The organism is Aestuariivirga sp. (genome assembly GCF_020252395.1).
Lineage (GTDB): Bacteria > Pseudomonadota > Alphaproteobacteria > Rhizobiales > Aestuariivirgaceae > Aestuariivirga.
Genome location: NZ_JADCDB010000004.1, coordinates 1 through 112404 on the forward strand (window position 1 = coordinate 1; position 112404 = coordinate 112404).

The window sequence follows — 112404 nt, forward strand, 5'->3', positions numbered from 1 at the left end:
CGGGCGTCAGAATTTTTTCCATTGAGATCTTTCAACATGGCTACGTCGAGCATGGCTTCGGCCAACAGCTTCTTCAGCTTGGCGTTCTCATCCTCGAGGACCTTGAGGCGGCGGGCGTCGGAGACATCCATGCCGCCAAACCTGGCCTTCCACTTGAAGAATGCAGCGCTGCTGATGCCATGACGGCGGCAGACCTCCGCCGTCGCCAACCCCTGTTCCTGCTCCCGCAGGATCGCGATGATCTGCTCCTCGGTAAACCGGCTCTTCTTCATCGTCCAACTCCCCTTTTTGAGGCCGTCGGACTCTACTCATTTTTGGATCAGTTTGCGGGGCTCACACCACAATCCGCAAGCAAAGACCGATTTCGCCTTGGCGAAATCGGGGGCGCGCGCAGGCCCTTCGCGACACACCCATGGACTGCGCTCCTGATCAAAAACGATGAGCGATAGAGCGGCTTATGAGTTGCTCCGCTGCGTGGCAGGAACCCAGGAGGATGGCTCAATGGTATGAAAACGGATCAATGCGGAGCATCCCGCGCTCCCGCTTCGAGAATCGCTGCCTCCAGCTCACTTTCCAATGACGGATTCGAGAGCTTTCGTCTTGCTCCCTCCAGCGCCTCGCGCCACTTCAGCCCGCGGTCGCGCGCTTCGATGTAGGCGAGGCCGAGATCAAGCCTGGATGGGCTGTCCGCCAGCGCTTCGATCATTACAGACGCCTGTTCCATATCCTTGCGGGCCTTGCTGGCGCTGTCGCGGTCAGCACGGCGCAACTCGGATACGATCAGCTTGTGGACCGCGAACCGCTCCGGTGATGGAACCAGCACCGCAACGCCGCCCTTGTGCAGCAGCACCGAACGGACCGGCTGATGGATCAGAAAATCAAGATAGCGAAGGGGTTGCGCGGAGGCGCCGCCAAGCGCCGGCATCGGCGCCGGTTCCCCGGCAAAATCGTCCTTGCTTCGGTTGGGCGTGAGGAATTCGACCTTGAAGCCCGCTGCATTGCTGAAGCCGGTTGCCGCCCTCGGATTTACGAGGTTCGGGATTTCGCGGAATGTCGCGTCCACCTGCCGCAAGGCTTCGAGCACGGGCGGAATTGAATCGTTCACCGAAACGGAAATGGAATGGAACTGGGCGAAGTCGACATCGCCCGTCATGAGCGGGGCGCTTGGCAATCGCACGCCCAGCAGCCCCGCATAGGTCTGGAAGGCGGCGGTGCCGACCAGAACGCCATGCAGGCGAAACGGGCCAGCGCGCCAGAGGACGTCGACGATGTCGCCAACGATCGCAGGAGGAGAGGGTAATCCTGCCGCCGTCAGGGATGTGACGAGTGAACGGCGTTCGCGATAATTGGCCTTGACCCTCTGGAAGCGCTCCACCCGCGCCGTAACGTCCGGGTCGGCAACCGGGCCAACATATTTCGAGAAGCGCTTGCTGCCGGCGTTCTCCGCACCGCGGTTGTAGCCCTTATAGTACCAAAACAGTTGGCCGTTTGCGCCTTTCACCCTGGCGAATGAGCCATTCTCGGGAAACGTCTCATCGAACTCGGCGTCCAGGCAGCGCTGGATTAAATCCGAGAACATCGTCTGATGGGCGAGGCTGAGTGGCTTCACTTGAGATTATACCCAAATCTCGATTTTGAGCATAATGCGCCTGTTTGGTGTTGCCGACAAGAGCATTATATCCAAAACAATGATTTGGGTATAATAGCGCCTGCATTGTTGAAGAGCTGGCTTCGCCAAGCTCACTCATGCCAGTTAAATCAGTCATTAAGCTGTTGCTCCTGGCTTTTTCTCGATGCCGTCTGCGGTCCCGTAACCGACGGAGATCGCTCATGAACCGAAGGTCCGCGACAGCGAAAAGCCGCCGCAAAATTCACCCCGCCGATGCCGCCAACGCTGCAATTCTCGCACGGGCCGTTCGCTTTGACGTCGCCCTGTTCCTTGGAACCGGACGCCACGCCCGGGCCAGTGCGCCGACCCTTGGGGAGGCACGGATCGAGGCGATGCGCCTCGTTGCCGAGAACCCCAGCCCATTCGGCAAGCGCCTGCCCTTGATTTACGGCGTCACCGCCGAAGGCCGCTCGGCGCTCGTCACTTCGAACTGAGCCCCATCCTGGAGGAGCACGACCATGACCGCGGAAGCCACGACCTACGACAAGAAGCTCAACGCCCAGCGAGGCGCGCAGCGCACCGGGTTGAAGCCCGGCGAGTTCGAAGTGTTCAAGACGCCCGATGGCCGCTTCGGCTGGCGGGCAATTGCGCCCGCCGGCGACGACCAAGCGCCGATCCAGATCACGGAGCCCGAGCAGGCAACGTCGCCGACCAGCCCAAAGCCCGGCAAGCGCAAGGCGATCATCGAGCAGGCGCAATCGGGTGCGCTTCCGGCAGCGCCGGATTTCTCGAAGCCAACACATGCGCGGTTTTGGGCGAAGCTCGCAAAACTGGTGGCGCTCGCCGAGGCGGGCGATGTCGAAGTCGAAGTCGAAGTCGAAGTCCTCAAGGCCATCGAGATCAATCTGAGCCGAGATGGTATTCGCCTGACAGTCTGGCCCGCCGGTAGGGCGCGCGGACCGCAAGAGTCAAGCGCGCCCGGACCGGTGTGGCCATGCCGCTCCGATGTGGGTTTAGGATGGAGTTGCGACTTCAACCCTGAACCTCGACGAAGAACAACGTGACCACGGACCAGAAGATAGCACGCCGGAAGCTTTCTTTGCTCGAGCTTGCATCCGATCTCTCGAACTATGTGACGGGATGCAGTATAGCAGTCGACGGTGGATATCTGGCGAACTGACATGGGAAGCTGTCGTTTTGGCAGCGCCTAAACCATGATCTTTCGGACTAAGCGGAAACTCACGGATGTCCGTTGACGCGAATCCTGACAATTAGACGTCTTCATAAAGTGATTGCGATTTTTCTTAGCCTCGGATCAACGTCGGCTTGTCTTTGTTGCAGATGCAACTATTATATAAGCGTTTCCGAACGACAGGATCGTCGATGAATGCTCATAAACCTCAGGACAGCATGGTCCGAGCCACGTCAAGCGCGGGTATCGTTGATGGCTATATGTCTGGTTTTGCCAATGACTTCGAAACCGAGGCGCTCCCAGGCGCTTTACCCCAAGGTCAGAATAGCCCGCAGAAGTGCAATTATGGCCTCTACGCCGAGCAGCTCTCGGGATCAGCCTTCACCAAGCCCCACCCGGAGCGCACCTGGTGCTATCGCATCCGCCCGAGCGTGAAGCATACCACGCGGTTCCAGAAGATCGACGTGCAGCACTGGAAGTCGGCGCCGCATGTCCTGCCTGACGTGCTGAGCCTCGGCCAGTATCGCTGGGACCCGGTACCGCACGGCGAGGACGGCCTGACTTGGGTCACCGGCATGCGCACCGTCACCACGGCGGGCGACGTCAACACCCAGGCCGGCATGGCCTCCCACATCTATCTCGTCACGCAGTCCATGAGGGACGAGTACTTCTTCTCGGCCGATGGTGAACTTCTGGTCGTGCCGCAGGAGGGAAAGCTGCGCTTCTGCACAGAACTTGGCATCATCGATGTCGAGCCGAAGGAGATCGCAGTCCTGCCGCGCGGTCTCCTCTACCGCGTCGAAGTCCTGGAGGGACCGTGCCGGGGCTTCGTCTGCGAGAACTATGGCGTGCCCTTCACCCTTCCCAACCGCGGGCCCATCGGCGCCAATTGCCTGGCCAATCCGCGTGACTTCAAGACGCCTGTGGCGGCCTTCGAAGATCGCGAGGCGCCATCACGCGTCATCATCAAGTGGTGCGGCCAGTTTCATGCGACGCCCATCGGCCATAGCCCTCTCGATGTCGTGGCATGGCACGGTAATTACGCGCCCTACAAATATGACCTCCGGACCTACAGCCCGGTGGGCGCGATCCTCTTCGACCACCCGGATCCCTCGATCTTTACGGTTCTGACCGCGCCCTCGGGCCTCGAGGGCACGGCGAACATCGACTTCGTTCTGTTCAGGGAGCGCTGGTTGGTGGCCGAGAACAGCTTCCGTCCGCCCTGGTACCACAAGAATGTGATGTCGGAGCTGATGGGCAACATCTATGGCATCTACGACGCGAAACCCAAGGGCTTTGTTCCCGGCGGCATGAGCCTTCACAACTGCATGCTTCCACATGGACCCGACCGGAATGCATTTGAAGGCGCCTCCAATGCCAATCTGAAGCCCGAGAAGCTCGACGAGACAATGTCCTTCATGTTCGAGACGCGCTTCCCGCAGCACCTCACCGAATGGGCTGCCAAGAACGCGCCGCTGCAGGACGGCTACATCGACTGCTGGAACAGCCTCGACAAAAAGTTCGACGGAACACCTGGCGTCAAGAAGTAGGGTCTGCCAAGCACATGAGCCTCATCCGCAGCTGGGTCGAGACAGCCAACAGGCCCGATCACCCCTTCCCGCTCAACAACCTGCCCTGCGGCGTTTTCTCGGCGGGGCACGGAGCACATTGCGGCGTCGCGATTGGCGACTTCGTCCTCGACGTCTCGGCGCTCGAGCGTGCAGGGCTCCTCACCCTTCAGGCTGCGCCGCTTTTCGGCGAGCCCTCCTGGAACAAGCTGATGGCTGCAGGGCCAGCGGTCTGGTCCGCCATGCGTCAGCGGCTGATGGCGCTCCTCGCGGAGGGCAGCGCGGAACGCAGTGCTGTTGAGCCGCACCTCCACGCCCTGTCAGCGGTCCAACTCGAGATGCCGTTCCGAGTGTCCGAATACACGGACTTCTATGCGGGACGTCACCACGCCTTCAACGTGGGCACGATGTTCCGCGGTCCGGAGAATGCCCTTCCTCCAAATTGGCTGCACATTCCCATTGGCTACAATGGGCGTGCCTCCTCGGTTGTGGTCTCCGGCACGCCGGTGCGGCGGCCCTGGGGCCAAGTCAAGGGGCCGGACGACGCCATGCCAAGCTTGGTACCGTCCCGCCGCTTCGACATCGAACTGGAGATGGGAGCCGTCGTGGCACTTCCGTCCACCAACGGACAGCCGGTCACGGTGGCCGAGGCTGACGACATGATCTTCGGCTACGTCCTGCTGAATGACTGGTCGGCGCGCGACATCCAGGCCTGGGAATACCAGCCGCTCGGCCCCTTCCAGGCCAAGGCCACGGCGACCACGATCTCGCCCTGGATTGTCATGAAGGCCGCTCTCGAGCCGTTCCGGGTCTCCACGCCCCAGCGCGAAGTGCCACTGCTGCCGCACCTGCAGGAGCATGGCCCGCTCCTCTACGACATCGCACTCGAAGTCGGCCTTACGCCGGAGGGTGGCCGCGAGACCATCATCAGCCGCACCAACTACCGGGAAATGTATTACTCTGCCGCCCAGCAGCTGGTGCACCACACGACGTCCGGCTGCGCCATGAACACCGGCGATCTGCTGGGCTCAGGCACAATCTCCGGCCCGACCAAGGACAGCCGGGGAAGCCTGCTGGAACTTTCATGGGGCGGCAAGGAGCCGTTCGAAATTGCGGGCGGAACCCGCAGCTTTATCGAAGACAACGACACACTCACACTTCGCGGGCATGCGCAGGGCGAGGGATACAGGATCGGGTTTGGCGACTGTGCGGGCAAGGTCATTCCCGCACTGGCCGACCCATATGGGAGGACGTGACTTGGCAAAGGCATTTGCATCGCAGGGCGACCTGACGGAAAAGACGATTAGCTTCACTGAAATCGACAAGGGGCTCTACGCCTTCACGGCCGAAGGTGACCCGAACTCGGGCGTCATCATCGGTGATGACAGCGTTATGGTCGTCGAAGCACAGGCAACGCCGCGGCTCGCCTAGAAGGTGATCGACTGCATCCGCAGCGTCACCGACAAGCCGATCACCCACGTCGTTCTCACGCATTACCATGCCGTCCGTGTGCTTGGCGCCTCCGCCTTCAAGGCCCAGCAGATCATCATGTCGGAGGCCGCCCGCAAAATGGTCGCCGAGCGCGGTCAGGAGGACTGGGACAGCGAGTTCCAGCGCTTCCCGCGGTTGTTCCAGGTACACGAGAGCATTCCCGGCCTGACATGGCCCACCACGACGTTCAACGGCAAGATGTCGGTGTGGCTCGGCAAGCGCCGCGTCAACATCATGCAGCTCGGCCGCGCCCACACGGCAGGCGACGCGGTCATCCACGTGCCGGACCAGAACGTGATGTTCACCGGCGACATCGTCGAGGCCCACTCGGCTTGCTATTGCGGCGATGGTCATTTCGCCGACTGGGGCAACACGCTTGAAGCGGTGCGCGCCTATGACCTCGCCGCCATTGCTCCCGGTCGCGGCGATGCCGTCGTCGGACGTGCTGCGGTCAACGGCGCCCTGGATCGCACCAAGGATTTCGTGGACTCGACCTACCGGCCTGTCGCCCGCGTGGCGGCCCGGGGCGGATCGCTCATGGAAGCCTGGGATGCGATGCGCGCGGAGTGTGACCCCAAGTTCAAGGACTACGCGATCTACGAGCACTGCCTGCCCTTCAACGTCTCGCGGGCCTATGACGAAGCCCGCGGCATCCATCATCCGCGCATCTGGACGGCACAGCGCGACATCGACATGTGGGCGGCGCTGCAGGGCTGACAGGCTTGCAAGGGAGGGCATCATGAACGAACTGGTTCCGGACCGCTGCACGCTGGCGTTCCGGCTTTATCCCTACACCCGGTCGCCGGACCAGGACGCCACGTCGCCCGTGCGCCGCAAGGTCGTCATCGCGGGTGGCGGGCCGGTGGGCCTCGCAACGGCCCTCGACCTCGGCCGGCGCGGGGTTCCAGTCGTCGTGCTCGACGACCATGAGGGGCCGGGCCTCGGAAGCCGCGCCCTGTGCTTTGCCAAGCGCACGCTCGAAATCTGCGACCGCCTCGGCGCCGTGCAGCCCATGCTGCAAAAGGGCGTCCAGTGGAACGTCGGCAAGGTCTTTCATGACGACCGCATGCTGTACGAGTTTAATCTCCTGCCCGAAGGCGGCCATGCCCTCCCCGCCTTCATCAATCTCCAGCAGCCATGGTTCGAACACTTTCTGCACGACGCCATCGAAGACGCCCAGACGCAGGGTGCGTGGATTGAAATCCGCGGCAAGAACCGGGTCGACGGCGTGACGCCTGCATCGGACCATGTCGCCCTCGACATCATGACCCCGGACGGCCCCTACAAGCTGGAGGCCGACTGGCTGATCACATGCGATAGTGCCCGGTCGCCGATCCGCAACATGCTGGGCCTGGGTTTCGAAGGCCGCGTCTTCGAGGACAACTTCCTCATTGCCGACGTGAAGATGAGGTCGGACTTCCCGACGGAACGATGGTTCTGGTTCGAGCCGCAATTCAAGTCGGGCGACAGCGCCCTCCTGCACAAGCAGCCGGATGACATCTGGCGGATCGACTTCCAGCTCGGCTGGAACATCGACCGCGCGAAGGAACTGGAACCCGCGCGCATCAGGGCTCGTGTCGATGCCATGCTGGGTCCCAATGTGCATTATGAGCTCGACTGGTGCTCGATCTACACCTTCCAGTGCAGGCGCATGGAAGAGTTCAGGCACGGCCCCGTGCTGTTCGCGGGCGATGCCGCGCATCAGTTTTCGCCATTCGGCGCCCGCGGCGCAAACTCTGGGATACAGGACGCCGATAACCTTGCGTGGAAGCTGGCACTTGTCCTTGCAGGAACGGCGCCCGAGAGCCTGCTCGACAGCTACGACCAGGAGCGAAACCACGGCGCCGACGAGAACAACCTGAACTCCACGCGCGCCACCGACTTCATCACGCCCAAGAGCGCCGTTTCGAAGCTGTTCCGGAATTCCGTCTTGCAGCTTGCTGAGACCGTCCCCTTCGCCCGCACCGTTGTAAACTCCGGTCGGCTGTCGCTCCCCTGCACCTATGACGGTTCGGCTCTGAACGGGCCCGGCGTGTACGGAATGCCGCCACGCAGCCGCCCGGGAAGCCCCTGTGCTGACGCTCCCTTGCCAAACGGCTGGCTCCTGAATGCTCTTGGGCGTGACTTCACATTGATGGCGATCGAGACGGACGAGCCCGAGGCTCTGAGCGCCCACGGCCTGACCGTCCGAACGCTCAAGCTTAACGCGACGGACGCGCTTCGAGACCGATACCTCGGCTCCGCCCGCAGTGCCGTCTACCTCATAAGGCCCGATCAGCACGTCGCAGCGCGCTGAGAACACTACAATGAAGACGCCGTCACGGCTGCGCTCGCGCGTGCCATTGGCAGGAGTTGAACATGCTCATCACGAAGCCAAATCTCGCCAGGCCGGATGAGACCTATGCGCGCCTCATTGCCACGCATGAAGGCCTGAGCGAACAAGAGAGCCACGCCCTCAACGCCCGTCTCATCCTCCTGCTCATGAATCACATCGGGGATGACTCGGTGATCTCGGAGGCACTGAGGATCGCCCGCGACCCAAAGACAGCATCCACCTAGTTGAAGTGGCAGACGGTCCCGTGGATGATTCCACATCTTCACGGCCAGCCAATTCGACCAGTTGCGGGTGCAACTGCGTTCTGTCAGGCTGGTCCCATGATGAATGATTTCGCACTCGAAAATTTTCTGCCTTTCCGGCTGAATGTCCTTGCCCAGACGGTCTCCGAGCGGCTTTCGGTGATCTACGCGACCCGCTTCAACCTCGATATTCCGCAGTGGCGGATCCTTGCGAACCTCGCCTCGCGAGGCGACATGACGGCCCAGGATATTGCCCGCATCACCTACAGCCACAAGTCGACAGTCAGCCGGGCCGTGCAGGAACTGGAGAATCGTGGCCTCATCGCGCGGAAGGTTTCGCCGGCGGACAAGCGAAGCTTCACCTTGGCGCTGACGAGCGAGGGCCGCCGGATGTTCCGGCAGTTGCTGCCCCTCGTGCTCGACTTTGAGCGGAAGCTCATGGCGTCGATTTCCGATGCCGATGCCCGCGCCCTTCTCAAGGGACTGGCGGCACTGGAAACTGTCCTTCTGGATTCGGATGGAGGAGGCGAGTGAGGCTCTATGGCTACTTCCGGTCCTCAGCCGCCTACCGGGTACGCATTGCGCTCAATCTGAAGGGGGTTTCCGTCGAGCATGTGCCCGTACATCTGCTAAAGGAAGGCGGGCAGCAGAAGTTGCCAATTCACCTGCTGCGGAACCCACAGGCGCTTGTACCGGTTCTGGAACTGGATGACGGTACGCTGTTGACCCAGTCGCTGGCGATCATCGAATACCTCGATGCCACCTTCCCCTGCCCCCGCCTCATACCGGAAGATCCGGTGCTTGCGGCAAGGGTACGGGCGGTGGCGCTGGCTATCGGCTGCGAAATTCACCCGCTGAACAACCTCCGGGTCCTCAACTACCTGAAGGGTCAGCTCTGCCAGCCGAAGGAATCCGTCGATGCCTGGATCGGCCACTGGATGCTGAGCGGTGGCCTAGATGCGGTGGAAGCTCTCCTGCCAGGCGATGAATTCTGCTTCGGTCCTGCCCCGACCCTTGCGGATTGCTTTCTCATCCCGCAACTCTTCAATGCGAAGCGTTTCAATGTTCCTTACGACGGGCTCGCCAGGACAAGACGCGCCGAGCAATCCTGTGAGAAGCTCGACGCGTTCATTGAGGCTCACCCGGCCCGCCAGCCAGATGCGGAGTAAATGTGCTTACGCTGCCTTGATGACTCCGCGCTCGATCTGATCGCGCTCGATCGACTCAAAGAGTGCACGGAAGTTGCCTTCGCCGAAGCCATTGTCACCCTTGCGCTGGATGAACTCGAAGAAAATCGGGCCAATCACGGTCTTGGAAAAGATTTGCAGCAGGATCTTGGTCTCGCCGCCGTCCACAACACCTTCACCGTCGATCAGGATACCGTGCTTGGCGAGTTCCTCGATCGGCTCCTCATGTCCCGCAACGCGCTCCCTCGATAGGTCATAGTAGGACTTGGGCGGCTTGGGCATGAACCTGAGACCGCGCGCGGCAATTGCGTCGGCCGAGCTGTAGATGTCGTCGCTGCCAACAGCGATATGCTGGATGCCCTCGCCGTTATAGCGCCCGAGATACTCAACAATCTGACCAGTCTCGCCACGGTCTTCATTGATCGGAATTCGGATGCGGCCACAGGGGCTGGTCAGCGCGCGGGAAAGAAGACCTGTGTACTTGCCCTCGATGTCAAAGAAGCGGATCTGCTTGAAGTTGAAGAGATCACCGTAGAAACTGAACCACGTATCCATGTTGCCCTTGTGGACATTGTGGGTGAGGTGATCGAGATAGCGGAAGCCGACACCCGCCGGCTTGGCCGGAGCGACGAAGTCAAATTCGGCGTCGTAGGGAGAGGCGCCATCGCCATAGCGGTCGGTGAAATAAAGAAGCGAACCGCCGATGCCGACGATGGCGGGCAGGTCGAGCGCCTTGCCCGGTCCGTCATAGGGCTGGGCTCCCTTCGCCACGGCATGCTTGTAGGCATGAGCGGCGTCGACGACGCGCCAAGCCATGGAGGGCGCGCAGGGGCCATGCTCCTTGAGGAAGCCGCGGGCATGGGAGCCCGGCTCGTCATTCAGCACATAGGTGATGTCACCCTGCTGCCAGAGTTCGATCGCCCCGGTCTTGTGGCGGGCTACAAGCGAAAATCCCATGCGGGCGAAGAGATCCCGCAGCTCCTGCGGGTTGGCATGAGCGAACTCGACGAATTCAAAACCGTCTGTACCGGCAGGGTTCTCATCCGAGATCGTGGCGCGCAGTGCCTCGTGTGGAAATGGGCCCATGGTTCGTTCCTCCCCTTGCTGAGCAAGACAAAGAATTCCATGAGCAAAGCACTATCGGTGCGCAAAATGAGAGGTAATGACCTTATTTTCGCGCCCATATTGCATGATCTTCGGTTTGGATGCATAATTCCTGCATGCTGGATGCAGCCGATCGGAAACTCCTCTCGGAGCTTCAAAAAGACTCCGCAGTTACCGCTCAGGAACTGGCTGGGATTCTCGGGCTTTCCGCCAGCCAGGTCGCCCGCCGCCGGCAGCGACTGGAGGACGAGGGACATATCCTCGGCTATGCGGCCAAGCTCGCTCCCTCGAAGCTGGGGCTGGGCGTCCAGGCCTTTGTTCAGATCGAAATGGCCGCCCACAGCCCCGAGGCCGCCCGCAGTTTTGCCAGCCTGGTGGCAACCATGCGCGAGGCGACCGGGTGCTGGACCCTGACGGGCCCCGCGGATTATCTGCTGCGCGTCTGGTGCGCCGACTTGAGCGCCCTGAACGAGCTGATCCAGCACCGGCTGCTGCCGCACCACGCTGTCGCCCGCGTGGAAAGCAAGATCGTCATGGAGGAGCTCAAGCCCGATTCCGGGCTGCCTGTTTTCTGACATTGTCACAGACGCGTTCTCACGGTGACGGCTGCGTCCCAGGTCAAGCTATCGGCCGTACCATCGAAATGGTGGCCTAAAATCATCAGTTTGGCCGTGCCTGGACCCACTGATCCCAGCATGCGCCAGAAACCTTGATCCTAACCACTCAACAGAAAAGACGGTCGGCGAGGCGGAATTCATGCCTCGAACCTTTGCTGACACCACAAACCCGGGTTGAGTGCTTTGAGATAGTCGACAACAAAAATACTTGTTGACGGCAATGAGTGTGCAGTGTTCATTTTCCACGGCATGGGCATACCTTTCCCAGACAACTTCGATCTTATTGTTGTGGGTTCTGGCGCTGCCGGACTGACGGCTGCCCTGGCAGCGCTGGATCAAGGAATGCGCGTGGTGGTGGTAGAGGCAGATGCTCTGATCGGCGGGGCAACCGCCCTCTCGGAAGGGATGATCTGGGTGCCAAACAACCCAGACGCCCGCAATCTCGAAGATGCCCCATCGGTTGAGGCAGAAGAGGATGCCGCACTGACATATCTGCGCGCCACATCGGGTAACTTCTTCGATCAGGAGCGCGCTCGGACCTACATTCGAATGGCGCCAAGGGCCTTGGCCTTCGCCGAAAAGGCTGCGGGGCTTCGCTTCGCGCTCAACAGGCTCTCGCGGGACTACAATCCCGAAGCGGCGGGAGCGACGCTTGGCCGGCGGGCCCTGAACCCGCTTCCGGCATCGATGAGGCGGATGGACAGGAAGCTCTTCGGAAGGATACGTCACCCACTCGGTACAATGATGGTGCTGAAAGGCCTGTCAATCGCCTCGCAAGATACCAGCGACTACCTGAACTTTGGCCGCAGTCCGGCTGCTTTTGCGCGGGTTAGCAGCCAAGCGCTGCGTTACGCGGCCGAGCGGCTGGCCGGCTGGCCCCGCGGCGCCCGCCTTGCGAATGGCAATGTTATCGTGGCGCAGTTGGCGGAGGGAATTCGGCTGCAAGGCGGCACGATCTTGACCGAGTGGCCCGTTGAACGGCTTTTGATGAAAAGGGGTCGGGTTGCAGGCGTCGCTGGCCGCTTGGGTGAAATCCACGCTCAGAAGGGCGTTATCCTGGCTTCGGGAGGTTTCAACGCCAGCCACGCGTCACGAGCAAAGCTGGTCGGTTCCCATAGGCATGTGGCCATTCCGGCTGAAGCTGACATCAGGCCCCTGGATGAACTTGTAGCGGAAACCGGGGCGCACCTTGTGAGAGATGTATCGCAGCCCGTGCTCTGGGCGCCGGCCTCGGTCGTGCCATCGTCAATTGACAGGTCGGGTCCCTGGCCACATTTCGGGGACCGCGCCAAGCCCGGAGTTATCTGCCTTGGCCCCGACGGCAGGAGGTTTGCCAACGAGGCGCAGATTTATCACGACTTCGTTCCAGCAATGATCACGGCAACCGGCGCGCACCCGGAAGGCGCTCATTGCTGGATCATCACGGATCACCGGGCTCTGCGCCGCTACGGCCTTGGTCCGATCGGGCCTTTTCCGGTACGCCTGGGCCCATATTTGAGAGCGGGATATCTAAGAACGGGCCGGACGCCAGCCGATCTCGCCAAAGCGATGAACCTGCCTCCTGAGGTGGTTCAGGACAGCATCGCAAGGTTCAACGGCTTTGCCAGAGCAGGCAAAGACAAAGATTTTGGGCGCGGAGAAAGCGCTTATGATCGCGGCAATGGCGACGCCAGCCACTCCCCCAATCCGACATTGGGCCCGCTTGAAAAAGCACCCTACTATGCCATCCGTCTTGTGCCGGGGGACATCGGTAGCTTCGTCGGCCTAAGGGTTGATTCAAGCGCGCGCGCTCTGGACGAGAATGGAAGTGCGGTACCGGGACTTTGGGCAGCAGGAAGTGCAGCCGCTCCCGTGACCGGAGGAACCTATCCCGCGGCCGGACTGACTATTGGCCAGGCAATGACGTTCGGTTATGTCGCGGCTCTCAATGCGTGCCATGAGCAGCTTGAAGAGAGGGCCAGACCATGACCCCTCTGCAAGGTTTTTCCAACGATCTTTTCCTGAACGACCAAGTCATCATAACAGGCGCTGCCGGGGGAATTGGCCGCGCCATCGCAGCAGCATTTGCGGAATGCGGCGCGCGCCTCGTGCAGATTGATCGACCGGAAGCGGTTCCGCCAAATCAGTCAGGGTGGATCGGATGCGATCTGGCAGACAGGCCCGCCCTGATGCGTGCAGCGGAACAGGTCAAGGGTCCAATCGCAGCCTTGATCAATTGCGCCGGTGTATTCCGGCGAATGGCCCTGACCGATACCGAAGCCGAGAACGAGTGGGATCGCGCACTCTCAATAAACCTCACAGCTCCATATCTCCTGACACGGGCTCTGGTGCCCAACTTGACCGGTGGGGTTGTCGTGAACGTCACCTCCGTCCGGGCAGAGACCGCTGCTGAGCGCGCTTCTGCCTATACCGTGTCGAAGGCTGGACTGGCGGCCCTCACCTTGTCGCTTGCAGATGAGCTGGCCCCTCTGCAAATCCGCGCCAATTCGGTCGCGCCCGGAGATGTTGACACCGAGATGGGCAACGGAGACCCATCCGTTACGGCCAAACTTGTTGCACGAACCCCGCTCAGGCGCATGGCCCGGCCGGAAGAGGTCGCGGCGGCATGCGTGTTTCTCGCATCCCCTCTCGCATCGCACATCACCGGCTCGACCGTGCGTGTCGATGGTGGGTTTCTAGCTGTTTAGAAAAGAACCGCTGGCTCAACAGCGGCGCGATCATAACCAACCAAAGGAGGAAGACATGAACAGAAGACTTTTCGGACTGGTTTGCGCCAGCGTGCTGGCGTTTGGAGCGATGGCCCAAACCGCCATCGCCCGCTCTCTGGAAGATATCATCGCCAGTGGCGTCCTGCGGGTAGGCACCTATGCCGACCAGCCGCCGATGGCATCTCTGAACAATGCCGGGCAATATGAAGGCTTCGACATTGAAGTAGCCAACCACATCGCTAATATCATGAAGGTGAAAGTGGAAATTGTACCGCTGACAACTGCGCAGCGCGTTCCATTTCTGCAGTCTGGCCAGATTGACATTTCGCTTGGCGCCTTGACCCGCACGCCGGAGCGGGCGTTGCTTGTCGATTACACGATCCCGCTGCACTCCGAATCGGTACTGGTCCTGACGACGGAAGGCAACGCAATCAAAACTTGGCGCGACCTCAACGATCCGTCACAAACGCTCGCGTCCGGACGCGGCTATTGGACGACAGACATGGTCAAGACTGAACTCCCGAACGCCAAACAAGAACTCTTTGACTCCCCGGCAGATCAAGTCCGCGCTGTGGCACAAGGGCGCGCTACCGCCATCGTGGACATCATCGATACGATGATGGCCTTTACGAAACAGTATCCGGATGTGAAATGGAAAGTTATCGAGTCCGAGATCTATTCCGCATGGTGCGCCATCGGCGTTCCGCGTGGCGAGGAAGGGCTCAAGAACTTCTTAAATGTCGCAATTTTCGACATGCACAAATCTGGAAAGACGCAGGAATATTGGGCCAAATGGTACGGCGCTCCCAACCCAAAGCCGGTACCGCTTGATCCGGTATTTTGAATTTAGAAGTTGGCTGGGCGCGGGAAACGCGCCCGGTCTGATCCTCAGCCAGGTCAGCAATGAACTACAACCTGCAGTTTGGCCAGATAGCGGCGGATATTCCGTACATTCTCTCCGGCGCTTGGCCAACGCTGTGGATTACCTTCGTTACCTTCTTCTTGGCCTCCGGCCTTGGCCTGTTCATTGCCATGGCACGGCTGAAAGGCGGGCCGATAGCATCGCAGCTGGCTGGACTCTGGGTGACACTGACGACCAATTCGCCGCTATTCGTTGTGCTATACTTTCTGTTCAACGGACTTCCCGAATGGGGCATTCTGCTCTCGCCAATCGCGGCCACCCTCATCGCCTTCATAGCTATCTCTTCCGGCTACCTGGCCGAAATCCAGCGTGGGGGCATTCGGTCGGTTCATCGCGCCGAACTGGATGCTGCTGAAACTCTCGGGATGAGCAGGTTACAGACTCTCCGTTACGTGATTGCGCCGCACGTTATCAAGACCACCTATCCCGCACTATCGAACTTCTTTATCTTCACAATGCTCGGTACTTCAATGGCTTCTCTGGTGGGTGTGAATGAATTAACCGGACGTGCGATCGAGGTGTCATCGCGAAACTTTCGATCGATCGAGGTTTTTACAGTCGTTGCATTGACTTACGTGGCCCTGTCAATCTTGGCCAGTCTTTCACTGGCACTTGCTGGCCGGATCTTCTTCCGGGTGAAGACAAGGATAATCTGATGGCGGAGGATCTGGCGAACCTCTTCACCGCTGGAAACATGAAGTTCCTGCTGCGCGGTGTGGAGATGACATTGTTGCTGACACTGATCGGAGGCGTCACAGGTTTGATTGGCGGTTTTGTTCTTGCCTATGCCCGGAGCAGCAAGGGCAGGCTTCTGGCGCCGGTGCGCTGGTGTGCAACAGTCTTTGTGGAGTTCTTTCGTCGCATCCCCTTCCTGGTAACCCTGTTCCTGGTGCTTTACACTGTTCAGATGGTCTTGCCGCGGGCGCCGCTGTTCTGGGTGGCCGTCATATCGATATGTCTTCTGTGCTCAGCCTATATGGCGGAAATCGTCCGTGCGGGGATGGAGAGCGTGCCCACGCCGCAGATCGAGACAGCCGAAGTCATGAACATGCCGCGCTGGCGTATCACCTGGATGATTGTCCTCCCTCAGGCCTGGAAGGTCATTCTACCCTCTGCAGTCTCGTATATGGTCATGTTCGTGAAGGATACCGCGCTGGCCAGTCAGGCCGGCGTTTTCGAACTGATGTTCGCGGGCAAGGCGCTGGTCAATCGCGGTCTCGACCCTCTCCTCGTCTTTGCGACGGTCCTCCTGGCATACTTCGCCATTTCCTGGCCACTCGCCCGGTTTGGCCGATGGCTCGAGGCACGATTGGCAGACAGGCGTCTCGAAGGAGGAGTCCGATGATCAAGGTAATGTGGTTTCTGAAACGCGCTCCGCATCTGACGCAGGCAGAGTTTGCCGATTGGTGGCTTAATGTACATGCCAAAGATATAGCCGCTGATCAGTCGCCCTACCTCAAGCGCTATGTCATCGATGTGCGGATAGAGGACGAGAGTGGGTTGGCCGGAAAGCCTGCCGCCGATCCGGAGTGGGATGGCATTGCCGAACAGTGGTTCGAGTCTGAAGCGGACTACAACGCCGTCTATTCACGGCCGGATCGCCCGACCCGAGCAGATACACTGGCGCATACCTCCGCTTTCCAGCGACTGGTTGTGCGGGAATACGTGCAAGACCTGAATGGGGCAGCGGATGGCACATCTTGAGATCTCAGGCCTTGATGTCCGTTATGGAGCGACCCGCGTCCTGAGCGGGATTGATCTCAAGGTCGCACGCGGAGAACTTGTGGGCCTGGTTGGCCCATCCGGTTCCGGAAAATCGACGCTTCTGCGGGCTCTGGTGGGGCTGGCGCCGCCATCGGCGGGTCAGGTCGTTCTGGAGGGCAAGATCGTAGATTACGCAAAAAAAGATTCATTGCGCGCCCTGCGCGACCATGTAGCGATCGTGTTTCAGCAGTATAATCTTTTTCAGAACATGACCGTTCTCGACAATATTATTGTTACACCCATCAAAGTGCGCGGCCGAGCACGCGCCGAAGCCGAAGCTGAAGCCCGTGCTCTTCTCTCCCGGGTAGGTCTGTCGGGCAAGGAAAGCGCCTATCCCGATCAATTGTCAGGAGGTCAGCAACAGCGGGTGGCCATCGCTCGCGCCTTGGCGCTCAAGCCTGCCCTGATCCTCCTGGATGAAGTGACGGCAGCCCTTGACCCGGAACTGGTCAGGGATGTCTTGGATGTGATCAGGGATCTTGCGGGCGAAGGTATCACCATGCTTCTCGTCAGCCATGAGATGGGCTTCATTCGCGAAGCCGCACACCGTGTCGTCATGATGGACGCAGGCCGCGTAGTCGAGGTCGGTCCGCCACAGCAGATCTTTGATACCCCTACCGAGGACCGCACGAGAGCATTCATGTCCAAGATCATTCGTCATTGAGTTGGGAAGCGGCCAATGCGATTTGCAGGAAAAACTGTTGTCATAGTCGGAGCGGGATCAGGACTCGGTGCAGCCATAACCGAAGGCTTCGCTTTGGAGGGAGCGCGCTTGGTGCTGATAGATCGAGATAAAGAAGCGCTTGATCGTCAGGCTATCCGGTTTGCCAGTGCTCGCATCGTATGCGGCGACGCAGCGGAGAATCCAATAGTCGAGCAGACCCTTGAGGTTTCCGGGCCAGTCGACATTCTGATTCATACAGCAGGAATTGATCCCCTCTCCGCCACAGACGTGCCCGGCACGAGCCTCGAGGATTGGCAGTCGATCATTTCTGTCAACTTGACTTCGGCCTTCCTTTTCGCACGCGGCGTTCTGCCGGCGATGATCTCCCGCCGGTCTGGCTGCTTGCTTTTCACAGGCTCCATCGCCGGCCTGAAACCTACTCCGCGCGAGGCAGCATACGCCGTTTCCAAAGCTGGCGTCATTCAGTTGGCGCGGGCCATAGCATTGGATCATGCCCGTCAGGGAATCCGGGCTAATGTACTCTGCCCGGGATTTCTGGAGTCCGTCATGGCAGACCGCAAGCAGAGGATGTCGGAGAGCGATCTCGCCAAGCGATCTCAGGCAGCCGCTGCCATGGTCCCGGTCGGGCGGGAGGGCCAATACGGTGAAATGGCCGCGCTTGCATTGACTCTTTGCGATGACGCCGTATCCGGTTACATCACCGGCCAGCCTATTGTTGCTGATGGCGGAATGATGCTGGCATGAATATCTCAAGCAAAATCGGTGAAGACGGGTCTAACGATGGCGGACGAAAACCAAGGGGTGAGAATGTCGACAGGGTCTATGCGGCCTTGCGCGACGATATTCTTGAATTGCGCCGCGCGCCTGGCGAAGTGCTGGATGAAGCAGAGATCGCCGGGACTTTCGGCCTTTCACGCTCTCCGGTTCGCGAAGCGATCATCAGGCTCACGTCCGAGGGGCTGGCCCAACTCTTGAAGAACCGCGGCGCGGTTGTATCACGTCTGGATGTCGAGATGCTTCCCGCTTACTTTGATGCCCAGGCGCTTCTGTTCCGCGTCACGTCGCGGCTTGCCGCGCAGCGGGGCGGATCGGCTGCGGCAGATCGGCTGTTAGGCATACAGAAGCGGCACGATGAAGTTGTTGCAGCGCGCGATCCAAGTGGCGTTATTTTGAGCAATCGGATGTTTCATCTCGAAATCGCAGCCATCGGAGGCAATCGATACTATCTTGATTGGTTGACAAGCATATTGGATCAGGGGCAACGGATCATGCGGCTTTATGTGAGACTGCATGAAGAGCAGGTACCGAACGAACAGCTGTCATTTCACTATGCACTTATCGAGGCGATTCGCCGTAAAGATATAGACGCGGCGGATCGGGCCGCCGCCGCCGATGCTCAGATTGTGCGGGATGAAATCTCTCGACAGATATCATCAGGTTCATCGACTACATTGCCCCTTTAGAGCGGGATGACCCTCGGCGCCCTTCCCCTTGAGTCAATCCGGAGGGTCACCGAGTATGTAGGACGCGCCATTGATGGCGATGTGGGGCGTCACATTCTGGTCCTTGAGCTTGAGCACGAACTCCTCCGCATCGAAGCCCATGCCGGTCGCGGCCGCCCGCCCGGGCGCGGCCATCGCGAAAATCGCCAGATGCATCCTTGGCGCCAGGCAAAAGGTCGATCATCCGGCCGACTGCGGTCACTCATCCCGTGCTGATTGCGCCTGGTTCCTGAATTGCGACGGCGTCATATTGCGGGCCTTGACAAAAGCGCGCGTGAAAGAGGGCACGGAGCTGTAGCCGCAGTGCCGGGCGATCCGGGAGATTGGCAGCCGATTCTTTGCAAGGTTTGCGGCCGCCTTGTCGATGCGCAGCATCGTCAGATAGTTCATGGGTGTCATCCCCAGCCGGTGCCGAAACCCCTGGGCAAAGGCTGATCTCGACATGCCTGCGATTTCCGCCAGATGATTCAGATCCCAGGCGTGACCGGGGCGGGAATGAACGGCTTCCAGGACGCGCCCAAATCGGGGGTCGTTGATGGCGGACAGCCAACCGGTCCCGGACGAGGCTTCATCGGCGAGGATTTGCAGCATCACGATGAACAGGGTTTCGCCCAGCCGGCGCAGGACCGCCGATTGACCGAAGCCCGGCCCATGATGTTCGGTCCGGCACAGGTCCAGCAGCAGGCCCAGTCTGGCGTGATTTCCGGCGGGAATGACAATCAGCGGTTCAATTCCGGATAGCGCGACCGGCGCCAGTGACCCCGTCGTCCTGAAGCTGGCCGTCAGGAGCGTCACACGATCTCCGCCGCCGCCGTGGTTGAGGCGGACCATCTGTCGGTCACGCCGATCCAGGCCGGGAATATCGGCCACCGGAATGGCTTTCACATCCGGACCGGACCGCAAGGCATGAGGCGGATCAAGAGGCAGAAACGCGACATCGCCCGCTTGAAGATGACGCGCCTCCCCACTGCCGGGCAGGTCAATCCGGCAGCGCCCTTCCAGCACGGCATGGACCGCCGCGAGTCGCCCTCCGGGCAGAGCCAGCCCCCAGGGGGCGGTCAGCCGACTTTCGCAAAAGAACCAGCCCTCGAAGTCGAGAGCGCTCAGGATCGCGTCCGGTCCAGACATGCGAGACTCCAGGATAAGGAATTTGGACAAAACAGCATCGATCATACGGCATATTCAAGAGTGTCCTTGAGAAGGAGCTTACCTTGAACAGTCGACGCACCCTTTTGAAGAACATCCTGGCCGCCGTGACGGCTCCATTGCTGCCCGGCAGGCTGTCGGCCTCAGACACATTGGCCCCAACCCCTTTCCTGACCGCTGGACCATTCTATCCGAGGGAGCCGTCCGGTCTTCCGTTTCTTCCCGCAAGAACCACACTTCCCAAGCCCTTGACAAACGACCTGACCCGCACCCGGCCAGAAGGGCGCGCCGAAGGCAGGCACATTCTGATTTCGGGCCGCGTGATGGATGTGACGGGGAGGCCTCTCGCCGGCGCCGTCGTTGAGATCTGGTCGGTCAACGCCAGGAATATCTACCTCGTCGAAGACGGGGGAGCGTCTGATCCGGACTTTGCCGGCTTCGGCATGACCGAAACGGATGGCGAAGGGCGCTACAGCTTCAAAACCATTCGTCCCAACGGTTATGACCGTTATCTGGGTTTGATTCGCCGGACCGCGCATATTCATGTTCTGGTGAAGGTCGCAGGGGCCGAGGCGTTCACCACGGAGATGTGGTTCGCCGATGAACCGCGCAACAGCATCGACAGCTTTTTCCAGCGGGTTTCCGATCCCGGTCTGCAAGACCGGATGGCTGTCATCCTGAGCAGGGGCGAAGGTGTTGATCGCGCGCAGTTCGATCTTGTTCTGGCGCCGCAATATGCCGGGAGAGGCCGCTCATGAGGATCGCTGTCGTCGGGGCAAGCGGGTTGACGGGTCAGCAGGTGCTTCGGTTGGCAAAGCTTCGTGGCATGTCCACACTTGCCGTCGTTCGTGATGCGGCCCGGCTTGGAACGGCCGCCGACTCCATAATCGAGGTGTCGGATTTCGGGTCAGCACCTGAACTGCGGCGTGCTGTGGCAGGGACAGACAGCATCATCGTGACGATGGGGATCAATCGAAAGACCCGGTCACCCTGGGCGCCGCTGGTTTCGCCGCCCGACATCTGCTCCCGGACCGTGGCGGCGCTGATCGATGCGATGCGGCATCCTGATGCTCCGAAACGGATCGTTTACATGAGCAGCTTCGGAGCAGGAGACCAGTGGAACAAGCTTCCCTTCTGGATAAGGGCGCTTATCGCAACTTCGAATATCCGGATCGGATACCGGGACCACACGGCAGCGGAAGCTCTCTTGCGGGCATCCGGGCTCGATTGGACGATCCTGCGCCCGACGGCCCTGAACGACGAAGCCGGACAGGATTGGTCGGAGGCCGGGCCCGAAACCAGTGTCCTCCGCAAGATACCGCGTGCGGCCGTCGCGGCTGCGCTTCTGGAGATGCTGCAGCGTCCGACCGAACACCGCACCATATCGATTACCGGGGCCTGAATGCGAGGCTTGCCCAGGATGGCGACGCCCTGGCTGACAACATCAGCATCCGGGTAAAGCAGAGAAGGAAAAAGCTCCTCCCGCCGGAGCGGGAGATGCGTGTCGGGCCAAGCGGCTTACCACCACGAGGTATAGTAGTCGGCCTCGCCTTGGGCCAAAGCCGCGCGGGCGCGGGCGATGAAGGTGAGATCTTCGCCGTACTCCGAGCCATCGGTCCGGCCAAAGAAGACCCCCTGGTCGTCGGCAGCGTCCGCGAGCGGATCGCATGTTCCAGCGCGTCGAGATCGGCCGCGTCGAGCTGGAGGTTGACGCAGTTGAAGTCCTTGGCCGTGCCGCCCTTGGCGCGGTAGAGATGCTCCATCCAGCCATGGATGGTTCGGATGCTTGCGCCAGTGGGCGAGGTCGTGGCACTCGCCGGCGTTGAAGCCGACCGGCGTGGCTGGCGCGGTGCGGGTTGCGAAGGCGTATATATCGGGGCCCATCGTCGTTTCCTTTCGTTGGTTGGCCGTCCCGAAGGACGTGAACGAAAGGCCGGGCGGCCAGAAGGTGCGATGTCCTGACCCACACGGGTCCCGCCGTGGCGGGGCCGGCGCGCGCCGGTCATGGACAGACAGCCGCCGACCGGCAGGCTCGCGGACGAACCTTCCTCACGGCCAGCCAACGAAAACGGCTGATGGAACCGAATGCGGTTGGCAGGCTGCTAAAAAACACTCAATCATGCCCTGATTTTTGTGATTTTGTTTTTGCGGTGGATAGTGTCGCGCGGCGCTACATGTCTCTTGAAACGCTGGCCCGCATTACCGAGAATACGATCATCAAGTTGCGCGCCGTGGCCGCCTGATAAAGCTCGGACCTCTCCGAAGGCCGGCGCTTTTACACCACGCCGCGGAACACTTTCATCTCTCCCGTATCGCGCCGCTCACGTGGCTTCATCCCCGGGTCCTCCGCCGATCTCACGGCAGAGTGAATCGCGCATGGTGACCGCAGTGAATCGCAAAATGAATTTGCAAGGAACCCAAACCGACCGACCCGCTTCCTGCAAAATCTAAGACTTCGATTGACGCAATTAGATTATGAAATCAATGGCTTGGGAATTGCTCACGGGGGACGGATTCAAGCGTCATGGATTCAAGTGACGGACCGATGTTTCAAGTGAAGGCTGGGGTGGCCGTCTGGGTGGTGGGCGATGCTGAATCGGGGGAGATTCGGGCTCAGTATTGCGTCAACCGCTGGCACTCATACCAGACGCGGGTGCCGCCGCCGTAGGTGTCCAGTTCGTAGGTGCGGCGGAGCACGGCCTTGACGCCTTGCCTGGTGCATTTGCCGGCCGACTTGAAGAGGGCGCCGGCGCTCCACGCGGTGGCCTGACGGCCGGGCAGGCGTTCGAAGATCACCAGGCGATAGGGGCCGCGGCCGGGGTTGAAGCCAGGGTCATAGCCGGGCGGCGCATAGGCTTCGGGGCCGAAGCCCGGCGGCTCCAGGCCGGGGGGCGGGGGCGGATAGCCATCGGGCTCCGGGTAATATTGCTCAGGGTAATATTGCTCAGGGTAATATTGCGGCGGGTTCTCGTAGACGAGGCGGGCGGGCGGCGGCCGTTGGGCTGCCAGGTTCTGCTGCCGCGGCTTCGATGGCTGCTGGGCCGGCTTCTGCTGCTGCGCCTGGCGCGCCGCTGCGGCGGGCCGGGCCTTGGGAAGCGGCGGCAGCGCGGCCGCAGGGACATCGGTTGCGGCAGCAGCCGGAGCATCAGCCGCCTCCATCGCACCGGTGGAGCCGAAGACCGGCTGGCCGGCGGCAGAATTCGTTTGCGGCTCGACGGCGGAAGGGGCCACCGGACTAGCAGGCTTGATGACAGCCGGCTGCGGCGGCTGCGGCGCGGGTATGGCAGCGGCCACCTGAGGCTGCGGCGCGGGCGTCACGGCCGCCACCTGCGGCGGCGAGGGAGACGGGCGCGGCGATGCATCCGGCCCCCTGGGCAGGAACAGCCAGGCGCCGCCGCCCAGCAGCAGCACCAGCACCAGTGGGATAGCGAAGTGCATGCGCGTGGCTTGGCGGCGGTGCGGCGCCGGCTTCTCGCCAGGGCCGCCGGGGCCCGTTACGGGCACCGGGCGGATGTCGCCCAGATCTGGCAGGGGTGCTGCGGCGCGCCCACGCCCGCGCACCGCCAGGCGGCGCTTGGAGGCGATGTGGGTCTGAAGCTCCGCCTCGGTGGCAGCGAGCAACTCAAGATCATAGGCACGGCGGGTTTCGGGCCGGCGCAGCACCTCATAGGCCTGCTGGATCGCCTCGAAACGCTCGGCATCGGCGGTGCCGGCAGCAGCGCCTGTGTCCGGGTGGAACTTCTTGGCCAGCGCCCGGTAAGCGGCGGCGATCACCTCCGGATCCGCCGTTGGGTCTATCCCCAGGGCCGCATAATGGTCAGGAATGGTGATCATCGATGTGGATCGGTCCGCTTGCCGTAACCTGGGCCTCTTCCGCCAACTTCATGGCGGAAGTCAGGCCCCGCGCCCGCGCCGTTCCGCGATGGCCACGGTCAGCGTCATGGCCAGCGTGAGGGTTGCGGCCATCGACCGGAAGCCCTCGAAGTTGGCCTCCGAAATCTCGATCCACAATCCGGCGATCTGGGCCAGCGGCGAAAACGGACTGTCGGTGATGGCTACCAGCGGAACCCCCTTCTCCGCCGCCGCACGGGCGAGGCTGACGGTCTCCGCGGCATATGGCGTGAAAGAGATGGCCAGCACTGCGTCCTTCGGGCCGGCAAAGGTGATCTGCTCCGCCGCGAGGCCTCCCACGGCATCGGCGAGCATGGCCCGCACACCGAGCTTACCCAGTGCATAGGCCATGTAGGAGGCAATGGGAAAGGAGCGCCTGAGGCCGATCAGGTAAAGCATCTCGGCGCCCGCCAGCTGCTCCACCGCGCGGTCGAGGTCGTGGGGGTCGAGCTTTTCGCGCAGCGCCGCTATCGACTTCGCCGAGGCCTCGCAGAAACCGTGAAAGATAACGTTCGGCTTCGATGCCGCCTGGGCATGGGCGCGCAGCTGCTGCAGCCGCTCGTCATAATTCAGAATGCGGTCACGCAGACGCGAGCGGAATATCCCCTGCATGTCGGAGAAGCCCCGATAGCCCAGCGCCTGAGCGAAGCGCACCAGCGTGGAGGGCTGCACCTCCGCCTGCCCGGCGATCGAGGACACCGTGCCGAAGGCGATCTCGTCCGGGTTCTCCAGCGCGAAGGACGCGATCTGGGTGAGGCGCTTCGGCAGCGCGGGAGCGCGCTCGGCGATCAGCGCCTTGAGCGCCGCGAAGTCGCGTGGCGGGGAGAGGGCCTCGTTCATTGGAACGAATATTTCACGAAAGGGCAATCGTTCCAAATGGTTTTGGGGTCAGCCCTCGTCCCAGCCCCGGCTGCGGCGCGAGGGGCCCGAGACGGGCGGGCGGCGGCGCGTGGCGTCGGGGCCGAGGCCGTCGCCCCCTAAGAGCGCGCGGCGCAGGCGGCGTAGGATGACGGCGCGGGCCTTCTCGTCGCCGGCCTTGCCGACCGTGTCCTTGATGTCAAGGATCAGGTCCGCCATGTCGTTGTGGCTGTCGAAGCGGGCAACCATGGCGGGATCGATGCGCGGATGCGTGTCCTCCGCCACGAAGGCACAGGCCTCGCCCGAGAGATCGTAGACCGAATCGAGCGACGGGATGAAGATGCAGTCATGCGCGAGGCCCAAGCCGCGCAGGTCATCCGCCAGGGCGCGCTGGCCCTCCTCCTCGCCATGGGTGAGGAAGATCGAGCGGCCGATGGGAAGGCGTTCCTTCACCCATTGCACGAGTTCGGGGCCATCGGCATGGCCCGAGTAATCCTCGATCTGGCGGATCGCCGCCTTGACGCTGATTTCCTCGCCCATGATGGTGACGGACTTGGCGCCATCCTGCAGGATGCGGCCGAGCGAGCCTTCGGCCTGGAAGCCCGCCAGCAGCACGGTGGTGGAGGGCTGCCAGAGATGGTTCTTGAGGTGGTGGCGGATGCGGCCCGCCTCGCACATGCCGGACGCCGAGACGATGATGCGGAAGCCTGAGAAGCGGGCCAGCGCCTTCGAATCCTCCACACTCTCGGTGATGCGCACGTAAGGCGAGGTGAAGGCGCGGGTGAGATCGCCCCCGTGCTGCAATTCGGCGGCGTGCTTGACGAAGATGGCCGTGGCCTTGGAGGCGAGCGGGCTGTCGATGAAAATGGTGGCCTTGGGCGCCTGACCATTGTCCATCAGCTTGACCAAGTCGGTGACCAGCTCCTGCGTGCGTTCGACCGCGAAGGAGGGGATGAGCAGCGCGCCCTTCTTCTTCGCCGCCTCGTTCACCTCGCGCGCCAGGATCTCGCGCCGGCCGTCCTCGCTGCGCTCGAAACGGTCACGCCCGCCATAGGTCGACTCACAGACGACGAAATCGAAATCGGCGGGGGCTTCCGGATCGTGCTCCAGCATCTTGTTGCCGGGACCGAGATCACCCGAGAACAAGAGGCGCACGGGCTTGGCCCCCTGCTGCTCCACCTCCACCTCTATCGAGGCAGAGCCCAGAAGGTGGCCGGCATTCCAGTAACGCGCGCGGATACCGGGGGCCGGCGAGATCCATGTTTCATAGGCATGGCCTTCAAACTGCGTCAGGCAGTCCATCGCATCCTGCTGGGTGTAAATCGGCTCCACCTCGTCCTGGCCGCGCTTGGAGCGGCGTTGGTTGAGCTGCTTCACTTCCATTTCCTGGATGTTGCCGGAGTCCGGCAGCATGATGGCGCAGAGGTCGGCCGTTGCAGCGGTGCAGTGGATGCGGCCCTTGTAGCCATGCTTGACGAGCTTCGGCAGCACGCCCGAATGATCGATGTGGGCGTGGGTGAGCAGCACTGCGGCGATCGCACCGGCATCGAAAGGGAAGGGCCGGTAGTTCAGCTCGCGTTCGGTCTTGGAGCCCTGGAACATGCCGCAGTCGACGAGCACCTTGGCTTTCTCCGTCTCGATCAGGTAGCAGGAGCCGGTGACGGTGCGCGCCGCGCCATGAAACTTGAGACGGATCATGCTTTCGCTCCCGGCGCCTTGAGGCCACGCTTGACGAGTTGCTCCCAGGCCTGGCGCGGAGAGTCGGCGAAACCGAAGAGATCGAGATCGCGCGTGTTGACCATGCCCATGTCGGCGAAATGCCGGAAGTTGATGAGGCTTTTCCAGAAGGAGGAGTCATAGAGCACGACGGGCAGATTGTCGTCCATCTTGCCGGTCTGGCGCAGGGTGAGAATTTCGAACAGCTCGTCCATGGTGCCGAAGCCGCCGGGGAACACCACCAGCGCCGCGGCCCTTATGGCGAAATGCATCTTGCGCATGGCAAAGTAATGGAAGCGGAAGGTGAGGTCGGGCGTCGAATAGGCGTTAGGCTCCTGCTCCATGGGGAGCGTGATGTTGAAGCCGATGGAGGGTGCGCCGACGTCATGCGCGCCGCGGTTCGCCGCTTCCATGATGCCGGGGCCGCCGCCGGTGGCAATCACGTTCTGGCGCGGCCCGTTGTGCGCGAGCTTGGCGCCGCCCTCCTCCGAGCAGATGCGGGCGAATTCGCGCGCCGCGTCATACCAGCCGTTCTCCTCACCCGCCTTCACCCGCGCCGAGCCGAAGACGATGACGGTCGTCGCCACGCCCCACTTGCGCAGGTGCTCCTCCGCCTTCTGGTATTCGAGCTGGAACCTGAGACCGCGCGTGGTGTCGCCCAGCAGAAAGTCCTGGTCCATGGCAGGCAGGCGGTAGGCGGCGGCGGCCATCTGGGCCTTGTTGGACTCGGGCATGTTGCGGAAAATCCTGATGTGCGGGCGTTTACACACGGATAGGGCAGCCGGAGCCCGGCTTCAAGGGCTGGCCCGAGGGTGGCTTTTCAACCTTGCCCGTGACAGGATGAGCGCTTTGTGACGGAGTGGAAGATGGCTGAGAAACTTAAGGCCTTCGGCGAGCGCTACATGGTGAAGCCGGGCAAGAGCTTCAAACTGTCCGATTGCGACCCGCGCGCCGCAAATGGCTTCGCCGACAAGGAGGCCGCCAAGGCCGACACCATCCGCGATGCCGCCGCCATCGATGCGCTGCAGGACAGGCTGTTCGCGGAAGGAAAGCGCGCGCTGCTCGTAATCCTGCAGGGCATCGACTGTTCCGGCAAGGACGGCACGGTGCGCGCCGTGTTCAACCATTGCGGCCCTCTCGGCGTGAAGGTGGCGCCCTTCAAGGCGCCGAATGCCGAGGAACTTGCCCAGGATTATCTCTGGCGGGTGCATAAGGTGTGCCCGCCCAAGGGCTATATCGGCATTTTCAACCGCTCGCACTACGAGGACGTGCTGGTGGTGAAGGTTAGGGGCTTCGCGCCGGCGGACGTGATCGAGCGGCGCTATGACGAGATCAACGGCTTCGAGAAGCTGCTCTTCGACAACGGCACCAGGATCCTGAAATTCATGCTCAACATCTCGAAGGACGAGCAGGCGGAGCGCCTGCGCGAGCGCATCGCGATGCCAGAGAAACGCTGGAAGTTCAATCCCGCAGACCTCGAGGACAGAAAGCTGTGGGACGACTATATGGCGGCCTATGAGACCGCACTCACCCGTTGCTCCACCCACCATGCGCCGTGGTACGTGATCCCCGCCGACCGCAACTGGGTGCGGAACGCCGCCATCTCCCGCATCGTGCGCGAGACGCTGGAGGAGATGAACCCGAAGTATCCCGAACCCAAGGGCTGGGACCCAAAGACGGTGAAGGTGGTGTGAGGAGAGCCCGGGAAACATCCTGAACGGGGGGAGAAATCCGGGATCGGCCGGCCGGCGTCATCGATGCGCCCGGCATACTCGCCGGCTGCGCGGCGCTGCCGACCTGCATTGCGGTTCGAGGCAGCACGGTGGCCCGGGCGATGGGACGGCTGAAGCCGCGGCCGCGGGCGCCGCAGACCCGCGGCGGGCTGGCGCATCTGCTGTTCTTTGCGTCCATCGTGATTCTGCTGATGTCGCACCTCGCGCAGATCCTCATCTGGTCGATGGTTCTCTACTGGCCGGGAATCCTGCCGAACCCCCACCACGCCGTGCTGCTGGCGGGCAGCACCGACACCACAGTGGGCTTCGTCACTGACACGCTGCCGGAGCAGTGGCAGCTCTTGGAGGTGATCATGGCGGTGACGGGTCTCTTCGCCTTTGCGTGGAGCACCTCGATCTTTTATGCGCTGTCGCAGCAGCTCTACCGGGAAGAGGATTAAGCCCGCGACAGGAAGGCTTCGACCTCCGCCCTGGTCGGGGCAGCCTCGGCGGCGCCCTTCTTCGTGGTGGACAGCGCGCCGCAGGCCGCTGCATAGCGCAGCGCCAACTCGAGGCCCTGGCCATGTTCCAGCGCATGGGCGAGGCCGCCGTTGAAGCTGTCGCCCGCCGCCACCGTGTCGATGGGCGTCACCTTGAAGGCGGGGATGATCTTCTCGATCCCCTCGCCCGCGACAGCGAGGCCCTTGCCGCCGAGCTTAACGACGGCGGTGGCGACGCCGCGGGCGCGCAGTTCCTTCGCAGCCTTGAGGCCCTCTTCTGGTGTCTGCGGTTGCCAGCCGAGCAGCAGGCCCGCCTCGGATTCGTTCGGCGTGATGATGTCGACGGCTTTCAGCACAGACGCATCGAGGTCCTTCGCCGGGGCCGGATCGAGGATGACGGCGCCGCCGTGGGCGCGGACGACGGCGGCTGCGGCAAGCGAAGCTTCGAGCGGCACTTCGAGCTGGAGGAGGAGGACCTTCGCCTGTTCCAGCGCGGCGCGGCCCTTCTCCACATCGCTGACGCCGACGCGGAAATTGCTGCCGGCGATGACGGAGATATAGTTCTCGCCACCCTCACCGACATTGATGATGGCGATGCCGGTGGCGCCATCGGCATCCTTGCGGATGAGCGACATGTCGAGGCCAAAAGACGTGAGCGCGCGCTCGGCCCCCTTGCCGAAATCATCGGCCCCGACGCGGCCGATGAAGGCGACATCGCTGCCGAGCTTGCGCGCCGCCACCGCCTGGTTAGCGCCCTTGCCGCCGAGGCCCACGATGTAGTCCTTGCCGTGCAGCGTCTCGCCCGGCTTCGGCAGCCGGTACATATAGGCCGTCACGTCCATGTTGATGCTGCCGACAACGGCGATGGTCATGACGGTCTCCCTGTCTTCTACGTGTTGCGCTTGCGGGCCGCGAGCGTGCGCAGGCGGAGCGCGTTGAGGCGGATGAAGCCCGCCGCGTCCTTTTGGTCATAGGCGCCGCGGTCATCCTCGAAGGTGACGAGCGCATCGCTGTAAAGCGACTTCTTCGACTTGCGGCCCACCACGGTGACGTTGCCCTTGTAGAGCTTCAGGCGCACCGTGCCTTCGACGTGTTCCTGGCTCTTGTCGATCGCCGCCTGCAGCATCTCGCGCTCCGGCGAGAACCAGAAACCGTAATAGATGAGCTCGGCATATTTCGGGATGAAACTGTCCTTCAGGTGGGCCGCTTCGCGGTCGAGCGTGATCGACTCCATCGCGCGATGCGCAGTCAGGAGAATAGTGCCGCCGGGGGTCTCGTAGACGCCGCGCGACTTCATGCCGACGAAACGGTTCTCCACGAGGTCCAGCCGGCCGATGCCGTTGTCATGGCCCAGCCGGTTGAGCTCGGTGAGAATCGTCGCAGGCGACATCTTCACGCCGCCGATGGCGATGGGATCGCCCTTCAGGAACTCGATCTCGATGGTGGTGGCCTTGTCGGGCGCATCCTCCGGCGCGATGGTGCGCTGGTAGACATAAGGAGGCGGCTCCACCCACGGATCTTCCAGCACCTTGCCTTCGGACGAGGAGTGGAGAAGGTTGGCGTCGACCGAGAAGGGCGCATCGCCGCGCTTGTCCTTGGCGACGGGGATCTGGTGAGTTTCGGCGAAGTCGATGAGATCGGTGCGGCTCTTGAAATTCCACTCGCGCCAGGGGGCAATGACTTTGATATCCGGGTTCAGCGCATAGGCCGTGAGCTCGAAGCGCACCTGGTCATTGCCCTTGCCGGTGGCGCCGTGGGCGATGGCGTCCGCGCCCGTTTCCGCCGCGATCTCGATCAGGCGCTTGGCAATGAGCGGGCGGGCAATCGACGTGCCGAGCAGGTAGACGCCCTCATAGACGGCATTGGCGCGGAACATGGGGAAGACGAAATCGCGCACGAATTCCTCGCGCAGGTCCTCGATGTAGATGTCCTTGATGCCCAGCATCTCCGCCTTCTTGCGGGCGGGCTCAAGCTCGCCGCCCTGGCCAAGGTCGGCGGTGAAGGTCACGACCTCGGCGCCATATTCCGTCTGCAGCCATTTGAGGATGATGGAGGTGTCGAGGCCACCGGAATAGGCGAGGACGACTTTCTTCACTTTCTGCATGGACATGGAGGCACCTGGTTGACTTGCTGGCCGCCACCTATCACGCTGAGGGTTTGGCCCGCAACTGCCTGCTCAGCAGCCTGCTAGAGCAACCTCTCCCTGGCCCGCAGCTTCTGGCTTTCGCTCTTCAATTGGCCGCAGGCCGCCATGATGTCGCGGCCGCGCGGGGTCCTAACCGGCGAGGCGTAGCCGGCGCGGTTCAGCACTTCGGCGAAGGCTTCGATGGTGTCCCAGCCGGAGCACTCATATTGCGTGCCGGGCCAGGGGTTGAAGGGGATGAGGTTCACCTTGGCGGGAATGCCCTTGAGGAGCTGCACCAGGCGCTTGGCGTCCTGCAGGCTGTCGTTCACGCCCTTCAGCATCACATATTCGAAGGTGATGCGGCGCGCGTTGGAGAGGCCGGGATATTTGCGGCAGGCGTCCAGCAGCTCCTCGATCGGGTATTTCTTGTTCAAGGGCACCAGCTTGTCGCGGATCTCGTCGGTGGTGGCATGGAGCGAGATCGCCAGCATGGCGCCGATCTCGTCGCCCGCCCGCGGGATTTCCGGCACGACGCCGGAGGTCGACAGCGTGATCCTCCGCTTCGAAAGCGAGATTCCCTCGCCGTCGGAGACGATCTCCATCGCGTCCTTCACATTGTCGAAGTTATAGAGGGGTTCGCCCATGCCCATGAGCACGACATTGGTGATGTAGCGGCCGCCCAAGGGGGGCGTGGGATTGGCCTCGATGTCCTGCGGCCAGTCCTTGACGCGGTCGCGCGCCGTCATCACCTGCGCAACGATCTCGCCGGCAGTCAGGTTGCGCACCAGCTTCTGCGTGCCCGTGTGGCAGAAGGTGCAGGTGAGCGTGCAGCCGACCTGGGAGGAAATACACAGCGTGCCGCGATCCTCCTCCGGGATATAGACCATCTCGACTTCGTGGCGCGCGCCGCGCCCGTCGGGGGCCAGACGCAGAAGCCACTTCTTTGTGCCGTCGGTCGAGGTCTGCTCGGTGACGATCTCCGGGCGGCCGATGATGAAGGTCTCGTCGAGGCGCTGGCGCAGGTCCTTGGCGATGTTGGTCATCTCGGCGAAGGAGGTGACACCGCGGTGATAGAGCCAGTGCCACACCTGGCCTGCCCGCATGCGGCGCTGCTTTTCCGGCACGCCCGCGCGGCCCATGGCCTCCGCCAGGCCCTCGCGCGTCAGCCCGACGAGCGAGGGGCGCGGGTCGTTGGGGATGTAGCGCGGCAGCGCTTCGAGGGTGGACAGCAGCGTGGTCATGGACCGGGTCCATAGCATGAAATGAATGAAAAATGCGAGCGAGGCCCTGGAATAGGGGCTTCAGGGGCCTTTGACCAGCGCCACGATGGGGCCGAGCGGGGCAAACCCGTCGCTGCGGCCCATGTCCGGGGCATGCAGGCTGGAGATGGAGCCATCGAGGAATAGTGCGTTGGGGCAGTTGAGCCTGTCCTTGAACAGGCGGGCGAAGGAATGGAAGTTCACCCAGTCCTCGCTGATGACGAAGACCAGCGTATGGCCGTCCGGCGCGCCCACGCCGTTCCGCCGCTGCAGCGATGTGCCATCGGGCGAGAATCTTGGGTGGATCTCACCGTCAACCACCAGCATGGGGCCGGACTGGCTGGCGAATTGCGGATGGAGCCCCGCGGCGGCGAAGGCCTCCGTCTCAATCACACCGCTCTTCGCACCGTCAATGTAGAACACGCCATTGGGCTTCATGTGGAAGTTGCCGGGGCCGTCGCGGCGGTTAAGCTTGCGCAGCGTACGGCCATTTTCGATGTAGAGGCCGATGGGCTTCAGGTTTTCGCCATACATGCCGGCATTCATGGCGAAGGCAAGCGTCTGGCCTTTCGGCTCCAGAGCAAGCTCAAGGGAATTGAAGGAGCCAAAGGGCTCGCCCCTGTCATCGAGGCTGAAGAGCTGCAGATGGTCCTGCCTGAGGTCAAAACGGCAGACCGTGTAGTCGTTTCCTTCGTAAGTCTCCGCCGTACAGGCGGCGTCAGCCCGCGCCGCTCCGACGAGCACTGCAAGCACCAAGAGCCAGAGCCTGAAGGCTCCGCCCATGCTACTTGCAGGCCTTGTCGATGGCAGCGAGTGCGGCGGAAATCCCCTGCAGCGAATAGGTGTCCTCCGTGGTCTTTCCGCGCCAGGACGTGCCCTTCACCTTGAGCGACTTACCGTTCTTCATGGCGGCGACGATCTTCTTGTCGCTGCCGGTGTCCACCCAGGCGGTGTCGCCCTTGGAGAACATCTCGTAAGCCTGGTCGTCGATCGTCAGCTTCACGGGCCCGCCCTCCTTGAAGGGGTAGCCGATGATGGTGGAGACCTCGCCCTTCACCGGCGGCTTGCGGCCCGGCATGTTGGTGACGAGGAAAAAGGCAGGGTCACGCTTGACGCCCTTGGGCTCGGTGGCCTTGGGGCTCGACGATACGTAGCAGACCTTGGAATCAGCCGCGTCATAGCTATACGCCGTCCAGTCCTGGAAGGCACCGATCTGCTTGGGTTCATTGTCCGCGAAGGCGAGGCCTGCGGTGAGGGTGAGGAGGGTGATCCCGAGGACACCCGTGCGCCGTAAGTGATTCATGTGGAAACCTTAATCCTGGCCGAGGCGGAAATCCAATGGTGGACGATTCCGGCCCAATTTTGGCGGTTGCTGTGCCAGCAAGGGGCTGGCCGGATGGATTATTGCAGCGCAACAGGCATTGGGCTAGCGTTTTGCCTCATTTGTGAAGGATTTCAATCATGGCGGCAGTGGAGAGCGAAGTGTCCTCAACGGTTTGCGTGACCCATCTCGTGAGCCATTTGGACCAGGCGGCCACCTCCGTGGAGACCATTCTTGCCAAGGCCAAGGCCAGGCTCGCGGCCCGGGTGATGCCGGGTGGCAAGATCAATTCGCGCCTTCTGGATGAGGAACAGCATGCGGCACACGGTCTCGCCTGGCTCGCGACCTATGCCGCGACGCTGCGCGAGCTTGCTAATTACGCCCTCCGCCTCGAGGCGGAAGGCAAGCTCGGCGAGACCGAGCAGCTCACCATCCAGATCGCGGCGGGCGAATATGTGAACCACGTGGCCGGCGGCATTCCGATGAACCAGGGCGAATTCCTGCGCCTGACCGAGCTTGGCCTCACCCGCAGCGAGACGGCGGGGCTGCATGACCTGGTGCTCACCGAGCGCGGCAATACAGTGGCAGCGCGCCGCCGCCTGGTCGAGCTTTTCGCCGACGATAATTTTGGTTCTTCCGGCCTCGACGGGACGCTCACCGAAATGCGCGAGACGATGCGCCGCTTCATCGAGACCAAGGTGGCGCCCCATGCCCACCAGTGGCACCTCGACAATGCCTATGTGCCGATGGAGATCGTCAAGGAGCTGGCGGAGCTCGGCGTCTTCGCGCTCACGCTGCCGGAGGAATATGGCGGCCTCGGCCTGTCCAAGGAATCGATGTGCGTTGTATCCGAGGAGCTGTCGCGCGGCTGGATCGCGGTGGGCTCGCTCGGCACCAGGGCCGAGATCGCCTGCGAGCTGATCCTGTGCGGCGGCACCAAGGAGCAGAAGGAAAAGTGGCTGCCGAAGATCGCGAGCGGGGAGATTCTCCCCACGGCCGTCTTCACCGAACCGAACACCGGCTCCGACCTCGGCAGCTTGCGCACCCGGGCGGTGCGCGATGGCGATGTCTACAAGGTGACGGGCAACAAGACCTGGATCACCCACCCGGTGCGCGCCGACGTGATGACGCTCTTGGCCCGCACCAACCCGGACGAGACGGGCTACAAGGGCCTCTCGATGTTCCTTGCCGAAAAGCCGCGTGGCACCGACGAGAACCCCTTCCCGGCGAAAGGAATGACCGGCGGCGAGATCGAGGTCCTTGGCTATCGCGGCATGAAGGAATACGAAATCCGCTTCGAGGATTTCGAGGTGAAGGCGGAGAACCTGCTCGGCGGCATCGAGGGCCAGGGCTTCAAGCAGTTGATGCAGACCTTCGAGGCCGCGCGAATCCAGACCGCAGCGCGCGCTGTCGGTGTGGCACAGTCGGCGCTCGACATCGGGCTTAAATACGCGACGGACCGCTCGCAGTTCGGCACGCCCATCATCAGCTTCCCGCGCATCGCTGACAAGCTCGCGCTGATGGCGGCGGAGACCATGGCGGCACGCCAGCTGACGCTGTTCGCGGCGCGCGAAAAGGACGCAGGCCGCCGCTGCGACCTTGAGGCAGGCATGGCGAAGCTTTTGGGCGCGCGCGTTGCCTGGGCTGCGGCCGACAATGCGCTGCAGATCCACGGCGGCAATGGTTTTGCTCTGGAGTATAAGGTCAGCCGCGTGCTATGCGATGCGAGGATCCTCAACATCTTCGAGGGCGCCGCGGAAATCCAGGCGCAGGTGATTGCGCGGCGGCTGCTGGAAGGCCGGAATTGACCCGCACGATCCTCATCACCGGCTGTTCCACCGGCATTGGCTGGACCTGTGCGCTTGGCATGAGAGAGCGCGGCTGGCGGGTCTTCGCGACGGCGCGGCAGCCAGAGGACCTTGCGCGGTTGGAAGCGGAAGGCGTCGACGCGGTCCATCTCGATTATGCCGATCCGGCTTCGGTGACGGCCTGCGCGAATGAAGTGGCGGCTCGCACCGGCGGCAAGCTGGATGCGCTGTTCAACAATGGCGCCTTCGGGCAGCCGGGTGCGGTGGAGGACCTGCGGCGCGAGGTGCTGGAACAGCAATTCGCCTGCAATGTCTTTGGCTGGCATCAGCTGACGCGCGACTGCCTGCCGCTGATGCGCGCCAATGGCGGAGGCCGCATCGTGCAGTGCTCCTCCGTCCTCGGCCTCGTGGCGCTTAAATGGCGCGGCGCCTATAACGCATCGAAATTCGCCATCGAGGCGCTGGCCGATACGCTGCGGCTTGAGCTGCGCGGCTCCGGCATCTTCGTGTCGCTAATCGAGCCGGGGCCGATCGCCAGCAAGTTCGTCGAGACCTCGCTGAAGAATTTCGACAGGAACATCGACGAGGCCTCGTCCCACTACAAGGAGGCTTATGCGAAGCAGCGTGCAAGGCTGGGCCGCGGCGGTTCGGCGCGCTACAAGCTGGGGCCGGAGGCGGTGCTGGAGAAACTTGTCCACGCTGTGGAGTCCCCTCGCCCCCGCGCGCGCTATTACGTGACCAAGCCAACGCACTACATGGCCATCGCCCGGCGCATCCTGCCGCAACGGGTATTTGATTACGTGCTCGACAAGGCGTCGGACCAATAGGCCCCGTGCGCGCATTGGCGCCTTGACGGGAACCCCGCCTGCCGCCATGGCTTGGCCCAGACATCGGGAATTCCGGAGCGCGCCGTGTTCTTCCAGTACTTGAGCTACATTGCGACGGGGGCGGTGGCGATCGTGCTGCTGCTCGGCCTTGCCAACATGTTCCGCGGCGGCTCGTCCAACACATCGCAGAAGCTCATGCGCTGGCGCGTGGGGTTGCAGGCCGTGGCCATCGTCATCCTCATGGCCGCCTTCTATGTCACCCACCGGTAGCGCTTGAAAACCGGCTTGCGCCTTCCCATGTCCTTCGCTGCCCGGCGGAGGGATTGCGATGGTTGCCACGGCTGACGAATTCGAGGTGAAGCAGAAATTCTTCCCCAAGCTCGCCCGGGTGCTGGCGCGCGTGCCGCTGGCGGATGAGCTGGTTGCGGCCTATTACGCCGCCTTCGACCGGGCAACACCGCTGAAGGCCAAGGGCATCCTGGTGGGCGCGCTGGCTTATTTCGTCCTGCCGGTCGATGCATTGCCGGACTTCGTGCTGGGGCTGGGCTTCACCGATGACATGGCCGTGCTGCTCGCCGCCTACAACATCGTGCGCAACCATGTGACAGACGAGCACCGCCGGCGCGCACGGGAAACCATCGCCCGCATCAGGGCCGGCGCACCCATTTCCGCGTGACAATCAGAACCGCGCCAGCGCAGACAGTCATGCCGAGGATCTGCACCGGTGCGAGCGTTTCCCCGAAGAGAAAGAACGCCATTAGTGCGGAGACGCCGGGCACCAGGAAGATGAGGCCCGCCACCCGGCCCACGTCGCCCAGCCTGATCATCAGCATCAACAGCGTGATGGCGCCCAGCGACAAAACGATGACGGACCAGCCGAGCGCGAACCATGCATTGAAGCTGCCATCGAAGCGCATCTGCTCGCTCAGCACCGCCGGGATGGCGACGGCCAGGGTTGCGCCCACATATTGCCACGCGCCGCCGCTGGCCAGGTTGAGCGAGGTGACGAAGCGCTTCTGGTAGACCGTGCCGAAAGAGATCGACAGCGCGCCGAAAACGTTGACCGCCGTGGTCACCGGCGTAATGCCGCCGGAGAAACCCGCCTGCAGCCTGGGTGAGACAACCAGCGCCACACCCAAGATGCCGGCAATGAGGCCGAGCCAGTGGCGGAGCGCAATCTTCTCCTTCACCATCCAGGCGGCGAGGATCGCCGTCATCAGGGGCTGCAGCCCGACGATCAAGGCCGAAACACCCGCCGGCATGCCATGCGCCACCGCCCAGTAGACGGGGCCCAGATAGCCGCCATGCAGGAAAGCCCCGGCCACCGTGGCATGCAAGGCTTGAGCGCGGCCCGGCCACGGGGCATGGAGCGCCAGAGCGATGGCGGCGAAGATGACGCCGGCAATGGGAAAGCGGATGGATAGGAAGGTGAGCGGACCGGCATGGGGTGCGGACAGCCTTGCAACCACGAAGCCCGTCGCCCACATGAAGACAAACAGGACAGGAGCCGCGGCAATAAGGGCGCGGGTGGCGGGCGTTGCGTGCGTCATGCCGCCATTTGCCTTGATTTGGGCGGCATGGCGAGACGGTTAATTCAGGGAGCAGGCATGTTCGATCCGCAGAAACTTCTGGAGCAGTTCCTGGGCGGAGGCCAGTCCGGCACGCCGGGCAAGGACACCAAGGCGGGTGGCGGCATGTCGCCCGATTTCATGAAGGGGCTTGCGACGGGGGGCGTGGCGGGCGGCCTCGCCGGCATCCTGCTGGGCGGCAAGACCTCGAAGAAAATGGCCAAGGGGGCGGTGAAGCTCGGCGGCACGGCGGCCCTCGCCGGGCTCGCCTACAAGGCTTACGAGTCATGGCGCGCTTCGCAGCAGGCGCCGGCCGCCGGGGTGCCGCCGCCGATGAAGGACGTGACGCCGAAGCCGGAGGGCACGCGCTTCCTGCCGGCAGCACGCGCCGAGCGCGACGGCATGAGCCTTGCCATCCTGCGCGCCATGATTTCCGCCGCGAAGGCCGATGGCCACATCGATGCGGAAGAGCACCGGCGCATCTTCGCCAAGCTTGACGAGCTTGACCTTGGCACGGAAGAGAAGGCCTTCATCATCGACGAGCTGAGAAGGCCGCTGGACATCGACGCGGTGGTGAAGGCGGCGGTGACGCCGGAACTGGCGGTCGAGATCTATGCCGCCTCCGTCCTTGCTATCGACCCGGACGACCCGGCGGAACAGGCCTATCTCGCCATGCTGGCCTCGCGCCTGAAGCTCGATCCCGGGCTCAGGGCGGCGGTCGAGACGGAAGCCGCGAAGATGATGGCCTGACCCGCCGCCATGCGCTATTGAGCCGCCATGACGGCCAAGCCCGATGACAAGCCCGATGACCTGGGGCCGACCATCGCCCAGTTGGTGCGCGAAAGCTTCTACCGGCTGTTCGCCGACGAAGCCATTCCGCTGGCCGGCAACATCGCCTTCCGCACGCTGTTCTCGCTGTTCCCCTTCCTGATCTTCCTCACGGCGCTGGCCGGCTTCTTCGGCAACGACGATCTGGCGGGGGGTGTGGTCAGCTTCCTGCTCGGCGTCGCCCCGGCCAGGCTGGTGGAGCCGCTGGTGCCGGAGATCCGCTCGGTCCTCACCGTGCCGCGCAGCGGGCTTCTCTCCATCTCGGCGCTGATCACCATCTGGAGCGCCATGGGCGGGGTAGACAGCGTGCGGGTGGGCCTTAACCGGGCCTATGACCTGCGCGAGACGCGGTCGATCTGGTGGCTTTATTTCCAGAACGTGCTGTTCGTCATCGGCTCGGCGATCTTCCTTCTCATCTTCGCGCTGCTCATCGTCTTCGCACCGGTGATGATCCAGATCGCGGAAGTATACGCCCCGGCTCTCAAGGGCCATTTCGTCACCATCGAGCAGCTGCGCTATCCGATCGGAATCGCGCTGCTGACCGCGGGTGTGCTGCTGTGCCACCGCGTGCTGCCAGCCAAAGCGCTCAATGTGCTGGAGGTGCTGCCCGGCGTGGTCATCACCGTCGTCGCCTGGGTGATCATGTCCTCGGCCTTTTCGATCTATCTCCTCAAATTCAACACCTTCGCCTCGACCTATGCCTCGCTGTCGGGCGTCTTCACGGCGATGTTCTTCGTCTATCTCGCCGCCCTGGTGCTGATCCTCGGCGGCGAGGTGAACCGCGTGCTCGAAGTGCGCCGGATCATGCGCATGCAGCGCTTCAAGGAGCGCGAGGACGCGGAGGTATAGGGCGCTTGCGCTGCCGTCTTCCCGCGCTGAAGGAACGGGAGAACACGAGTTTCACGTTCCTGACGCCTCGATCGCGTCGTCCAGCGTTTTGAGCCCCGTCACCGGCGCGGACACCAGCACGGCCATGTTGCCGGGGCGGTGTTCGTTCTTCCACATTTTCATGTGGGCCTTGGGAATGTCAGCCCAGCTATAGACCTCCGACATGCAGGGGTCGATGCGGCGCGCCATAACCAGCTTGTTGGCGGCGGAGGCCTGCATGAGGTTGGCAAAGTGGGAGCCCTGGACGCGCTTCTGGTGCATCCAAAGGTACCGCGCATCCATGGTGAGGTTGAAGCCCGTGGTGCCCGCACAGATAACGATCATGCCACCGCGCCTCGTCATCAGCACCGAGACGGGGAAGGTTGCCTCACCTGGATGTTCCACCACCATGTCGACATTGTTGCCCTTGCCGGTAAAATGCCAGATGGCTTTGCCGAAGTCGCGCGCACCCTTCATCCAGTCGTTGTACTCGGGCGTGCCCACCGTTGGCATCTGGCCCCAGCAGGTGAACTTCTTGCGGTTGATGACGCCCTTGGCGCCGAGCTGCATGACAAAATCCGCCTTGTCGTCCTCGGAGATCACACCGATGGCATTGGCGCCCGTGGTCGCCGCAAGCTGGATGGCCATGGAGCCGAGGCCGCCGGAAGCACCCCAGACGAGAACGTTCTGCCCCGCGCTCAGCACATGCGGGCGGTGGCCGAACAGCATGCGATAGGCGGTGGCAAGGGTGAGGGTATAGCAGGCCGCCTCCTCCCAGCTCAGATGGGCGGGTTTGGGCAGCAATTGCCGGGCCTGCACGCGGGTGAACTGCGCGAATGAGCCATCCGGCGTCTCATAACCCCAAATGCGCTGCGAGTTGGAGAGCATCGGGTCGCCGCCGTTGCACTCCTCGTCGTCGCCATCGTCCTGGTTGCAGTGGATGACGACCTCGTCGCCCAACTTCCAGCGCTTCACCTTGGAGCCCACCGCCCAGACGATCCCTGAGGCATCCGAGCCCGCGATGTGGAAAGGGTTCTTGTGACCGTCGATGGGCGAGATGGGCTTGCCCAATGCCGCCCAGACACCGTTGTAGTTGACGCCGGCCGCCAGAACGAAGACGAGGCACTCGTCCTCGCCGATCTCCCAGGTGGGGACAACCTCAACCTGCATGGCGCCGTCCGGCGCGCCATGGCGATCCCGGCGGATGCACCAAGCATACATCCTGACCGGCACATGGCCAAGCGGCGGGACTTCGCCCACCTCATAGAGGTCCTTCACCGGGGCCTTGGCATTGGCCGTGGCGGCGGATTTGGCGGCGGCGGAACTCATGTCGTCGTCTCCTCGATACAATAATGCCGAGAATACCCGAGGAAGGACGGTCTCGCACCGCAACAAAAGGAGGGGTGTGGAGCCGTTCACCCGCTGACTGGACCACCTTGACAAGAGACTTCTAGAATACAAAATCTAAGGTTGGTAATGACGAGACTCACAGATGTCGAATGTCCTTTACTGGTGGAACAGCGTGTTGCTCCCGCCGACGGTATTGCCGTTGGCACTTGTCTGTTCGATCCTCGGTACAGTGATTTTGTCGATCTACCTGCGTTGGCAGGGGGTGATGACGCTGATGATCAGTGCCGTGGTCCTGTTCATCGGGGCCTATCTCGGCAACGTCCTGACTGCCAATGTCGACATACCACTCGACCAATTCTACGTGAGGCCGATCTTCGTGTCGATCGTCGGCATGTCGGTCGCCGCGCTTGTGCTGCTGCTGATTTTTCTGAAGAACCAGAACGAGTAGAGCGAGGGACCCTCACGGGCCTTGGCATTTGCGGCTGACAGCCGTTAAAGCCTTGAACGTAATCAATCTCTCGTAGCGGAAATAATTGCAGTCGGGCGCTCAGTTCGCTCGCTTGCCCAAAGGTTGAGGTTGCGGTGCAATATGGCCCATGCCAGCATGCGCCATCATGCGCGACAAACCCTGGCTCTTCCGCACTTATGCCGGCCATTCCACGGCGGCTCAATCCAACACGCTGTTCCGGACCAACCTATCCAAGGGGCAGACCGGCCTGTCGGTGGCCTTCGACCTGCCGACTCAGACGGGCTATGATTCCGACCACGTGCTGTCGCGCGGCGAGGTGGGCAAGGTGGGGGTTCCCGTCTCCCACATTGGCGACATGCGGACTCTGTTCGACCAGATCCCGCTCGCCACCATGAACACCTCGATGACCATCAACGCCACCGCGCCGTGGCTGCTGGCGCTCTATGTGGCGGTGGCCGGGGAACAGGGCGCGCCGCGGGCGAGCCTGTCCGGCACGACGCAGAATGACATCATCAAGGAATATCTTTCGCGCGGCACCTATGTTTTCCCACCGGGCTCCTCGTTACGGCTGATCGCCGACACCATCGCCTTCTCCACCCGGGAACTGCCGAAGTGGAACCCGGTGAACGTCTGCTCCTATCACCTGCAAGAAGCGGGTGCGACTCCGGTGCAGGAATTGTCTTATGCGCTGGCCACGGCGATCGCCGTGCTCGACGGCGTGAAGGCAAGCGGGGCGGTGGCGGAGACGGATTTCCCGGAGGTGTTCGGGCGCATCTCGTTTTTCGTCAACGCCGGCATCCGCTTCGTCACTGAGCTCTGCAAGATGCGCGCCTTCACCGAATTGTGGGACGAGATCGGGCGCGAACGCTATGGCATCGAAGACGGAAAGCACCGCCGCTTCCGCTATGGCGTGCAGGTGAATTCGTTGGGCCTCACCGAACAGCAGCCGGAGAACAACGTCACCCGCATCCTGCTCGAGATGCTGGCCGTTGTGCTGTCGAAGAACGCCCGCGCCCGCGCGGTGCAGCTTCCCGCCTGGAACGAGGCGCTGGGCCTGCCCCGCCCCTGGGACCAGCAATGGTCGCTGCGCATGCAGCAGATCGTGGCCTATGAGACCGACCTTCTCGATTATGGCGACATCTTCGACGGCTCCACCGAGATCACGCACAAGGTGGAGGCGCTGAAGGACGAGGCGCGCGGCGAGCTCGCCAAAGTGCTTGCCATGGGCGGCGGCGCCTCGGAAGAGGCGATCGCCTATATGAAGCGCCAGCTCGTCACGTCCAACACCGCAAGGCTGCACGCCATCGAGTCGGGCGAGACCAAGATCGTCGGCGTCAACGTTTTCACAACTAGCGAACCCTCGCCGCTCTCCGCCGGTGCGGACGCCATCATGACGGTGAAGGACGACGTGGAGTTCGAGCAGATCGAGCGGCTGAAGGCCTGGCGCGGCAGCCGCGATGCGCAGGCCGTGAAGGCCGCCCTCGCCGGGCTGGCAAGCGCCGCGAAAGACGGCCGCAACATCATGGAGCCCTCCATCGCCTGTGCGAAGGCCGGGGTCACCACCGGCGAATGGGGCGCGACGCTGCGCGAGATCTTCGGCGAGTACCGCGCGCCCACCGGCGTGGCGCTGACCATGCGGGCGGAGGGCGGCGAGCAGCTCGAGGACCTGCGCTCCCGCGTGAAGCGGCTCGCGGAGCGCATGGGCGAATGCCCACGCTTCCTCGTCGGCAAACCCGGCCTCGACGGACACTCCAACGGCGCGGAACAGATCGCGGTGCGCGCCGCCGATACCGGCCTCGACGTAATCTATGATGGCATCCGCGTGACGCCCGAGCAGCTGGTGAAGACGGTGCAGGAAAGGCAGGTCCACATCCTCGGCCTCTCCATCCTGTCAGGTTCCCACGTGCCGCTGATCCGCGAGGTGATGCAGCGCCTGCGCGCGGCGGGCCTCGCGAATGTTCCCGTCGTCGCCGGCGGCATCATCCCGCAGGATGACGTGAATGTGCTGAAGCAACTGGGCGTCGCCGCCGTCTATACGCCGAAGGACTTCGACATGAACCGCATCATGAGCGATCTCGTGACGCTGATCGAGAAGCGGGTGGGGGAAGAGGCGGCGTGAATGACGAGAGAGGAAGCTCGCCAAATGGACCTGTTGGCGGATTGAACCTGTCACTCATGTCTTACTCCGCTTCTCTCGTGGAAGGGAACGGCGTGGCGAGTGCAGTGGACTGCCCGATGCCTTACTCCAGCTTGTCGCGGCGAATGCAGTTGGGCGGCGGATCGGAGATACGGCAGCTGGCGGGTTCGGCGATGACACTTGTCGCACCGGGGTTGTTGCTGAGCCGGAACATGACGACGCGGTTGTCGTCATAGCTCGCGAGGTCCGGCTGCAGTTTTGCTCGATCGACGGTGAGGGATTTTTCCGGCAATCGCATGGCGCGCATGAAATCCGCGATGAGTTTTTCGGGCGGCTTCCCGGCCTGCCGTGTCACGAAAGGGGCGGCTGCGGGCAGGTTCGAATTTGCGGCCCAGCCGCCGAGGCGGACAACGCCTCCGGCAAACATGAACCAGCACTCGCGCGCACAATCGCCCGGCGTAAAGGCATAGCCGGAGTAAGGCTCGGAGCGCGGTCGGGTGCGGTTGCAATCCGGGTCGCGCGGCGAGCAGCCGAACACCATTGTCGTGGCGGCGAGGGTCGTGGCCTTTCTGAGGCGGATCAGTCGCCCCACCTCCATCGCGGCATCGAGGTCGCCGCCCCGTGAGTCGATCAGGATCGGCAAGAGATCCGCTCCGGGCTGCGCGAAGACCTCCTTGAAGCGGAGAGGCGTTTCCGGCGTGACGATGCCCTGGGCGGCGATCCATTCCGGGCAGAGTGGCTCGCACTTGCCTTTCGCGCGAACGCGGGCGACGAACATCTCCTCGCCGGACGGTACGTCCAGAAAGCGCGGCGCATCCTCCGCGGCCTTCTGGCCCGGCAGGTCCCGGCAGTTGCGCGCCGGCGGTGTTGCCTTGCAGACACTGGGCGCCACGACATCGAGCACCGTGTTGCGGGAGGTGATCAGCCGCAGTTCCTCCAGACGCGCGCCCGTCGGGCGATTGATCTGATTGTAGGAGGCCTTCGCCATTTCATCGAGATAGGCGGGGTCGATTCCCATGTCTTTCAGATAGGCGAGAAGCTTGGCGCGATATTCCTTGTCGATGCCATCCTTGAAGTAGGACGACACGACCTTGCGGCTCATCACGTCGCGCACACGCTTGATCTTGCCGTTCACCTTCCGCTTGGTTTCGCGGTAGGTGATTTTTTCGCGGACCCATTGCCGCCGAATGACATGCAGACCGATGTCACCCAGGCCGGCGTAGCGCTCGGTTCCCGCTGCCAGGATGAGCGGGCAGGCCGAAAGGCAGAAACTCTGCCCCGCCATCGCCATCCCGCGGTAGGGCCCGCCGGACTTTGGCGGTGCGCATGACGAATCGCCGGGCGAACAGCCGTCATAGAGGGTCCAACCCACGCCGACCGGAAGCCCGGCCTTGCGCACCATGCGGCCAATCTCCATCGCGGCCCGCACGTCGCCGCCCGTCGAGCGGATGACGACCGGCAGCCAGCGCTTATCCACCTGCTTCAGGGCCTTGCGGAAGACCGCCGGTGTCGCGGGGGTGATCTCGCCCTCCGCCGCCAGCCATTCGGGGCACAGCGGCTCGCAACCCGGAATGGAGGACCGCACGAGCGCCACCGTCATGGGGCGCTGCCAGGCCTCCTTTGGCGGCTGGGGCTTGGACGGCTGGCGGACCGCTTGCTTCTTTTTCTTGCGTTTCTGCGTCTGCTTCCGGCCGTTGACCGCGGAGGAGTCCGCCGCGGTGACGTAAGCCGTTCCGGCGCGCGCGGCCGGACAGGCGGCATTGAACGTAACCAGCAAGGTGGCCAGCAGGGCGGTCAGCAGGATCTTGCACATGGAAGCAACGAAACCATGCGTTTTCCGCAAGTTCAAGAGAGTGCCCTTACGGGACTGCGCGGGAGAAGCGGTGGTCTCGGGCTGTCAGTTCCCGCTCTGGCGCCGGTAGGCCGCCAGCAAATCCGCGATCTGAATACCATCGATGGTGGCGCCGGCCAGGTTGCAATCGGATATGGCAAGGCCGGAGAGGTTGGCGTTCTGGATCTTGCCGCCGGACAGATTGACGTCGTTGATGAAAAGGCCGGTCATGTTGGAGTCGTTGAAGGTCACGCCGGAAAACGCAATCTGATTGAAGCTGCTGGATGACAGATTGGCATTGTTGAACACGGACGACGACAGATCGGCATCGTCGACATGCAACGTATCGGTGACTCTCTTGAGGTCCATGGCATTCCCTTTCGCGGACGAGGAGACGGAAAGCGAGATGCGGCGCACCCAGACGCTGCGGCAGCCGCAGGTCGATCATGCACAGGAATGCTGTCTAGGCAAGCAGTCTCCGCCGGTTCAGCTGCCTGCACGCTGCCCCCGGAGGTGGACTGTCAGGCCGCCGAAGCCGCCGGCAAGCCTAGTCGATCGCGCCCCAGATGATCATCTTCCCCGGGTTCGGCGGGCGCGGTGCTGCCCGCTGTCGCGGTGGCGCCGCCACACTGACCTTCGCCGGGGCGAGCGGGGGCATCAGGCAGTTTGCCGCGGGGCTGTCGCCCAGGCAGATGCTGGAACCGGTGAAGTCCTCCACCCGCTCGCGGCCCGTGCTTAGGCCGAAATGCAGCATGTCAGACCCGTCCAGCGCGACGCCCGCTTGCCGAAGGCGCACGATAAGGCCGGTCGAAACCCCCATATCGGCCAAATAGCTGGCGATCAGATTGCCAGCCTTGGCGCCGCGTGTGCGGGTCTTGAAGCTGTCCAGCGCGGGAAGGCTGGCCCCGGTAATCCAGAAACCGGCCCGCCGCGCGCCGCCTGCCAGCACGAATAGGCAGGTGCCAGAGCATTCAGCCGGAGAGGAGACATAACCCATGAACAGCTTCAGCGGCTGCTCCTTGCTGCAAGCCTCACGCGGTCCGCAGCCCTCGACCTCGCTGCGGCCGACGATCGTGGTGAGCCCCGCGGCGCGGATCATGCGGCCGATTTCCAGCGCCGAATCAAGGTCGCCGCCCTGCGACTCGAGCACCACTGGAAGCTTGTCCGCGCCGGGCTGTCTCAATACGTCGCGGAAATGCCCGGGCGTGTTGGGGGTGATGATGCCCTGGGCCTTGATCCATTCCGGGCAGCGGTTTCCGCACTGCCCGGTTCCCCGCATGCGCACGACCACCATGGGCTGCGGCGCCGGAGCGGCCGTTTCGACCATCTCCGTGGGGCGGAACGCAACATTGCCGTCCCGCCCACTGGCGAGCGCGGACGAGGTTGCCGAAGCGGCGAAGACTGCGGGCAGCAGCAGGCGCCAGACGCGGAACAAACGAAAGCGGTGGTGATTGGCCATAATCAATCAAAACACGAAATCATTTCTAATTTGATACGAGGTCTGGCGCGGTGGAAGCTCCGTTCCGGATGCCAGAACCCCCAATTCCTTGACTCCAACGCGGCTTTCCCCTATCTCCGGCCATCCGCGCGGAGGGGGCTGCCCCATAGGCGCGTTTTGCGCTGCCCTAGGCAACCCAATTTCGCTTGAGTAATCAAGCACTTGAAGCGCGCCGGACCACGGGTTCACCGGTGCCGCCGAACGGCGCGGGACAACAAGGACGAAACAACATGTACGCAGTCATCAAGACCGGCGGAAAGCAATACCGCGTCGCTGCCGGCGACAAGATCCAGATAGAGAAGCTTGAAGGCGCTCCCGGCGACACCTTGAATTTCACTGAAGTGTTGATGGTCGCCAATGGCGAGGCGGTGAACATCGGCGCCCCGCACGTGGCCGGCGCCATTGTGGTGGCCGAGATCGCCAGCCAGGACCGTGGCCCCCGCGTCATTATCTTCAAGAAGCGCCGCCGCAAGCACTATCGCCGGCGCAACGGCCACCGTCAGGACCTGACCTCGGTGACCATCCGCGAGATCCGCGCTTAAGCGCGCCAGAGAATAGGAGAACATCCCATGGCTCATAAAAAGGCAGGCGGTTCGTCCCGCAACGGCCGCGATACCGCGGGCCGCCGTCTTGGCGTCAAGGCTTTCGGCGGCGAGACCGTCATCGCTGGCAACATCATCATCCGCCAGCGCGGCACCAAGGTTCACCCCGGCACCGGCGTGGGCATCGGACGCGACCACACCATCTTCGCGGTGGTGAACGGCGTCGTCAGCTTCCGCCGCACCAAGGGCGACAAGCAGACCGTGTCCGTGATCCCAGCGGTCGCGGCTGAGTAACCGGCGGGCTCAGGACATATCAAGCCGCCGGATCCACCGATCCGGCATGCTTGGCTGATTTCGAAGCGGAGAGGTGGCAACCACCTCTCCGCTTTTCGTTTGGATCGCTCCCATGACAATCCTCGTGACAGACCGCTTGACGCTTCGACCGCCCGAGGAGCGGGATCGGCAAGCAATGATCCTTGCTTTGAACAATCTGAACGTGTCGCGCTGGACGGGCCGCATCCCTTATCCCTACGGGCCGGAGGACGCCGAAGCCTTCTTCGTCTACTTGCGGCAGAAGCCGGAGGACGCGCTGGTGCTTGCGATCACACGGAATGACGCGCTGATCGGCGTCATCGGACTCGAAGGCGAACTCGGCTACTGGCTGGCGGAACCCCATTGGGGCCAGGGCTACGCAACGGAAGCCGCGCGGTCCGTGGTGGACCATGCCTTCTCCACGCTGGGCTGTGAGGGGCTGGAGGCGAGTTATCATCTCAGCAACACCGCCTCGCGGCGCATTCTGCTTGGATTGGGATTTCAGGAGACAGGCGAGGACATGGCGTTTTCGCGGGCCCGCGCCGCGCAGGTGCCGACCATGCGGCTGGAGCTGACGCGCGATGCCTGGGCAGAGGCGAAGGCGCGGCGGCCATGAGCCATCGCGCCCTCATATCGTCAGAACACCTTGGCAACATAGCTGGCCACGATGGTTCGGCGGCCGAGGCCGGCATTGTGTTTCGATGCCGCAAGCCGCAGGTTGCCGCCGGACTTGCCGATGGCGATCGCCAGATGGCGCAGGCCCCAGTGGATATTGGTGCGCGGATCGAGCAGGGCGGCACAATTGCTGCTGAAGCCGATGTCCTTGGCGGTCGCACACTTCATCTGGAACACGCCATATTCGCCATGGGCGCCACGCATGTGAGGTTGGTAGTTGGATTCGACATGCGCGATGCGCAGCGCAAACCAGGTGGGAACGCCCTGCCCCGGCGCCATGGCCTTGATCAGCGCAATGACATTGCCCTGGGACGCCGTAGCGCTGGCGGGAATGATGATCGCCGCCGCAGTGGTGTTGCCGCGGCGGATGGCGTTCATGCGCTTCGCCTCGGCGCTCGTCTTCGGCGCGGCAGACGTCCGCTTGGTGCCGGAGGCAGCATAAGAGCGCTTGCGCGCGTGGGTGGAGGCCGTGTTAACTGGCGCTTTGCGGACATGGGCCGCCACGGACTTCGCGGTGAGTGTGGTTTTCGTCGTGGTGCCGTAGCAGTGTATGGCACCCTTGCAGGCCGCCTCGGCGGGTATAGCGGCAATGCCAGACAGTACAGCAGCAGACAGCAACCCTGCGATCAGTCTTTTCTTCATCTCTTGCCTTTCGTTCTACACAGAAAAAGCCGGGATGATCTTGTGACTCATTGTGATCATCTTCTCTTGCTAGCCGCCCCATTCGGATGGACCACCCGTAAAACTGCCAAATGTGTCCTCAAGGGGGCCAAAATGGTGCAATGCAGCAGCAGCCGGGAAGCGTGGCTGATGAGCAACAGGGGACTAGGCTCTCACGCCAACCCGCGTTACAAGGCTTGGTTATGAAATTCCTCGACCAGGCAAAGGTTTACGTCCGCTCCGGCGACGGCGGGGCGGGTTCCGTCTCGTTCCGCAGGGAAAAGTTCATCGAGATGGGCGGGCCCGACGGCGGCGACGGCGGCAAGGGCGGCGACGTATGGATCGAGGCCGTGGATGGACTCAACACGCTGATCGACTACCGCTACCAGCAGCATTTCAAGGCGGCGACCGGCGGGCACGGCATGGGCCGCCTGCGCGCCGGCGCCAATTCCGATGACATCGTGCTGAAGGTGCCGGTGGGCACACAGGTGTTCGAGGAAGACAACGAGACGATGGTCGCCGATCTCGCCAAGCTGGGCGACCGCTTCCGCATCGCCAAGGGCGGCAATGGCGGCTTCGGCAATGCCTATTTCAAGTCCTCCACCAACAGAGCACCCCGCCACGCAAATCCGGGCCAGGAGGGCGAGGAGCGCTGGATCTGGCTGCGGCTCAAGCTGATTGCCGACGCCGGCCTTCTCGGACTGCCGAATGCGGGCAAGTCCACCCTGCTCGCAGCAGTCTCGGCGGCGAAGCCCAAGATCGCGGATTATCCCTTCACCACGCTGCACCCGCAGCTGGGTGTGGTACGCGTGGGCATGCAGAGCTTCGTGTTGGCGGACATTCCGGGCCTGATCGAGGGCGCTTCCGAGGGCCATGGCCTTGGCACGCGTTTTCTGGGCCATGTCGAGCGCTGCGCGGTGCTGCTGCATTTGATCGACGTGACGGGCGATGACCCCGTGGCCGCCTATCGCGTGATCCGCAAGGAGCTGAAGTCCTATTCGCCGGAACTGGCCGGGAAGCCGGAGATCATCGCCTTCAACAAGACCGATCTTCTTCCCGGGGAGGAGATCCAGGCGAAGCTCAAGGACTTCAAGCGCCGCGTTCGCAAGACGCCGATGCTGATTTCGGCCGCCACCACCAAGAACGTGCCGGAAGCAATGAAGAAGCTGCTCGAAGTGATCGTCACCGCGCGCCGCGCCGGCAGGGCCAATGACGAGCCCGGGGTGACGACGGAGGAGTGGCGGCCGTGAAATCCCACCTCGAACAGGCGCGGCGCATCGTCGTCAAGATCGGTTCGGCGCTGCTGGTGGATGCGAAGACCGGGACCATCAAAGCTTCGTGGCTCTCATCCTTGATCGACGATCTCGCCGACCGGCGGGTGAAGGGGGCGGAGATCATCATCGTCTCGTCGGGCGCCATTGCGCTGGGCCGCCGCACGCTTGGGTTGCCCAAGGGCACGCTCCGCCTCGAACAGAAGCAGGCGGCGGCGGCCGTGGGCCAGATCGCGCTGGCCCAGGCATGGACGGAAGCGCTCCGTACACGGAACATGGTGGCCGCACAGGTGCTGGTGACCCTCACCGACACCGAAGAGCGCCGCCGCTATCTCAATGCACGGGCCACGCTGTCGACGCTGCTCGAACAAGGTGCGGTGCCCGTGATCAACGAGAACGACACGGTGGCCACCAGCGAAATCCGCTATGGCGACAATGACCGCCTCGCCGCGCGCGTCGCCTCGATGATGTCCGCCGATTGCCTTGTGCTGCTCTCCGACATCGACGGGCTCTACACCGCGCCCCCCAACCAGAAGGGTGCAACCTTGCTTTCGCAAGTCCAGGAGATCACGCCGGAGATCGAGGCCATGGCGGGCAAGCCCGTGTCGGGCGTGGGCTCGGGCGGCATGATCACCAAGATCGAGGCGGGCAAGATCGCGCTCGGCGCCGGCTGCAACATGGTGATCGCATCGGGCCACGAGATGCACCCGCTGAAACGCATCGGCGACGGTGCGCGCTGCACTTGGTTCGTGGCCAATGCCTCGGCCCTGCAATCGCGCAAACGCTGGATCGCCGGAACGCTGCAGCCCATCGGCCATCTCGTGGTCGATGAAGGGGCTGCGGCGGCGCTTGCCAAGGGGAAGAGCCTGCTGCCGGCAGGTGTGAAGAAAGTGGAAGGCAGCTTTGCGCGCGGCGACACGGTGTCGATCGTCACGGCGAAGGGCCGCGAGATCGCACGCGGGCTCGTGACCTATGATGCCAGCGACACGGCGAAAATCCTGGGGCTCAAGTCCTCCGAAATCGAAAAGGTGCTGGGCTTCCGCGGGCGCGACGTGCTGATCCACCGCGACGACATGGTGCTGATGGGCGGAGAGCGCGCATGAACCAGATGACGACCAACCGCGAGCTGATGCTGACGCTGGGCCGCGCCGCGCGCGAAGCGGCGAAGGTTCTGGCGCTCGCGCCAACCAAACAGAAAAACGATGCGCTGATGGCCATGGCGTCGAAGATCCGCCGCTCCGCCGCCGACATCCTGTCCGAGAACGCGCGTGACCTCGAGAACGCCAAGACGAAGGAGCTGAAGAGCAGCTTCGTCGACCGGTTGACGCTGAACGAAAGCCGGCTCGAAGCCATGGCCAGGGGGTTGGAGGAAGTCGCCGCCCTGCCCGACCCCGTGGGCAAGGTGATGTCGAAATGGACCAGGCCCAACGGGCTGGAGATTTCTCGCGTGCGGGTGCCGATCGGCGTCATCGGCATCATCTATGAGTCGCGGCCCAATGTGACGGCAGATGCGGGGGGCCTCTGCCTCAAGTCCGGCAATGCGGCGATCCTGCGCGGCGGCACGGATGGCTTTCATTCTTCCGGCGCCATCATCGCCTGCCTGCAGCGCGGGCTGGACATTGCAGGCCTGCCGCGCACCGCGATCCAAATGGTGCCCAACGCCGACCGCGATTGCGTGGGGCTGATGCTCGAGGGTCTGGGCGGCACGCTGGACCTGATCGTGCCGCGCGGCGGCAAGAGCCTCGTGGCGCGGGTGCAGGCCGATGCGCGCGTGCCCGTCTTCAGCCACCTCGAGGGAATCTGCCACGTCTATGTCGACAAGGCCGCGGACCCCGGGATGGCCCGGACCATCTGCCTCAACGCCAAGATGCGGCGCACCGGCGTCTGCGGCTCGGCCGAGACGATCCTGATCGACCGGGCGGCGGCGGAGGCGAACCTGAAGCCGATCGTCAGTACGCTGATCGATGCGGGCTGCGAAGTGCGCGGCGATAAGGCCACGCAAGCCGCCGACACCCGCGTAAAGCCGGCGACGGAGGAAGACTGGTCCACCGAATATCTCGACGCGATCATTTCGGTGAAGGTGGTGGATGGTGTCGACGCGGCGATGGCGCATATCGCGCGCTATGGCTCGAAGCACACCGACTCGATCATCACCGGGGATGCCGCGACCGCCGAGCGATTCCTGAATGAAGTCGACAGCGCCATCGTGCTGCACAATGCCTCGACGCAATTCGCCGACGGCGGCGAGTTCGGCTTCGGCGCCGAGATCGGCATCGCGACGGGCAAGCTGCATGCGCGCGGGCCTGTGGGCGTCGAGCAGCTGACCACCTTCAAGTACCTGGTGCGGGGCACGGGGCAGACGCGCCCATGATGCTGCGCGCGCCCGCTTTCGGCGAAGGCCAGCGGATTGGGCTGTTCGGCGGCTCCTTCAACCCCGCGCATTACGGCCACTACATGGTGGCGCTCTATGCGCTGAAGCGGCTGGAGCTGGACTGGGTGTGGTGGCTCGTCTCGCCGCAGAACCCCTTGAAGGACCCCTCCGAGACGGGTGAATACGCCGCGCGCCTCGCCTCCACGCGCGAGGTTTCGAAGCACCCGCGTTTCGCCGTCACCGACATCGAGAAGCAGATGGGCGCGCGCACCACGGCGGAAACGCTGCGCGGGCTGAAGCCGCTTCTCGGCCGCGCCCAATTCGTGTGGATCATGGGGGCAGACAGCTTCGCTAACCTGCACCACTGGCACGACTGGCTGGAAATTTCCGAAACGCTCCCGCTCGCCGTTCTTGCGCGGCCGGGCTTCTCGCTGCGGGCGCTAGGCGGGCCTGCGGCCACGCGCTTTGCGGAAGCGCAGATCCCCACCAATCTCGCACCCAAGCTGGTGACGGCGAACCCGCCCGCCTGGTGTTTCATCCCCATGCCGCTCAGACCTGAAAGTTCAACGGCGATCAGAAAGCGCGCCAGGGTGAAAGCCGTCTAAGGGAGACCCTTGAACGGTGGCGCCGAACCCTTTAGCGTCGGGTTCGTTGTTTCACCCTTCAAGCATGCCGTTCGCATCCATGCAGAGACGTAACCGGAACCGAGGACCAGACCACTGAAAGCGCCCGCCAGGAAGTCCGCGGCCAATAAGCCCGCGGCGAAAAAAACTGCTGCCAAGAGCAGCCGCCCTGCCGCCAACAAGGCCGCTGCCCCCAAGGCGAAGCCGCCGTCCAGCAAGGCGAGGCCTGCAGCTGGCAAGGGCAAGCCCGCCGGCCGGACCAGACCCGAAGCCAAGCCGTTCCGGGCAGCGCCCCGCCCCAAAGATCTGCCGCCCAAGGAGCCCATGCCGGAGATTCCGGCCGAGCTTCTGGAAGACGCGCCGCGCGCCAAGAAGCCGCGGAAGCCGCGCGGCCGCAAGGCGGAGGCGGCAAAGCCCGTCAACGCGCTGGACGTGATCCTGGCGCAGCTCGACGACGCCAAAGCGGAGCAGATCGTGTCGATCCCGCTCGATGACCGGCGCGCCGTGGCGGATGCCGTGGTTGTGGCTTCCGGCCGCTCTAACCGGCATGTCGGCGCCATAGCCGATCAGCTTGTGCAGAAGTTGAAGGAAAAGGGCTACCGCGACCTGCGCATCGAAGGCATGCCGCAGTGCGACTGGGTGCTGGTCGATGCCGGCGACGTGGTGGTGCACATCTTCCGGCCCGAGGTGCGGAGCTTCTACAATCTCGAAAAGCTTCTGTCCGCCAGCGCGCCGGATGACCGGGCCGCGATGTGAAGCTGCAGGTGATCGCGGCCGGGCGGCTGAAGCCCGGCCCCGAAAAATCCCTGGCCGAGGACTATCTCACCCGCACGCAAGGCCTGGGCCGCAAATGCGGCATCTCCAAAATCGCAGTCACCGAATTCAATGAATCGCAGGCCTCCTCGCCCGCCGCCCGCATGGCCGGGGAAGGACGCATCATTGCGGGGGCGTTGGCGCCGAAGTGCTTCACCATAGTTCTGGACGAGCGCGGCAAAGCGCTGGCGAGCGAGGCCTTCGCCGAACTGCTGCGCCGCCACCTTGACGGCGGAACGGCCGACATGGCCTTCCTGATCGGCGGACCGGACGGACATGCGCCGGAACTGCGCGGCAATGCCGGACTGCTGATGAGCTTCGGCCCCATGACCTGGCCGCACCGGCTGGTGCGGGTGATGTTGTTCGAACAACTCTACCGCGCAGTGACGGTCATTGCGGGGCACCCGTATCACAGGGTATGAAAGAGATACCCCCTGCGTCTTCCCCCGCGCACGAGAGAAGACGTCTTGTGGAGCCCCGGAACGCGTTACTTCAGGATAAGCGACATGAAGTTCACCCAGCCGCGGGTGCCGAGATTGGCCTGGGTTTGGGCGTCGAGCGTTACCGTATCCATGCCGGCGGGCGGGATGGTGAGGATTGCCTCGTCAGACGGCAAGTCGCCGCCGGCGTCGACATCGGTGAGGAAAAAATTCGCCGGCTTGTCGGTGTCGTTGATGATGTCCAGCGTGAAGGTGAAGGTCACGTTGCCGTCATAGCCGCCGCGCTTGTAGACCGGCATGGCCATGAGCTTCTGCTGGTTGGCCTGCAGCTGCGGCACGTTGAGGAACAGGCCGACCGAGAGCAAGTCGCGCCCGTGCTTGTCGTGCTTGAACACGGCGAAGCGGGCATTGTCGCCGCCCAGCACATTGGCGAGGATCGCCGCATCGGTCTGGCCGCCGTCGGTCTTGATCAGATTGGTGGCCATCTGGAAGGTGCCGATAGCGCCGGTGCTGCCGCCTGGCGCGCAGGCCTGGAGCTGCAGCGGCACGTCCGGCGTCGAGATGGTCTCGACAGCCATGACACCCTCGTCCTTGCACCAGGCCGGTGTTATGAACTGGCCGGTGATGGCGGCGGCGACCGGCGAGGGCACGCCCGAGCGCGCCACTTCCAGGATCTGCGACACCTTGATCGGCGTGCGCGTGTCGATCTGGCAGCCGGTGAGCGCGATGGCGGCCACGCCGAGCGTCAGACCGGCAAGAAAGGTCCTGCGAGTGATCATTCTTTCCTTCTCCCTGAGAGGGCAATCAGCTGATGCGCGCCCGGATTACGAGTTTGTCTTTACAGTTGCGGAGCGGGGCCGTCGAGCCTGCACGTCCATGAATTCACCAGCGGCCGAGGGTCTGCTTCCGGCTGCGGATCAGCGGATGCCCGGGCCCCTGACACCCACGCCCACGCCGTGGAAGCCGACGCCAACGCCACCGCCGACCCCGATCCAGTCGATGAACAGCGCTGTTTCACCGCCCGTGGCCGGCGGCTTTCCGCTGACGAGCTTGTAGGTGTAGACGAGGTCCTTGCCGTCCATCCGCGGATCGAGGATTTCGACGATGGCGAGGGTATTGTTGCTCTGCCCCTCTTCATAAACCGAGAGAGCGGCATTGGGCGGGTCGGCCGCGAAATTGTCCTTGCCGGCCTTCGACGTCCACTCCTCGAGGTAGGCGTCCATCCTGATATGGCCCGCAAGCCGCTCCGGCCGGTCGGCGAAGTAGAGGGTATGGGGCGTGACATTGACGAGACGCACGGTCTTGGCCGCCTCGTCGACCTTCACGCCGCCTGACAGCTGGACGAACATCAGCATCGGCTTGGCGTCCTCCGCCCGCGCCGGACGCGCGGCCGCCAGGGCGGCCGCGGCGGCAGCCACCGACAGGCCCATCAGACCACGGCGACCGACTGCCTTGACTTGCATGTTCTCTTCGAAATTCATCCCGTTCAATCCTTCTGCATCATCTTGTTGCGGAGCATTTCCTCGTCGGCTGCGCTGAGCACCGGCCGGTCGAGCTTCACCGTCAGCTTGTCGAGCTTGGCGGTGAGCGGGAAGGGCGTCTGGTAGTCGGAATCGTCGACGGGGGTGAGCGTATCCGAGCCCACGTCGAAGCTTTCATCCCACTGCAGGATCATGGGCAGTGTTTTCTCCATCGTCTGGGTGGCGACCACCTTGCCGTCGACCGACAGCGTGCCGGTGCCAGGCCGGCCGACGCCGCTGAAGTCATTGAAGGCCAGCGTGCCGGCACCCAGCCCGTCATACTTGAAGTCGAAGACCAGCGTGTGCTTGCCAGGCGTCAACGCGTCCGGTCCCTGCCATTTGATGCGCTTCAGGTCCACCATGTTCCACGTCCAGACCGGCTTGCCCTGAAGGAGGTAAAAGCCATAGCCGCCGAAACGTCCACCGGAGGTGAGGATCATGCCTTCGGCGCCGCCTTCCGGCACCTCGATCTCCGCCGTCACCGTGTAAGACGTGTTGAGCAGCAAGGGCGAGTCGCCCTGCGGCAGGCCCACCATGGGCGTGGTATAGACGAAAGTATCGCGCCCCGCGGTGATGTTGGGCCGCGGCGCCACGATGCGTGCGGCAACCGAGGCATCGAGCGGCAGCACGTTGTATTTCTTCGCCTCTTCGTAGAACACCTGCTTCAGCTCCGCGACCTTGTCAGAATTCTGCGCGGCGATGTCCGTCACCTGCGAATAATCGGTGTTGAGGTCGTAGAGCTCCCACTCGACATTGTTGAGCGGGTCCGGATTGGCGGGTCCGAAGGCCTCCCACGGCGCGCGCTTCACCTTGGTGGAGAGCAGCCAGCCATCCTTGTAGATGGCGTGATCGCCCATCATTTCGAAATACTGGACGGAATGGCGCGATGGCACAGCCGCGTTCGCCTTGTCGAAGGTATAGGCGAAGCTGGTGCCTTCGATCGGCGCCTGTTCGATGCCGTCCACGACTTGCGGCGCGGCAATGCCCGCGGCTTCGAGGATGGTCGGCACCACGTCGATCACATGCGCGAACTGGCTGCGGATGCCGCCCACGTCGTCGATGTGGCCAGGCCACGACACGGCCATGCCCTGCCTGACACCGCCCAGATGCGAGGCGATCTGCTTGAACCAGCTGAACGGCGTGTCGAAGGCCCAGGACCAGGCAGCCGACATGTGGTTGTAGGTCTTGTCGGTGCCCCACACGTCATAGAACTTCATCTGCACGTCGACGGGCAGCATGTTGAGGCCATTGAAGAAGGCGACCTCGTTGGGCGTGCCGAGCGGGCCGCCCTCGGCGGACGTGCCATTGTCGCCGTTGATGTAGACGATCAGCGTGTTGTCGAGCTTGCCCATGTCGTCGACCGCCTGGATGACGCGGCCGATCTCGTGGTCGGTGTAGGCCGCATAGGCGGCGAACACCTCGACCTGGCGGATGAACAGCTTCTTCTCGTCATCCGTCGTCTGGTCCCACGGCTTCAAGAGGTCCGAAGGCCATGGCGAGAGCTTGGCATCCTGCGGGATGACGCCGAGCTTCTTCTGGTTGGCGAAGATCCGTTCACGCAGCTTTTCATAGCCGTCGTCGAACAGGTGCATGGCCTGGATCTTGTCCACCCACTCCTGCGTCGGGTGGTGCGGCGCATGGGTGCCGCCCGGCACGTAATAGAGGAAGAAGGGCTTGGACGGCGCCGTCTGGTTCATGCGGTTGAGATAATCGATGGCGTCATCCGCCATGGCGGTCGTCAGGTTCCAGCCGGGTTTGCCCTGGAAGGGGAAGATCTGCGTGGTGTTGCGGAACAGGTTGGGCTGCCACTGGTTGGTGTCGCCACCCACGAAGCCATAAAAATATTCGAAGCCCATGCCGATCGGCCACTGGTCGAAGGGCCCGGCCTGGCTGGCCTGGAAAGCCGGCACATTGTGATCCTTGCCGAACCACGAGGTGGCGTAGCCATTGTCCTTCAGGATGCGGCCGATGGTGGCCATGTTCTTGCCGATGATCGAATTGTAGCCGGGGAAGCCCGTCGACTGTTCCGAGATCACGCCGAACCCCGCCGAGTGGTGGTTGCGGCCGGTGATGAGGGCGGCGCGGGTGGGCGAGCACAGCGCGGTCGAATGCATCTGGGTATAGCGCAGGCCCGCCGCGGCCACGCGGTCGAGCGCGGGGGTGGGAATGACGCCGCCGAAGGTGGAGGGCACGCCATAGCCGGAGTCGTCCGTCATGATGAGCAGCACGTTGGGCGCCTGTTTGGGCGGCACGATGCGCGGCGCCCACCAAGGCGTGGACTGAAGCGCGTTATCCTTGATGACCCCGCCGAAGGGCGGCGCCGGCGCGGGCAGTTGCTCGCCGCTGATGGTGGTGGTGGCGCTGGGAGACCCCGGCGTACCGGTGACCTGCTGAGCCTGGGCACTGCCGCAAAACATGACGAGGCCGATCACGGCCAGTAGGGCGAAACGGGGCTTCATGCCATCCTCCATCCTGCAACTCGTCGGAAAGGATAGATCGACTCCGCTCCGGATGCTTGCCTTTTCGCGACAGGACCTGTCAGCCGGAGGCCGTGTGCTCGCTCTGCCGCCGCCAGGCGGAGGGCGAGGTTCCCGTCCAGCGGCGGAAGGCGCGGACGAAGGCGCTGGGCGTGGCATAGCCGAGCGAACCTGCGACGTCTGACACGGCCATCGCGGTGCGGGCCAGCAACTCGCGGGCGACGGCAAGGCGCACCTCGTCCTTCAGCTGTTCGAAAGTGATGCCCTCCTCCTCCAGCCTTCTCCCCATGGTGCGGGGGTGAAGGTTGAGGTGGGCAGCCACGCGCTTGTGCGAGGCATCGCCGGCCACAAGAAGCGGCCGGATGGCATGCCGCACACGGGGTGCAAAGCCTTGCTGCTGCTGGGCGATCTGCTGTTGCAGGGCACTGATAAGGCGCTCGCGCAGCTTGGCATCCGCGCTGGGCAGCCGGAAGCCCAGGCTGCGGCCCGGCAGGATGAGGCAGTTCTGGCCCTCATTGAAGCGAACCGGGCAGCCGAAGAACCGCCGATAGGGTTCCGGGTTGCGGGGTGCGGGCCTGCCAAGCAGCACCTCGGCGGGCCGGACCGCGCCACCCGTCAGGTCACGCACCATATTGTGACCTATCGCAGCCGAGGCGTCATAGATATGACTTGAGGGAAGGTCTGGCGCATAGATTCCAAAGCCCAGCGCATGGTCTTCACCCACCGGGTGAAGATAGGCGGCGCCCGCCGTGGAGTTGGCCATCTGCAGCATCACGAATGTACCCAGCGCACTGCCCAGCGTCTCGCAGCTCAGCATCAGCTGGCCGACGGGGCCCAGCACCGTGTGGTTCTGCGCCTGGACGATCAGCAGGCCGATGTGCTCCAGTCCGGGATAGGCGGCCGCGCGGTCAAGCATGGCGGAAATGGTGGAGATCGTCAGTTGATTGTCCGCGCGTAGGTCTGCGGCACTGAGCGAAAGCCCTTCCAGCACCGCATCAAGGCTGACGCCATAGCTTGCCAGAACGCCGGGTAGCTGTGCCAGCGGGCCAAGGCGCTGCAGGGCCAGTGATCGCGGACTGTGCATGGGGTTTTAGTGCCCGGCGAAACCCAATCAAGTCAAATCAGAAATTGTAAAGACAAGTAAGGGCCGGGCTGGCCCGTCATGATTAACGGATTGTAAATCGACCGGCGCACAAAGCTGTGGGAAGCAGCTCGCTCGGCTGATGTCAACGCAGGACCCACCGCCGGACCCATGCGGCACCTTGCAACTTCGACGGCTCTTCTGGCGCTGGCGCTCATGTTCCGGGGCGGGCCCGCCCATGCCCAGGAGCAGCAACAGCTCGACACGCTGAGCCAGCAAATCGAGAGCGGAAAGGCCAATGAGGCGCGCATCGCCGGCGAAATCGCCGCCGCGGTTCAGGCGCAGGAGGCGATTGCCGCCAAGCTCTCAGCCATCGCCCGGTCGATCCAGTCGCAAGAAAACGCCGTGGCGCAGAGCGAAAGGGGCCTGGCGAAGCTCCGCCAGGACCGCGCCGAAATCCTCACCGCGCTGGGCGAGAAGCAGGACGTTCTGTCGGAACTCCTCGCCGGTCTGCAGCGGCTGGAACAGAACCCGCCGCCTGCCCTCGTGGTCGATCCCGGCGACATTCTGTCCGCCCTGCGCGGCGCCATGTTGCTCGGCACCATTGCCCCCGAACTCCAGGACGAAGCCAAAGCCCTCGCCGCCAAGCTCGACCAGCTGAAGGCGCTCGAGGCAACCATCGCCACCCGCAAGGAGGACGTCTCCCGCGAGATCGCGCGGCTCAACGGCGAGCGCGCCGCGCTGAAGGACCTCGTGACGCAGAAGAAGGCCCTGGTGAGCCAGGGCACGGCTGAACTCGAGGCCGAGCGCCAGCGCATGGCGGAACTGGCCGAGAAGGCGAAGTCGCTGAAGCAGTTGCTTGCCAACCTCGAGGCCCAGCGCCAGCAGCAGGAGGCCGCCAAGGCCGCGGAACAGCGGCAGCGTGAGAGCCAAGAGGCCCTGCTGCGCCAGCCCAGGCTTGCCTTCCCCGATGCCCGGGGCAAGCTGGCCTTCCCAGCGCAAGGGTCCATCGTCCGCCGCTTTGGCGAGCCGGACGGGCTGGGCCGCGACACGCAAGGGCTGATGATCGCCACCAGCGCCAATGCCCAGGTGACGGCGCCGGCCGATGGCAAGGTGGAGTTCGCAGGCCCCTTTAGGTCTTATGGAAAAGTTGTCATATTGAACCCGGGTGGCGGCTATCGCTTATTGCTAGCGGGGATGGACAAGGTCACGGCGGGCGTGGGAGAGTTCCTGCGGGCGGGGGAGCCCGTCGGCGAAATGGGATCCGGCCCTGCTTCCGTCACACTTTTCGGTGATGTGGTGCCGGACGGTAGGCCAGTGCTATATATCGAATTCCGGGATGGCACAGAGGCCATTGATTCAGGTCCTTGGTGGATCGGCGGTTTGAAAGAGGCGAGTGGATGACGAAGAATACGCGGTTGCAGAATTTCGGCCTGGTGCTGGCGGGTGCGGTCTCCGCCTCTCTGTTGTGGCAGGCCTTCGGCGTGGCCGGCGCGGCCTCCTCCAATGCCGACACCTACAAGCAACTGAACCTCTTCGGCGATGTGTTCGACCGGGTGCGCGCCGATTATGTCGAGGAGCCCGACGAGCAGCAGATGATCGAGGCCGCCATCAACGGCATGCTCGCCTCGCTCGACCCGCACTCAAGCTATATGAACAAGAAGCAGTTCGCCGAAATGAGCGTGCAGACGCGCGGCGAGTTCGGCGGGCTCGGCATCGAGGTGACGATGGAGAACGGCGTGATCAAGGTGGTCTCGCCCATCGACGACACGCCCGCCTCGAAGGCCGGCCTGATGGCCAATGACCTGATCGTCAAGATCGACGGCGCGGACGTGCAGGGCATGACACTGAACGACGCCGTCGAAAAGATGCGCGGCAAGATCGGCACCGACATCACGCTCACCATCGTGCGCGACAAGAAGGACCCCTTCGACCAGAAGCTGACGCGCGACAAGATCCGCGTGCAGTCGGTGAAGTATTCGGTCGAGGACAGCAGCATCGGCTACATCCGCATCTCCTCCTTCACGGAGCAGACGCAGGAAGGCCTCGAAAAGGCGATGGACCACTTCCGCACCACGCTCGGCGACAAGGTGAAGGGCTACATCATCGACCTGCGCAACGATCCGGGCGGCCTGCTCGACATGGCGATCTCGGTCTCCGACACCTTCCTCGACAAGGGCGAGATCGTGTCGACCCGCGGGCGCCACGCCGACGAAACGCAGCGCTTCAACGCCACCAAGGGCGACCTCGCCAACGGCAAACCCGTCGTGGTGCTGATCAACGGCGGTTCGGCCTCTGCCTCCGAAATCGTGTCGGGCGCGCTGCAGGACCACAAGCGCGCTACGCTGATCGGCACCAGGAGCTTCGGCAAGGGCTCGGTGCAGACCATCATCCCGCTCGGTGGCGATGGCGCGCTGCGCCTCACCACAGCGCGCTACTACACGCCATCGGGCCGCTCGATCCAGGCCAAGGGCATCGACGCCGACATCGTGATCGAAGAAGAACTGCCGCCGGAGCTGAAGGACAAGAACGTCTCGACCGAGGGCGAGGCCGGCCTCAGGGGCCACCTCTCCAACGAGGCGGGCGGCGACGAGGGCGGCGGCTCCTCGGCTTACGTTCCGGAAGACAAGACCAAGGACCTGCAGCTCAAGGCGGCGATCGACTTCCTCAACGGGGTGAAGGTCGTGTCCAACGCCAAGCCCAAGGACGAGAAGCCGAAGGACGGCGCCACGCCGGACACCACCGCGAACTGAACCTCAGCGTTACCGGTCGAAGATACCCGGCCCAGCGCCGGGTATTTTGTTGTCACTTGGCGGCGGTTTCATCAACTTTCTGATCAGGATTAACAGGTCGTTAACGGTGCTGACCCGAAAGTCGGTGGCAACCGAATCATGCTTAACGAACAGAATCATGTCCCGTAACGAGATGCGCCAGCCGCTGAAGCGGCTCAGCCCCGCGCAGCGCCTGTGGCGCCGGTGCCCGCCCGCGCTGGTGATGATGTCTGGCGTTGTGGCGCTGGGCTTCGCGAGCGCCGGCCTATGGCTTTCCCGCCCGCCCCCACCGGGAACCGGCGAACCTGTGGTCGTGGCCGCGATCCCGGAACAGGCCGAGATCATCACCTCCTCCATCACCCCTGCCGACGACGCGGAGGCCGACGCCCGGGATCAAGGCCCCGCTGACCCCATCGACCCGAACGCCATCGAGATTATCGGCGGCGAGCAGATAGACGATGCCGGACAGATGCCCGCCGCCCAAGTGGAGGACATTGCCCCGGAGGACGCCATGGCGCCGGAAAAGCACGAGGCAATGATCGTCGTGCCGCCGCACCGGCCACTGAAGAAGGCGCCGGTCGAAGCGGTGACGGAAAAGACGGACCAGGGTCCATTGCCGCGCATCGCTTCGGGTGGCAAGACGCCCTTCGACGTCTATTCGCAGGTGATGCCGCTCTCTGTCGTCCATTCCGACTGGCCGAAGATCACGCTTGTGCTGGGCGGCATGGGAATCAACGCACGGCTGACGAAGAAGGCGGTCGAGCTGCTGCCGGGCGACGTGACGCTGGGCTTCGCCCCCTATGGCGAAAACCTCCAGTCCCAGGTCAATGCCGCGCGCGCCGGGGGACACGAAATCCTGCTGCAGGTGCCCATGGAGCCGGTGGGCTACCCGGGCGCCAACCCCGGACCCAGCACGCTGCTGACCGATGCGAAGCCCGAGCAGAATCTTGCCGCGCTCAAATGGCTGATGAGCCGTTTTGCCGGCTATTCCGGCATCACCAACTACATGGGCGCCCGGCTGCTGGTGACCGAGGATGCCCTGCGGCCGGTAATGAAGGAAGTGAAGGCCCGCGGCCTCGTCTATCTTGAGGACGGCAGCGTGAGCATGACGCTGTCATCGAAACTTGGACAGGAGCTGCGCCTGCCGGTCCAGCGCGCCAGGCTGGTGATCGATGCCGAGCCCACATCGGCGGCCATCAAGGCAGCCCTGGCGAAGCTCGAGCAGGAGGCCGCCGAGAACGGTTCGGCGATCGCCACCGGGTCGGGCCTCGACGTCACCATTGAAACCGTCGCCGAATGGGCCAAGACCTTGCAGCAGAAGGGCATACTTCTGGTGCCGGTGAGCGCCGCCTACAAGGGACGAGCGACCTGATGGCAAAGCGCGGCGAGATCGCCGCCTACCGCCCCTGCGTCGGCGTCATGCTGATCAACAAGGCGGGTCTCGTGTGGATCGGCCGCCGCTTCGACAAGCAGAATGACGAGGGCAAGGGCCACTGGTGGCAGATGCCGCAGGGCGGCATCGACAAGGGCGAAGACGTGCGCGCCGCCGCGCGCCGCGAACTGGCCGAGGAAACCGCTGTCACTTCCGCCGAGATCATCGCCGAGTCCGCCCACTGGTACACCTATGACCTGCCGGAGCACCTGATCGGCAAATCCTGGAACGGCAAGTATCGCGGCCAGACCCAGAAATGGCTGGTCCTGCGCTTCATCGGGGACGACTCTGAAATCGATCTGGCCCCGCCCGGCCACAGCCAGGAATTCGACCGGTGGCGCTGGGCCCGCATGGATGAGCTGTTGGAGCTGATCGTGCCCTTCAAGCGGCCCGTCTATGAGCAGGTGCTGAAGGAATTCAGGCACCTCGGCGCGTGAGGTTGCCCTTGCGGCGGAACCCTTCTAAAGCCAGCCCATGTCCACCGCCCAGATTGTCCAGATCCTCACCACACTCGCCGGCATCGCGCTGGCGGTGGCCGTGTTACTGTTCAGGACCCATGACATGCTGGTGAACGGGGTCATCGCCTTCGTGATCTTCGTGGCAGCGGGGATGGCGGCGGCGACCGCCCATGCGAAGCTCGCGCGGAAGGGCTGACCCCGCGTGGCGCATCTCATCTTCGATTGCGATGGTGTGCTCGTCGATTCCGAGCCTTTGTCGATGCGTGTGGATGTTGCGATTCTCGCTGAGAACGGCGTCGTCATGAGCGAGGCGGAAGCGCATCGGCGCTTCGTCGGGAAAACCTTTGCGGCGATGCTGGAGGAGATGCGCCGGGAGTTCGGTGCGGCCTTCCCCGCCGATGCCTCCACCCAAAAGGACCTGCGGCTCCTGAAGCTCTACGAAACCGACCTGCGCGCCGTCGACGGTGTCGAGCAGGCACTGGAAGCCCTCGGGCCGCAGCGCTTCAGTGTCGCCTCGAACTCTCCATTGGAGCGAGTCGATACTGCGCTGCGCATCACTGGCCTCAGCCGTTTCTTCGGCAACCGCATCACCACCTTCGAACACGTCGCGCGCGGCAAGCCGGAGCCTGACGTGTTCGTCGAGGCCGCCCGCCGCGCGGGCTACGCGCCGGAGAATTGCATCGTGGTGGAAGACTCGGTGACGGGTGTTACGGCGGCGCACCGGGCGGGCTGCCAGGTGCTGGGCTTCACCGGCACCCACCCGCACCCCGAGGAGCAGGCGCAGAAGCTGCTCGCCGCCGGCGCCCGCACCGCTTTCGCAAAGATGGCCGAGCTGCCGCAACTGGTGGCCGAAAGAATACTTTGACATCGCACCGCAACACGCCCATATGGATCGGGTCGCTCGAGGCCGATAGGAATACGTGAGGCGCAGCCAAGCTGCAGCCGTTCTGGCCCAACAGCAAGCGACACTCCCGAACATACCTTTCACGTGGGTAGGTTTCAGCGCCCGCCCGGCCTGGATCAGATTCCCTGATCCTCGCACTTCGGACATGGCTTGCGCTGCCCACTCATGCTCCGAAGACCGAAAGAAGAAATACAAGTGACCAGTTTTACCGACCTCAACCTCTCCGAACCCCTGCTCCGCGCGCTTGCCGCCGAGGGTTACGAGAAGCCAACCCCCATCCAGGCCCAGTCGATCCCCAGCCTGCTCGCAGGCAAGGATCTGCTCGGCATCGCCCAGACCGGCACCGGCAAGACGGCTGCCTTCGCGCTGCCGATCCTGCAGAAACTGGCCGCTCACCCCGAGCGCGCTGCGCGCGGCGCCTGCCGGGCGCTGATCCTCTCTCCCACGCGTGAGCTCGCCGCCCAGATCGGCGAGAGCTTCCGTGTCTATGGCAAGTTCCTGAAAGTGTCGCGCGCCGTCGTCTTCGGCGGCGTGTCGCTGAACAAGCAGATCGACATCCTCAGGGGCGGCGTCGACATCGTGGTGGCCACGCCCGGCCGCCTCGTGGACCTGATCGAGCGCAAGGCGCTGACACTGGCCAAGGTCGAGATCTTCGTCCTTGACGAAGTCGACCAGATGCTCGACCTGGGCTTCATCCATGCCATCCGCAAGATCACGGGCATGCTGCCGGCCCAGCGCCAGAACCTGTTTTTCTCGGCCACCATGCCGAAGGAGATCGCGGGCCTTGCCGACAAGCTGCTCACCGACCCGGTGCGCGTCGAGGTGGCGCCTGTCGCCACCACCGCCGAGCGTGTCAACCAGTCGGTCATCCATGTCGACCCCGCCAACAAGGCCAAGCTTCTGGCGGAGCTGCTCAAGGACAACAACATGACCCGCACGCTGGTGTTCACCCGCACCAAGCACGGCGCCGACAAGGTGATGAAGCATCTCTCCAGCGCGGGCTTCACCGCCGCCGCCATTCACGGCAACAAGAGCCAGAACAACCGCGAGCGTGCGCTGGCGGGCTTTAAGGCTGGCAAGGTGCTGGTGCTGGTGGCAACCGACATCGCCGCGCGCGGCATCGACGTCGATGGCGTGTCCCACGTGGTGAACTACGATCTGCCGCATGTGCCGGAATCCTACGTCCACCGCATCGGCCGCACGGCGCGCGCCGGGGCCGATGGTTCGGCCATCGCCTTCTGCACGCCGGAGGACCGTGGCCTGCTGCGCGACATTGAGAAGACCATCCGCGCCCAGGTGCCGGTGGTGGAACACGCGCTCGGCCTCAGGGGCGTTCAGCAGCTTGCCCCGACCTTCGGCTGGAACCCGGTGAAGGACAAGCCGCAGGGCGGAAAGCCCCACACCAGAGGCCAGAAGCCCAACCGCAACCACGGCGGCGCCCAAGGCCAGAAGCAGAGCAGCGGCAAGCCGCAGGGCCAGAAGCCGCAGGGTGCGAAGCCTCATCAGCCGAAGCACGACGGCGGCAGCACTGGCGGCTCCCAGGCCCCGAAGCGCAGCGGCGGCAGCAATTGGATGACCGAACTCGGCAAGCGCCAGGCCTGAACACCGTATACGGATCAATTTCGGTGAATAGCCCACTGGAGATGGCGGGCTTCTTGGTATGGCTAAGCTGATCCACTCTCGGGTGGCCGAACGCGAAGCAACATGAACTGAAAGAGCCCGTGGACTCTTCCACGAGCCTCCAAGAGGCAGGCTTGGGATTATTGTCAACAACGCGCTGGAGGAGACTGCATTCAACCGGGCGCGGGACTGCCGCAATGCGGCGGCTCTGCGGAAGGCGGGCTGGGCTTATCCTCATCATATGGCAATGCGCTTCGGATCACGTTCTTCGGCGGAAGTTCCGGGCTCCGGAAGAGCGCCAGACGGCCGCTGCCCGCTACGGCATCGTGATCCCGCTACAGCCGCCCTGGTTGCGTTCCAGGGTCTGGCGGTTGGCGGTGGAGAGAGATGAATTGAACACCGTGGCTTCGGAGACGGCGCCGATCCGAAACACGGCTGAGGACGTGCCGAAGCTGGAGAAGTTCGGACCGGTGGTGACGCCGTCCAGCGCACCCACCACGGTATTGCCAGTGGCCGACACCAGGGTGACGATACGCAGAACGAAGAGTACTGCGACGTGGTGCCCAAGGGCATCATCGACCCGGCCAAGGCCGTGCGCATCGCCCTTCAGGACCCGGCCTCGGTCACCCCGCTCTTCATCACCACGGAAGCGATGATCGCCGGGAAGCCCAAGGACAAGCCCACAGGCGCCATGAGCGGCGGCATGGGAGGCATGGACTTCCAAGAAGTCCTGTCAGCTTCAGGCTGAAACGAATGAACCCCGGGTGAAATCCCAGGGTTTTGTCTTTCGCCGCGGTGCGCCCCCCGCCCGTCACGCTTGCATTTCTCAAGTCGGCGGACTAAAGACAGCGCTGGTCAGCGCCCGTAGCTCAGCTGGATAGAGCACCAGACTACGAATCTGGGGGTCATGGGTTCGAATCCTGTCGGGCGCGCCATTTTCTTCAAATGTATCAATATTTTACGAAGCAGCTCCTTGCGCCAGAAACTGCCACCCCCGGCCTGGTCGCGCCCGTGTCGCGTTTTGGCGTTCGGCATCGGTTCCCCGGCATTCAACCGAATTCTACAGACGGTAGACCAGCAAGCGCTATGCGCGGTCGTGTCCCCGGGCGTGGTGTAGGTTCTGGAGGTGGGTGTGACCTGCCAATGAACTTTCATCCAGCAGCTTTTAGAGCCTTGGCCACCCGCGCGACGGCGGCGAAGAGCCAACCAGAGCATGACAGTTGACATTTGCCGCGATCATGGCGCAGGGAACTCAGCGTGATTGACGGAAGGTTGCCGGTGATCGTTCCAGTATTGTTGTGCGGCGGCAGCGGCACCAGGCTCTGGCCGTTGTCGCGGCAGGCCTTTCCGAAGCAGTTCGTGGCGCTTCTGGGCGAGGAAACCCTGTTCCAGGCCGCGGCCCTTCGGTTGTCCGGACCCGGCTTCGCACCGGCCCTGGTGGTGAGCGGCGAGCCCTTGCGCTTTATCGCCGCCCGGCAGCTGCGGGAGATCGGCCATGCCGCCCAGGCGATCCTGGTGGAGCCGGAGCCGCGCAACACGGCACCCGCCGTTCTCGCCGCGGCGCTATACCTGATCGAACAGGGCGGGGACGCCATGATGCTGGTGGCTCCATCGGACCACGCAATTCCCGAAACGCCCCGCTTCCGCGCGGCGGTGATGGCGGCGCTGCCCGCCGCGGAGGCCGGCACGATCGTGACCTTCGGCATCCGGCCGGACAGGCCGGAAACCGGCTACGGCTATCTCAGGCTGGCGCCCGGCGGCGATGCCTCGGCCTCGGCCCCGCAGCCGCTTGCCAGTTTCGTGGAGAAGCCGGACGCCACCGCAGCTGCGGCCATGCTGGCGTCCGGCGATTGCCTGTGGAATGCCGGGATCTTTCTGTTCCGCGCCTCGGCCATCGTGGCGGCCTTCGCGGCGCATGCCCCGGCCATGCTGGCGCCGGCCCGCGCGGCGGTGAAAGAGGCGCGGCGCGACAGCGGTTTCGTGACCCTCGCCGCCGGGCCATGGTCGGCGCTGCCATCGATTTCCCTCGATTACGCGATCATGGAGCAGGCCGCCAACCTGGTGGTGATGCCTTATGACGGCCGCTGGTCGGACCTCGGCTCCTGGACCGCCGTGTGGCAGGAGAGCGAGGCCGACGAGCGTGGCAATGTGCTCTCGGGCCCGGCGCTGGCCATGGATTGCGAGCGGAGCCTGCTCCGCTCCGAGGCGGACAGCGTGCAACTGGTGGCGATCGGGGTCAGCGACATCGTGGCGGTGGCCATGCCGGATGCGGTGCTGGTGGCGCACAGTTCCGCCGCCCAGCGGGTGAAGGAGGTGGCCCAGGCGCTCGGCCAGCGTGGCGCCCGGCAGGCAGCCGCCTTTCCGCATGACCGGCGGCCCTGGGGGTGGTTCGAAAGCCTGAGCAACGGCCCGCGCTATCACGTGAAGCGCATCGGCGTCGACCCCGGCGGCGCGCTGTCGCTGCAGTCGCACAAGCACCGCGCCGAACACTGGATCGTCGTGCAGGGCGTGGCCAAAGTCACCGTGGGAGAGAAGGTCGATGTGTTGACCGAAAACCAGTCGGTCTATATCCCTCTGGGCGCCGTCCACCGGCTGGAAAACCCCGGAACCGAACCCCTGGTAATTATCGAAGTGCAGACGGGAAGTTATTTCGGCGGGGACGACATCGTGCGGTATGAGGATGTGTATGGGAGGGGGTAAGTCTTGAGCGGGTTTATCTTGATTGTGGCAAACTTACGGCTGTTCAACTGGACCTTAGTCTCAGGAGTTTTGCACCCTAAGGCTTCAGCACCAGCCTCCACACTATGCCGGAACTGAAATCCCGTGGTGCTTACGAAACCGGCTTGTCGCATGTAGCTCGGATTCTGATGCCCTCGATCTCCACAGGCGTACTACGGACGAACCCGTTCGTCACGGTTATTGTACCTGTCTTCAACGTTGAACAGTATGTCGGCGCGTGCCTTCGAAGCATTCTAGCTCAAGATTATCCAAATTTTGAACTGTTGATTATTGACGACGGGTCCGCGGATGGCTCTCGAGCAATCTGCGAAGATTACGCAGAATACGACAAGAGAATAAAGGTCTTCTCTAAACGAAATGGTGGCCTGGGCAGCGCTCGCAATTTCGGTCTTGAGCGAGCAAGTGGTGATTTGATTTGTTTCGTCGATAGCGATGATCGAGTCACTACCGATTTTGTTTCATCTTTCCTGGAGCGGATTCTGGATGGTCACGACATCGCCGTGAGCGATTACGCGTCGGTTCTTCCCGATGGACGCATTCTCAACACCAACCTTATTGCTCTATACGATGGAGAGCGAGACCCCGTCACTCACCTAATGTTGTCCGACAATGAGTGCAACGCATGGAACAAGATGTATAGACGGAAGGTATTCGACAACGAAAAACTTCGCTTTGGCTCCGGTTGGTTTGAGGACTTCGCCTGCATCCCTGCGATCATTGGGTCTTCCGATTCCGTTGGATTCACAAACCGAGTCACCTACCAATATGTCCAACGGGAGGGATCTATAATTTCATCGATCAAGATAACGCCACTAAGGGCCCTCGATATCATTGATGCAGCAAAGCGACTAATGCAACTGGAGCCGGTCTTCAAACCGAGGCACTGGCATACTTACTATCAATGGAAACTGGTATTGCACGTCCTGTATTTCCGATGGGCTGACCTCGCTTCAGTCAAAGACCCAGATACGCGGCGCAAGGCTAGAACGGAACTCTCCACATTTGTGAATGACAACATCCCGCTTTGGTTCATGACGGAATTTGTAAAAGAACGGCTCAATACTGGGTCTCTCATCAGAAGGCTTAGGGAGAGAAAGTTTGTCTTTGATGTGAGGGGTAGCGCGTGATGATTTTCGACTGCTATCGGCCTCTGCGGAGCTTGTGATCGAATCCCTCACGCTCTTCGTTGTGGATAATTCTACGTTCCGTAATGGTCGCTATTCAGCGCGTTAGTGACGCTGACCTGCTGACCTGCAAAATCGAAAACTTCAAGCGCCTCGATCAGAGGCGCAAATCAGTGACTTGGGAATTGTTCACGGGGGACTTGTTGCTGTAATGCTCCGCTACCACAGATCAGCGATGAATCTCTGATTGTACAGGAACAGTAATCACCTGACAGTTGCCGCTCGCTGACGCGGGTCAGGCGGCGATGTGGTCTTGGCGGTTTCTGGGCTCCGCTGTCTCCTTCTGTTTCGGTTGGGGGTTGGGCCGGCCGGCGATGAAGTCGTTCTGTGGCGTCCTGCCGTTTATACCGCGGCCCTGGTGGGGACGTTTCGTGTTGTAGCCGGCGAGGTAGTCGTCGAGGACCGCCTGCATCTCGCCGATAGTCTCGAACCAGGTGCGCCGCCCCTCGACCCGGAAGTGCTCGTCGAGCAGGGTGCGGTGGAAGCGTTCGGCCATGCCGTTGGACTGCGGTCGCTGGACACTATCGTTTTCCGAGAGCAGCGCGCGCTGAGCCGGGTCACGCCTGGAGCACGCCGCAGGTACGGGATCGACCCTCCACACAGGCAGACCGGCCGGGCCGCCGGCGGCTTCCGCCCGTCGATCGCGGCATCACGCCATGCCGAGCAGGCGCTTGCGCTGCATCGCCCAGGCGCCGATCAACCGGTCCGCCGTGATGCCGATGAAGGCGATGCCGAGGCCGGCGAGAAGGCCGCGGCCCGTGTCGGCCCCCGGCAGCGCCTTGTAGATTTCCTGGCCAAGATCGCGCGAGCCGATAAGCGCGGTGATGGCCACCATGGCCAGCGCCATCATGATGGTCTGGTTGATGCCCAGCAGGATTTCCGGGAAGGCGATGGGAAGCTCCACCTTGCGCAGGCGCTGCCACTTGGTGGCGCCCGAGGCGACGGCGGCCTCTGTGGTGGCGGCCGGCACGCGCAGCAGGCCAAGATAGGTGAAGCGGATGGCCGGCACCGTCGCATAGGCCAGCATGGCGATGACATTGGAGACATCGCTGGTCTGGAACAGCATGATGACGGGGATCAGGTAGATGAAGCTCGGGAAGGTCTGCAGCGTGTCGCAGACGCCGCGCGTGACACGCGCGGCACGCGGGCTGTGCGCCGCCCAGATGCCGATGGGAATGCCGATCAGCACACAGAGGATGGTGGCGCCGGTGACGAGATAGATCGTCAGCATCAGGGGCTCCCAGAAACCCGCGAGCATCATGAAGCCGAAGAGGCAGACAGGCAGCAGCGCCAGCCGCCAGCCCGAGAAGTGATAGCCGATGGCGGCGAGCACGCCGAGCATCACCGGCCAGGGCAGCCAGAGATAGAAATTGCGGAGCGGCAGCATGAGCCAGACGGTGAGCCAATCACGCAGCGGTTTGATGTAGGGGAAGAGCTCCTTCGACACCCAGCGTACGGCGCTGTTGATGGGGCCGCCATAGGAGAGCGTCAACTCCTTGGGCAGCACGGCGAAGGCGTGGAAAAAACCTGCCGCGGCGCCGGAGGCCGCCAGGAGCAGCAGGAAAAGCGAGATGTGCGGATGGCGGACGATGAAGCCGGTCTTGGGCGCCGAATGCTCCGGCACCTTGCGCATATAGGCCTGGGTGAGCCGGTCGAGCACGATGGCGATAAGGGTGATGGCGACACCCTGCTCCACCGCCTTGCCGATCTGCAGCTGCTGCAGCGAGAACAGGAGCTTCTGCCCCAGCCCCGAGGCCCCGACGAGCGAGGCGATGACCACCATGGCCAGCGTCTGCATGACCACCTGGTTAAGGCCCAGCATCAGCGTCTTTTCGGCCGCCGGGATTTCAACCTTCCACAACAGCTGGCGCGGCGTGCAGCCGGCCATGCGGCCCGCCTCGATCACGTCCTGCGGCACGGTGCGGAGCCCCAGGATGGTGCAGCGGGCCATGGGCGGCAAGGCGAAGCCGAAGGTCGCCAGCATGGCCGGCACCTGGCCGAAACCGAAGAGAATGACGACGGGTCCGAGATAGGCCATGTGCGGGGTGGCCTGCATCACGTCGAACACCGAATTGAGCACGCGCTCGACGCGCGCATTGCGCGTGGCCCACAGGCCGAGAGCGAGCCCGAGCGCCGCGGCGAGCGGCACGGTGACAAGCACGATGGAGAGCGTCTGCATCGCGTCCTGCCACAGGCCGAAGATGGCGAGGTAGAAGGCCGAGAGGCCACAAAAGATGGCAAGCCGGCGGCCCCCCGCCCAGTGGCCGAGAATGGCCGTGCCGCCGACGATGGCGACCCAGGGGAGCGGCGGCAGGTTCAGTGCCGGAAAGCCGCGGAACAAGAGGGCCTCGGAAAGCCATAACGGCCAAGACAGAAGCCATGACAAGGCACGTGTCACCGGCTTCGCCGCCGCAGAGAACCACACGAAGGCCTGTGTCACCCAGTCACGGAAGGGGATGGCCCATTCGGCGGGCCAGCGCTGCAGCGGCGGCCAGATCCAGGCCGCGGCGGCGCCGAGGAGGATGATCGCGACCACAACCGTGGCCAGCGGCAGCCGCGGCGCGGGTGCGAACTGCGGTGCGGCCAGGGCTTGACCGCCGCCGTTCATGTGCGCTCTTCCGGATAGAGCGCGCGGATCATCGCGGCGCGGTCGATGGCGCCGATGGAGCGGCCCTCGGCGTCAATCACCGCGATCGGCTTCTCGGAGGCGAGCACAATGGGCGCCGCCTCGCCGATCTTGGCGGAGGCAAGAATGTTGACACCGTTGAGCGGGGCGGGCACCGGCAAGGCGATGGAGCCCACGGTGAGAACCCGGTCACGCGGCGCGTTGCGCGTGAACTCCCGGACATAATCGTCGGCGGGCGAGGAGACCATGACCTCGGGTGTCGCCAGCTGAACGAGCTTTCCATCCTTCATAATGCCGATGCGGTCGCCCAGACGGATCGCCTCGTCGAAATCATGGGTAATGAAGACGATCGTCTTGCGCAGCAGCTTCTGCAGTCTCAGGAACTCGTCCTGCATCTCGCGGCGGATCAGCGGATCGAGCGCCGAGAAGGGCTCGTCGAGGAACCACACGTCGGGCCCCACCGCGAGCGAGCGCGCAATGCCGACGCGCTGCTGCTGGCCGCCCGAGAGCTCACGCGGGAAATAGTTCTCGCGGCCTTCGAGGCCGACGAGACGGATCATTTCCCGCGCGCGCGCGTCGCGCTCCTCGCGCGCGGCGCCGCGCACCTCGAGCGGAAAGGCGACGTTGGAGAGAACCGTGCGGTGCGGCAGCAGGCCGAAGTGCTGGAACACCATGCCCATCTTGTGCCGGCGGATCTCGATCAGTTCGGCCGATGACGCCTTGAGCAGATCCTTGCCCTCGAAGATGATTTCGCCGGACGTGGGATCATTGAGACGCGTGATGGCCCGGATGAGCGTCGACTTGCCCGAGCCCGAGAGGCCCATGACGATGAGAATCTCGCCGGGATAGACGTCGAAGGACACATCGCGCACCGCGCCGATGTGGCGCCCGGCGGCGAAGTTCTCGGACGTCGGCGCATGGGCGTGGCGCGCCAGGAAGCCCGCGGGGTCGGAGCCGAACACCTTCCACAGGTGGCGGCATGAAATCTTGGGCTGCTCCGTCATGATCGGCCGGTCCGAAGTGTGCCTGTGAAGACGCAGGGCACATGCGCGCCCCGCGTCCCCCCGATTGAGGTGAACGTCACTGCAGCCAGGACTTGACCGTATCCTGGTTGGTCTCGATCCACTTCTTGGCGGCTTCTTCGGGCGTCAGGCCATCGACGTCCACCAGCGCGGCGGCAGCGGCGATCTGCGGGTTGGTGAAGCTCACCTTCTTCAGGATGGCGGCGGCCTTGGGCCACTTCTGGTCAAGCTCCTTGGAGCCAACTTTCTTCAAGTAGCCGCTGGCTGGCGCACCGCAGTCATAGACGGCGTCCGGGTTCTGGCCCCACTTCGGGTCGGTGAGGCAGGCGGGTTCGTATTTCGGGAACTCGACAAACTGGCCATCGAACTTCGCCTCGATGAAGTTGGGCGTCCAGTTAAAGAGCACAATCGGCTCCTTGCGGTCATAGGCCGCCTGGAGTTCGGCCCACAGGGTTGCGGCCTGGCCGACGGGCACTTCCTGGAAGTTCATCTTCAGCGCCTGGATGCGCTCCGAATAATGCTTGCCCCAGTCGGCCGGCGGACCCACGAAGCGGCCCTTGGAACCGGTGTCGGCAGTGGCAAGCTTGGCTGCGCAGGCATCGAGCGCCTTCCAGTCCGGCAGACCCGGACACATCTCGTTCATGTAGGAAGGATACCACCAGTCCTCGCGGGTGACAGCCTGGTGCGCGCCGTAATCGACCGCGCCCGACTTCAGCGACTTGTCGAAGGACTCCGCCATCGAGCCTTCCCAGACCTCGACCTGGAAGTCCATGTCGCCGGCCGCGATGGCGGTGAACTGCAACTGCGTGTCCGACGGCTTGTATTCGACCTTGTCGCCCACCGACTCGAGCACCTGACCGATGACGTTGGAGAGCACCACCTGACTCGTCCAGTTGTTGGTCACGATCTTGATCGGATCGCCCGAATCCTCCGCGAAAGCGCTGCCGGACATGAGGCCCAGGGCTCCGAAAAGAGCGATCATCCTGACATATTTCATGCGTTCCTCCGTTAGTGTTCCGCCGGCAGTTCTCAGTTGCCGGCGCTGCGCTTCACTGTCATGCGCCGGACAGGACCATATCGGCGGGCTGTGAAGCCGTTGGTGGAAGTTGGTGAAAGCTGTGGCGGGACTTGTGAAATCTTGTAAAGACAGTTCCATGAAGCCCTCCCCAGCCCATATCCTGATCGTCGAGGACGATCCGGTGACGCGCGCCAAGCTCGCAGCCTATTTCAAAACCGAGGGCTACCGCGTTAGCGAGGCGGAAGACGGCGAGGCGATGCGCGATATCCTGGCCGCCGACCCCGCCGACCTGCTGATGATCGACATCCAGCTTCCTGGCGAGGACGGGCTCAAGCTGACGCGGGAACTGCGCGCCCAGTCCGACGTGGGCATCATCCTCGTCACCGGACGGAGCGATGCGGTGGACCGCATCGTGGGCCTTGAGATCGGTGCGGACGACTATGTGACCAAGCCTTTCGAGCAGCGCGAACTGCTGGCGCGGGCGAAGAACCTGCTGCGCCGGGTGCGTGGCGGCGGCGGCGCGGGCGCCGCGCCAAAGAAGCGGCAATTCCAAGGCTGGGTCTTCGACCTCGTCAGCCGTACGCTGAGCAGCGCCGAGGGCAAGTTCGTCGATCTGACGCGCGCCGAGTTCAAGGCGCTGGCGCTGCTCACAGCACATACCGGCCAGGTGCTGTCACGCGACCGCCTGCTGCACGAGATCGCCCACCGCGACTGGGACCCGTCCGACCGCACTGTCGACGTGGTGATCCGCCGCCTGCGCAAGAAGCTGGGTGACGACGCGAGCCATCCGCGCCTGATCGTCACGTCACATGGAGAGGGCTATCTCTTCGCGGTTCCGCTCGACCGGGCTTAGGGCATCGTGCAAGCAAGTGGACTTACTTGCGACGCGAAAGATGCTCCAGTTTCACAAGCTGACAAAACTTCACGCCCTCACGTGCGAATGCACCTGAGGGCGCGTTGCGCCAGGCCCGTCCTCCACCGCGGCGAGGCGCCGGTCCGCGTCCGCCAGTGTTGCCGCTATGAGATCGCCGAGGGCGCCCACCGGCTGACGGCAGTCGCCGGTGTCACCACGCTTCGCCGCCATCTCGATAGCGGCGAAGAGCCGCTGCAGCCCGATGAAGTCTGCAGCCGACGCGGCGCTGAACCCCGCATGCGCAACCGTCGCGATCCGCGCGGCATCGCCGGATGCGAGTGCAAGCTGCAGCTCCGCCAGCCGTTCCGGAAGCGTCTTTGCGGCGATCGCCACGATGCGGCGCATCTGCTCAGGCCCCATCGATGCAAGATCGGCTTGCCAGGCGGCATCGTCGATCGCGGATGCTGCCGGAGACGCGCCCATTGCGCGCGCAATCGCGGCGGCCAGCGCCTCCGGCGCCAGCGGCTTCGCCACATAGGAATCCATGCCCGAGGCGAGATAGGTTTCCACCTCCTGGGCGAAGACATGCGCCGACATGGCGATGAAGCGGACGGGCGATGGCGCCAGCGCCTCGCGGATGAGGCAAGCCGCCGACAGGCCATCGAGGCCGGGGAGGCTGATGTCCATCAGCACGATGTCAGGTTTCAGTTCTTGCGCCAGCGCGAGGGCCTCGTAGCCATCGCGCGCCACGCGGCAGGAGTGCCCCAGCGCGGCCATGAAATGCACTGCCACCTCGCGCGTTGCCTCGTCATCCTCGACGACGAGAATCGAGTGGCTTGCAGCCGGCATCAAGGCGCCTTCACGCGCGGCGGTGGCGGCCGGCGCGCTGGCCTCGTCGAGCACCAGCGCCAAGGTGAAGGTGCTGCCCTGCCCCGGCCCGGATTCGACTTCGAGCGTCCCGCCCACTGCCTGCGCCAGCCCGCGCGAAATCGACAGGCCGAGACCCGTGCCGCCATAGCGGCGGGTGATCGAACTGTCGGTCTGGGTGAAGGACTCGAAAATGCTCTGGCGCTTCGCCTCGGGGATGCCGATCCCCGTGTCGGTGACGGAGATGGCAATCTGCTTGCGCCTCTCGCCGGCGGGACTGGCCGTAGCGCGGAGGCCAACCTTTCCGCTCGGCGTGAACTTGATGGCATTGCTGACAAGGTTGAACAGGATCTGCCGGATCTTCCCGGCATCGCCCTCGAACCACGCCGCAACCCCCGGCCCCATCGCAAGCTCGAGCGACAGCCCCTTTTCCTCCGCCGAAGGCCGCATCAGCGAGACGATGCCGGCGAGCGTCTCGTCGAGCCGGAAAACCACCAGGTCGACGGTGATCTTGCCCGACTCGATCTTGGAATAATCGAGGATGCTGTTGAGGATGCCGAGCAACGCCTCGCCGGAGGCGGAGGCCGTTGCCAGGCGGTGCGCCTGCTCGGGGCAGGCCGGTCCGTCCTGCAGCAGGCGCAGCATGCCGAGCATGCCGGTCATCGGAGTCCGGATCTCGTGGCTCATGGTGGCGAGGAATTCGGACTTCGCGCGGCTGGCGCGCTCGGCGGCTTCGCGCGCCGCAGCATGGCTCTTCACCTCATGTTCGAGCTGCGCGGTGCGTTCGGCCACCAGCTCGCGCAGCTCCTCCCGGTGGCGGCGCAGCTCCTCATTGGTGCGCTCGCGCTCGGCCTCCAGCGCGCTGCGCTGACGCGACACATCGCGGAAGGCGGTGACGGCCCCGGCGAGGTCCTTCAACTCATGGGTTCCACCCTGCGTCACCTCGACGGCCAGATCGCCGATGGTGAGCCGCCGCATCGCCTGCGCCAGCTCCTGCAGCCGGCGCACCACGCCACGTTCCACATAGAGCCACACGATCAGCCCCGAGATCAGCACGGCAATCGCCGTGGTGGCGAGCAGCGCGAGGAGACCCGCCGACACGGCGCGGCCGGCCTGCGCCGAAGCGGCGAGCGCAAAACTGCGCGCATTGCTCACCACGGCCTGCGCCACATTGGTGAGCTTGCCCGAGAGCAGGCGGTTGCTCTCGGCCACCTGGTCCAGCTCCTCGCCAATGGCGATCAAGCGCAGCCGGTCCTCGAACAGGCTGGAATCGACCTTCATCTCGCCCACCGCAGAGCGCAGGGCCAGGAGCTGTTCCTCCGCCTGGGACCGCCGGATGGGATCGTCGATGCCGGACACGCGGCGCTTGACGATGCGCAGATTGGCGGCAAACTCGCCCGACAGCGCCAGCACCTCGTCACGCGTCGCCGCGCGCGACAGGCGGTTGGTCAGCAGTGCCAGCTGCGAGGCGCGCAGGCGCAGTTCCCACATGCGGTCGAGAAGGTAGATGTCCTGCTCGATCAGCCGGTCGAGCGCGTCATAGGCCAGAGCGCGCATGCCTTCGCCGTCGATGAGGCCATAGAGACCCGCCACCACGGCGGAAGCGCCGGCCGAGGCATTCGACACCAGCGTCTCGGAGAGGTCGACGAGGTTGGTCGCGGCGGACAGCGTGCCCTCCGCCCGCCGGTCAAAGCTGCGCATAAGCTGCAGCCTGGCCGTCACCAGCCGGTTCTGCTCGCCCAGGTTTGCAATGAGGGTTTCGGCATTGCTCGAAAGCTGGCTCAACAGCGGATAGTCGAGCTTCGAGAGGGCCGCATCGGCCAAATGGCGGCGGATGTTGGCGGCCAGCGCATTGACCTCCGCGGCATGCCGCGCCCGCGCCGCCTCGCCGGAAGAGGCGGCCAGCGACTGGCCTGCGGCGAGAATACGGGTGGTGGCATCGCCCGTCGCCTGGGCGACAGCAACCGCCGGCAGCGCTTCCCCGGTGATGCGTGACTGTGCCTTGGACACGTCACGCAGGATCAACCAGCCGGCCACGCCCGACGACAGCGACAGCGCCGCGATGCCGAGGAAGGCGGCGAACAGCCGCCCGCCGATGCCAAGCCGCGAAAACAGTTTGTCCCTCCCTGCCCGGGCCTTGCCAGCCGCCATGAGGCTTGCCCTCCGGCCGGAACCCGCTAGCTTCAGGATACAGCGTAAGCTGTTTTCAGGAACCCGCCAAATGAGATCGCTCCTCGCTGCCCTCGCCCTGCTCGCCCTCGCGGGCGCCTGCCGCGCGGCGGACACATGGGCGCTGGAGCGCTGGACACCGCCCTTCGACTATCGCGGCACGCCCTCGGAGATCGCTTACCAGCCACTGGAGAAGGCCCGGAAGCGCTGGCGCATCTGCGCCTCCTATCCGCATCTCAAAGATTCCTACTGGCTCTCCGTCAACTATGGCATGGTGCGCCACGCCCGTAAGCTCGGCATCGCACTCGAGATCGTCGAGGCCGGCGGCTATCCGAACCTTGACAAGCAGAAGGCGCAGATCGCTGGCTGCGCCAAGTCGGCCGATGCTCTGATCGTCGGCGCCGTATCCTATGACGGACTGACACCACTCCTGGTGACGCTGTCGAAGCGCATGCCGGTCATCGCAGCGGTGAACGACATCGACAGCGCCGGCGTCGTCGCCAAGTCCGGCGTGTCCTGGATCAGCATGGGCGAGGCCATCGGGCACTATTTTGCAGCCCTTCATCCGAAGGGCTCGGCCAAGGTACGGGTCGCGTGGTTTCCGGGGCCCAAAGGCGCGGGCTGGGTGGGCTTCGTCGAAGAGGGCTTTCAGCGCGGCATTGCCGGAAGTTCGGCCGAAATCGTATCGGTCAAATGGGGCGACACCGGTTTCGAAGATCAGCTGCTGCTGCTCGAGGACCTGCTGGAACAGCACCCCGACGTCGACTACATCATCGGTAGCGCCGTGACGGCGGATGCGGCGGTGAGCCTGCTGCGCGCCAAGAACCTGACCGGCCGTATCGGCGTGCTGGCCGATTACTTCACCCATGGCACTTACCGCGCCATCAAGCGTGGCAAGGTCATCGCCGCTCCGACGGACTTGCCCGTCGTGCAAGGCGAACTCGCCATCGACCAAGCCGTCCGCGCTCTTGAAGGCACGCTGGCGGTTTCTCATGCGGGGCCGGCCATCCGCATCATCGACGGCAATAACATCAACGCCACCGACATCAACGACAGCCTGGCGCCTGCATCCTTCAAGCCAACCTTCAAGGTGGAATAGGACGCAATCGCGACGCCGGACCGGCGTAGTCTGCCCGGACCGCCGCCGTTTCCGCAGCAAAGCGAATCCGCTGGACAATCGCCATCCACCGCTTGGGCAGTAATGTGGCTTTCACGGATCTTCGCAATGAAACTCTCCTTTCACCAGGCGGAACACAATGAGCGATGATTTTTTCCGCAACCGCAATGCCGAGGCGGGATTCGCCACGCGCGCCATTCGCCTCGGCCGGCGCGGTGCTGCTTTCGGCGGCCGCATATGAGCATGATCCGGCCCGCTCTTCAGCGCCAGAGGAATTCCGCGGGCAGGGTTTTCCCCCGCGCCTCCTCGCGCACGATCCGCCAGAAGCGCCGCACCTCGCGGCGCACGTCGTAGCTTTCAACGCCGGCGGCGCGCAGCACCAGTCCCGCTCCATTAGGCAGGCGGCTGACGCCGGAAATGGCGCGCGGCGCGTCTGTTGCGAAATTCGTCCCGCAGCGCGCCTTGATGCGCGCCGCCGTCTCGGGCGGGGTGAGGCACATGATGCTGGCGAAGGCATCGAAGCCCTTCATCACCGCCGCATGTTCCACCGTCACGTCGCCCTGCTCGATCAGGAGCTTCTCGGCGAAGAGCTTGCGCCCGCCCGGGCGGCGCACCGACACCGCCATGGACAGCAGGTCAAGGCCGAAGCGCTCATCCGCGTGGTGATGCTTGCGGCCCGTCATCAGCATCTCGCCATAGAGCAGCGTCGCGCCCTCGGCGATGACGATGTCGGTCTGGTTGATGAAGCGTGAGCCGCGATAGGGAATGGTGAAGTCCGGCAGATATTCGAGATAGGTGTTGGGCGCCAGCGTCACCGTTTGGTGCTGCGAGGCGTAATTGGCGTCCATCTGGTGGATGCGGTTGGCGCTCTGCGTGTTGACCTGCGCGCAGGCGCCCTCTTCGAGATAAATGTCGATCTTGTAGCGGTCACCCTGCAGAATGCCGCCGCCCACCGAGATGATGGCGCAGATCGGCAGGTCCGGCATGGCCTCGTCCCAGTAGAGCGCCTGCTGCACGAGGAGCGGCGCCACACGGTAGAGGTCATGCAGCACCGAGCGGCCGTGGCGCACCGAGAAGCCCAGCCTCAGCTCGCCGGTCTTGCCGGGAGCAGCCGCCCGCATCTGCGCAGGCTCGGTCTGGAAGCTGCGCAGTTCCTTCGCACCGTCAAGCTGGCGGAGCCGCTCGTGAAGAGCCATCGTCTATCCTGCAGTCTTGGCAAGCGGCGCGGGCTTTACGTCGAAGAGCGCCATGTCCATGACGAGTGCAATCAGCTGATCGATCCCCTCTCCCGTCTTGCAGTTGGTGAAGATGAAGGGCTTCTTACCCCGCATCAGCTTCGAGTCGCGGTCCATCACCTCGAGGCTGGCGCCGACATAGGGGGCCAGATCCTTCTTGTTGATGACCAAAATGTCCGACTGGCAGACACCCGCCCCGTTCTTGCGCGGGATCTTGTCGCCGGCGGCGACGTCGATCACGTAGATGTAGAAGTCCGCCAGCGCCGGGCTGAAGGTGAGGGTGAGATTGTCGCCGCCCGACTCGATCAGGATCACGTCGCTGTCCGGGTACTTCTCCTCCATCTCCTCGACAGCCGCGATGTTCATCGAAGGATCTTCGCGCACCGCGGTGTGCGGGCAGGCGCCCGTCTCGACGCCCACGATCTTCTCCTCGACGAGGATGCCCTTCAGGGTGCGGCGCACCTGCTTTGCATCCTCGGTGGTGACGACGTCATTGGTGATGATCAGCGGCTTTATCCCCATGTCGATAAGGCGCGGGGTGATGGTCTCGATGACCGCCGTCTTGCCCGATCCGACCGGGCCGCCAATGCCGATGCGCGTGATTTTCTTCATATATGCCTCCTCTCCCGGCGCTCAGTTCATGAACAGCCGGACATGGGTTGTGGTGTGATGCGCGACGAGAACGTCGAAGACGGGCGCGAATGTGCTCATTTCGTCGAGCGTGAGATCGCGGATCGCCTCGTATTCGGCCTGCGTATGCTGCAGCACGCCGAACAGAGTGCGCTGGGTGTCGAGGTGGTCGATGCGCATCAGCCGCAGCGCAGCGCCGAGGATCATCGAGGCGACGCCATATTGGTGGACGACGAAGGCCTCCGCCTCGTCCGCGCCGAGCTGGGCGAAGGCAATGGCCTGGCCGACCGGGTAGCAGCCGGGAGTGTCCTCCGCGCGGATGCCGGCGAGCCAGCGTTCGAGCATCGGGAAGCTGCTGATCTTGAGCGCGAGTTCGGCAAATTTCTTGCCCATGCGCGACGTCATCATCTGCTGTTCCTCGCCCACCCGGCGGCAGGCGAGTTCACTGTCGGCGGCGAGCACAGTATCGTAATCACCGGCTACCGCCGCCCGGTGGGCGTGGAGCAGCGCAACGCCATCCATGCGCGAGGCCTGACGCATGGCCACCGCCACGAAGTCGCGCAGCGACGCGGGATCCGTGACGACCTGCGTCTGCAACGCGGACTCGAGGCCGTTGGAGAAGGCAAAGGATCCGATGGGCAGCGTCGAATCCGCGAACTGCATCAGCCGCGCGAGATGCACCATCTCGCGTGCGGCGCGTTGCCCTTCGGGTTTTGCTTTTGCGCGGGGCATCAGGCGCCCTAACCACGGGACCGTGTGAGTTCATAGATCGCAGCGTCACCATGATGATGGTGCGGCGTCGCATCGGCCCCGGCAAAGAGCAGGCGCATCTCCTTGGCTGTCAGCAGGCCGGCGATCTCCTCGCCCGGCACAAAGCGCGAAGTGATGTGCTCGAAGGCATGGGTGCGCATGACGGAAGACATGACCTTGCGGTCGACCGACAGCGGCACGTAGACCGTGGCGCCCTTGATGACGGCCGGCCAGTGCTGGTTGCCCAGGCCGTGGCCCAGTTCGAAGCAGATGCGCAGAATCTCGGCGGGCGGCAGGCTCTCGATCTTCCCGAGCTCAATCACCAGCACCTCCTTCAGTGGGATGCGTGCGACGACGATGTGGTTGCGGGCCGCGTCAAAGTAGAGCACGTCGCCGTCATGAAGGTGCTCGCTGCGGGGCAGCGAGATCGCCAGTTCGATGCCGCCCTCGCTCGCCTTGCGCAAACGGCTCTTCGGCGCCTCCCACTGCTCCAGCACGAGGGGGTCGACAGTTCCGATCTTGGCGCGCTCCTGCCAGGCGGCATCTTGCAAATTGCCGAGCTTGCTTTCAACGATGATCATAAAACCTCCTGGCAAGACGGAAACGGAATACGGCACTTCCGGCAGAAGGGAGATTTCCCTTCGCCCCACGGCGCGCGCCATCCTCCGGCGCGGGGACGGACCGCCGCCACCGGCTGTGGGGATCAGCTGAAGAAATAGAGCTGCGTGAGCGGCACATGGGTCGCCGGCTCGACGGTGGCGTGCTTGCCGTTGACGGTGACCGCGAAAGTCTCCGGGTTCACTTCGATAACCGGCAGGCAGTCGTTGCGCACCATGCTGTCCTTGGTGATGGTGCGGGTGCCATAAACCGGAACGACCTTCGACTTCAGTCCATAGCGGCCGGCGATGCCGTCTTGCATGGCAGCGTGCGATGTAAAGGTCACGCGCGTCTTCGGGATCACCGAATTGAGGCCGCCGAACATCGGGCGATAGGTGACCGGCTGAGGCGTGGGCAGCGAGGCGTTGGGATCTCCCATCAGCGACCAGGAGATCATGCCGCCCTTGATCACCATCTTGGGCTTGGCGCCGAAGAAGGCAGGCTCCCAGAGCACCAGGTCGGCCATCTTGCCGACTTCGACCGAGCCAATCACATGGGCAACGCCCTGCGCGATGGCGGGGTTGATCGTCACCTTGGAGACGAAGCGCAGGACGCGCTGATTGTCGTTGCCCGACGTATCGCCCGCATAGGCGCCTGTGCGCTCCTTCATCAGATGCGCGGTCTGGATGGTGCGCATCCAGTTCTCGCCGACGCGGCCCATGGCCTGGCTGTCGCTCGACAGGATGGAGATGGCGCCCATGTCGTGGAGCACGTTTTCCGCCGCGATGGTTTCGGCGCGCACGCGGCTTTCGGCGAAGGCGACGTCGGTCGGGATCTTGGGGCTGAGATTGTGACAGATCATCGTCATGTCGAACAATTCGGCCTGGGAGTTGATGCCGTAGGGCAGGGTCGGGTTGGTCGAGCTCGGGATGACGTTCGACAGGCCCGCCACGCGGATGATGTCCGGGGCATGGCCACCCCCGGCGCCCTCCGTGTGGTAGGTGTGGATGGTGCGGCCCTCGAAGGCGGCGATGGTGTTCTCGACGAAGCCCGACTCGTTCAGCGTGTCGGTGTGGATGCAAACCTGCACGTCTTGCTGGTCCGCCACCGTCAGGGCATTGCGGATCGCCGCCGGGGTGCTGCCCCAGTCTTCATGGATCTTGAAACCCATGGCGCCGGCGCGGATCTGCTCTTCGAGCGGAACAGGAGCGGAGCCATTGCCCTTGCCCAGCACGCCGGCATTCACCGGCCATGAGTCGAAGGCACTCAACATCATTTCGATGTTCCACGTGCCGGACGTGATCGTCGTGCCGTTAGTACCGTCCGAGGGACCGATGCCGCCGCCGAACAGCGTGGTAACGCCATTGCTCAGCGCGGCCTCCGCCTGCTGGGGCGAAATGAAGTGAACGTGCGCATCGATACCGCCGGCGGTGAGGATCAGATGCTCGCCGGAGATCGCGTCGGTGCCCGGTCCAAGCGCCAGGCCGCGGGTCACGCCCGGCATGACCGCCGGGTTGCCAGCCTTGCCGATGCCACAGATCAGGCCGTTCTTGATGCCGACGTCGGCCTTGATGACGCCCAGCACGCCGTCGAGGATGGTGACGCTCGTGATCACCAGGTCCGGCGCGCCGGCAGCGCTGGTCAGTTCGTTGTCGAAGCCCATGCCGTCACGCAGCGTCTTGCCGCCGCCGTACACGGCCTCTTCGCCATAGACCCGGAGGTCCCTCTCGATTTCGATGAAGAGATTTGTGTCACCGAGACGAACCTTGTCGCCCGCCGTCGGACCGAAGAGATCGGCGTATTGCCTTCTTGATATCTTAGCCATCTCAAAGCTCCCTTGAATGATGGTGAGGCGGTGGCTTAGGGCTTGTTCTTAAATCCGTACCGGCCCAACCGCTCCAACGCGTCTGCGAGGCGGGGGCGATAGTCGTCGTTACTCCCGTCACCCACCCAGCCATTGACCAGGCCGTTAAAGCCAAGAACCCGCTGCTTGCCCCGATAGGGAACAAGGCTGACTTCCTTTTCGTCGCCCGGTTCGAAGCGGATGGCGGTGCTGGCAGGGATGTTGAGGCGCTTGCCGAAGGCCTGGCCCCGGTCAAATTCGAGGTCGGCATTGGTTTCGAAGAAGTGGTAGTGAGAGCCCACCTGGATCGGCCGGTCCCCGGTATTGCGCACCTTGATCGCGGTCACCGGATAGCCGGCATTGATCTCGATGTCGCCGGCGGCGAGAAGCAATCCTCCAACCGGGATCGTGTTCTGGTCTTGCGCCATTGCGGCCTCTCCTTTCGGGATCACTTGACGGGTTCGTGAACGGTGACGAGCCGGCTGCCGTCGGTGAACACGGCCTCCACCTGCACGTAAGGGATCATCTCGACGACGCCGTCCATGACATCATCGCGGGTGATGACCTTGCCGGCCAGTTCCATGACCTGCTCCAGCGTCTTGCCGGCGCGTGCGCCTTCGAGTGCCGCCACGGAGATGAGCGACACCGTCTCCGGATGATTGAGCTTCAGCCCCTGGTCCTTCCGGCGCTGGGCCACCTGGGCCATCATATAGATAAGAAGCTTGTCGATCTCGCGTGGCGTGAAATGCATGTGCCGGTCTCCTGACTGCTATGGGGCGGCGATTGCGGCCTCACATCAGCGCCGCCGTCCTTGCGGCACCTCTTGTCTTCAACTCGAAATAAAGCTTCGAATTCCGCCCGAGTAAAGCGTTATTGCCCAATTGCCGCACCTCGAAAACGCGCAAGATGTGTGTAAGGATGGGGCGATCTCAGCCCAGCCATCAGATCCAGCCGGCCGCAATGGCCATGCATGCGAGTGCCCCTCAGACCCGCGTGGCCTGGCCCGAATTGCGGACGAGCAGCTCCACCGGAGTGGGGGGTCCGGCGGCGGCACGTATCCGTCCTGGAGCCAGCCAAGAACGGTGGTAGCGATGCGCACGCCGAAATCCGCGATGCCGCGTCCGGCCGATGCTAGGGTGGGAGAGGCCCGAGCCGGCACAGTGGACGCTGCCAGGGCGCATTTCGCAACGCGGGCAAGGGTGGAGGCCCCGCTCATGCCTGGGCTCCTTGCCATAAGAGGGGCAACCCCTGATATCGGCCACACCGGGCGCCGTTTCCAGTCCCTTTCGCATCGCAAGAGTGTGATGGGAGGTGACGCGACATGGCCGGGAAAACCTGCAATATGGCGAGATGTCTCCGATCACCGACCGCGCCGGACGATTCTCGTGGCTGAAGACCCTGTGCCTGATGCTGCTTGTGGCCCCGGCCGCCTGGCTGGCTTGGCGCGCCCTGAACCATGATCTCGGCCCCCGCGCAATGACAGAGGCGCTGCACGTCACCGGACGTTGGGCGGTGCGCTTCCTGCTGGCGGCACTGGCGGTGACGCCGCTGCAGCGGCTGTTCCGCTGGAACAGGCTGGCGCTGATCCGGCGCATGCTGGGTGTTGGCGCCTTCACCTGGGCGTCGGGGCATCTGCTCCTCTATATCGCCAGCCAGGGCTATGACCTGCCGCATGTCGCGAGCGAGATCGTCCACCGCTACTACCTCGCCATCGGTTTCGCGGCGCTGGCGGGGCTGGCGCTGCTCGCAGCGACATCGACAGATGGCATGATCGCGCGCCTGGGACCTTGGTGGAAGCGCCTGCACCGCGCGGTTTATATTTTGACGGCCCTCGCCATCGTGCATTTCTTCATGCAGTCGAAGCTCGATGCCAGCGAGGCAACGCTGATGGCGGGATTGTTCCTGGCCCTGATGATCTATCGGCTGACCTTCCGCCTTCGCCTGCCGGTGAACGCCGCCATGCTGGCGGGCGTGGCCGTGGCCGCCGCCGCCGCAACCGCACTGGTCGAATTCGCCTGGTACGGGCTCGCCACCGGCGCCAATCCGTGGCGCGTGCTCGCAGCCAATCTCCATGCCACTCAGGGCCTGCGCCCGGCGGTGGACGTGCTGCTGCTGGCCCTGGGCCTTGGCCTCTGCGCCGAGATATACCGGCGGCGCAATGCGCAGTCTCCGGCTGCCGGCCTCCCGCCGCGGCTTTCGCGCGGCGCATGAGAAGGCGCGTCAGAGCTTGACGCGCATCGCCTTGCTTTCCGGATCATAGGGCGAGGCGGGAATGACCCGCGCCTTGCGCGCCTGCCCGGCCACGTGAACCGTCAGTTCGGTGCCAGGCTTGGCGGCGTCACGATCCACCAGCGCCATGGCGAGGCTTTTCTTCACCGTGTGGCCATAGCCGCCCGAGGTCACGTAGCCCACGCGCTTGTCACCAAGCCAGACAGGCTCATAGCCCGAAGCGTCGGCGTCGGTGGCATCGACTTCCAGCGTCACCAGCAGCGTTCTTGCACCCTCCTCGCGCTCCCTCGACGCCGCGCCCTTTCCCACGAAGTCCGGCTTGCCGAAGGCGATGAAGCGGTCCATTCCAGTCATGCCCGGCGTATAGCTCTGGCGGAACTCGGCCGACCAAATGCCGAAGCTCTTCTCCAGCCGCATCGACAGCAGGGCGTTGTAACCATATTCGACGACGCCGAGGTCCTTGCCGACCTCGAGCAGGGTCTTGCGCAACCGCGCATGTTCCACCGACGGGCAGTTGATCTCATAGCCGAGTTCGCCCACGACCGAGAGGCGGCCCACCCGCGTGCGGTGCAGACCGGCATCTAACGTCCTGCACCCAAGGAAGGGCAGCGCCTTCGAGGAGATGTCATCGCTCGTCAGCCGCTGCAGCAACGCATGCGAATTGGGGCCGGACAGCGAGAAGCCGGTAACGGTGTCGGAAATGTCCTTCACCTCGGCGCCTTCGATCAGATGATCCTCGAACCAGCGCATGTGCCACTGGCGGAGATAGTAGGAGCCCATGATCCACCACGAGCCATCGCCCCAGTTGAACACGGTGAGATCGCCCTTAAGGCGGCCGTCATGGCCCAGCATGGGCGCAAGGCGCGCGCGGCCCGGACCGGGAAGCTTGCAGGCCAGCAGCCGGTCGAGCCAGGCCTCGGCCTTGGGCCCCGCCACCTCGTAGCGCGAGAAGCCGGAGATATCGAGCACGCCCACGCCCTCGCGCACCTTGCGGCATTCCTCGCCCACGATGTCAAAAGCATTGGAGCGCTTGAGCGTCGGCTTCTCCTCGAAGCCCTTGGGCGCGAAATAGAGCGGCACCTCGAGGCCCCAGGAGCAGCCCCAGCGCGCGCCTGCCTCTGTCATGTCCTGGTAGGCGCCCGCGGTCTTCAGCGGCCGGCCCGCCCAAAGCTGCTCATTGGGATAGGACATGACGAAGCGGCGGGAATAGAACTGCCCCGTCGTCTGGCGGATGTATTCGCGGTTCTCGGTGAAGGCGCCATAGCGCGCAATGTCCATGCCATAGATGTCGGCTTGCGGTTCGCCCTCGACCATCCATTCCGCCAGCGACTTGCCAACACCGCCGCCCTGCAGGAAGCCTGCCATCACGCCGCAGGCCGTCCAGTAGTTCTTCAGTCCCCGGACGGGTCCGACCAGCGGGTTGCCATCGGGCGAGAAGGTGAAGGCGCCGTTGACCCAGCGCTTGATGCCGGTGCGGTTCATAACGGGATAGCGCTTGTAGACGAAGGCGAGCTCGTCCGAGATGCGGTCGATGTCCTCCTGGATCAGATCGAAGCCATAGTCCCAGGGCGCGCCATCCATGTTCCAGTGCTTGTAGTTCCGCTCATAGATGCCGATGAGCAGGCCCTTCCCTTCCTGGCGCACATAGGTGAATCCCTCGAGATCGATCATCATGGGTATCTCGCGGTCCATGGCCTGGATCTCGGGGATCGACTCGGTGATGAAATAGTGATGCTCCATCGGGCTGAGAGGCAGTTCGATGCCCGCCATGCGGCCCACTTGCTTGGCCCACAACCCGCCGGCATTAACCACATGCCCGGCGGTGATGGTGCCCTTCTCGGTCACGATGGTCCAGCTGCCGTCTGCCTTCGGGTGCAATTCCAGCACGCGGTTGTGCTCCAACACCGTCGCCCCGCGCATGCGCGCCGCCCTGGCATAGGCGTGCACCACGCCCGAAGGGTCGATGTAGCCTTCGCGCTCGGCATAGAGCGCGCCCAGCACATCGCCCGTCTCGAAGATCGGGCAGGCTGCGCGCACTTCATCGGGTCCTGCAAGCCGGACGTCCTCGATACCCATGGTCTGGAACACGCGGTAGGAAGCCTGCAGCCATTCCCAGCGCTCAGGCGCCGACGCCACCGAATAGCCGCCCGTCATGTGCATGCCCACACTCTGGCCAGACTCCTTCTCGATCTCCGAGAGCAGGTCGATGGTATAGGCCTGCAGTGCCGCGATATTCGGATCTGCATTGAGCGCATGAAAGCCGCCGGCCGCATGCCAGCTCGAACCGGCGGTGAGCACCGAGCGTTCGAGCAGGACCGTGTCGTTCCACCCGAACTTGGCGAGGTGATAGAGCACGGATGCGCCGACGACGCCGCCACCGATCACGGCCACCCTGTAATGCGACTTCATGGAAAATCTCCGACCCAAGAAACCCCGATGCGAAAAAGGCTAGTCGAGCCTCCCCGGGCTGTCCAGCGAGGCAAACCGGGCGCGGCGGGATCGCCGTCGCGCTGGAGCATGTCTTTATCGGCCAGGCGGTTCCACCTCGTCGGAACATGCGCTGGGAGCGTGTCTGGATAACCCCGGCTTTGTTGTACTTGTGCATTGGGCTCGGGGTGACGTTCTGTGTCATGTTACGGCTTTGGCCAGTTTGCGGAGGTTGTGGGCGGTGCGGATCAGGCTCCATCCGGCTCCAACGTTGTTCTGCCCCCTGAAGAGGAACTGCCGGAAGCCCCAGGCCTGTTTGATTTGACCGAAGACGGGGTCGAACACCTGCTTTCGAAGCCTCAGCGCGACGGCCGACCGGCCTTCCGGATCTTCTTGGCCATCGCGGCCATGAGCGGTTTGGCTGTCAGTCTGCGATGTCCGGCGGCGTGTGGCTGGCCGTGCTGGCGTTGCCCGCGCTCCTGCATCCCGGAGGAAGGCCCCGCTCCGTCAGAGTCCGGATCGCTTGGATTCCGAGGCGATTCGGCCTCAAGTTCAGACTTGGCGGCGCGGATACCCTCCAGCCGGTGCTGCTTGTTAGCCATCCAGGACGGCGTCTCGTCACCGCGCTGCTGTGCGCCATGTTCAGCGTCCTCCGCCGCATCGGCTGTCTCCGCCGCCGCCAGCCATGCCGCAACCTCCGCGGCAAGCTTCGGCTCCGCCGTCTCTATCCGGCCACAGCTCTCCCGCAAGCCCGCGCCAGCCTTTGCTCGGAATATATGCTACGGCTGTATCCATACAGCAAAAGCGCAAACATTATCACAGCATGATAGGGCGGCTTGCCGCGCTCCTCCTCGCAGCACCTCAGGACCAGCGACAGGTCCAGAGCTTCGCGAAACGTATCGCGAGCAAATGCACCCTAGCGCAACGGGCGATCAAGTGCACTGCACTCGAGGGCGTAAAGTTGCCCCAGCTCTTGACGCTGGAGCATCTTTCGCGCTGCAAGTGATTCGACTTACTTGAACGGTGCTCTCGCCCGCCAAGCGGAGACTGGCGGGAGAATCGCGTCAGACCATCGAACACGCACGGCACCTTGATGGCCCATTTGAAGACGCTCGGCATCTGGCGGAAGGTGGCGACGAAGCAAGACTTGGAGCACCTGAACGGCAGTAGCCCTCCTCAGACGATGAATGCGCCAAGGCGGGTCAGGAGCCAGAAGATTGCGGCCGCGCCGATGCTGTAAGCCATAGCCGTCCGCAAGGGCAAAAGCGGAAGCCGGGTCATGGCTAAGGCGGCCCGGTAAAGGACGACAATGGCTGCCACAAACACCAGCTGCCCCGCCTCTACTCCCAGGTTGAAGGTGAAGAGCGCCAAGGGCACGTCTCCTTGCGGCAGCCCAATCTCCTTCAGCGCGCCCGCGAAGCCGAAGCCATGCAGCAGGCCGAAGCTGAAGGCGACGGCCCAGGGATAGGCTTCCGACAATCGCCGCTCCCCCGGCTTCATCAGCAGAAGCTCGCGCGCGACGAAGGCGATGGAGAGTGCGATCACAGCCTCGACCGGGGCCTGCGGGAGGGAGAGATAGCCCAGAGCTGCGCCGGTGAGGGTGATGCTGTGGGCGAGCGTGAAGGCGGTGATGGTTTTCACCAGCATCCACGGATCGCGGATGAGCAGCATAAGAGCCAGCACGAACAGAAGGTGGTCGATGCCACCCAGTATGTGTTCCACGCCGAGCATGAAATAGGTGCGCGCGACCTCAAGCACGGTCTGCGCGCCCTTGAGCATCAGAGAAGGCTGTTCCGGCGTCAGGCGATCCACCTGGACCGAGCCATCGGCCCAGGAGATGCGGGCGAGGACGTCCGTCAGCGTGCTGCGCAGTCCATCGATAGTGATCGTCTGACCCTTGAGCCCGCCGTCACACGAGACCTTCCAGCGCTCGAAATAGGACACATTCTCAATGACGCCCACGGGCGCCGTGATGTTGCGGCACGTGTCGGGCATGCGGAGATAGAGGCCGAGGCGGCGGTCGCCCGCGGCGGGCACCTTCCACAACACGGAGAACTGCCCGGGCGTCCCTTCGGAGAGTTCGAGATAGGCGGGGCGAAGCTCATGTGCAGCAACGGGCCGGACCAGCGCGAGGATGATCAGCAGCAGGGTGGCCGGCCTGGTCACTGCGCGGCTCCGGCGGGCGGGGCGAAGGGCGCGACCGTCACCTTGTAGCGCTTCAGGAGCTCGTCCAGCTTCTGGCGGGCAATGGCTTCGCGCCGGTCGTTCAACCATTCGCGCTCAACCTGCGGGCGGATCTCGGCAAGTGCCGGAACGCGCCCTGCTTCCTGTCCGGTCACCTTCACGAGATGCAGCCCGAAGCCTGAACCGATAGGGCCCTGCCAGTGACCCGGCGCCAAGGTCACGACGGCCGCTGCGAAGTCATCGCCAAAGAGCTGCGCGATGCCCTGCCGGTTAGTGAGGGGCATTGAAGGCGGAAGCAGCGTGGGATCGCCTGCGCTGGTGGCGAAGGACGCATCCTTCTTCAGCGAGCCGAGGATGGCCGCGGCATCCGCCTGTGCAGCCGCACCGCGTTTCTGCGCATCGAGATAGACCTGCTCGAAGGCGACGCGCGGGGGTTCCTGGAACTTGTCTGGGTGGGCGGCGAGATAGGCGGTGAGATCGGCGCCGGTGGCGGGCATTGCCTCGGCCTGCGCATCGTTCAGGAACTCCATCTTCATGCGCAGGCGGCGGCGGATGACGGTGTCGTCCTTGTCGATGCCGAGACGCATCGCCTCGCGCACGTAGATCTCCTCCTTGACGTAATCGTCGATCAGGCCCTTCAGCTCATCCGCGGTGGCCGGACGCTGCCATGTGCGGGCGAAGATCGAGGCCATCTGCTCGATCTTCGCCGGGGTGACGACGATCGCCTCCTCCGGCTCCACCCTTCCCCCGAGAAGGCCATGGGCCGCGAAGATCAGACATGCCAGACACAGGAAGTGGACCAGCGGTTCGCGGATCAGCCGCCCGGTCATCACTCGCCCTTGGGCGTGTACCAGATGGGGGAGGTATAGGCGCGTTCCTGCGTGGTCATCGGCACATCGTCGCTCATCTTCACCTTGAAGCGGAGCGCGTCATAGGCCGTCCAGCGCGGTGTAGGGATCTCGATGACCTTCGCATAATAGAAGGCCGCCAGCTTCGGGTCGAATTCGGGGTCGGTCCATACGGTGATGAGCTCCGGGGCGCCGATGGTGTTCTTCCAGGTGGCGCGCCCGATGTCCACAGTGTTGCCGACGGGCGGCAGCTTGCCATCGGCGCCGGGCGTGCGGCCGTCGCTCCACGCCACGTCATAGACCTTTTCATGGGTCTCGCCCTTGGCGTCGCGCCAGCCCTTGACGATCTGGATGCGATCGAGATTGCCGCCGATCGGATCCTTCATGGCGGCGGCGAGGAAGGTCGGCGCCTTGCCGGCGGGCGCATCCGGCATGTCGCCGCCCATGGGCACGCCCTTCTGATAACCGGCGGTGGCGGGCATGCGCGTTTCGGCGTCTTCAGCCGTGAAGCCGAAGCCGCCGAAGAAGCGCACCGTCATGCGGGTGCCGGTGGTGGCATAGGTTTCCTTGCGCTTCATGGCGTCGAAGATCGCCTCGCGCGTGTTTTCTGTGGCCCAGACGACGGCCAGTCCGCTTGCCGCCTGCTGCCAGCCATAGACGTTGAACTTGGGGTCGGGTGCGGCGATCACCACATGCTCCCAGCGGTGCGGTTCGGGCTCCACGCCCGAGTGCTTGCCGAAGAAATTGTCTTCCTCGGAGGTCGAAAGCGAGGTGTGCGAGTCGGTGCTGCCCACGAAGCCGAACTTGTAGGGGTTGACGCCCAGCGAGGCATCGAGCTTAAGGCCCGTCTTCAGGGCCTCGCGGGCATATTCGTATTTCAGCATGTCCTTGGTCTTGACCTCGGTGCCGTTGAGGTTGGACCGGTCCCAGATCTCGTAGCCCGCGAACTCGTCGTTCGGCGAGAGATAGGGGTGGGACTCGCCGTCGCCCTTGATCTGCGTGATCTCGATCAGCGGCTCGTACTGGATGCGGCGGGCGGCGAGTTCCTTGGTCAGCGGCTTGCCGTCGAAGCTCTCGACCGTGAACATGCGCCCGTTGCTCAGGTTGCCATTGTGCGGAATGGCCAGCACCTCCGAGCCCGTCTCCTTTTCGAACTTCTCCATGTAGGTCCACAGGTCTTCCGGGTTCTTGCTGTCGAACTGGGAGAAGGGCAGCGTCTGGTTGGCAACGCTCGAATCACCGCGGAACAGCACGTTGCGGTGCAGGTTATAGCCGCCGATTGCCGTCCATTCGAAGCCGATCATGGCGGTGAAGAGGCCAGGCGTGTTGTACCTGTCGGCAAGGGCCGTATAGGCCTGCCAGGCATTGCGCACCGCCTTCGGATTGTCGATCGGCGGCTTGTCGCCCGACAACGAGCCGACGATCTGCATGGCGGTGGCGAAGATCGTGTCGAAATTGCCGCTGGTGAGCGCGGCGTACCATTCGCGGCCCTTCGCGGTCGACAGAATCTCCGGGTCGCCCGCGAGGAGTTGCGGCATCAGCCCGTACATCTCGGCGTGGTCCGAGATTACCAGGAAGTCGAGCGGGCGGGCGAGCTTGGCGCGCAGGCCCCCGGTGGAGAGCACCTCTTCACCGCGGGCGAAGCGGTAGGCCTCCTCCTGCCCCAGCCGGTTCAGCGTTCCGGCATCGACGGACACGTCGGTGTGGAGATGCGTGTCGCCGAACAGGGGCCGCGTCGGGTAGCTGCGCCCGGCATAGGGCGAGAACTGAGGCTTGATCACGGCCGTGACGTTGGGTTTTGTGATCGCCTCGTGATTGTCAGCCTCCTGGGCGGCGGCGGCGGACACGCTGACGCTGGTTGCCAGCGCAGTTGTCAACAGAAAGACGGCAAGCTTCATGGTGTTCCCTCCTCGTCAGGGTTAGGCAAGTTCCTGGTCAAGGCGTATACCAGATGGGTGAAGTATAGGCTCGCTCCTGCACCGTCATCGGCACATTGTCGGCCATCTTGATTCCAAAGCGCTTCTGGTCATAGGCGGTCCAGCGCGGCGTCGGGATCTCGATCACGCGGGCATAGTAGACGGCGCGCAGCTTCGGGTCGAAGTCCGGGTCTTTCCACACGGAGATGAGTTCCGGCGTGCCGATGGTGTTGGTCCATGTCGCGTTTGCCACGTCGACGGTATTGCCGACGGGCGGCAGCTTGCCATCGGCCCCCGGCTTGCGGCGATCGGACCAGGCCACATCATGGACCTTTTCCTGCAGATTGCCGGATTGATCCACCCAGGCCTTGATGATCTGGATGCGGTCGAGGTTGCCGCTCATGGGATCCTTCATCGCGGCGACGAGGAAGCCGGGTGATTTGCCGGCAGGCGCCGCTCTGAGATCGCCGCCCATCGGCACACCCTTGGCATAGCCAGCCTCCGCCGGCATGCGTGTCTGGGCGTCCGCGGGCTCGAAGTCCCAGCCGCCGAAGAAGCGCACCAGGATGCGGGGACCGGTGGTCGAATAGGCTTCCTTGCGCTTCAGCGCATCCCAGATCGCCTCGCGGGTGTTCTCCGTGGCCCACACGCCGGTATAGCCCGCGGCGGCCATCTGCCAGCCCTTGACGTTCACTTGAGGCGTCTTGATGACGTCATGCTCCCAGCGGTGAGGCGAGGGCTCGACGCCCGTGTGCTTGCCAAAGAAATTGTCCTCTTCCGCCGTCGTGAGGCCGGTGTGCGTGTCGGTGCCGCTGACGAAGCCGAACTTGAAGGGATTGACGCCCAGTTCCGCCTCGAGCTTCAGGCCCTGCGCGAGCGCCAGCCTGGCATATTCATGTTCCAGCATGCCGGGCTCCTTGGGCACACCGGCAAGATTGGCCTGGTCCCACTTCTCGAAATTCGCGAACTCGTCGCTGGGCGAGAGCGAGGGGTGGGTTTCGCCGTCACCCTTGATCTGGGTGATCTCATACATCGGCTCCCAGCGCGCGCGGGTTTCCGCCCATTCGCGGGTCAGCGGATCGCCCTCGAAGGTCGAGAGCGCGAACATCTTGCCATTGGAGAGGTTGCCGTTGTGCGGGATGGCCAGCAGCGAGCCGCCGGTCTTTTCTTCCCAGGCATTCATCCACTTCCACAGGTCTTCCGGGTTCTCACTGTCGAAGGTGGTCATCGGCAGCACTTCGTCCGCTTTGTCCTTGCCGTCCCTGTAGATGACGTTGCGGTGCAGGTTGTCGCCGCCTCCGGCGTTGCTGGTCCATTCGAAGCCGTTGAAGGCGGTGAAGCGCCCAGGCTCGTTGTATTTCTCCATGATGGCCGTATTCTTCTGCCAGATCGACATGGCCAGCTTCGGGTCCTTCACGGCATCGGGCAGCGTGCCGTTGGACTGCGCGGCGATCATCGCCGATGCGGCTTCCACACCGCGCCCCGCCGCCATAAGGTCATGCCAGCCGCGCAGGACTGGATCAGCCATGAGGGCGGGATTGCCGTCACGGATTTCGAAGATGATGCCGGCACCGTCAGAATGGTCGGTGACAGCCACCCAGTCGAGCGGGCGGCTGAGCTTGACAGGTTCGCCCAGCGAGGAGGTGACCTGCTCCCCCCGGGCAAAGCGCAGCGCCTCCTCCGGCCCCAGTGTTGCGCCGAAGGCACCCGCGTCGGCGGACCAGCCGGTGTGGACATGCTGGTCGCCCCAGTAGACGCGCGTCGGATAATTGCGGTTCGCGTAGGGCGAGAAGCCGCGCTTGGGGAAGGCGTGTGCGGCAGCCTCGGGATTGAACAGGCCGATATCGTCTGAGGCCACAGGGTCCTGGGCCCAAGCGGCCGTGCTCACCGCAACACCCAGCAGACATGCGCTGAGCCACGAAAAGCTTCTGCAAGAAGGTCTCATCACAGTTCTCTCCCAAGCGTGACCGGCGGAAAAGAGTATAGCCGCTTTCACGCAATCATTGTGCAAAATTACACAGTCCGGGGCATATTCCTGCGGTAGCCAGCAACCGGGGGACCCGGAGCGAAACTGACCAGAAGCGAAATCGAGAACGGCCAGCGCGCGCTTCGGAGCAAAGGCTGGCTCAGCCAATGCGAGGAACCGTTCCGCGAGGCCATTCTGGCCGAAAGCCAATGGTTTCATGTCGGGCAGGCCTATCCACTACCGGCGCAAACGCGGCTTTCTGAAAGACGATACAACCCGCCATCCAAGGGATAGGCAGTCGCCGCGCCCCGGCGAGCGGCAGCCGGGCATCGTTCAGATCAAGGCGTCGGATCGTCTGCATGGAACTTCGCGAAGATCATAGTGAAGACTCCAGCGCTCCACATAGCCGAGGATCGACTGACAGGTGCCCTCAACTTCGGATCGTACCAAGTCCTGCGGAAGGGTCCGGCCTTTCAGCGGCGGCGGTGTCAGGAGTGCCGAGAGTTCGGGCGCAGACATTCCGAGAAATCCCTGCTGCACGTTGCGGGCGTCGAGCCTGTGGTAGTGCGTTGCATGCAGAGTGGCAGCCGTCGACGACGAGGAGCATGCTGCTGGGCTGCGCTGCGTCGCAGCCGCTGTATGCTCGCCGCAGGGTGATGCCATCTGCGCCTTGTCGGTATCGGGTCTCGCCAATCGCCTGAGCGCGGCATGGGCCAGCGCCGCCGCGGGCCACGCCGCCGCCGGCGGGCGGGAATTGGCGCAGAAGACTGGCCTGAGTTGAACCGTCAAAGCGGGGCATCGTCCCGCGTCTGCAGCTGCAGCCGCTCTTCCTCATGCCAGACCGAGATGCGCCTCGAGATCGAGGCGCACGGCGACGCCCGCCGTGGCGATCACCGACACGCCGCCGCGCTCCTCGTCCGGAACGTCGAGCCCGCCCTTCACCACTTTCACAGTCACCTGCCCGTGCGGGAGGCTGGCGGCCACGGCGGCCTTGTCCACCTTGCCGGGTTGCTGCACACCGATGGTGACTTCGATCTGCATCGTCTTCGGTTCGACACCGAGGGTGCGCAGGAAGGGAAGAGACGAATGATGAATGCAGTCCTGAACCGCCCTGAGCGCGGCCTTGGTGTAGTCGCCGCCATGCATGTCGTTGCCATGGCCCATTTCGAGGATGACGCGCTTCAGTGACATTACTTCTTCTCCGGAATATCAAGGTAGACGACGGCTGCGGCGTTTGCCATCAGCGTCAGGTTTGTGCCTTCGTCATTCATGATCTCGAGACCACCCTCGACGACCTCGACGGCCGGCTTGCCATAGGGCAGCGCCGCTGCGACGGCGGCCTTGTCGACCAGGTGCGGCTTCGGAACGCCCACCAGCACCTTGACGTGCATGTCATGCGGGCTGAGACCGACGGCATTGGCAATGGTGAGCGAGTTGTGCCAGAGCGCGTCTTTCAGCGCCCGGATGGCGGCTTTGGTGTAATCGGCCCCGGTGAGGTCCGTTCCCATGCCAAGTTCGACGATCATGCGTTTGAGAGCCATGTCTTCTCCGCTTGCACCAACTATGTTGAGAGGAATGCCGAGACTTCGGCGTTGAAACGGCGGGGGTTTTCGAAGAACATGAAGTGACTTCCTCCTTCATGTTCTTCATAGATCGACGCCCTGGCGTTCGGATTGACCGAGGCGATCCATTCTTGTGATTCAGCCGAAAAAATGCTCTTTCGGCCGCCGATGACCAGGGATGGCAGGCGCGTGTTGACGATCACGTCCCGCCAGTCGTTCAGGCAGTGATCGAACAGCAGGTCGGCGGCAGCGGCGCGCGGCATCTTCAGGTTCTCGCTGGCGATCCAGTTCAGGTCCGTCTCCGGGATGCCCGGCGTGAACATGCCTCTGAGGATCTCCTTGGCGCCCTCGACGGTCGATGTGGCGCGCACCGCATCGCAGAAGCCGGCCACTGACTGCACGTCAGGCAGGAGGCACCCAAACGACTTGCGCGCTTCAGCGTCCCATCCGGGCAGGGCGGCCACCATGGGCGCCTGATCGACGATGACCAGACGCCGCAACCTGTCCTCGCCAAAGAGATCGAGATAGCTCCAGATGACCGAGCTCCCCATGGAATGGCCGAGCACATCCACGCGATCAAGCCCAAGGGCGTCCATCGCCTCGCGAAGGTCCATCGCGAGGCGCTGGATGCGATGTCCGCAGGCGGCATCGGGGCTCTCGCCATGGCTGCGCATGTCGAGGGCGATCACACGTCTGCCCTGAGCAAGCTCCTCAATGTTCCGGCCGTACTCCGCAGCCGACTGCGACCAGCCGGGGATCATGAGGAGTGCGGGGCCGCTGCCGGCCTCCAGCGCGTTAAGCACCGTTCCGCCTGGAAGCGCGACCTGTCTGCTCTTTGCCATATCTGCTCCGCTGCTCCTAAAGCTGCACGCCCTTTGTCAGGGCGCCGTCGATCACCAGATTGGTTCCCATGGTGAAGCTCGAGGCCGGGCTTGCGAGAAAGACAATGCCCTTGCCGATTTCCTCCGCCGTCGCCATGCGGCCCGTCGGGTTCAGCGAGAGAGCCTGCTTGAACAACTCCGGCATATTCTTTTCGATGAAATGCCAGATACCGTCCTTGAAGTAGACGTTGCCCGGCGACACCGAGTTTACCCGAATGAGCTTCGGCGCAAGCTTATGGGCAAGTCCATGCGCATAGTGGATCAGCGCCGCCTTGAAAGCCCCATAGGCAGGCGCCGTGAAGTCGATCTCGCGCCCCGATACCGATGACACGATGACGATGGACGGCCACTTCGACGCCTCGAGATAGGGAAGTGCGGCATTCACCGTGCGCACCGTGTGCATCATGTCAATCTCGAATTCCGCGCGCCAGGACTCTTCCGTGTCCTCGGCGGCTGCCAATGCGGACACATTGGCAATGACGATATCGATGCCGCCAAGCACCTTCGCACTCTCATGCACCCAGCCCTCGAGTTCGGCCTTGTTGCCGACATCGATGGCTTGCCCGAACGATTTCACGTTCTTGCTCGCGAGGGCGGCGGCCGCATCCTTCACCTCGGCGGCGTTGCGGGCGCAGACTGAAACGTTGGAGCCTTCGTCTGCAAACATATCGGCGGCGCGCCGGCCGATGCCCTTGGTGCCGCCAGTCACAAGCACGTTCAGTCCCTTGAGGCCGAGATCCATGTTTTCTCTCCCTGTTTTTGAGTTTCTATTGCCCGAGATATGTCTTCCTGATCGAGGCGCCGAGAGTGTATTTCGGGTCCACCATGTTGCCCACCCGCACGCGGCCCGCCTGGGTGAGCAGGAAATAGGCCTCGAGCTCGTCGAAGCCGTAATCCGCCGCCAGCCAGCGTGTCAGTTCGCGATAGGCAATGCGGGCTGCATCCTCCATCGGCCGCGCGGAGCCAATGGTCATGATGAACTCCTCTGTCTCGAGCCGCGGCCATGCGATCCGCCAGTCCTTGATGAGGTCCACCTGGATCGTCGTGGTGGACGCCATCTCGACGGCCACGCCGCAGAGCTCGCCATCGCCCTGCCGGCCATGGCAGTCGCCGAGGTAGAGATAGGCATCCTTGTGCAGCACCGGGAAGTAGACGACCGCCCCCGGGGCCACATCCGGCAGGTCCATGTTGCCGCCCCAGTAGTCGGGTTGCAGCGAGAGAACCGCCTCGATCAGCGGCGAGACGCCGAGGGTGCCAATGAACGGCTCATATGGCAGCGTGATGCGGTCATTGAACTTCACGCCCGCTTCCGTCACCTCATATTTCATCACCCGCTCGGGGAGCGGCGGGTTCAGCATCGCCGTCTGGCCATTCGAGACGAGTCCGCCGAACTCGGGAATGAGAGCTGAGGTTCCGGCCGGCTGCGGTCCACGTGGAACGATCGACTTGATCGAGACACAGAGCACATCGCCCGGCTCGGCGCCATCAACGGCAATAGGCCCGCATTGCGGGTTGACGAATGGAAAGTGCAACTTCTGGGAAGGCAAGTCATCCACGGTTCTGATCGCTCCAGCGAAGGCGTCCTCGGTCTCGGCGATGACAATGTCGCCGGGCCTGATCGCCATGACGGGCTTCGCGTAGGGCCCATAGACATAGTGATAGTCGCCCTGGACTGCCTTGTTCAGAAGGTGCGTCCTGCCCTCCACACCGCGGGCGACCGCCTTGCGTCCCATGTAGCTATTGGTCAGCCAACTCATATTGCCAGTCCCCATTCTTGCAACTGCGAACGCACGGATGCGTACAGCCGCTACCCCATGCAGGTCGTGTGCCACTGTGCAATGCGGCAGTTTTATTGCGCTGCGGAAGGAGGCTTCGGCGCGCTTGATGCTTGACACACGATTTTTTCGCGTTTGATGTCCGCTTCAGACAGAGGAGGCTGCGATCTCATCCTCGCACACGGATCACATCAAGGAACTCATTCGCGCCGCGGAGGGCGGTCCGACTGAGCGAGATCCGCTTATTCTGGAATCATGGCGGCGCTGCGTGGGCAATCACCGGCTTGACCCAACCGTGCTTCGGCCTGCTGTCATCGTTGAAGATCCCCGGCTTCGGGAGCATCGCGATGCGATGGAGGAACTCTTGCGCACCGCGCGCTTTGGCGTCGAGGCGCTCTACCGGCAAGTGGCAGGGCTCGGCTACGTCGTTCTCCTGAGTGACAATCAGGGCATCACAGTCGATTACATCGGCGATCAAGCGACGACCGACTACCTTCGGGCGGCCGGCCTCTATATGGGTGCAGATTGGAACGAGGCGCGCGCCGGGACCAACGGCACGGGCACCTGCATCGCCACCGGAGAATCCCTCACCATTCACCAGAGTGACCATTTCGACGCCACGCATATTCCGTTGACCTGCACCGTGGCGCCGATCTTCGATCCCGTTGGCAATCTTTCCGCCGTGCTGGACATTTCGGCCCTGCGTTCACCACGCGAAAAGTCAAGCCAGTTCCTTGCCTTGCAAATGGTCAGGAACTTCGCCCACCGCATCGAAACAGCCAGTTTCATCCGGTCCTGCTCGCGCAACTGGATCGTCAAGCTGACTGCCAACCAGGCGTTGGCGGAGGTCGACACCGACTATGTGCTGGCGCTCGATTCATCAGGACGTATCGCGGGTTTCAATCACCATGCCCGCCAGCTTCTGGCGGAGGAGATGAAGACCGGCTGGCGAGACGCCAAGCAGGCGCTTGGCCGGCCCATTTCTGACTTTCTGGACTGCGAGATCGACGGCCTTACCCGATTTGCCAGGCCGAACTCCATCGAACGCAACGTGATGAGGCTCACAGGCTCGGGGCGGAGCTTGTTCATCCAGGTCGTGCCGCCGGCAACGATCCGCGTCCTGCCGGCGCCGGTCCAGCAGGAGGAGAGCAGGATACCAAAGGCCCTGAAGGCGGTGGCGGGCGAAGATCCCTCGATACAACGCAACCTTAATAAGCTTTCGCGCCTGCTCAATACCAACATAAGTGTCCTGGTGAGCGGCGAAACCGGGACGGGCAAGGAATACCTCGCCAAGGCGATCCATCAGTCCTGCGTCCGGGCCCAGGGACCCTTTGTTCCCGTCAATTGCGGCGCACTGCCGGAAAACCTGATTGAGAGCGAACTCTTTGGCTATGAGGGCGGCTCGTTCACCGGCGCCCTGAGCAAGGGCAAGAAGGGCCTAATCCGCGAGGCGCATGGCGGAACGCTGTTCCTCGATGAAATCGGCGACATGCCGCTCGGCTCGCAGACGCGGCTCCTCCGCGTGCTCGCCGAGCGGGAGGTGATGCCCATCGGCGGGACACGGCCCTATCCCGTTGACATGAGGGTCATTGCGGCGTCCCACCGGGACTTGCTCGGCATGGTGAAGAAGGGCTTGTTCCGCGAGGATTTGTATTTCCGCCTCAATGGCGTAACCATCACACTTCCGCCCCTGCGCGATCGTGTCGATTTGGCTTGGCTTGTTGCGCAATTGCTGGAGAGCCGCGCCTATCCCGATGGATCGGCGCGCAGCCTGTCGTCCAAGGCGCTTGGCGTCCTGTCTTCCTATGGGTGGCCCGGCAATATCCGTGAACTCGTCAACGTCATCGATTTTGCATGTGCGGTCGCCAGCGATCCGGAGATTGGGCTGGATGATCTGCCGGATCAGGTGTTCCGGCGCATCGACGGTGACGGCGAGGCCAGCGCTGCGGATGCGGCAAGGTCCAACAGCAAGCAAGCGGCGTCCTTGCGAGAAGATCTGCGCCGTACCGGCTGGAACATATCCGCCACCGCGCGCCTGCTGGGTGTCGATCGCACGACGTTGCATCGCCGCATGCGGCGATTGGGGGTCACGCTGCCGCCGCGCAGCACGTAATTCCACATGTGGCGTGTGTGGCGCCACAGGTGTTGCGCACAGCGCAACAGATCCATTGGTCCATCGGGTTTCTTTCGCATGCGCAAAATTCCATTGCTGCGCTGCTTTTCTTGAAAACCAGATGCGAGGGTCTCTAGCGCCGATTGGCATCGTTATTGCAGATTGGGTTCCGAGAATATTTCAAGAAAACTTGGAAGAGCATGGGAAGCGCCATCGGCATCATCGCCAATCCAGTCTCCGCGCGTGACATCCGCCGGGTGATCGCCAATGCGACTGCCTTGCAGATCACCGACCGCGCCAACATCGTGTTGCGCATCCTGTCCTGCGTGAAGGCCTGCGGCGTCGATCATGTCTGGATGATGCCGGAGAACGGCGGCATCCGGCACCATGTCCGCCGCGGCATCGACCGGGCGGAGAACCAGGGTCAGACGCATTTCCCCAGGGTCGAACATCTCGACTACAAGATTTCCGGCACGGTGGACGACACGCTGAAGGCGGCCCGCCTGATGAAAGAGAAGGGTGTGGCGGCCATTGTGGTGCTAGGTGGCGACGGCACGCACCGTGCGGTGGTCACCGCCTGCGGCGATGTTCCCATCGCCGGCGTCTCGACCGGCACCAACAACGCCTTCCCGGAGCATCGCGAGCCCACCATCACCGGGCTTGCCGTGGGCCTTGCGGTAACGGGCAAGGTGCCGGCCTCGCATGCCTATCTTCCCAACAAGAAGATCACGGTGCGCGTGAACGGCCATGAGGAGATCGCGCTGGTGGACGTGGCGGTGGTGACCGAGCGATATATTGGCGCGCGCGCCCTGTGGCGCACCGAGACGTTCCGCGAGCTCTTCGTGACCTTCGCCGACCCCGAGGTGATCGGCATGTCGGCGATTGCCGGGCTGCTCAGCCCCGTCTCGCGGCTCGATGAGGGCGGGTTGCATGTGCGCCTCGCGCCCGAGGACGAGGCCAGCATCGTTCTCGATACGCCCATAGCGCCTGGTTACATGCGTGGCATCGGCATCCGCGACTATGCGCCGATGAAGCCCAACCACAAATACCGTCCGTCGATTGCCGACGGCTCTATTGCGCTCGACGGCGAGCGCGAAGTCTCCTTCACGCGCGACGACGATGTGACGATCGAACTCGTGCCCAACGCCTTCAGGACCGTGAACGTCAGCGGCTGCATGCAATACGCCGCGCGCCACGGCCTGATGAGAATGAAGCCAGACCAGAAACTGAAGAGAGTGGGAGGACAATGATGACTGCTCCAAACAGCACGGCCGGGATATTCCCCCTGGATAAACCCGGACTTCTGCAAGCCTATCGCACCATGCGCACTATTCGCGAGTTCGAGGAGCGCCTGCACGCCGACTTCGCCAAGGGCGACATTCCGGGCTTCGTCCACCTCTATGCGGGCGAAGAGGCCGCCGGCACCGGCATCATGATGCACCTCGAGGACAAGGACCGCATCGCCTCCACCCACCGTGGCCATGGCCACTGCATCGCCAAGGGTGTGGACACCAGCGGCATGATGGCGGAGATCTACGGCAAGGTGTCGGGCTCCTGCCGCGGCAAGGGCGGTTCCATGCACATCGCCGACTTGTCCAAGGGCATGATGGGCGCCAACGGCATCCTCGGCGCCGGCGCGCCGCTGGTCTGCGGTGCTGCACTTGCCGCCAAGTACCGCGGCGATGGCGGTGTCGCCATTTCCTTCGTCGGGGACGGCGCCTCGAACCAGGGCACCTTCCTCGAGAGCCTCAACCTCGCCGCCGTGTGGAACCTTCCCGCCATCTTCGTGGTGGAGAACAACGGCTATGCCGAATCCACCTCGCGCGATTATGCGGTGGCGGTGGACAGCTTCGTCGACCGCGCCGCGGGCTTCGGCCTTCCCGGCGTCACGGTGGACGGCCTCGACTTCTTCGCCGTTTACGAGGCGGCGGGCGAAATCATCAAGCGGGCGCGCGAGGGCGGTGGACCCGCGCTGCTCGAATGCAAGATGATCCGCATGTATGGCCACTTCGAGGGCGACCAGCAGACCTACCGCGCCAAGGGCGAGCTTGACGACATCCGCGCCAACAAGGACTGCCTCAAGATGTTTACCCAGCGTGTGATGGAGGCTGGCGTGATTAGCCGGGGCGAACTCGATGCCATCGACCGCGAAGTCGTGGCCGAGATTCAGGAAGCCTCCGCTTTCGCCAAAGCTGCACCGCTGCCCACCGCGGCGGACCTTACCACCGACGTCTATGTGAACTACTGAGCGCGAAGGAGAGACAGACAATGGCACGCAAAATCAGCATGCGCCAGGCAATCAACGAGGCGCTCGACCAGGAAATGGCCCGCGACCCATCGGTGTTCGTGATGGGTGAAGACATCGTCGGCGGCGCCGGCGGCATGGGCGAAATCGACGCCTGGGGCGGCGTCCTCGGCGTCACCAAGGGGCTCAACGCCAAATATCCGGGCCGGCTGCTCGATACGCCGCTGTCGGAGTCGGCCTATATCGGCGCCGCCGTGGGCGCCGCGGCCTGCGGCATGAGGCCCGTGGCGGAACTGATGTTCCTTGACTTCATGGGCGTCTGCTTCGACCAGATCTTCAACCAGGCGGCCAAATTCCGCTACATGTTCGGCGGCAAGGCGGAAACACCCGTCGTCATCCGCGCCATGGTGGGTGCGGGCTTCCGTGCGGCCGCCCAGCACAGCCAGATGCTCACCCCGCTGTTCGTGCACATCCCCGGTCTCAAGGTGGTGTGCCCGTCCAACGCCTATGACGCCAAGGGCCTGCTGATCCAGTCGATCCGCGACAATGACCCGGTGATCTTCTGCGAGCACAAGAATCTCTATGGCGCGGAAGCCGACGTGCCGGCCGAGTCCTACGCCATCCCCTTCGGCGAGGCGAATGTGGTGCGTGACGGCAAGCATGCCACCATCGTGACCTATGGCATGATGGTCCAGCGCGCCATGGACGCGGCGGCCGCACTCGCCAAACAGGGCGTCGAGTGCGAGGTCATCGACCTGCGCACGCTCTCGCCCATCGACTGGGATACGGTGATCGACTCCGCCGAGCGCACCGGCCACGTGATCTGCGTGGATGAGGCGCATCCGCGCTGCTCCATCGCGGCGGACGTCTCCGCCATGGTCACCCAGGAGTGCTTCAAGGCCCTGAAGGGCCCGATCCAGATGGTCACCGCGCCGCACACGCCGGTGCCCTTCTCGCCGGTGCTGGAAGACCTCTACATCCCCTCGGCCGAAGCCATCGCCAAGGCGGTGAAGAAGTCGATGGCGCATTGAACGTGATTGATTGTTTGAGGACAGAGAAATGAGTGACCAGCGCATTGTGCCGATCGTCATGCCCAAGTGGGGCCTCTCCATGAAGGAGGGAAAGGTGACGGGCTGGCTCCTCGAGGACGGCTCCCGGATCAATCCGGGAGACGCCATCCTCGAGGTCGAGACGGACAAGATCGCGGGTGCGGTCGAGGCGCATGAAAGCGGCGTCCTGCGCCGGCGGGTCGGAGAGCCGGATACCGTCTATCCAGTGAAGTCGCTCTTGGGCGTCATCGCCGACCCGTCGGTGCCGGAGGAGGAGATCGACGCCTATGTCTCGTCCTTCGTCACGCCCTCGGCGGACGAGGACGAGGCGGAGCAGGGCCCGAAATACGAGTATGCCGAAACCTCCTCTGGCAAACTCCGCTATGCCAAGCGCGGTTCGGGAGATGAAACGGCGATCCTCATCCATGGCTTTGGCGGCGACCTCGACAACTGGCTGTTCAACATCGACGCCCTCGGTGAATCGGCCACCGTTTACGCCCTTGACCTGCCGGGTCACGGCCAGTCGGCAAAGTCTCTCGACAAGCCCGGCCTTGGCGCGCTGGCCGATGCTGTCGCGAGCTTCATGACGACAGTCGGGATCGACAGCGCCCATCTGGTCGGACACTCCATGGGCGGGGCTATTGCCATGCACATGGCGGCCAGCGACCCCGGCAAGGTGGACTCGCTCACCCTCATCTGCTCGGCTGGTTTGGGCCGCGAGATCGGCTCCTATGTCGACAGTTACCTCGCCGCCCAGGGCCGCAAGGACCTGAAGCCGGTGCTTGAGCAGCTCTTCGCCGACAAGAGCCTCGTCAGCCGCCAGCTCGTTGATGACGTGCTGAAATACAAGCGGCTCGATGGCGTCGAGCCCCTGCTGAAGGACCTCGCCGCAGCGCTCTTCGCCGGCCAGACCCAGCAGGACCAGCCGGGCGCCAGGCTCGCGGCGGGCAAAGCCCCGCCGGCGCTTGTCATCTGGGGCAAGCAGGACGAGATCATCCCGCATTCCCACGCCCAGAACCTGCCTGGCGCCAAGGTCGCCGTCTTCGACGGCGCCGGCCACATGGTCTTCATGGAAAAGGCCAGCGATGTGAATGCGCTGATCAAGGCTCACATCGCTGGCTCGTAGCCGATACCTTCGCAAGCCGCTGAAGCGGCCACAGAAAGGAGGAGCGCAGATCACGGAAGTTTGAGACGTTCCGCGAGGCGCCGTAGCGGCATGATGCCCTGGCGGCGCCTGTTTGATCGACAGCAGAGATAAAATCCATATGGGAGAAAACACCTATGTTCTCGATACCGAAAAACGCCGTTTACCGGAGAATCAACCGCAGAAAGTTCCTTGAATTGGGCGGCGGCGCCGCCACTGCTCTCGGTGCTGGCGGCCTGACCCTTGGTCTCGGCTCCACCATCACCCGCTCCAAGGTTCAGGCCGCGTCGACCGACGATGCGAAGTGGAAGCAATATGCCGGTTCGAAGCTTGTCTTCATGTCGGAGAATACCCCTCCGTCCTTCGCGATCCGCGACAATATCAAGGCCTTTACCGATAAAACCGGCATCGAAGTCACAATTCTCACCGACGACCTTCCGGTGGTGCAGCAAAAGGTCGGCATCGACCTGCGCGGCGGCAAAGCGGACTACGTGCTGAACTATGTGCAGGACAAGCCGATCGGTTCGCCCTTCGCGGATTTCTACGCTGACCTCACGCCGATGTTCGGCGACGAAACCCTGCCGCAGGACCCGGAAGGTTATGGTGACGACGCCTGGTTCACAAACTTCCTTTCCGCTTGCGGCCGCTTCTACCAGAAGGGCAAGATCATCGCTCTTCCCTATGACGCGGCAATCGCCTGTACCTTCTACCGTCAGGATCTCTTCGAGGCGAACAGCAAGGACTTCGAAGCCGAGTACGGATACAGGCTGGAGTTCAACAAGGATTCGACATGGCAGAACGTGATCGACATGGCCACCTTCTTCAAGAAGGCCAAGGAGTCCGGCAAGGATGTCCCCTATGGCTATGCCCAGCATCAGGGCTCCTTCGCGTGGACCACGCAGCTTGACATCCAGCGCTTCCTCTTCGCCAATGGCCGCTGGATGGACTGGAATATCGACGACGTCTATGGCTCGAAAGAACCGGGCAAGACGAACTGGGGCGATGAGCAGTCTGTGTTCATGCTGCAGAAGTTCAAGGCACTGGCGGATGTCTGCCATCCGGACAACCTTGCCAACGGCACGCTTGAGCTCAACACCGTCTACCAGTCCGGCAATATCGCGATGCAGACGCAGTATCACGAATTTGCGGCCTCGATCGAGGACGAGTCCAAGTCGCGTGCGGCCGGCGGCAAGACCGCCTACGCGCCCTGCCCGAAGGGCGATCCGAAGTGGATCAAGAACGGCGGCGAGCCGGTGAACGGCACGAATTGCGGCATCGGCGGCATCGGCATCAACGGCAATGCTTCCGACGACCTCAAGCGCGCGGCCTACATCTTTGCAATCTGGTCGGTGTCCCAGGACAACCAGTACAACGTGCTCAAGGGCCTCGGCGGCACGCCGACACGCAAGTCCGTGCTTGAACGCGAAGACGTCAAGAAGGCCGCGCAGCGTCCGACCACCATGCCGAACGCGCTGACCTTCGACGCCGTCTACAACTTCGGCATCAAGGATCCGAACTTCGTACTCGGCCCGAAGATCCCCAACGCCAACGAGTATCACTCGATCCTCGCGGGCGAGGTTCAGAAGTGCCTGTCGAACGAGCTGTCTCCCGAAGAGGCCGCGAAGTCGATCCAGACCCAGCTCGACGAGCTGAACGGCGCGGGCTAATCGCTCCGCTACACATTGACCGGCGGCGGCAATCTGCCGCCGGTGCAAATCCCCTCAACCATCGAGCGAGCCGATGACAGACGCATCCATGCCAAATCGAGGCGGGGCGGCCCGGAAGACTTCGGGCGGCAGCCGAAACATGGACCTTTTCCGTGTCCGCCAGTTTCCGGACAGCGTGGAGTCGCGTCCGGTTCCCATGTCCGTCACGGAACCGGCCTCTCTCAATAAGCCGCGCTCGAAGAGCTTCTACTTCTGGCTCATGGCGCCTGCCATCCTGGTTCTGGCGTTCATATCGATCTATCCGTTCTTCTGGATGATCTACATGAGTCTCCACGACGTTGACATCGGCCACGTCGAGTGGAACAACTTCGCCAATTTCATCAAGCTGCCGTCCGACACACGCTTCCTCATGGGGTGGGTTTTGCTCGCTCAGTACAGCGCCATGTGTCTGACGCTGCAGATCGTCATTGGCGTGTTCCTGGCGCTGGCCCTCAACGGAACACGGCTTGAGAAGATTCTTGTCACGACGCTGTTGATGCCAATGATGATGGCGCCTCTGGTCGCCGGCATGGTGTGGTATTTCCTCTATAACGGAACGTTCGGCTGGTATCACTGGCTGCTGCAGAGCCTTGGGATCCTCGGGCCGAAGTCGATCCTCGCCAGCTCGAATACGGCGATGATCGGTCTCGTGCTTGTCGACGTTTGGCAATGGACGCCGCTCATTACGCTCATCACCCTTGCCGGCCTGAAGCGCGTTCCGCAGGATCAGCTTGAAGCCAACATGGTCGACGGGGCTTCTCCGTTCCGGAACTTCGTTTCCGTTACGCTGCCGAATCTCTATCCGGTGTTGCTGATCGCGATCATGCTCCGGTTCATGGATAATTTCCGCTTCATCGACTCGATTCTCGTGCTCACCGGCGGCGGCCCCGGCAATGCGACCAAGATCCTGCCCGTCTACCTCTTCGAGGTGTCGTTCAAGTTCTTCAAGCTGGGCCGTGGCGCCGCGATCGCACTGATCCTTCTCGTTGTCACCATCATTCTCGGAAAACTCCTGGTGCGTGTGTTCGACCGCCAGCAGCCAAGCAAGGTGTAAGCAATGGCGTCCCGCGAAGTCATTCAGTACGAAACGCCGTTGTCGAGGGCGTTCAGGTGGTTCTCCGCCGTCTTCCTCGCCTTCTATGTGGTGTGGACGGTGCTGCCGCTGTTCATCATGTTTATGTCGTCCTTCAAGGACCTGCTCGAGGCGTTTAAACTTCCGGCGGTGGGAGACTGGGCAGGGGTCACCGTGTTTTTTGAATTCACGCCGACAACCAAGCACTACTATGAGCTCTTCGCCCGTCTTGGCTTCACAACCTACCTGTTCAATTCGCTCGTCGCGGCGGGCGGGTCCGCGGTGGTGTCGGTCATCCTGGGGTCGATGTGCGCCTATTCGCTGTCGCGCATCGATTTCAAGGGCAAGGGCGATCTCTTCTTCTGGATAATCTCGACCCGCATGGCGCCAGTCGTCGCAGTCATGGTTCCTCTCTACTGGATATTCCGGCAGTTGGACCTTGTCGGGACGCTTCCGGGCCTCATTCTCGCATACACGACCTTCAACCTCCCCTTCGCCATCTGGATATTGAAGGGCTTCTTCGACAATGTGCCCTACGCCATCGAGGAGGCGCAGATGATCGATGGCGCAACCAGGTTCCAGGCGCTTCGTGCGATCCTGCCACTGGTTGCACCGGGCATTGGCGCTTTCGTCGTGCTGTGCATACTCTTTGCGTGGAATGACTACCTGTTCGCCGCCATCATCGGTTCGGGTGGCGCCAAGACCTTGCCGGCCGCGACGCGCGAATTGGTGCAGCCCCAGAACATCCAGTGGGGGCAGATCATGGCGGCCGGCGTCGTCACGACGCTGCCGATGATGTTCCTCGGCCTCGTCATCCGTAAGTATCTCGTCACGGGCCTCACCATGGGCGCGGTCAAGGAATAGCAGGAGCTCGCAATGGCAAAGGTGTCATTCAGGAACGTGTGGAAGAAATACGGCGACATGCCCGCCGTCAAGGATCTCAACATCGAGTGTCCGGACGGATCGTTCCTGTCGGTTCTCGGTCCGTCAGGATGCGGCAAATCATCGACGATGCGCATGGTTGCGGGCCTTGAGCATATCACGTCCGGGCAGATCCTGTTCGACGAGCGCCCGATCAACGGCCTGGCTCCCAAGGATCGGGACGTGGCCATGGTGTTCGAGAACTATGCGCTTTATCCGCACAAGAGCGTTTACGAAAACATGGCGAACCCCCTGAAGTTACGGGGGCAGGATGCTTCGGTTATCAAGGAGCGGGTAACGGCTGCCGCCAAGCTCCTCGAGATCAATCATCTTCTTGAACGCCGTCCACAGGAATTGTCCGGCGGTCAGAAGCAGCGCGTTGCCATTGGGCGCGCCATCGTGCGGGAGCCGAATCTGTTTTTGTTCGACGAGCCGATCGCCCATCTTGACGCCAAGCTGCGCGCTCACATGCGTGGCGAAATCAAGCATCTGCAGCGCACGCTGGGAACGACGATGATCTACGTGACCCACGATCAGCTCGAAGCCATGTCGATGGCGGACACGATCGCTGTCATGCATGATGGGGAGTTGCAGCAACTCGGCACGCCGCGGGAAGTTTACAATCATCCGGTAAATGCCTGGGTGGCCGGTTTTGTCGGCGAACCGGCGATGAACTTCGTTGACGTCGGGGTGGAGGACCGCGCCGGACGCGCGCACTTCATTCACCAGAATTTCGCAGTTCCCGTCACCGAGGAACAGCAGCGCCGGCTCTCCGATGGCTCGCGCGGGAGCGCATTGCGCATGGGCGTGCGGCCGGACGCTCTTTCGATTTCGATGACGAAGCCATCGGACAGTTGCATTACGGGCAAGATCTTCGTGACCGAGCTGCTTGGCGGAGACATGATTGTCGATGTCGATCTGGACGATTGCCGCATCCGGGTAAAGACCTCCACCGAGTTTTCGGGCGAAGAAGGTCAGACTTGCTACATGACGGTCAACACGAACAAGTGGCATGCGTTCTCGAAGGAGAACGGCAAGGCATTCTTCTAGGCAAGGAGCACGTCATGGCTGACGCAAAGGAAAAACTCGAGGCAGTCAATAGCCGCCTC

General features: G+C 63.4%; 111 protein-coding genes, 1 tRNA gene and 4 pseudogenes (1 of these 116 only partly in view). 66 read left to right on the plus strand and 50 right to left on the minus strand.

Features of this window, described 5'->3' with window-relative positions; genetic code table 11:
- Together IOC82_RS03355 and IOC82_RS03360 are read right to left on the minus strand one after the other, a co-directional pair.
- Positions 1–272 (minus strand): transposase (locus tag IOC82_RS03355; RefSeq protein WP_290544768.1); only part of this gene is annotated, 272 nt, incomplete at its 3' end.
- A gap of 245 nt (positions 273–517) precedes the next feature.
- A complete protein-coding gene (locus IOC82_RS03360) occupies positions 518–1609 on the minus strand; it encodes a GSU2403 family nucleotidyltransferase fold protein (RefSeq protein ID WP_290544769.1) in 1092 nt (363 codons plus the stop codon).
- 221 nt (positions 1610–1830) lie between these two features.
- Here IOC82_RS03360 and IOC82_RS03365 point away from each other — a divergent pair, with 221 nt between their 5' ends.
- The 9 genes and pseudogenes from IOC82_RS03365 (at position 1831) to maiA (ending at position 9606) form a co-directional block, all read left to right on the plus strand.
- Complete coding sequence (locus IOC82_RS03365) at positions 1831–2103, plus strand: hypothetical protein (protein WP_290544770.1); 273 nt, start codon at positions 1831–1833, stop codon at positions 2101–2103.
- Between the two features lie 24 nt (positions 2104–2127).
- Positions 2128–2673 (plus strand): hypothetical protein, encoded by a 546-nt coding sequence (locus tag IOC82_RS03370; protein ID WP_290544771.1) that lies wholly within the window; start codon positions 2128–2130, stop codon positions 2671–2673.
- Positions 2674–3019: 346 nt separating this feature from the next.
- Positions 3020–4351, plus strand: a complete 1332-nt coding sequence (gene hmgA / locus IOC82_RS03375; protein ID WP_290544772.1) for a homogentisate 1,2-dioxygenase — start codon at positions 3020–3022, stop codon at positions 4349–4351.
- 14 nt (positions 4352–4365) lie between these two features.
- Positions 4366–5625, plus strand: coding sequence for a fumarylacetoacetase (gene fahA, locus IOC82_RS03380; protein WP_290544773.1), 1260 nt, complete (start codon positions 4366–4368; stop codon positions 5623–5625).
- Position 5626: 1 nt separating this feature from the next.
- Positions 5627–6577 (plus strand): annotated as a pseudogene (locus IOC82_RS03385) (MBL fold metallo-hydrolase).
- 22 nt (positions 6578–6599) lie between these two features.
- Positions 6600–8156, plus strand: a complete 1557-nt coding sequence (locus IOC82_RS03390; RefSeq protein ID WP_290544774.1) for an FAD-dependent oxidoreductase — start codon at positions 6600–6602, stop codon at positions 8154–8156.
- 62 nt (positions 8157–8218) lie between these two features.
- On the plus strand, positions 8219–8419 hold the full coding sequence (locus IOC82_RS03395; protein WP_290544775.1) for a DUF2783 domain-containing protein: 201 nt from the start codon (positions 8219–8221) through the stop codon (positions 8417–8419).
- A complete protein-coding gene (locus IOC82_RS03400) occupies positions 8420–8971 on the plus strand; it encodes a MarR family winged helix-turn-helix transcriptional regulator (RefSeq protein WP_290544776.1) in 552 nt (183 codons plus the stop codon).
- On the plus strand, positions 8968–9606 hold the full coding sequence (gene maiA / locus IOC82_RS03405; RefSeq protein WP_290544777.1) for a maleylacetoacetate isomerase: 639 nt from the start codon (positions 8968–8970) through the stop codon (positions 9604–9606). Before IOC82_RS03400 ends, maiA begins: the two co-directional genes overlap by 4 nt.
- A 6-nt stretch (positions 9607–9612) precedes the next feature.
- Here maiA and hppD read toward each other — a convergent pair whose 3' ends face one another.
- Complete coding sequence (gene hppD, locus IOC82_RS03410) at positions 9613–10710, minus strand: 4-hydroxyphenylpyruvate dioxygenase (protein ID WP_290544778.1); 1098 nt, start codon at positions 10708–10710, stop codon at positions 9613–9615.
- A gap of 134 nt (positions 10711–10844) precedes the next feature.
- On the opposite strand from hppD, the gene IOC82_RS03415 reads away from it, so the two are divergent.
- From IOC82_RS03415 to IOC82_RS03460, 10 genes are all read left to right on the plus strand, one after another.
- A complete protein-coding gene (locus IOC82_RS03415) occupies positions 10845–11303 on the plus strand; it encodes an Lrp/AsnC family transcriptional regulator (protein WP_290544779.1) in 459 nt (152 codons plus the stop codon).
- 273 nt (positions 11304–11576) lie between these two features.
- Positions 11577–13313 (plus strand): FAD-dependent oxidoreductase, encoded by a 1737-nt coding sequence (locus IOC82_RS03420; protein ID WP_290544780.1) that lies wholly within the window; start codon positions 11577–11579, stop codon positions 13311–13313.
- Positions 13310–14032 carry an SDR family NAD(P)-dependent oxidoreductase gene (locus IOC82_RS03425; protein WP_290544781.1) on the plus strand — a complete coding sequence of 241 codons (723 nt, stop codon included), beginning with the start codon at positions 13310–13312 and terminating at the stop codon, positions 14030–14032. Before IOC82_RS03420 ends, IOC82_RS03425 begins: the two co-directional genes overlap by 4 nt.
- 55 nt (positions 14033–14087) lie before the next feature.
- Positions 14088–14897, plus strand: coding sequence for a transporter substrate-binding domain-containing protein (locus tag IOC82_RS03430; RefSeq protein WP_290544782.1), 810 nt, complete (start codon positions 14088–14090; stop codon positions 14895–14897).
- Between the two features lie 59 nt (positions 14898–14956).
- On the plus strand, positions 14957–15631 hold the full coding sequence (locus IOC82_RS03435) for an amino acid ABC transporter permease (RefSeq protein ID WP_290544783.1): 675 nt from the start codon (positions 14957–14959) through the stop codon (positions 15629–15631).
- On the plus strand, positions 15631–16320 hold the full coding sequence (locus IOC82_RS03440) for an amino acid ABC transporter permease (RefSeq protein ID WP_290544784.1): 690 nt from the start codon (positions 15631–15633) through the stop codon (positions 16318–16320). Before IOC82_RS03435 ends, IOC82_RS03440 begins: the two co-directional genes overlap by 1 nt.
- Positions 16317–16679 carry an EthD domain-containing protein gene (locus IOC82_RS03445; RefSeq protein ID WP_290544785.1) on the plus strand — a complete coding sequence of 121 codons (363 nt, stop codon included), beginning with the start codon at positions 16317–16319 and terminating at the stop codon, positions 16677–16679. The genes IOC82_RS03440 and IOC82_RS03445 overlap by 4 nt, the downstream gene beginning before the upstream one ends.
- Positions 16666–17403, plus strand: a complete 738-nt coding sequence (locus IOC82_RS03450) for an amino acid ABC transporter ATP-binding protein (RefSeq protein ID WP_290544786.1) — start codon at positions 16666–16668, stop codon at positions 17401–17403. Before IOC82_RS03445 ends, IOC82_RS03450 begins: the two co-directional genes overlap by 14 nt.
- A gap of 15 nt (positions 17404–17418) precedes the next feature.
- On the plus strand, positions 17419–18168 hold the full coding sequence (locus IOC82_RS03455) for an SDR family NAD(P)-dependent oxidoreductase (RefSeq protein WP_290544787.1): 750 nt from the start codon (positions 17419–17421) through the stop codon (positions 18166–18168).
- On the plus strand, positions 18165–18887 hold the full coding sequence (locus IOC82_RS03460; RefSeq protein WP_290544788.1) for a GntR family transcriptional regulator: 723 nt from the start codon (positions 18165–18167) through the stop codon (positions 18885–18887). The genes IOC82_RS03455 and IOC82_RS03460 overlap by 4 nt, the downstream gene beginning before the upstream one ends.
- A gap of 33 nt (positions 18888–18920) precedes the next feature.
- Here IOC82_RS03460 and IOC82_RS03465 read toward each other — a convergent pair whose 3' ends face one another.
- Together IOC82_RS03465 and IOC82_RS03470 are read right to left on the minus strand one after the other, a co-directional pair.
- A complete protein-coding gene (locus IOC82_RS03465) occupies positions 18921–19082 on the minus strand; it encodes a hypothetical protein (protein WP_290544789.1) in 162 nt (53 codons plus the stop codon).
- 42 nt (positions 19083–19124) lie between these two features.
- Positions 19125–20054 (minus strand): AraC family transcriptional regulator, encoded by a 930-nt coding sequence (locus tag IOC82_RS03470; protein WP_290544790.1) that lies wholly within the window; start codon positions 20052–20054, stop codon positions 19125–19127.
- Between the two features lie 83 nt (positions 20055–20137).
- On the opposite strand from IOC82_RS03470, the gene IOC82_RS03475 reads away from it, so the two are divergent.
- The 3 genes from IOC82_RS03475 (at position 20138) to IOC82_RS03485 (ending at position 22315) form a co-directional block, all read left to right on the plus strand.
- On the plus strand, positions 20138–20830 hold the full coding sequence (locus IOC82_RS03475) for a hypothetical protein (protein WP_290544791.1): 693 nt from the start codon (positions 20138–20140) through the stop codon (positions 20828–20830).
- A complete protein-coding gene (locus IOC82_RS03480; RefSeq protein ID WP_290544792.1) occupies positions 20827–21474 on the plus strand; it encodes an NAD(P)-dependent oxidoreductase in 648 nt (215 codons plus the stop codon). Before IOC82_RS03475 ends, IOC82_RS03480 begins: the two co-directional genes overlap by 4 nt.
- 577 nt (positions 21475–22051) lie before the next feature.
- Entirely contained in the window at positions 22052–22315 is a 264-nt protein-coding gene (locus IOC82_RS03485) for a hypothetical protein (protein WP_290544793.1), read from the plus strand.
- Between the two features lie 370 nt (positions 22316–22685).
- Here IOC82_RS03485 and IOC82_RS03490 read toward each other — a convergent pair whose 3' ends face one another.
- Genes IOC82_RS03490 through IOC82_RS03505 form a run of 4 tightly spaced genes read right to left on the minus strand, consistent with a single transcriptional unit; the run spans position 22686 to position 27271 of the window.
- On the minus strand, positions 22686–23906 hold the full coding sequence (locus tag IOC82_RS03490) for a J domain-containing protein (RefSeq protein ID WP_290544794.1): 1221 nt from the start codon (positions 23904–23906) through the stop codon (positions 22686–22688).
- Positions 23907–23966: 60 nt separating this feature from the next.
- Entirely contained in the window at positions 23967–24803 is an 837-nt protein-coding gene (locus tag IOC82_RS03495; protein WP_290544795.1) for a MurR/RpiR family transcriptional regulator, read from the minus strand.
- A 48-nt stretch (positions 24804–24851) separates the two neighbouring features.
- A complete protein-coding gene (locus IOC82_RS03500; RefSeq protein WP_290544796.1) occupies positions 24852–26519 on the minus strand; it encodes an MBL fold metallo-hydrolase in 1668 nt (555 codons plus the stop codon).
- On the minus strand, positions 26516–27271 hold the full coding sequence (locus IOC82_RS03505) for an LOG family protein (RefSeq protein WP_290544797.1): 756 nt from the start codon (positions 27269–27271) through the stop codon (positions 26516–26518). Before IOC82_RS03505 ends, IOC82_RS03500 begins: the two co-directional genes overlap by 4 nt.
- Positions 27272–27403: 132 nt before the next feature.
- Here IOC82_RS03505 and IOC82_RS03510 point away from each other — a divergent pair, with 132 nt between their 5' ends.
- Both IOC82_RS03510 and IOC82_RS03515 read left to right on the plus strand, forming a co-directional pair.
- Positions 27404–28231, plus strand: coding sequence for a polyphosphate kinase 2 family protein (locus IOC82_RS03510; RefSeq protein WP_290544798.1), 828 nt, complete (start codon positions 27404–27406; stop codon positions 28229–28231).
- Positions 28232–28371: 140 nt separating this feature from the next.
- Entirely contained in the window at positions 28372–28710 is a 339-nt protein-coding gene (locus IOC82_RS03515; RefSeq protein ID WP_290544799.1) for a hypothetical protein, read from the plus strand.
- Here IOC82_RS03515 and rbsK read toward each other — a convergent pair.
- The 5 genes from rbsK to IOC82_RS03540 form a co-directional block, all read right to left on the minus strand.
- The gene (gene rbsK / locus IOC82_RS03520) at positions 28707–29621 is read right to left on the minus strand and encodes a ribokinase (RefSeq protein ID WP_290544800.1); all 915 of its coding nucleotides are present in this window, start codon (positions 29619–29621) and stop codon (positions 28707–28709) included. The genes IOC82_RS03515 and rbsK overlap by 4 nt on opposite strands.
- Positions 29622–29638: 17 nt before the next feature.
- Positions 29639–30859, minus strand: a complete 1221-nt coding sequence (locus tag IOC82_RS03525) for an argininosuccinate synthase (RefSeq protein WP_290544801.1) — start codon at positions 30857–30859, stop codon at positions 29639–29641.
- A 77-nt stretch (positions 30860–30936) separates the two neighbouring features.
- On the minus strand, positions 30937–32115 hold the full coding sequence (gene rlmN, locus IOC82_RS03530; RefSeq protein ID WP_290544802.1) for a 23S rRNA (adenine(2503)-C(2))-methyltransferase RlmN: 1179 nt from the start codon (positions 32113–32115) through the stop codon (positions 30937–30939).
- A 60-nt stretch (positions 32116–32175) separates the two neighbouring features.
- Positions 32176–32916, minus strand: a complete 741-nt coding sequence (locus tag IOC82_RS03535) for a phosphodiester glycosidase family protein (protein ID WP_290544803.1) — start codon at positions 32914–32916, stop codon at positions 32176–32178.
- A gap of 1 nt (position 32917) precedes the next feature.
- Entirely contained in the window at positions 32918–33436 is a 519-nt protein-coding gene (locus IOC82_RS03540; protein WP_290544804.1) for an invasion associated locus B family protein, read from the minus strand.
- A 158-nt stretch (positions 33437–33594) separates the two neighbouring features.
- Here IOC82_RS03540 and IOC82_RS03545 point away from each other — a divergent pair, with 158 nt between their 5' ends.
- The 4 genes from IOC82_RS03545 to IOC82_RS03560 all read left to right on the plus strand — a co-directional run bounded on the left by IOC82_RS03545 (position 33595) and on the right by IOC82_RS03560 (position 36765).
- On the plus strand, positions 33595–35262 hold the full coding sequence (locus tag IOC82_RS03545; protein ID WP_290544805.1) for an acyl-CoA dehydrogenase family protein: 1668 nt from the start codon (positions 33595–33597) through the stop codon (positions 35260–35262).
- Positions 35259–36089, plus strand: coding sequence for an SDR family oxidoreductase (locus tag IOC82_RS03550; protein ID WP_290544806.1), 831 nt, complete (start codon positions 35259–35261; stop codon positions 36087–36089). Before IOC82_RS03545 ends, IOC82_RS03550 begins: the two co-directional genes overlap by 4 nt.
- A gap of 84 nt (positions 36090–36173) precedes the next feature.
- The gene (locus IOC82_RS03555; protein ID WP_290544943.1) at positions 36174–36359 is read left to right on the plus strand and encodes a twin transmembrane helix small protein; all 186 of its coding nucleotides are present in this window, start codon (positions 36174–36176) and stop codon (positions 36357–36359) included.
- A 58-nt stretch (positions 36360–36417) separates the two neighbouring features.
- Positions 36418–36765: a YkvA family protein gene (locus tag IOC82_RS03560; RefSeq protein ID WP_290544807.1), complete on the plus strand. Its 348-nt coding sequence runs from the start codon at positions 36418–36420 to the stop codon at positions 36763–36765.
- Here IOC82_RS03560 and IOC82_RS03565 read toward each other — a convergent pair.
- Positions 36737–37639 carry a DMT family transporter gene (locus IOC82_RS03565; protein WP_290544808.1) on the minus strand — a complete coding sequence of 301 codons (903 nt, stop codon included), beginning with the start codon at positions 37637–37639 and terminating at the stop codon, positions 36737–36739. The two genes, IOC82_RS03560 and IOC82_RS03565, sit on opposite strands and share 29 nt — an antisense overlap.
- 57 nt (positions 37640–37696) lie before the next feature.
- Between IOC82_RS03565 and IOC82_RS03570 the strand changes: the two genes are divergently transcribed.
- Positions 37697–38407 (plus strand): tellurite resistance TerB family protein, encoded by a 711-nt coding sequence (locus tag IOC82_RS03570; RefSeq protein WP_290544809.1) that lies wholly within the window; start codon positions 37697–37699, stop codon positions 38405–38407.
- 27 nt (positions 38408–38434) lie between these two features.
- A complete protein-coding gene (locus IOC82_RS03575) occupies positions 38435–39334 on the plus strand; it encodes a YihY/virulence factor BrkB family protein (RefSeq protein ID WP_290544810.1) in 900 nt (299 codons plus the stop codon).
- A gap of 51 nt (positions 39335–39385) precedes the next feature.
- Here IOC82_RS03575 and ccrA read toward each other — a convergent pair whose 3' ends face one another.
- Positions 39386–40681 (minus strand): crotonyl-CoA carboxylase/reductase, encoded by a 1296-nt coding sequence (ccrA, locus tag IOC82_RS03580; protein ID WP_290544811.1) that lies wholly within the window; start codon positions 40679–40681, stop codon positions 39386–39388.
- 163 nt (positions 40682–40844) lie between these two features.
- Between ccrA and IOC82_RS03585 the strand changes: the two genes are divergently transcribed.
- Positions 40845–41150 carry a hypothetical protein gene (locus IOC82_RS03585; RefSeq protein ID WP_290544812.1) on the plus strand — a complete coding sequence of 102 codons (306 nt, stop codon included), beginning with the start codon at positions 40845–40847 and terminating at the stop codon, positions 41148–41150.
- Positions 41151–41316: 166 nt separating this feature from the next.
- Positions 41317–43290, plus strand: a complete 1974-nt coding sequence (locus IOC82_RS03590; protein ID WP_290544813.1) for a protein meaA — start codon at positions 41317–41319, stop codon at positions 43288–43290.
- A 121-nt stretch (positions 43291–43411) separates the two neighbouring features.
- On the opposite strand, the gene IOC82_RS03595 is transcribed toward IOC82_RS03590, so the two are convergent.
- The 3 genes from IOC82_RS03595 to IOC82_RS03605 all read right to left on the minus strand — a co-directional run bounded on the left by IOC82_RS03595 (position 43412) and on the right by IOC82_RS03605 (position 46598).
- Entirely contained in the window at positions 43412–45121 is a 1710-nt protein-coding gene (locus IOC82_RS03595; RefSeq protein WP_290544814.1) for a hypothetical protein, read from the minus strand.
- Between the two features lie 84 nt (positions 45122–45205).
- A complete protein-coding gene (locus tag IOC82_RS03600) occupies positions 45206–45556 on the minus strand; it encodes a pentapeptide repeat-containing protein (RefSeq protein ID WP_290544815.1) in 351 nt (116 codons plus the stop codon).
- Between the two features lie 130 nt (positions 45557–45686).
- On the minus strand, positions 45687–46598 hold the full coding sequence (locus IOC82_RS03605) for a hypothetical protein (RefSeq protein ID WP_290544816.1): 912 nt from the start codon (positions 46596–46598) through the stop codon (positions 45687–45689).
- Positions 46599–46867: 269 nt separating this feature from the next.
- Here IOC82_RS03605 and rplU point away from each other — a divergent pair, with 269 nt between their 5' ends.
- The 3 genes from rplU to IOC82_RS03620 all read left to right on the plus strand — a co-directional run bounded on the left by rplU (position 46868) and on the right by IOC82_RS03620 (position 48107).
- Entirely contained in the window at positions 46868–47179 is a 312-nt protein-coding gene (gene rplU / locus IOC82_RS03610; RefSeq protein WP_290544817.1) for a 50S ribosomal protein L21, read from the plus strand.
- A 27-nt stretch (positions 47180–47206) separates the two neighbouring features.
- Positions 47207–47473 carry a 50S ribosomal protein L27 gene (rpmA, locus tag IOC82_RS03615; protein ID WP_111197367.1) on the plus strand — a complete coding sequence of 89 codons (267 nt, stop codon included), beginning with the start codon at positions 47207–47209 and terminating at the stop codon, positions 47471–47473.
- A 112-nt stretch (positions 47474–47585) separates the two neighbouring features.
- Positions 47586–48107 (plus strand): GNAT family N-acetyltransferase, encoded by a 522-nt coding sequence (locus IOC82_RS03620; protein WP_290544818.1) that lies wholly within the window; start codon positions 47586–47588, stop codon positions 48105–48107.
- Between the two features lie 20 nt (positions 48108–48127).
- Here IOC82_RS03620 and IOC82_RS03625 read toward each other — a convergent pair whose 3' ends face one another.
- Positions 48128–48808: a lytic transglycosylase domain-containing protein gene (locus IOC82_RS03625; protein WP_290544819.1), complete on the minus strand. Its 681-nt coding sequence runs from the start codon at positions 48806–48808 to the stop codon at positions 48128–48130.
- A gap of 221 nt (positions 48809–49029) precedes the next feature.
- On the opposite strand from IOC82_RS03625, the gene obgE reads away from it, so the two are divergent.
- The 6 genes from obgE to rlmH all read left to right on the plus strand — a co-directional run bounded on the left by obgE (position 49030) and on the right by rlmH (position 54326).
- The gene (obgE, locus tag IOC82_RS03630) at positions 49030–50076 is read left to right on the plus strand and encodes a GTPase ObgE (RefSeq protein ID WP_290544820.1); all 1047 of its coding nucleotides are present in this window, start codon (positions 49030–49032) and stop codon (positions 50074–50076) included.
- The gene (proB, locus tag IOC82_RS03635; RefSeq protein ID WP_290544821.1) at positions 50064–51200 is read left to right on the plus strand and encodes a glutamate 5-kinase; all 1137 of its coding nucleotides are present in this window, start codon (positions 50064–50066) and stop codon (positions 51198–51200) included. The genes obgE and proB overlap by 13 nt, the downstream gene beginning before the upstream one ends.
- Before the next feature lie 5 nt (positions 51201–51205).
- On the plus strand, positions 51206–52468 hold the full coding sequence (locus IOC82_RS03640) for a glutamate-5-semialdehyde dehydrogenase (protein WP_290544944.1): 1263 nt from the start codon (positions 51206–51208) through the stop codon (positions 52466–52468).
- A complete protein-coding gene (locus IOC82_RS03645; protein ID WP_290544822.1) occupies positions 52465–53073 on the plus strand; it encodes a nicotinate-nucleotide adenylyltransferase in 609 nt (202 codons plus the stop codon). Before IOC82_RS03640 ends, IOC82_RS03645 begins: the two co-directional genes overlap by 4 nt.
- A 342-nt stretch (positions 53074–53415) precedes the next feature.
- Positions 53416–53847, plus strand: coding sequence for a ribosome silencing factor (rsfS, locus tag IOC82_RS03650; RefSeq protein WP_290544823.1), 432 nt, complete (start codon positions 53416–53418; stop codon positions 53845–53847).
- On the plus strand, positions 53844–54326 hold the full coding sequence (gene rlmH, locus IOC82_RS03655; protein ID WP_290544824.1) for a 23S rRNA (pseudouridine(1915)-N(3))-methyltransferase RlmH: 483 nt from the start codon (positions 53844–53846) through the stop codon (positions 54324–54326). The genes rsfS and rlmH overlap by 4 nt, the downstream gene beginning before the upstream one ends.
- Before the next feature lie 65 nt (positions 54327–54391).
- On the opposite strand, the gene IOC82_RS03660 is transcribed toward rlmH, so the two are convergent.
- The 4 genes from IOC82_RS03660 to IOC82_RS03675 form a co-directional block, all read right to left on the minus strand.
- Positions 54392–55123, minus strand: a complete 732-nt coding sequence (locus IOC82_RS03660) for a twin-arginine translocation signal domain-containing protein (RefSeq protein ID WP_290544825.1) — start codon at positions 55121–55123, stop codon at positions 54392–54394.
- A gap of 138 nt (positions 55124–55261) precedes the next feature.
- Entirely contained in the window at positions 55262–55825 is a 564-nt protein-coding gene (locus IOC82_RS03665; RefSeq protein WP_290544826.1) for a hypothetical protein, read from the minus strand.
- Positions 55826–55830: 5 nt separating this feature from the next.
- Positions 55831–58323 (minus strand): arylsulfatase, encoded by a 2493-nt coding sequence (locus IOC82_RS03670; protein WP_290544827.1) that lies wholly within the window; start codon positions 58321–58323, stop codon positions 55831–55833.
- Between the two features lie 79 nt (positions 58324–58402).
- Positions 58403–59425 (minus strand): AraC family transcriptional regulator, encoded by a 1023-nt coding sequence (locus IOC82_RS03675; protein ID WP_290544828.1) that lies wholly within the window; start codon positions 59423–59425, stop codon positions 58403–58405.
- Between the two features lie 168 nt (positions 59426–59593).
- Here IOC82_RS03675 and IOC82_RS03680 point away from each other — a divergent pair, with 168 nt between their 5' ends.
- The 7 genes from IOC82_RS03680 to IOC82_RS03710 all read left to right on the plus strand — a co-directional run bounded on the left by IOC82_RS03680 (position 59594) and on the right by IOC82_RS03710 (position 66589).
- On the plus strand, positions 59594–60826 hold the full coding sequence (locus IOC82_RS03680) for a peptidoglycan DD-metalloendopeptidase family protein (protein ID WP_290544829.1): 1233 nt from the start codon (positions 59594–59596) through the stop codon (positions 60824–60826).
- Positions 60823–62175: a S41 family peptidase gene (locus IOC82_RS03685; RefSeq protein WP_290544830.1), complete on the plus strand. Its 1353-nt coding sequence runs from the start codon at positions 60823–60825 to the stop codon at positions 62173–62175. Before IOC82_RS03680 ends, IOC82_RS03685 begins: the two co-directional genes overlap by 4 nt.
- Before the next feature lie 157 nt (positions 62176–62332).
- Positions 62333–63565 carry a divergent polysaccharide deacetylase family protein gene (locus IOC82_RS03690; RefSeq protein ID WP_290544831.1) on the plus strand — a complete coding sequence of 411 codons (1233 nt, stop codon included), beginning with the start codon at positions 62333–62335 and terminating at the stop codon, positions 63563–63565.
- Positions 63565–64062 (plus strand): RNA pyrophosphohydrolase, encoded by a 498-nt coding sequence (locus IOC82_RS03695; protein WP_290544832.1) that lies wholly within the window; start codon positions 63565–63567, stop codon positions 64060–64062. The genes IOC82_RS03690 and IOC82_RS03695 overlap by 1 nt, the downstream gene beginning before the upstream one ends.
- A 37-nt stretch (positions 64063–64099) precedes the next feature.
- Positions 64100–64279, plus strand: a complete 180-nt coding sequence (locus IOC82_RS03700; protein WP_290544833.1) for a DUF2964 family protein — start codon at positions 64100–64102, stop codon at positions 64277–64279.
- A gap of 6 nt (positions 64280–64285) precedes the next feature.
- Entirely contained in the window at positions 64286–64948 is a 663-nt protein-coding gene (locus tag IOC82_RS03705) for an HAD family phosphatase (RefSeq protein ID WP_290544834.1), read from the plus strand.
- Positions 64949–65182: 234 nt separating this feature from the next.
- Positions 65183–66589: a DEAD/DEAH box helicase gene (locus IOC82_RS03710; RefSeq protein WP_290544835.1), complete on the plus strand. Its 1407-nt coding sequence runs from the start codon at positions 65183–65185 to the stop codon at positions 66587–66589.
- 334 nt (positions 66590–66923) lie between these two features.
- Here the strand turns inward: IOC82_RS03710 and IOC82_RS03715 are convergent, their stop codons facing one another.
- On the minus strand, positions 66924–67103 hold the full coding sequence (locus IOC82_RS03715) for a hypothetical protein (protein WP_290544836.1): 180 nt from the start codon (positions 67101–67103) through the stop codon (positions 66924–66926).
- 27 nt (positions 67104–67130) lie between these two features.
- On the opposite strand from IOC82_RS03715, the pseudogene IOC82_RS03720 reads away from it, so the two are divergent.
- The 4 genes and pseudogenes from IOC82_RS03720 to IOC82_RS03735 all read left to right on the plus strand — a co-directional run.
- Positions 67131–67355: pseudogene (locus IOC82_RS03720) on the plus strand (hypothetical protein); the annotation flags it as partial.
- A gap of 110 nt (positions 67356–67465) precedes the next feature.
- Positions 67466–67542 (plus strand) — tRNA-Arg (locus tag IOC82_RS03725).
- Between the two features lie 322 nt (positions 67543–67864).
- Positions 67865–69307 carry a mannose-1-phosphate guanylyltransferase/mannose-6-phosphate isomerase gene (locus IOC82_RS03730; protein WP_290544837.1) on the plus strand — a complete coding sequence of 481 codons (1443 nt, stop codon included), beginning with the start codon at positions 67865–67867 and terminating at the stop codon, positions 69305–69307.
- 104 nt (positions 69308–69411) lie between these two features.
- Positions 69412–70473 (plus strand): glycosyltransferase family 2 protein, encoded by a 1062-nt coding sequence (locus IOC82_RS03735; protein ID WP_290544838.1) that lies wholly within the window; start codon positions 69412–69414, stop codon positions 70471–70473.
- Between the two features lie 292 nt (positions 70474–70765).
- Here IOC82_RS03735 and IOC82_RS03740 read toward each other — a convergent pair.
- The 4 genes and pseudogenes from IOC82_RS03740 to IOC82_RS03755 all read right to left on the minus strand — a co-directional run.
- Positions 70766–71050, minus strand: a pseudogene (locus IOC82_RS03740) (integrase core domain-containing protein); the annotation flags it as partial.
- Positions 71051–71179: 129 nt separating this feature from the next.
- Positions 71180–73138, minus strand: a complete 1959-nt coding sequence (locus tag IOC82_RS03745) for a proline/glycine betaine ABC transporter permease (protein ID WP_290544839.1) — start codon at positions 73136–73138, stop codon at positions 71180–71182.
- On the minus strand, positions 73135–74160 hold the full coding sequence (locus IOC82_RS03750) for an ATP-binding cassette domain-containing protein (protein ID WP_290544840.1): 1026 nt from the start codon (positions 74158–74160) through the stop codon (positions 73135–73137). The genes IOC82_RS03745 and IOC82_RS03750 overlap by 4 nt, the downstream gene beginning before the upstream one ends.
- 76 nt (positions 74161–74236) lie before the next feature.
- Positions 74237–75175, minus strand: a complete 939-nt coding sequence (locus tag IOC82_RS03755; RefSeq protein ID WP_290544841.1) for an ABC transporter substrate-binding protein — start codon at positions 75173–75175, stop codon at positions 74237–74239.
- A gap of 157 nt (positions 75176–75332) precedes the next feature.
- On the opposite strand from IOC82_RS03755, the gene torR reads away from it, so the two are divergent.
- Positions 75333–76049: a two-component system response regulator TorR gene (gene torR, locus IOC82_RS03760; protein WP_290544842.1), complete on the plus strand. Its 717-nt coding sequence runs from the start codon at positions 75333–75335 to the stop codon at positions 76047–76049.
- A 69-nt stretch (positions 76050–76118) separates the two neighbouring features.
- Here torR and IOC82_RS03765 read toward each other — a convergent pair whose 3' ends face one another.
- Positions 76119–79067, minus strand: a complete 2949-nt coding sequence (locus IOC82_RS03765) for an ATP-binding protein (RefSeq protein WP_290544843.1) — start codon at positions 79065–79067, stop codon at positions 76119–76121.
- 70 nt (positions 79068–79137) lie between these two features.
- On the opposite strand from IOC82_RS03765, the gene torT reads away from it, so the two are divergent.
- Positions 79138–80184, plus strand: a complete 1047-nt coding sequence (gene torT / locus IOC82_RS03770) for a TMAO reductase system periplasmic protein TorT (protein ID WP_290544844.1) — start codon at positions 79138–79140, stop codon at positions 80182–80184.
- A 278-nt stretch (positions 80185–80462) separates the two neighbouring features.
- Here the strand turns inward: torT and IOC82_RS03775 are convergent, their stop codons facing one another.
- The 7 genes from IOC82_RS03775 to IOC82_RS03805 form a co-directional block, all read right to left on the minus strand.
- Positions 80463–81398: an urease accessory protein UreD gene (locus IOC82_RS03775; RefSeq protein WP_290544845.1), complete on the minus strand. Its 936-nt coding sequence runs from the start codon at positions 81396–81398 to the stop codon at positions 80463–80465.
- 3 nt (positions 81399–81401) lie between these two features.
- A complete protein-coding gene (gene ureG, locus IOC82_RS03780) occupies positions 81402–82049 on the minus strand; it encodes an urease accessory protein UreG (RefSeq protein ID WP_290544846.1) in 648 nt (215 codons plus the stop codon).
- Positions 82050–82070: 21 nt separating this feature from the next.
- A complete protein-coding gene (locus IOC82_RS03785; RefSeq protein ID WP_290544847.1) occupies positions 82071–82799 on the minus strand; it encodes an urease accessory UreF family protein in 729 nt (242 codons plus the stop codon).
- An 8-nt stretch (positions 82800–82807) separates the two neighbouring features.
- Complete coding sequence (ureE, locus tag IOC82_RS03790) at positions 82808–83398, minus strand: urease accessory protein UreE (RefSeq protein ID WP_290544848.1); 591 nt, start codon at positions 83396–83398, stop codon at positions 82808–82810.
- 122 nt (positions 83399–83520) lie between these two features.
- Positions 83521–85239, minus strand: coding sequence for an urease subunit alpha (locus tag IOC82_RS03795; RefSeq protein WP_290544849.1), 1719 nt, complete (start codon positions 85237–85239; stop codon positions 83521–83523).
- 35 nt (positions 85240–85274) lie between these two features.
- Complete coding sequence (locus IOC82_RS03800; RefSeq protein WP_290544850.1) at positions 85275–85685, minus strand: urease subunit beta; 411 nt, start codon at positions 85683–85685, stop codon at positions 85275–85277.
- Positions 85686–85705: 20 nt separating this feature from the next.
- Positions 85706–86008: an urease subunit gamma gene (locus IOC82_RS03805; protein ID WP_290544851.1), complete on the minus strand. Its 303-nt coding sequence runs from the start codon at positions 86006–86008 to the stop codon at positions 85706–85708.
- 560 nt (positions 86009–86568) lie between these two features.
- On the opposite strand from IOC82_RS03805, the gene IOC82_RS03810 reads away from it, so the two are divergent.
- A complete protein-coding gene (locus IOC82_RS03810; RefSeq protein ID WP_290544852.1) occupies positions 86569–87468 on the plus strand; it encodes a sulfite oxidase heme-binding subunit YedZ in 900 nt (299 codons plus the stop codon).
- A gap of 9 nt (positions 87469–87477) precedes the next feature.
- Here IOC82_RS03810 and IOC82_RS03815 read toward each other — a convergent pair whose 3' ends face one another.
- The 8 genes and pseudogenes from IOC82_RS03815 to IOC82_RS03840 form a co-directional block, all read right to left on the minus strand.
- Positions 87478–89895 (minus strand): FAD-dependent oxidoreductase, encoded by a 2418-nt coding sequence (locus tag IOC82_RS03815; protein WP_290544853.1) that lies wholly within the window; start codon positions 89893–89895, stop codon positions 87478–87480.
- A gap of 219 nt (positions 89896–90114) precedes the next feature.
- Positions 90115–90279 (minus strand): annotated as a pseudogene (locus IOC82_RS17105) (transposase); the annotation flags it as partial.
- Positions 90273–90662 (minus strand): hypothetical protein, encoded by a 390-nt coding sequence (locus IOC82_RS17110; protein ID WP_366935642.1) that lies wholly within the window; start codon positions 90660–90662, stop codon positions 90273–90275. The gene IOC82_RS17110 and the pseudogene IOC82_RS17105, both read right to left, overlap by 7 nt.
- The gene (locus tag IOC82_RS17115; protein ID WP_366935638.1) at positions 90638–90727 is read right to left on the minus strand and encodes a hypothetical protein; all 90 of its coding nucleotides are present in this window, start codon (positions 90725–90727) and stop codon (positions 90638–90640) included. The genes IOC82_RS17110 and IOC82_RS17115 overlap by 25 nt, the downstream gene beginning before the upstream one ends.
- A gap of 362 nt (positions 90728–91089) precedes the next feature.
- Positions 91090–92079 carry a HupE/UreJ family protein gene (locus IOC82_RS03825; protein WP_290544854.1) on the minus strand — a complete coding sequence of 330 codons (990 nt, stop codon included), beginning with the start codon at positions 92077–92079 and terminating at the stop codon, positions 91090–91092.
- On the minus strand, positions 92076–92927 hold the full coding sequence (locus IOC82_RS03830) for a peptidylprolyl isomerase (RefSeq protein ID WP_290544855.1): 852 nt from the start codon (positions 92925–92927) through the stop codon (positions 92076–92078). Before IOC82_RS03830 ends, IOC82_RS03825 begins: the two co-directional genes overlap by 4 nt.
- Positions 92927–94843, minus strand: coding sequence for a DUF3604 domain-containing protein (locus IOC82_RS03835; RefSeq protein WP_290544856.1), 1917 nt, complete (start codon positions 94841–94843; stop codon positions 92927–92929). Before IOC82_RS03835 ends, IOC82_RS03830 begins: the two co-directional genes overlap by 1 nt.
- A 37-nt stretch (positions 94844–94880) precedes the next feature.
- On the minus strand, positions 94881–96806 hold the full coding sequence (locus IOC82_RS03840) for a DUF3604 domain-containing protein (protein ID WP_290544857.1): 1926 nt from the start codon (positions 96804–96806) through the stop codon (positions 94881–94883).
- 601 nt (positions 96807–97407) lie between these two features.
- Here IOC82_RS03840 and IOC82_RS17120 point away from each other — a divergent pair.
- A complete protein-coding gene (locus IOC82_RS17120; RefSeq protein WP_366935639.1) occupies positions 97408–97608 on the plus strand; it encodes an IclR family transcriptional regulator C-terminal domain-containing protein in 201 nt (66 codons plus the stop codon).
- 50 nt (positions 97609–97658) lie between these two features.
- Here the strand turns inward: IOC82_RS17120 and IOC82_RS03845 are convergent, their stop codons facing one another.
- The 5 genes from IOC82_RS03845 to IOC82_RS03865 form a co-directional block, all read right to left on the minus strand.
- Complete coding sequence (locus tag IOC82_RS03845; protein WP_290544858.1) at positions 97659–98018, minus strand: Lin0512 family protein; 360 nt, start codon at positions 98016–98018, stop codon at positions 97659–97661.
- Entirely contained in the window at positions 98018–98368 is a 351-nt protein-coding gene (locus IOC82_RS03850; RefSeq protein ID WP_290544859.1) for a Lin0512 family protein, read from the minus strand. Before IOC82_RS03850 ends, IOC82_RS03845 begins: the two co-directional genes overlap by 1 nt.
- Before the next feature lie 20 nt (positions 98369–98388).
- Positions 98389–99150 (minus strand): alpha/beta hydrolase, encoded by a 762-nt coding sequence (locus tag IOC82_RS03855; protein WP_290544860.1) that lies wholly within the window; start codon positions 99148–99150, stop codon positions 98389–98391.
- Between the two features lie 97 nt (positions 99151–99247).
- On the minus strand, positions 99248–100012 hold the full coding sequence (locus IOC82_RS03860; RefSeq protein ID WP_290544861.1) for an SDR family oxidoreductase: 765 nt from the start codon (positions 100010–100012) through the stop codon (positions 99248–99250).
- A 25-nt stretch (positions 100013–100037) separates the two neighbouring features.
- A complete protein-coding gene (locus IOC82_RS03865) occupies positions 100038–101027 on the minus strand; it encodes an acetamidase/formamidase family protein (protein WP_290544862.1) in 990 nt (329 codons plus the stop codon).
- Between the two features lie 286 nt (positions 101028–101313).
- Between IOC82_RS03865 and IOC82_RS03870 the strand changes: the two genes are divergently transcribed.
- The 10 genes from IOC82_RS03870 to IOC82_RS03915 all read left to right on the plus strand — a co-directional run.
- Positions 101314–103158: a sigma-54-dependent Fis family transcriptional regulator gene (locus IOC82_RS03870; protein ID WP_290544863.1), complete on the plus strand. Its 1845-nt coding sequence runs from the start codon at positions 101314–101316 to the stop codon at positions 103156–103158.
- Positions 103159–103358: 200 nt separating this feature from the next.
- Positions 103359–104408, plus strand: coding sequence for an NAD(+)/NADH kinase (locus IOC82_RS03875; protein WP_290544864.1), 1050 nt, complete (start codon positions 103359–103361; stop codon positions 104406–104408).
- A 71-nt stretch (positions 104409–104479) separates the two neighbouring features.
- Positions 104480–105406 (plus strand): thiamine pyrophosphate-dependent dehydrogenase E1 component subunit alpha, encoded by a 927-nt coding sequence (locus IOC82_RS03880; RefSeq protein ID WP_290544865.1) that lies wholly within the window; start codon positions 104480–104482, stop codon positions 105404–105406.
- 20 nt (positions 105407–105426) lie between these two features.
- A complete protein-coding gene (locus tag IOC82_RS03885) occupies positions 105427–106434 on the plus strand; it encodes an alpha-ketoacid dehydrogenase subunit beta (protein WP_290544866.1) in 1008 nt (335 codons plus the stop codon).
- 28 nt (positions 106435–106462) lie between these two features.
- On the plus strand, positions 106463–107578 hold the full coding sequence (locus IOC82_RS03890; RefSeq protein ID WP_290544867.1) for an acetoin dehydrogenase dihydrolipoyllysine-residue acetyltransferase subunit: 1116 nt from the start codon (positions 106463–106465) through the stop codon (positions 107576–107578).
- 215 nt (positions 107579–107793) lie between these two features.
- On the plus strand, positions 107794–109263 hold the full coding sequence (locus IOC82_RS03895) for an extracellular solute-binding protein (protein WP_290544868.1): 1470 nt from the start codon (positions 107794–107796) through the stop codon (positions 109261–109263).
- Positions 109264–109402: 139 nt separating this feature from the next.
- Positions 109403–110356 (plus strand): carbohydrate ABC transporter permease, encoded by a 954-nt coding sequence (locus IOC82_RS03900; protein ID WP_290544869.1) that lies wholly within the window; start codon positions 109403–109405, stop codon positions 110354–110356.
- A 3-nt stretch (positions 110357–110359) separates the two neighbouring features.
- A complete protein-coding gene (locus tag IOC82_RS03905) occupies positions 110360–111238 on the plus strand; it encodes a carbohydrate ABC transporter permease (protein WP_290544870.1) in 879 nt (292 codons plus the stop codon).
- 12 nt (positions 111239–111250) lie between these two features.
- Complete coding sequence (locus IOC82_RS03910; RefSeq protein ID WP_290544871.1) at positions 111251–112345, plus strand: ABC transporter ATP-binding protein; 1095 nt, start codon at positions 111251–111253, stop codon at positions 112343–112345.
- A gap of 14 nt (positions 112346–112359) precedes the next feature.
- A protein-coding gene (locus IOC82_RS03915; protein WP_290544872.1) for a carboxymuconolactone decarboxylase family protein crosses the window boundary here: on the plus strand, positions 112360–112404 show its start. Its footprint extends 291 nt past the window's final position; the window shows 45 of its 336 coding nt (coding positions 1–45); it begins with the start codon at positions 112360–112362; its stop codon lies off the right edge, out of view.

Coding starts and splice junctions, on each gene's coding strand:
- IOC82_RS03885 (WP_290544866.1), top strand. CDS start 105,427: ATGGCACGCAAAATCAGCATGCGCCAGGCAATCAACGAGGCGCTCGAC.
- IOC82_RS03560 (WP_290544807.1), top strand. CDS start 36,418: ATGGTTGCCACGGCTGACGAATTCGAGGTGAAGCAGAAATTCTTCCCC.
- IOC82_RS03660 (WP_290544825.1), bottom strand. CDS start 55,123: ATGATCACTCGCAGGACCTTTCTTGCCGGTCTGACGCTCGGCGTGGCC.
- IOC82_RS03565 (WP_290544808.1), bottom strand. CDS start 37,639: ATGACGCACGCAACGCCCGCCACCCGCGCCCTTATTGCCGCGGCTCCT.
- ureG (WP_290544846.1), bottom strand. CDS start 82,049: ATGAAGAAAATCACGCGCATCGGCATTGGCGGCCCGGTCGGATCGGGC.
- rpmA (WP_111197367.1), top strand. CDS start 47,207: ATGGCTCATAAAAAGGCAGGCGGTTCGTCCCGCAACGGCCGCGATACC.
- IOC82_RS03470 (WP_290544790.1), bottom strand. CDS start 20,054: ATGTCTGGACCGGACGCGATCCTGAGCGCTCTCGACTTCGAGGGCTGG.
- IOC82_RS03700 (WP_290544833.1), top strand. CDS start 64,100: ATGTCCACCGCCCAGATTGTCCAGATCCTCACCACACTCGCCGGCATC.
- IOC82_RS03415 (WP_290544779.1), top strand. CDS start 10,845: ATGCTGGATGCAGCCGATCGGAAACTCCTCTCGGAGCTTCAAAAAGAC.
- torR (WP_290544842.1), top strand. CDS start 75,333: ATGAAGCCCTCCCCAGCCCATATCCTGATCGTCGAGGACGATCCGGTG.
- IOC82_RS03750 (WP_290544840.1), bottom strand. CDS start 74,160: ATGACGGAGCAGCCCAAGATTTCATGCCGCCACCTGTGGAAGGTGTTC.
- IOC82_RS03875 (WP_290544864.1), top strand. CDS start 103,359: ATGGGAAGCGCCATCGGCATCATCGCCAATCCAGTCTCCGCGCGTGAC.
- IOC82_RS03620 (WP_290544818.1), top strand. CDS start 47,586: ATGACAATCCTCGTGACAGACCGCTTGACGCTTCGACCGCCCGAGGAG.
- IOC82_RS03815 (WP_290544853.1), bottom strand. CDS start 89,895: ATGAAGTCGCATTACAGGGTGGCCGTGATCGGTGGCGGCGTCGTCGGC.
- rbsK (WP_290544800.1), bottom strand. CDS start 29,621: ATGACCATCGCCGTTGTCGGCAGCATCAACATGGACGTGACGGCCTAT.
- IOC82_RS03495 (WP_290544795.1), bottom strand. CDS start 24,803: ATGAACGAGGCCCTCTCCCCGCCACGCGACTTCGCGGCGCTCAAGGCG.
- obgE (WP_290544820.1), top strand. CDS start 49,030: ATGAAATTCCTCGACCAGGCAAAGGTTTACGTCCGCTCCGGCGACGGC.
- IOC82_RS03745 (WP_290544839.1), bottom strand. CDS start 73,138: ATGAACGGCGGCGGTCAAGCCCTGGCCGCACCGCAGTTCGCACCCGCG.
- IOC82_RS03595 (WP_290544814.1), bottom strand. CDS start 45,121: ATGTGCAAGATCCTGCTGACCGCCCTGCTGGCCACCTTGCTGGTTACG.
- IOC82_RS03365 (WP_290544770.1), top strand. CDS start 1,831: ATGAACCGAAGGTCCGCGACAGCGAAAAGCCGCCGCAAAATTCACCCC.
- IOC82_RS03685 (WP_290544830.1), top strand. CDS start 60,823: ATGACGAAGAATACGCGGTTGCAGAATTTCGGCCTGGTGCTGGCGGGT.
- IOC82_RS03645 (WP_290544822.1), top strand. CDS start 52,465: ATGATGCTGCGCGCGCCCGCTTTCGGCGAAGGCCAGCGGATTGGGCTG.
- IOC82_RS03430 (WP_290544782.1), top strand. CDS start 14,088: ATGAACAGAAGACTTTTCGGACTGGTTTGCGCCAGCGTGCTGGCGTTT.
- IOC82_RS03675 (WP_290544828.1), bottom strand. CDS start 59,425: ATGCACAGTCCGCGATCACTGGCCCTGCAGCGCCTTGGCCCGCTGGCA.
- IOC82_RS03510 (WP_290544798.1), top strand. CDS start 27,404: ATGGCTGAGAAACTTAAGGCCTTCGGCGAGCGCTACATGGTGAAGCCG.
- ccrA (WP_290544811.1), bottom strand. CDS start 40,681: ATGAGTTCCGCCGCCGCCAAATCCGCCGCCACGGCCAATGCCAAGGCC.
- IOC82_RS03465 (WP_290544789.1), bottom strand. CDS start 19,082: ATGCATCTGGCGATTTTCGCGATGGCCGCGCCCGGGCGGGCGGCCGCG.
- IOC82_RS03460 (WP_290544788.1), top strand. CDS start 18,165: ATGAATATCTCAAGCAAAATCGGTGAAGACGGGTCTAACGATGGCGGA.
- IOC82_RS03840 (WP_290544857.1), bottom strand. CDS start 96,806: ATGAGACCTTCTTGCAGAAGCTTTTCGTGGCTCAGCGCATGTCTGCTG.
- IOC82_RS03640 (WP_290544944.1), top strand. CDS start 51,206: ATGACGACCAACCGCGAGCTGATGCTGACGCTGGGCCGCGCCGCGCGC.
- IOC82_RS03435 (WP_290544783.1), top strand. CDS start 14,957: ATGAACTACAACCTGCAGTTTGGCCAGATAGCGGCGGATATTCCGTAC.
- IOC82_RS03775 (WP_290544845.1), bottom strand. CDS start 81,398: ATGGCTCTTCACGAGCGGCTCCGCCAGCTTGACGGTGCGAAGGAACTG.
- IOC82_RS03545 (WP_290544805.1), top strand. CDS start 33,595: ATGGCGGCAGTGGAGAGCGAAGTGTCCTCAACGGTTTGCGTGACCCAT.
- IOC82_RS03515 (WP_290544799.1), top strand. CDS start 28,372: ATGGGACGGCTGAAGCCGCGGCCGCGGGCGCCGCAGACCCGCGGCGGG.
- IOC82_RS03605 (WP_290544816.1), bottom strand. CDS start 46,598: ATGGCCAATCACCACCGCTTTCGTTTGTTCCGCGTCTGGCGCCTGCTG.
- IOC82_RS03490 (WP_290544794.1), bottom strand. CDS start 23,906: ATGATCACCATTCCTGACCATTATGCGGCCCTGGGGATAGACCCAACG.
- fahA (WP_290544773.1), top strand. CDS start 4,366: ATGAGCCTCATCCGCAGCTGGGTCGAGACAGCCAACAGGCCCGATCAC.
- IOC82_RS03905 (WP_290544870.1), top strand. CDS start 110,360: ATGGCGTCCCGCGAAGTCATTCAGTACGAAACGCCGTTGTCGAGGGCG.
- IOC82_RS03890 (WP_290544867.1), top strand. CDS start 106,463: ATGAGTGACCAGCGCATTGTGCCGATCGTCATGCCCAAGTGGGGCCTC.
- IOC82_RS03690 (WP_290544831.1), top strand. CDS start 62,333: ATGTCCCGTAACGAGATGCGCCAGCCGCTGAAGCGGCTCAGCCCCGCG.
- IOC82_RS03735 (WP_290544838.1), top strand. CDS start 69,412: ATGCCGGAACTGAAATCCCGTGGTGCTTACGAAACCGGCTTGTCGCAT.
- IOC82_RS03755 (WP_290544841.1), bottom strand. CDS start 75,175: ATGAAATATGTCAGGATGATCGCTCTTTTCGGAGCCCTGGGCCTCATG.
- IOC82_RS03695 (WP_290544832.1), top strand. CDS start 63,565: ATGGCAAAGCGCGGCGAGATCGCCGCCTACCGCCCCTGCGTCGGCGTC.
- IOC82_RS03680 (WP_290544829.1), top strand. CDS start 59,594: ATGCGGCACCTTGCAACTTCGACGGCTCTTCTGGCGCTGGCGCTCATG.
- hppD (WP_290544778.1), bottom strand. CDS start 10,710: ATGGGCCCATTTCCACACGAGGCACTGCGCGCCACGATCTCGGATGAG.
- IOC82_RS03805 (WP_290544851.1), bottom strand. CDS start 86,008: ATGCATTTCACGCCACGCGAGATCGACAAGCTTCTTATCTATATGATG.
- IOC82_RS03500 (WP_290544796.1), bottom strand. CDS start 26,519: ATGATCCGTCTCAAGTTTCATGGCGCGGCGCGCACCGTCACCGGCTCC.
- torT (WP_290544844.1), top strand. CDS start 79,138: ATGAGATCGCTCCTCGCTGCCCTCGCCCTGCTCGCCCTCGCGGGCGCC.
- IOC82_RS03670 (WP_290544827.1), bottom strand. CDS start 58,323: ATGAAGCCCCGTTTCGCCCTACTGGCCGTGATCGGCCTCGTCATGTTT.
- IOC82_RS03425 (WP_290544781.1), top strand. CDS start 13,310: ATGACCCCTCTGCAAGGTTTTTCCAACGATCTTTTCCTGAACGACCAA.
- IOC82_RS03855 (WP_290544860.1), bottom strand. CDS start 99,150: ATGATCCCCGGCTGGTCGCAGTCGGCTGCGGAGTACGGCCGGAACATT.
- IOC82_RS03445 (WP_290544785.1), top strand. CDS start 16,317: ATGATCAAGGTAATGTGGTTTCTGAAACGCGCTCCGCATCTGACGCAG.
- IOC82_RS03395 (WP_290544775.1), top strand. CDS start 8,219: ATGCTCATCACGAAGCCAAATCTCGCCAGGCCGGATGAGACCTATGCG.
- IOC82_RS03865 (WP_290544862.1), bottom strand. CDS start 101,027: ATGAGTTGGCTGACCAATAGCTACATGGGACGCAAGGCGGTCGCCCGC.
- IOC82_RS03880 (WP_290544865.1), top strand. CDS start 104,480: ATGCGCACTATTCGCGAGTTCGAGGAGCGCCTGCACGCCGACTTCGCC.
- IOC82_RS03585 (WP_290544812.1), top strand. CDS start 40,845: ATGTCGAATGTCCTTTACTGGTGGAACAGCGTGTTGCTCCCGCCGACG.
- IOC82_RS03450 (WP_290544786.1), top strand. CDS start 16,666: ATGGCACATCTTGAGATCTCAGGCCTTGATGTCCGTTATGGAGCGACC.
- IOC82_RS03535 (WP_290544803.1), bottom strand. CDS start 32,916: ATGGGCGGAGCCTTCAGGCTCTGGCTCTTGGTGCTTGCAGTGCTCGTC.
- IOC82_RS03525 (WP_290544801.1), bottom strand. CDS start 30,859: ATGTCCATGCAGAAAGTGAAGAAAGTCGTCCTCGCCTATTCCGGTGGC.
- IOC82_RS03540 (WP_290544804.1), bottom strand. CDS start 33,436: ATGAATCACTTACGGCGCACGGGTGTCCTCGGGATCACCCTCCTCACC.
- IOC82_RS03455 (WP_290544787.1), top strand. CDS start 17,419: ATGCGATTTGCAGGAAAAACTGTTGTCATAGTCGGAGCGGGATCAGGA.
- IOC82_RS03830 (WP_290544855.1), bottom strand. CDS start 92,927: ATGACCGGGCGGCTGATCCGCGAACCGCTGGTCCACTTCCTGTGTCTG.
- IOC82_RS03505 (WP_290544797.1), bottom strand. CDS start 27,271: ATGCCCGAGTCCAACAAGGCCCAGATGGCCGCCGCCGCCTACCGCCTG.
- IOC82_RS03850 (WP_290544859.1), bottom strand. CDS start 98,368: ATGGCTCTCAAACGCATGATCGTCGAACTTGGCATGGGAACGGACCTC.
- IOC82_RS03370 (WP_290544771.1), top strand. CDS start 2,128: ATGACCGCGGAAGCCACGACCTACGACAAGAAGCTCAACGCCCAGCGA.
- IOC82_RS17115 (WP_366935638.1), bottom strand. CDS start 90,727: ATGTTTGCGCTTTTGCTGTATGGATACAGCCGTAGCATATATTCCGAG.
- IOC82_RS03575 (WP_290544810.1), top strand. CDS start 38,435: ATGACGGCCAAGCCCGATGACAAGCCCGATGACCTGGGGCCGACCATC.
- rsfS (WP_290544823.1), top strand. CDS start 53,416: ATGCCGGAGATTCCGGCCGAGCTTCTGGAAGACGCGCCGCGCGCCAAG.
- IOC82_RS03390 (WP_290544774.1), top strand. CDS start 6,600: ATGAACGAACTGGTTCCGGACCGCTGCACGCTGGCGTTCCGGCTTTAT.
- IOC82_RS03860 (WP_290544861.1), bottom strand. CDS start 100,012: ATGGATCTCGGCCTCAAGGGACTGAACGTGCTTGTGACTGGCGGCACC.
- IOC82_RS03570 (WP_290544809.1), top strand. CDS start 37,697: ATGTTCGATCCGCAGAAACTTCTGGAGCAGTTCCTGGGCGGAGGCCAG.
- IOC82_RS03765 (WP_290544843.1), bottom strand. CDS start 79,067: ATGGCGGCTGGCAAGGCCCGGGCAGGGAGGGACAAACTGTTTTCGCGG.
- IOC82_RS03785 (WP_290544847.1), bottom strand. CDS start 82,799: ATGCCCCGCGCAAAAGCAAAACCCGAAGGGCAACGCGCCGCACGCGAG.
- IOC82_RS03590 (WP_290544813.1), top strand. CDS start 41,317: ATGCGCGACAAACCCTGGCTCTTCCGCACTTATGCCGGCCATTCCACG.
- ureE (WP_290544848.1), bottom strand. CDS start 83,398: ATGATCATCGTTGAAAGCAAGCTCGGCAATTTGCAAGATGCCGCCTGG.
- rlmN (WP_290544802.1), bottom strand. CDS start 32,115: ATGACCACGCTGCTGTCCACCCTCGAAGCGCTGCCGCGCTACATCCCC.
- IOC82_RS03665 (WP_290544826.1), bottom strand. CDS start 55,825: ATGAATTTCGAAGAGAACATGCAAGTCAAGGCAGTCGGTCGCCGTGGT.
- IOC82_RS03480 (WP_290544792.1), top strand. CDS start 20,827: ATGAGGATCGCTGTCGTCGGGGCAAGCGGGTTGACGGGTCAGCAGGTG.
- IOC82_RS03440 (WP_290544784.1), top strand. CDS start 15,631: ATGGCGGAGGATCTGGCGAACCTCTTCACCGCTGGAAACATGAAGTTC.
- rplU (WP_290544817.1), top strand. CDS start 46,868: ATGTACGCAGTCATCAAGACCGGCGGAAAGCAATACCGCGTCGCTGCC.
- IOC82_RS03625 (WP_290544819.1), bottom strand. CDS start 48,808: ATGAAGAAAAGACTGATCGCAGGGTTGCTGTCTGCTGCTGTACTGTCT.
- IOC82_RS03845 (WP_290544858.1), bottom strand. CDS start 98,018: ATGTCACTGAAGCGCGTCATCCTCGAAATGGGCCATGGCAACGACATG.
- IOC82_RS03795 (WP_290544849.1), bottom strand. CDS start 85,239: ATGGCTAAGATATCAAGAAGGCAATACGCCGATCTCTTCGGTCCGACG.
- IOC82_RS03800 (WP_290544850.1), bottom strand. CDS start 85,685: ATGGCGCAAGACCAGAACACGATCCCGGTTGGAGGATTGCTTCTCGCC.
- IOC82_RS03835 (WP_290544856.1), bottom strand. CDS start 94,843: ATGAAGCTTGCCGTCTTTCTGTTGACAACTGCGCTGGCAACCAGCGTC.
- IOC82_RS03910 (WP_290544871.1), top strand. CDS start 111,251: ATGGCAAAGGTGTCATTCAGGAACGTGTGGAAGAAATACGGCGACATG.
- IOC82_RS03900 (WP_290544869.1), top strand. CDS start 109,403: ATGGACCTTTTCCGTGTCCGCCAGTTTCCGGACAGCGTGGAGTCGCGT.
- hmgA (WP_290544772.1), top strand. CDS start 3,020: ATGGTCCGAGCCACGTCAAGCGCGGGTATCGTTGATGGCTATATGTCT.